Annotated in this window: 79 protein-coding genes and 3 pseudogenes (1 of these 82 running past the window's edge); 35 read left to right on the top strand and 47 right to left on the bottom strand. The window is 70.2% G+C overall.

The window, feature by feature from the left end; genetic code table 11:
* The 15 genes and pseudogenes from AB0D14_RS25460 to AB0D14_RS25390 all read right to left on the bottom strand — a co-directional run.
* Positions 1-398, bottom strand: a pseudogene (locus AB0D14_RS25460) (hypothetical protein); the annotation flags it as partial.
* Positions 308-1,186: pseudogene (gene cysD / locus AB0D14_RS25455) on the bottom strand (sulfate adenylyltransferase subunit CysD); the annotation flags it as partial. The pseudogenes cysD and AB0D14_RS25460, both read right to left, overlap by 91 nt.
* Entirely contained in the window at positions 1,183-1,734 is a 552-nt protein-coding gene (gene cysC, locus AB0D14_RS25450; RefSeq protein ID WP_362783030.1) for an adenylyl-sulfate kinase, read from the bottom strand. The pseudogene cysD and the gene cysC, both read right to left, overlap by 4 nt.
* A 53-nt stretch (positions 1,735-1,787) precedes the next feature.
* Positions 1,788-2,543 (bottom strand): phosphoadenylyl-sulfate reductase, encoded by a 756-nt coding sequence (locus AB0D14_RS25445; RefSeq protein WP_362782990.1) that lies wholly within the window; start codon positions 2,541-2,543, stop codon positions 1,788-1,790.
* The gene (locus AB0D14_RS25440; protein WP_362782987.1) at positions 2,540-2,719 is read right to left on the bottom strand and encodes a hypothetical protein; all 180 of its coding nucleotides are present in this window, start codon (positions 2,717-2,719) and stop codon (positions 2,540-2,542) included. Before AB0D14_RS25440 ends, AB0D14_RS25445 begins: the two co-directional genes overlap by 4 nt.
* The gene (locus AB0D14_RS25435; protein ID WP_362782984.1) at positions 2,716-4,413 is read right to left on the bottom strand and encodes a nitrite/sulfite reductase; all 1,698 of its coding nucleotides are present in this window, start codon (positions 4,411-4,413) and stop codon (positions 2,716-2,718) included. The genes AB0D14_RS25440 and AB0D14_RS25435 overlap by 4 nt, the downstream gene beginning before the upstream one ends.
* A 177-nt stretch (positions 4,414-4,590) precedes the next feature.
* Positions 4,591-4,674, bottom strand: a complete 84-nt coding sequence (locus AB0D14_RS25430; protein WP_349817346.1) for a putative leader peptide — start codon at positions 4,672-4,674, stop codon at positions 4,591-4,593.
* A 137-nt stretch (positions 4,675-4,811) separates the two neighbouring features.
* Positions 4,812-5,375 (bottom strand): GNAT family N-acetyltransferase, encoded by a 564-nt coding sequence (locus AB0D14_RS25425; protein ID WP_362782981.1) that lies wholly within the window; start codon positions 5,373-5,375, stop codon positions 4,812-4,814.
* A gap of 60 nt (positions 5,376-5,435) precedes the next feature.
* The gene (locus tag AB0D14_RS25420) at positions 5,436-6,842 is read right to left on the bottom strand and encodes a hypothetical protein (RefSeq protein WP_362782978.1); all 1,407 of its coding nucleotides are present in this window, start codon (positions 6,840-6,842) and stop codon (positions 5,436-5,438) included.
* A 260-nt stretch (positions 6,843-7,102) separates the two neighbouring features.
* Positions 7,103-8,752 (bottom strand): acyl-CoA dehydrogenase family protein, encoded by a 1,650-nt coding sequence (locus AB0D14_RS25415; RefSeq protein ID WP_362782975.1) that lies wholly within the window; start codon positions 8,750-8,752, stop codon positions 7,103-7,105.
* Positions 8,753-8,842: 90 nt separating this feature from the next.
* Positions 8,843-9,829 (bottom strand): 2,3-diaminopropionate biosynthesis protein SbnA, encoded by a 987-nt coding sequence (gene sbnA / locus AB0D14_RS25410; protein WP_362782972.1) that lies wholly within the window; start codon positions 9,827-9,829, stop codon positions 8,843-8,845.
* Positions 9,830-9,899: 70 nt separating this feature from the next.
* Entirely contained in the window at positions 9,900-10,961 is a 1,062-nt protein-coding gene (gene sbnB, locus AB0D14_RS25405) for a 2,3-diaminopropionate biosynthesis protein SbnB (RefSeq protein WP_362783027.1), read from the bottom strand.
* A 5-nt stretch (positions 10,962-10,966) separates the two neighbouring features.
* On the bottom strand, positions 10,967-11,971 hold the full coding sequence (locus AB0D14_RS25400; protein ID WP_362782969.1) for a TauD/TfdA family dioxygenase: 1,005 nt from the start codon (positions 11,969-11,971) through the stop codon (positions 10,967-10,969).
* A gap of 116 nt (positions 11,972-12,087) precedes the next feature.
* Positions 12,088-14,427: an amino acid adenylation domain-containing protein gene (locus AB0D14_RS25395; RefSeq protein ID WP_362782967.1), complete on the bottom strand. Its 2,340-nt coding sequence runs from the start codon at positions 14,425-14,427 to the stop codon at positions 12,088-12,090.
* Positions 14,428-14,506: 79 nt separating this feature from the next.
* A complete protein-coding gene (locus AB0D14_RS25390; RefSeq protein WP_362783024.1) occupies positions 14,507-16,960 on the bottom strand; it encodes a Pls/PosA family non-ribosomal peptide synthetase in 2,454 nt (817 codons plus the stop codon).
* Positions 16,961-17,861: 901 nt separating this feature from the next.
* Between AB0D14_RS25390 and AB0D14_RS25385 the strand changes: the two genes are divergently transcribed.
* The gene (locus tag AB0D14_RS25385) at positions 17,862-19,043 is read left to right on the top strand and encodes a YihY/virulence factor BrkB family protein (RefSeq protein ID WP_362782964.1); all 1,182 of its coding nucleotides are present in this window, start codon (positions 17,862-17,864) and stop codon (positions 19,041-19,043) included.
* Between the two features lie 139 nt (positions 19,044-19,182).
* Here AB0D14_RS25385 and AB0D14_RS25380 read toward each other — a convergent pair whose 3' ends face one another.
* Positions 19,183-20,019 (bottom strand): NAD(P)H-binding protein, encoded by an 837-nt coding sequence (locus AB0D14_RS25380; RefSeq protein ID WP_362782961.1) that lies wholly within the window; start codon positions 20,017-20,019, stop codon positions 19,183-19,185.
* An 80-nt stretch (positions 20,020-20,099) separates the two neighbouring features.
* On the opposite strand from AB0D14_RS25380, the gene AB0D14_RS25375 reads away from it, so the two are divergent.
* Both AB0D14_RS25375 and AB0D14_RS25370 read left to right on the top strand, forming a co-directional pair.
* Complete coding sequence (locus AB0D14_RS25375; RefSeq protein ID WP_362782958.1) at positions 20,100-21,035, top strand: AraC family transcriptional regulator; 936 nt, start codon at positions 20,100-20,102, stop codon at positions 21,033-21,035.
* A gap of 20 nt (positions 21,036-21,055) precedes the next feature.
* Positions 21,056-21,802, top strand: coding sequence for a helix-turn-helix domain-containing protein (locus tag AB0D14_RS25370; RefSeq protein WP_362783021.1), 747 nt, complete (start codon positions 21,056-21,058; stop codon positions 21,800-21,802).
* Positions 21,803-21,920: 118 nt separating this feature from the next.
* Here AB0D14_RS25370 and AB0D14_RS25365 read toward each other — a convergent pair whose 3' ends face one another.
* Complete coding sequence (locus tag AB0D14_RS25365) at positions 21,921-22,382, bottom strand: VOC family protein (RefSeq protein WP_362782955.1); 462 nt, start codon at positions 22,380-22,382, stop codon at positions 21,921-21,923.
* 137 nt (positions 22,383-22,519) lie between these two features.
* Positions 22,520-23,548, bottom strand: a complete 1,029-nt coding sequence (locus tag AB0D14_RS25360; RefSeq protein WP_362782952.1) for a LacI family DNA-binding transcriptional regulator — start codon at positions 23,546-23,548, stop codon at positions 22,520-22,522.
* A 266-nt stretch (positions 23,549-23,814) separates the two neighbouring features.
* Between AB0D14_RS25360 and AB0D14_RS25355 the strand changes: the two genes are divergently transcribed.
* Positions 23,815-25,413, top strand: a complete 1,599-nt coding sequence (locus AB0D14_RS25355; RefSeq protein ID WP_362782950.1) for a carboxylesterase family protein — start codon at positions 23,815-23,817, stop codon at positions 25,411-25,413.
* 192 nt (positions 25,414-25,605) lie between these two features.
* Here AB0D14_RS25355 and AB0D14_RS25350 read toward each other — a convergent pair whose 3' ends face one another.
* From AB0D14_RS25350 to thrS, 4 genes are all read right to left on the bottom strand, one after another.
* Positions 25,606-27,411, bottom strand: coding sequence for a ThuA domain-containing protein (locus tag AB0D14_RS25350; protein WP_362783018.1), 1,806 nt, complete (start codon positions 27,409-27,411; stop codon positions 25,606-25,608).
* Between the two features lie 29 nt (positions 27,412-27,440).
* Entirely contained in the window at positions 27,441-30,221 is a 2,781-nt protein-coding gene (locus AB0D14_RS25345) for a PQQ-dependent sugar dehydrogenase (RefSeq protein ID WP_362783015.1), read from the bottom strand.
* 463 nt (positions 30,222-30,684) lie between these two features.
* Positions 30,685-31,608, bottom strand: a complete 924-nt coding sequence (gene mmuM, locus AB0D14_RS25340; protein WP_362782947.1) for a homocysteine S-methyltransferase — start codon at positions 31,606-31,608, stop codon at positions 30,685-30,687.
* Between the two features lie 37 nt (positions 31,609-31,645).
* Complete coding sequence (gene thrS / locus AB0D14_RS25335) at positions 31,646-32,968, bottom strand: threonine--tRNA ligase (protein ID WP_362782945.1); 1,323 nt, start codon at positions 32,966-32,968, stop codon at positions 31,646-31,648.
* A 419-nt stretch (positions 32,969-33,387) separates the two neighbouring features.
* On the opposite strand from thrS, the gene AB0D14_RS25330 reads away from it, so the two are divergent.
* The 5 genes from AB0D14_RS25330 to AB0D14_RS25310 all read left to right on the top strand — a co-directional run bounded on the left by AB0D14_RS25330 (position 33,388) and on the right by AB0D14_RS25310 (position 37,143).
* A complete protein-coding gene (locus tag AB0D14_RS25330; protein WP_362782942.1) occupies positions 33,388-33,534 on the top strand; it encodes a twin-arginine translocation signal domain-containing protein in 147 nt (48 codons plus the stop codon).
* Positions 33,535-33,577: 43 nt separating this feature from the next.
* Complete coding sequence (locus AB0D14_RS25325; protein ID WP_362782939.1) at positions 33,578-34,990, top strand: RICIN domain-containing protein; 1,413 nt, start codon at positions 33,578-33,580, stop codon at positions 34,988-34,990.
* A gap of 52 nt (positions 34,991-35,042) precedes the next feature.
* Positions 35,043-35,540, top strand: a complete 498-nt coding sequence (locus AB0D14_RS25320; RefSeq protein WP_362782937.1) for a hypothetical protein — start codon at positions 35,043-35,045, stop codon at positions 35,538-35,540.
* Between the two features lie 201 nt (positions 35,541-35,741).
* Complete coding sequence (locus tag AB0D14_RS25315; RefSeq protein WP_362782935.1) at positions 35,742-36,596, top strand: isocitrate lyase/phosphoenolpyruvate mutase family protein; 855 nt, start codon at positions 35,742-35,744, stop codon at positions 36,594-36,596.
* A gap of 121 nt (positions 36,597-36,717) precedes the next feature.
* Complete coding sequence (locus AB0D14_RS25310) at positions 36,718-37,143, top strand: NUDIX hydrolase (protein WP_362782932.1); 426 nt, start codon at positions 36,718-36,720, stop codon at positions 37,141-37,143.
* 6 nt (positions 37,144-37,149) lie between these two features.
* Here AB0D14_RS25310 and AB0D14_RS25305 read toward each other — a convergent pair whose 3' ends face one another.
* The 4 genes from AB0D14_RS25305 to AB0D14_RS25290 form a co-directional block, all read right to left on the bottom strand.
* Positions 37,150-37,875: a hypothetical protein gene (locus tag AB0D14_RS25305; protein WP_362782929.1), complete on the bottom strand. Its 726-nt coding sequence runs from the start codon at positions 37,873-37,875 to the stop codon at positions 37,150-37,152.
* A gap of 16 nt (positions 37,876-37,891) precedes the next feature.
* Positions 37,892-39,310 carry a hypothetical protein gene (locus AB0D14_RS25300; RefSeq protein ID WP_362782926.1) on the bottom strand — a complete coding sequence of 473 codons (1,419 nt, stop codon included), beginning with the start codon at positions 39,308-39,310 and terminating at the stop codon, positions 37,892-37,894.
* Positions 39,311-39,483: 173 nt separating this feature from the next.
* A complete protein-coding gene (locus tag AB0D14_RS25295) occupies positions 39,484-40,218 on the bottom strand; it encodes a response regulator transcription factor (protein WP_362782923.1) in 735 nt (244 codons plus the stop codon).
* On the bottom strand, positions 40,215-41,651 hold the full coding sequence (locus tag AB0D14_RS25290; protein ID WP_362782920.1) for a histidine kinase: 1,437 nt from the start codon (positions 41,649-41,651) through the stop codon (positions 40,215-40,217). Before AB0D14_RS25290 ends, AB0D14_RS25295 begins: the two co-directional genes overlap by 4 nt.
* A gap of 160 nt (positions 41,652-41,811) precedes the next feature.
* Here AB0D14_RS25290 and AB0D14_RS25285 point away from each other — a divergent pair, with 160 nt between their 5' ends.
* The 6 genes from AB0D14_RS25285 (at position 41,812) to AB0D14_RS25260 (ending at position 48,616) form a co-directional block, all read left to right on the top strand.
* Entirely contained in the window at positions 41,812-42,549 is a 738-nt protein-coding gene (locus AB0D14_RS25285) for an ABC transporter ATP-binding protein (RefSeq protein ID WP_362782917.1), read from the top strand.
* Positions 42,546-44,975: an FtsX-like permease family protein gene (locus AB0D14_RS25280; RefSeq protein WP_362782914.1), complete on the top strand. Its 2,430-nt coding sequence runs from the start codon at positions 42,546-42,548 to the stop codon at positions 44,973-44,975. The genes AB0D14_RS25285 and AB0D14_RS25280 overlap by 4 nt, the downstream gene beginning before the upstream one ends.
* 34 nt (positions 44,976-45,009) lie before the next feature.
* A complete protein-coding gene (locus AB0D14_RS25275) occupies positions 45,010-45,636 on the top strand; it encodes a PepSY domain-containing protein (protein ID WP_362782911.1) in 627 nt (208 codons plus the stop codon).
* Positions 45,637-45,819: 183 nt separating this feature from the next.
* Positions 45,820-46,182, top strand: a complete 363-nt coding sequence (locus AB0D14_RS25270) for a hypothetical protein (protein ID WP_362782909.1) — start codon at positions 45,820-45,822, stop codon at positions 46,180-46,182.
* Positions 46,175-47,293 carry a polyprenyl synthetase family protein gene (locus AB0D14_RS25265; protein WP_362782906.1) on the top strand — a complete coding sequence of 373 codons (1,119 nt, stop codon included), beginning with the start codon at positions 46,175-46,177 and terminating at the stop codon, positions 47,291-47,293. Before AB0D14_RS25270 ends, AB0D14_RS25265 begins: the two co-directional genes overlap by 8 nt.
* Positions 47,294-47,431: 138 nt before the next feature.
* Positions 47,432-48,616: an oxygenase MpaB family protein gene (locus AB0D14_RS25260; RefSeq protein WP_362782903.1), complete on the top strand. Its 1,185-nt coding sequence runs from the start codon at positions 47,432-47,434 to the stop codon at positions 48,614-48,616.
* A 57-nt stretch (positions 48,617-48,673) separates the two neighbouring features.
* Here AB0D14_RS25260 and AB0D14_RS25255 read toward each other — a convergent pair whose 3' ends face one another.
* Both AB0D14_RS25255 and AB0D14_RS25250 read right to left on the bottom strand, forming a co-directional pair.
* Positions 48,674-49,255, bottom strand: a complete 582-nt coding sequence (locus AB0D14_RS25255; protein WP_362782901.1) for a TetR-like C-terminal domain-containing protein — start codon at positions 49,253-49,255, stop codon at positions 48,674-48,676.
* A 72-nt stretch (positions 49,256-49,327) separates the two neighbouring features.
* On the bottom strand, positions 49,328-50,659 hold the full coding sequence (locus tag AB0D14_RS25250) for a jacalin-like lectin (protein WP_362782898.1): 1,332 nt from the start codon (positions 50,657-50,659) through the stop codon (positions 49,328-49,330).
* Between the two features lie 215 nt (positions 50,660-50,874).
* Between AB0D14_RS25250 and AB0D14_RS25245 the strand changes: the two genes are divergently transcribed.
* Together AB0D14_RS25245 and AB0D14_RS25240 are read left to right on the top strand one after the other, a co-directional pair.
* Positions 50,875-52,608, top strand: coding sequence for a PHP domain-containing protein (locus AB0D14_RS25245; RefSeq protein ID WP_362782895.1), 1,734 nt, complete (start codon positions 50,875-50,877; stop codon positions 52,606-52,608).
* Positions 52,605-53,111 carry a hypothetical protein gene (locus AB0D14_RS25240; RefSeq protein ID WP_362782893.1) on the top strand — a complete coding sequence of 169 codons (507 nt, stop codon included), beginning with the start codon at positions 52,605-52,607 and terminating at the stop codon, positions 53,109-53,111. Before AB0D14_RS25245 ends, AB0D14_RS25240 begins: the two co-directional genes overlap by 4 nt.
* 146 nt (positions 53,112-53,257) lie before the next feature.
* Here the strand turns inward: AB0D14_RS25240 and AB0D14_RS25235 are convergent, their stop codons facing one another.
* On the bottom strand, positions 53,258-54,016 hold the full coding sequence (locus AB0D14_RS25235; RefSeq protein ID WP_362782890.1) for an SDR family oxidoreductase: 759 nt from the start codon (positions 54,014-54,016) through the stop codon (positions 53,258-53,260).
* Between the two features lie 362 nt (positions 54,017-54,378).
* Positions 54,379-54,963: a TetR/AcrR family transcriptional regulator gene (locus tag AB0D14_RS25230; protein ID WP_362782887.1), complete on the bottom strand. Its 585-nt coding sequence runs from the start codon at positions 54,961-54,963 to the stop codon at positions 54,379-54,381.
* Positions 54,964-55,162: 199 nt separating this feature from the next.
* Between AB0D14_RS25230 and AB0D14_RS25225 the strand changes: the two genes are divergently transcribed.
* From AB0D14_RS25225 to AB0D14_RS25215, 3 genes are read left to right on the top strand one after another with little or no spacing between them, the layout of a single operon-like run.
* Entirely contained in the window at positions 55,163-55,672 is a 510-nt protein-coding gene (locus AB0D14_RS25225; protein WP_362782884.1) for a MarR family transcriptional regulator, read from the top strand.
* Positions 55,669-56,550, top strand: a complete 882-nt coding sequence (locus AB0D14_RS25220) for an SDR family NAD(P)-dependent oxidoreductase (RefSeq protein ID WP_362782881.1) — start codon at positions 55,669-55,671, stop codon at positions 56,548-56,550. The genes AB0D14_RS25225 and AB0D14_RS25220 overlap by 4 nt, the downstream gene beginning before the upstream one ends.
* A 33-nt stretch (positions 56,551-56,583) precedes the next feature.
* Positions 56,584-56,847 (top strand): hypothetical protein, encoded by a 264-nt coding sequence (locus AB0D14_RS25215; protein ID WP_362782878.1) that lies wholly within the window; start codon positions 56,584-56,586, stop codon positions 56,845-56,847.
* Here the strand turns inward: AB0D14_RS25215 and AB0D14_RS25210 are convergent.
* The gene (locus AB0D14_RS25210; protein WP_362782875.1) at positions 56,804-57,250 is read right to left on the bottom strand and encodes a DUF1772 domain-containing protein; all 447 of its coding nucleotides are present in this window, start codon (positions 57,248-57,250) and stop codon (positions 56,804-56,806) included. The two genes, AB0D14_RS25215 and AB0D14_RS25210, sit on opposite strands and share 44 nt — an antisense overlap.
* An 89-nt stretch (positions 57,251-57,339) precedes the next feature.
* On the opposite strand from AB0D14_RS25210, the gene AB0D14_RS25205 reads away from it, so the two are divergent.
* Positions 57,340-57,918, top strand: a complete 579-nt coding sequence (locus tag AB0D14_RS25205; protein ID WP_362782873.1) for a TetR/AcrR family transcriptional regulator — start codon at positions 57,340-57,342, stop codon at positions 57,916-57,918.
* Positions 57,919-58,055: 137 nt separating this feature from the next.
* On the opposite strand, the gene AB0D14_RS25200 is transcribed toward AB0D14_RS25205, so the two are convergent.
* The 4 genes from AB0D14_RS25200 to AB0D14_RS25185 form a co-directional block, all read right to left on the bottom strand.
* On the bottom strand, positions 58,056-59,123 hold the full coding sequence (locus AB0D14_RS25200; protein ID WP_362782870.1) for an alkene reductase: 1,068 nt from the start codon (positions 59,121-59,123) through the stop codon (positions 58,056-58,058).
* Between the two features lie 62 nt (positions 59,124-59,185).
* Positions 59,186-59,500, bottom strand: a complete 315-nt coding sequence (locus AB0D14_RS25195) for a methyltransferase domain-containing protein (RefSeq protein ID WP_362782868.1) — start codon at positions 59,498-59,500, stop codon at positions 59,186-59,188.
* A 99-nt stretch (positions 59,501-59,599) separates the two neighbouring features.
* Positions 59,600-59,959: a hypothetical protein gene (locus AB0D14_RS25190; protein ID WP_362782865.1), complete on the bottom strand. Its 360-nt coding sequence runs from the start codon at positions 59,957-59,959 to the stop codon at positions 59,600-59,602.
* A complete protein-coding gene (locus tag AB0D14_RS25185; protein ID WP_362782862.1) occupies positions 59,895-61,103 on the bottom strand; it encodes an MFS transporter in 1,209 nt (402 codons plus the stop codon). Before AB0D14_RS25185 ends, AB0D14_RS25190 begins: the two co-directional genes overlap by 65 nt.
* Before the next feature lie 129 nt (positions 61,104-61,232).
* On the opposite strand from AB0D14_RS25185, the gene AB0D14_RS25180 reads away from it, so the two are divergent.
* Positions 61,233-61,793, top strand: a complete 561-nt coding sequence (locus AB0D14_RS25180) for an XRE family transcriptional regulator (protein ID WP_362783012.1) — start codon at positions 61,233-61,235, stop codon at positions 61,791-61,793.
* Between the two features lie 257 nt (positions 61,794-62,050).
* On the opposite strand, the gene AB0D14_RS25175 is transcribed toward AB0D14_RS25180, so the two are convergent.
* From AB0D14_RS25175 to AB0D14_RS25135, 9 genes are all read right to left on the bottom strand, one after another.
* On the bottom strand, positions 62,051-62,851 hold the full coding sequence (locus AB0D14_RS25175) for an ABC-2 family transporter protein (RefSeq protein WP_362782860.1): 801 nt from the start codon (positions 62,849-62,851) through the stop codon (positions 62,051-62,053).
* Between the two features lies 1 nt (position 62,852).
* On the bottom strand, positions 62,853-63,656 hold the full coding sequence (locus AB0D14_RS25170; RefSeq protein ID WP_362782857.1) for an ABC-2 family transporter protein: 804 nt from the start codon (positions 63,654-63,656) through the stop codon (positions 62,853-62,855).
* A gap of 2 nt (positions 63,657-63,658) precedes the next feature.
* Positions 63,659-64,669, bottom strand: coding sequence for an ATP-binding cassette domain-containing protein (locus tag AB0D14_RS25165; RefSeq protein ID WP_362782854.1), 1,011 nt, complete (start codon positions 64,667-64,669; stop codon positions 63,659-63,661).
* An 85-nt stretch (positions 64,670-64,754) separates the two neighbouring features.
* A complete protein-coding gene (locus AB0D14_RS25160) occupies positions 64,755-67,688 on the bottom strand; it encodes a glycoside hydrolase family 2 TIM barrel-domain containing protein (protein WP_362782851.1) in 2,934 nt (977 codons plus the stop codon).
* 12 nt (positions 67,689-67,700) lie between these two features.
* Positions 67,701-68,519, bottom strand: coding sequence for a carbohydrate ABC transporter permease (locus tag AB0D14_RS25155; protein ID WP_362783010.1), 819 nt, complete (start codon positions 68,517-68,519; stop codon positions 67,701-67,703).
* A gap of 80 nt (positions 68,520-68,599) precedes the next feature.
* Complete coding sequence (locus AB0D14_RS25150; protein WP_362782848.1) at positions 68,600-69,562, bottom strand: sugar ABC transporter permease; 963 nt, start codon at positions 69,560-69,562, stop codon at positions 68,600-68,602.
* Positions 69,563-69,588: 26 nt separating this feature from the next.
* On the bottom strand, positions 69,589-70,854 hold the full coding sequence (locus AB0D14_RS25145; protein WP_362782845.1) for an extracellular solute-binding protein: 1,266 nt from the start codon (positions 70,852-70,854) through the stop codon (positions 69,589-69,591).
* Between the two features lie 348 nt (positions 70,855-71,202).
* A complete protein-coding gene (locus tag AB0D14_RS25140) occupies positions 71,203-72,468 on the bottom strand; it encodes an ROK family transcriptional regulator (protein WP_362782843.1) in 1,266 nt (421 codons plus the stop codon).
* Between the two features lie 358 nt (positions 72,469-72,826).
* Positions 72,827-74,068, bottom strand: coding sequence for an FAD-binding protein (locus AB0D14_RS25135; RefSeq protein WP_362782840.1), 1,242 nt, complete (start codon positions 74,066-74,068; stop codon positions 72,827-72,829).
* Positions 74,069-74,247: 179 nt separating this feature from the next.
* Between AB0D14_RS25135 and AB0D14_RS25130 the strand changes: the two genes are divergently transcribed.
* The 11 genes and pseudogenes from AB0D14_RS25130 (at position 74,248) to AB0D14_RS25080 (ending at position 88,311) form a co-directional block, all read left to right on the top strand.
* The gene (locus AB0D14_RS25130) at positions 74,248-75,609 is read left to right on the top strand and encodes a radical SAM protein (protein WP_362782837.1); all 1,362 of its coding nucleotides are present in this window, start codon (positions 74,248-74,250) and stop codon (positions 75,607-75,609) included.
* 261 nt (positions 75,610-75,870) lie between these two features.
* Positions 75,871-77,376, top strand: a complete 1,506-nt coding sequence (locus AB0D14_RS25125) for a cellulose-binding domain-containing protein (protein WP_362782835.1) — start codon at positions 75,871-75,873, stop codon at positions 77,374-77,376.
* A 340-nt stretch (positions 77,377-77,716) separates the two neighbouring features.
* Positions 77,717-78,052 (top strand): CATRA system-associated protein, encoded by a 336-nt coding sequence (locus tag AB0D14_RS25120; protein WP_362782833.1) that lies wholly within the window; start codon positions 77,717-77,719, stop codon positions 78,050-78,052.
* Between the two features lie 113 nt (positions 78,053-78,165).
* Entirely contained in the window at positions 78,166-79,695 is a 1,530-nt protein-coding gene (locus AB0D14_RS25115) for a CATRA conflict system CASPASE/TPR repeat-associated protein (RefSeq protein WP_362782831.1), read from the top strand.
* A gap of 123 nt (positions 79,696-79,818) precedes the next feature.
* Entirely contained in the window at positions 79,819-82,548 is a 2,730-nt protein-coding gene (locus AB0D14_RS25110; protein WP_362782829.1) for a CHAT domain-containing protein, read from the top strand.
* 84 nt (positions 82,549-82,632) lie between these two features.
* A complete protein-coding gene (locus AB0D14_RS25105; RefSeq protein WP_362782826.1) occupies positions 82,633-83,382 on the top strand; it encodes an NUDIX hydrolase in 750 nt (249 codons plus the stop codon).
* A 142-nt stretch (positions 83,383-83,524) separates the two neighbouring features.
* Positions 83,525-83,656 (top strand): annotated as a pseudogene (locus AB0D14_RS25100) (DNA-binding response regulator); the annotation flags it as partial.
* Positions 83,657-83,833: 177 nt separating this feature from the next.
* Entirely contained in the window at positions 83,834-84,283 is a 450-nt protein-coding gene (locus tag AB0D14_RS25095) for a spore-associated protein (RefSeq protein WP_362782823.1), read from the top strand.
* Positions 84,284-85,151: 868 nt separating this feature from the next.
* The gene (gene rsgA / locus AB0D14_RS25090) at positions 85,152-86,330 is read left to right on the top strand and encodes a ribosome small subunit-dependent GTPase A (protein WP_362782820.1); all 1,179 of its coding nucleotides are present in this window, start codon (positions 85,152-85,154) and stop codon (positions 86,328-86,330) included.
* 122 nt (positions 86,331-86,452) lie between these two features.
* Positions 86,453-87,835 (top strand): AlkA N-terminal domain-containing protein, encoded by a 1,383-nt coding sequence (locus tag AB0D14_RS25085; RefSeq protein ID WP_362783009.1) that lies wholly within the window; start codon positions 86,453-86,455, stop codon positions 87,833-87,835.
* Positions 87,832-88,311, top strand: a complete 480-nt coding sequence (locus AB0D14_RS25080) for a methylated-DNA--[protein]-cysteine S-methyltransferase (protein ID WP_362782817.1) — start codon at positions 87,832-87,834, stop codon at positions 88,309-88,311. The genes AB0D14_RS25085 and AB0D14_RS25080 overlap by 4 nt, the downstream gene beginning before the upstream one ends.
* Positions 88,312-88,367: 56 nt before the next feature.
* Here AB0D14_RS25080 and AB0D14_RS25075 read toward each other — a convergent pair whose 3' ends face one another.
* Positions 88,368-88,739 (bottom strand): PPOX class F420-dependent oxidoreductase, encoded by a 372-nt coding sequence (locus AB0D14_RS25075; protein ID WP_362782815.1) that lies wholly within the window; start codon positions 88,737-88,739, stop codon positions 88,368-88,370.
* Between the two features lie 145 nt (positions 88,740-88,884).
* On the opposite strand from AB0D14_RS25075, the gene AB0D14_RS25070 reads away from it, so the two are divergent.
* Positions 88,885-90,186 (top strand): SGNH/GDSL hydrolase family protein, encoded by a 1,302-nt coding sequence (locus tag AB0D14_RS25070; RefSeq protein ID WP_362782812.1) that lies wholly within the window; start codon positions 88,885-88,887, stop codon positions 90,184-90,186.
* Positions 90,187-90,219: 33 nt separating this feature from the next.
* Here the strand turns inward: AB0D14_RS25070 and AB0D14_RS25065 are convergent, their stop codons facing one another.
* A complete protein-coding gene (locus AB0D14_RS25065) occupies positions 90,220-92,568 on the bottom strand; it encodes a glycoside hydrolase family 95-like protein (RefSeq protein ID WP_362782809.1) in 2,349 nt (782 codons plus the stop codon).
* A gap of 260 nt (positions 92,569-92,828) precedes the next feature.
* Positions 92,829-93,314, bottom strand: coding sequence for a DUF456 domain-containing protein (locus AB0D14_RS25060; RefSeq protein ID WP_362782806.1), 486 nt, complete (start codon positions 93,312-93,314; stop codon positions 92,829-92,831).
* Between the two features lie 465 nt (positions 93,315-93,779).
* On the opposite strand from AB0D14_RS25060, the gene AB0D14_RS25055 reads away from it, so the two are divergent.
* Positions 93,780-95,620, top strand: partial view of a protein phosphatase 2C domain-containing protein gene (locus AB0D14_RS25055; protein ID WP_362782803.1) — the 5' portion only. It continues 292 nt past the right edge of the window; only the first 1,841 of its 2,133 coding nucleotides appear in the window; its start codon is at positions 93,780-93,782; its stop codon lies beyond the right edge, outside the window.

Raw genomic sequence — 95,620 nt, 5'->3', positions numbered from 1 at the left:
CGCAGGCCGTCGGTGAGCAGGGCGAGGTCGGGGGTGTCCTGGCCGCGGTTGCGTGAGGCGTGTTCGACGGCTTCGAGCTGGTCGGTGAGGACCGACTTGGAGTCGTGCAGCAGCCGGCCGACGAGGGTGGACTTGCCGTCGTCGACGGACCCGGCGGTCGCGAAGCGGAGCAGTGTCGTCTCGGACAGCTGCTCGACCGACAGCGGTTCGATGGGCTTGGTGGGCTCGGTGGTGCTGGTCATGGTTAGAAGTACCCCTCGCGCTTGCGGTCTTCCATCGCGGCCTCGGACATTTTGTCGTCGGCGCGGGTGGCGCCCCGCTCGGTGAGGCGGGAGGCGGCGATCTCGGCGATGACGGTGTCCAGGGTGGTGGCGTCGGAGTCGACGGCGCCGGTGCAGGACATGTCGCCGACGGTGCGGTAGCGGACCAGGCGCCTCTCGACGCTCTCGCCGTTTTTGGGTCCGCCCCATTCGCCGGCGGTGAGCCACATGCCGGCGCGCTGGAAGACGTCGCGTTGGTGTGCGAAGTAGATCTGTGGCAGTTCGATGCCCTCGCGGGCGATGTACTGCCACACGTCCAGCTCGGTCCAGTTGGACAGGGGGAAGACGCGGACGTGTTCGCCGGGTGCGTGGCGGCCGTTGTAGAGGTTCCACAGTTCGGGGCGCTGGCGGCGGGGGTCCCACTGGGAGAACTCGTCGCGCAGGGAGAACACCCGTTCCTTGGCGCGGGCTTTCTCCTCGTCGCGGCGTCCGCCGCCGAAGACGGCGTCGAACCGCTCGGTCTGGATCTTCTCCGTCAGGGGCACGGTCTGCAGCGGGTTGCGTGTCCCGTCCGGGCGCTCCTTGAGGGCGCCGCGGTCGATGTAGTCCTGTACGGAGGCCACGTGGAGCCGCAGGTTGTGCTTCTTCACCGTGCGGTCGCGGTATTCCAGGACTTCGGGGAAGTTGTGTCCGGTGTCCACGTGCAGCAGGGAGAACGGCACCGTGGCGGGTGCGAACGCCTTGAGCGCGAGGTGCAGCATGACGATGGAGTCCTTGCCGCCGGAGAAGAGGATCACCGGCCGCTCGAACTCACCCGCCACCTCGCGGAAGATGTGCACCGCCTCGGACTCCAGGGCGTCCAGATGCGAGAGCGCGTACGGGCTGCCGGTCTCCTCCTCGGAGACGTCGGCGACGGTCGTCGTCATGCGAGACCCCTTTCGGTGAGCAGCGCGTGAAGCGCCGCCGCGGACTCCTGCACGGACTGGATGTGCGACTCGATGCGCAGATCGGGCGACTCGGGCTCCTCGTACGGGTCGTCGACGCCGGTGAGCCCGGAGATCTCGCCCGCCGCCTGCTTGGCGTACAGCCCCTTGACGTCCCGCTCGCTGCACACCTCGACCGGCGTGGCGACATGCACCTCCAGGTACGCGGCGCCGCTCGCCTGGTGGCGCCCCCGGACCGCCTCGCGGCTGTCGGCGTACGGAGCGATGACCGGCACGAGCGTCTTGACGCCGTTGCGGGCCAGCAGGTCGGCGAGGTAGCCGATGCGCTGAACGTTGGTGTGCCGGTCCTCGCGGCTGAAGCCGAGGCCCGCCGTCAGGAACGTACGGATCTCGTCGCCGTCGAGCACCTCGACGCGGTGGCCCTCCTCGCGCAGCCGTCCGGCCAGTTCGTACGCGATGGTGGTCTTGCCGGCGCTCGGCAGACCCGTGAGCCAGATGGTGGCTCCGGTCACTTGGATCTCCTGGTTCATCGAAGGCGTCGCGGTCGTCGCGGGCGTTGCGGGCGTCGAGGTCGCGGTCATGATCAGCCGTGCAGCCCGCACTCGGTCTTCGTGCTGCCCGACCAGCGGCCGGCGCGCGCGTCCTCGCCCTCAAGGACCCGGCGGGTGCAGGGGGCGCAACCGACGGACGGGTAGCCGTCCATGAGCAGCGGGTTCGTGAGAACCCCGTGCTCGGTCACGTACGCGTCCACGTCGTCCTGCGTCCAGCGGGCGATGGGCGAGATCTTGACCTTGCGGCGCTTCTCGTCCCAGCCGACGACCGGGGTGTTCGCCCGGGTCGGCGACTCGTCGCGGCGCAGGCCCGTGGCCCAGGCGCGGTACCTGGCGAGCCCCTGCTCAAGGGGCGCGACCTTCCGCAGTGCGCAGCACAGGTCGGGGTTGCGGTCGTGCAGCTTCGTCCCGTACTCGGCGTCCTGCTCGGCCACGGTCTGTCGCGGCGTGAGCGTGATGACGTTGACGTCCATCACGGCCTCGACCGCGTCCCGGGTGCCGATGGTCTCGGGGAAGTGGTAGCCCGTGTCGAGGAACACGACGTCCACGCCGGGGAAGGCGCGGGACGCGAGGTGGGCGACCACCGCGTCCTCCATCGAGGAGGTCACGCAGAACTGCCTGCCGAAGGTGTCGGCGGCCCACTGGAGGATCTCCAGGGCGGAGGCGTCCTCCAGGTCGCGGCCCGCCTGCTCGGCGAGTGCCTTGAGCTCGGCGTCCCGGCCGCTCTCAAGATCGGTGTTGGCGTCAGTGTCAGTGTGGGTACCGGTATCGGTCTGAACGCTTGTCATATCTCGTTCCCTCCACCGTCGTTGCGCTGAACTCCCCGGGCCAGCAGTCCGAGGAACTTCAGTTGGAAGGCTCGACTGCACGCTCCGCATTCCCACGCACCGTGTCCCTGTTCACTGGGACGCAGGTCCTCGTCCCCGCAGTAGGGGCAGTAGAAGGGCGCCATACGCTCGCTCACGACAACGCCTCCTCGGAAGCTCGCGCGGCCCAGGCCGCGAAGCGTTCGCCGTCCTCGCGCTCCTCCTCGAAGCGCTTCAGCACCCGCTCGATGTAGTCGGGCAGGTCCTCCGAGGTGACCTTCAGGCCGCGGACCTTGCGGCCGAATCCGGGTTCGAGTCCGAGCGCGCCGCCCAGGTGGACCTGGTAGCCCTCGACCTGGTTGCCCTCGCCGTCCAGCATCAACTGGCCCTTGAGGCCGATGTCCGCGACCTGGATACGGGCGCAGGCGTTCGGGCAGCCGTTGAGGTTGATGGTGATGGGCTCGTCGAACTCGGGGATGCGGCGCTCCAGTTCGTCGATCAGGGCGGCGCCGCGTGCCTTGGTCTCGACGATGGCGAGCTTGCAGTACTCGATGCCGGTGCAGGCCATCGTGCCGCGCCGGAACGGGGAGGGCTTGGCGGTCAGGTCAAGGGCCTCCAGCCCTTCAACCAGCGCCTCGACCTGGGGCTCCTCGACGTCGAGCACGATCATCTTCTGCTCGACGGTGGTACGGACCCGGCCCGAGCCGTGTGCCTCGGCGAGTTCGGCGATCTTCGTGAGCGTGGCACCGTCCACGCGGCCCACGCGCGGGGCGAACCCGACGTAGAAGCGGCCGTCCTGCTGCCGGTGCACCCCGACGTGGTCGCGCCAGCGCTGCACGGGCTGGGCCGGCGCCGGGCCGTCGACGAGCTCCCGCTTGAGGTACTCGTCCTGAAGGACCTGGCGGAACTTCTCCGGGCCCCAGTCGGCGACCAGGAACTTCAGGCGGGCCCTCGTGCGAAGCCGCCGGTAGCCGTAGTCGCGGAAAATGCCGATCACGCCCGCCCAGACGTCGGGGACCTCGTCCAGCGGAACCCAGGCGCCGAGACGGACGCCGATCTTCGGGTTCGTGGACAGCCCGCCGCCGACCCACAGGTCGAAACCGGGGCCGTGCTCGGGGTGCTCGACCCCGACGAACGCGACGTCGTTGATCTCGTGGGCGACGTCCAGGAGCGGGGAGCCGGAGATCGCCGTCTTGAACTTGCGGGGCAGGTTGGAGAATTCCTTGGTGCCGATGAACCGGCTCTGGATCTCGTCGATGGCCGTGGTGCCGTCGATGATCTCGTCCTCGGCGATACCGGCCACGGGCGAGCCGAGGATGACGCGGGGCGTGTCACCGCAGGCCTCGGTGGTGGACAGCCCGACGGCCTCCAGCCGGTTCCAGATCTCCGGCACGTCCTCGATGCGGATCCAGTGCAGCTGAATGTTCTGCCGGTCGGTGATGTCGGCGGAGCCGCGCGCGAACTCCTGCGAGATCTCGCCGATGACGCGCAGCTGCTGGGTGGTGAGACGTCCGCCGTCGATCCGCACCCGCAGCATGAAGTACTTGTCGTCCAGCTCCTCCGGCTCCAGGACCGCGGTCTTGCCGCCGTCGATCCCGGGCTTGCGCTGGGTGTAGAGGCCCCACCAGCGCATCCGGCCGCGCAGGTCGTTGGGGTCGATCGAGTCGAAGCCCCGCTTGGAGTAGATCGTCTCGATGCGTGTCCGCACGTTGAGACCGTCGTCGTCCTTCTTGAACTGCTCGTTGCCGTTGAGCGGGGTGAAGTGCCCCACGGCCCACTGACCCTCGCCGCGGTGACGGCTCACCTTGCGGCGGGGCGCGGCGGCAGCGGGATTCTGTGGCGTGGCGGCCATGGTTCTACGTCCTTCGGGACCGGCGGATACGGCTCTGACCTACGGGTACGGATGCATGCTTACGCGTATCGGGCAACATGGCCACATACGGGCATGCGTGCGCGTCGTTGCGCAAGTCGAGACAAGGGGAATGTCGGGCGGTGCTGGGCACGGGGCCGGGGGCCCTGGTGCCGTGGATCAGCGGACCGGACAGATGGCGCTGGACATGCGGCCGAGGTCGACGTGCCGCCGACTCACCAAGGCAATTCCAGTTCCAGACATGACGGAAGCGTGTCACGGAGATCTGGACACAGTCCAGCTTCGTCCAGGATGCGGACACCCTTGTCCCGAAGTGTGATACCGAGGTGCTGTCGGTCACATGATCCGGGCCGGACTGTGCCGGTCACCGTCCTGCCAGGTCAGCCGACCTGTGCTCCGGGCCAGGGTCCGGGCGCGGCCGCCTCCGGTTCCTCCGCCACCTTGGTGTCGAAGAGCGTGAAGCCGCGGCGCAGGTAGTTGTCCATCGCATGCTCCCCGTCCTTGCTGCAGGTGTGCAACCAGACGCGCTTCGTCCGCGCCCGCTCCGGGAGGCGCTCGGCCAGGTCCCAGGCCCGCGCGGCGCCGTACGAGAGGAGGTGTCCGCCGATGCGCCGGCCGCGGAAGGCCGGGATCAGCCCGAAGTAGACGATCTCCACGACGCCGTCGTCCTGTGCTTCCAGCTGTACATACCCGGCGGGGGTTCCGCGGCCGTAGGCGACCCAGGTCTCCACGCCCGGCCGCGCCACGTCCGCCTGCCACTGTGCGTACGTCCAGCCGAGCCGGTCCGTCCAGCGGATGTCCCCGCCGACGGAGGTGTACAGAAAGCGGCTGAACTCGGGGGAGGGCACCTCGGCGCGGACGATCCGGACGTCGCCGTCGGGGGCGGGCAGCAGGTCGGCCGGGGCGGTCTGCTCCAGGGACCAGGTGGTCACAGCGATGCTCATGCCACTCAGCGAATCACGGGGGCGGGCCCGCCTCCACGGTGGGCCCCCTCCGCGCGACGGTCACTGCACCGAGTCGTCGACCGCCGACAGCGGGACCGCGTACAGCATCCGCTCCGGGATCACCGGTGGCTTCCACTTGTTGTCCTTGTTCGCCGCCCACTCGGTGAGCGTCCACAGCTCGCCGGTCTCCTGCCAGTACGACAGCGACTCGGTGTGCTGCCCCCAGCAGGCGTACGAGGTTCCGCCGGATCCGCACTGCGCGGCCTTGGCGGCGCTCTCGTTCTGGCGCCAGAGGGTGCCGTGTCTGTCGCGGCTGCCCGGGGCGTAGGCCGTGTACCAGTCGGCCTCGCTCGCCCCGCCCGGTTTGTGGGAGAGGACGCCCTGGAGCCCGACAGCCTCGGTCTCGTACGCCTCGTCGGCGTTCACCACGTCGTCGGCGTTGCTGCCGAGCAGGCCCGTCCGGTCGCTCGCGGTGCTGTAGTAGTACCGCCAGACGCGGGCCGGTTCGCTGCCGCCGGAGCTGAACCACTCGTTGGCGACCAGGCTGTCCGGTGTCGAGGTGCGGTCGAGGGAGACCGACGCGAAACAGGGGCGGGCGTTGTCGTCGCTCGCGTCGCACGCCCCGCCGGTGAGGTTGTACGAGCCCATGGCCGGCATCACGTACTGGTAGCCGCGCGCCGACCAGCCGCCGCTCACCTTGCCGACCTCGGTGCTGTTGACGTCGGCCCGCAGGATGCGGTTCATGTCGAAGACGAACAGGGCGTTGTCGTGGTCGGCGCCGTTCTTCGCGGTGACGATCAGCTTGTCCTGGTACCAGACCATGCCGCCGATGTGGGAGCGGACGGCCCCGAAGTCCTTGCCGCCCGAGAGCGGGGCGACCAGCAGGACCCAGCGGTACTTGAGGTTCTTCGGGTCGTTCGCGTCGATGAAGGCGACCTTGGCGAGGCCCTTGTCGGCCGCCGGTTCGCCCGCCTTGTGGTCGTTGTGGGTCCAGCCGGCCAGGATGACGCGGTCGGAACCCCACTTGCCGTCGTTGTCGGCGTCCCCGGAGGTGGTGACGGACTGCGGCAGCCACTTCTGCGTCGTGGCGTCCCCGCTGTCCCAGCAGTACGCGCGCGTGGCGGTCGGTTCGACGGGCAGGGCAGCCGACTCGGTGGCGTCGCAATCGGCCTTGTTGCGCATCGGGTGGTTGGCGCTCTTGAGGACGCCGTCGACGCCGACGGTCCCGCCCATTCCGCTTTCCAGCGTGTCCAGCGTCGGCTCGGCGACCAGGTTCTCGTGCAACTGGAGCTTGTTCATCTCCGATGACGAGGTGAGCTTCGTCAAAGGGCCGGGGTTGTCGCTGCCCGCGGCCTGCGAGGTGGTGATGATCGTGGCGGCGGCGGTGAGGGCGAGGGCGGTTCCGGACAGCGTGGCCCGCAGGATACGCCCCTTGGTCCGGCGGCGGTGTCTGCCTCGGTACGTCATGGGTCCTCCCGTCGGCGGCCAACTGCCTCCTGCGATCCCACGGTTGGGCCGGAGGAGACGGATGTGGGGGGCCGTGAGAGGGATGGTACGGCAGAGGGTGGCGAGCCAGGTCGAATACCCCGTAATAGGTCGGACTGCTCACCGACCGGCGGCGCCGCGCCACCCTCCGTGTGCGGCACCACCCCCGTGTGCGGCGTCGCCCCGCAGGGGTGTGCGGCACACCCCTGCGTCAGGAGGACGGACGGTCAGGAGACGGGGCATCAGGAGACGGGGCGTGCCCGCTCCACCACCGCGGCCAGGTCGAGGGTGTGCGGCAGCGTCCCCAGTGACGACCCCCAGTCCCCGCCGAGACGTGAGGCGCAGAACGCGTCGGCGACCTCCGGCGGCGCGAAGCGGACCAGCAGCGAACCCTGCAGCACCACGGCGATCCGCTCGACAAGGCGCCGGGCGCGCCCCTCGACGCCGCCCAGATCGGCGAGTTCGGTCAGCAGGTTCTTGATCGCGCCGTCCAGGCGGTGATCGGCGCCGCGCGCCAGACCGACTTCCTGGAGATACGCGTTGAGGGCGGCCGGCTCCCGCTGGAGCGCCCGCAGTACATCGAGGGCCTGGACGTTGCCTGCGCCCTCCCAGATGGAGTTGAGCGGTGACTCGCGCAGCAGTCGCGGCATGCCGGACTCCTCCACGTACCCGTTGCCGCCCAGGCACTCCAGAGCCTCCACCGCGACCGGTGTGCACCGCTTGGTCACCCAGTACTTCGCCGCCGGCACCGCCAGTCGCAGGAAGGCCCGCTCCTGCTCGCCGCCGTCGTCGTACGCGGCGGCGAGGCGCAGCGCGAGGGTCGTCGCCGCCTCGGACTCCAGGGCCAGGTCCGCCAGCACGTTCCTCATCAGCGGCTTGTCGACCAGCCTGCCGCCGAACGCCTCGCGGTACGTGCAGTGGTGCACGGCCTGTGCGACGGCCTGCCGCATGAGCCCGGCAGAGCCCAGCACACAGTCCAGCCGGGTCGCCGCGACCATCCCGATGATGGTGCGCACCCCGCGCCCCTCCTCGCCGACCCGGCGCGCCCAGGTCCCGTCGAACTCGACCTCGGCGGAGGCGTTCGACCGGTTGCCCAGCTTGTCCTTGAGCCGCTGGATCCTGAACACGTTGCGGGTGCCGTCCGCCAGCACGCGCGGCACCAGGAAGCAGGTGGGACCCTCCGGTCCGCCGGAAGGGCCGGTCTGCGCCAGCACCAGGAAGCCGTCCGACATCGGTGCCGAGCAGAACCACTTGTGGCCCGTCAGCTCGTACGTCCCGTCCTCGGCGAGCGGTCGCGCGGCCGTCGTGTTCGCGCGTACGTCGCTGCCGCCCTGCTTCTCCGTCATGCCCATCCCGAACAGGGCACCGGCCTTCTGGGCGGCCGGCCGCAGGTCCTGGTCGTAGACGGTGGACGTGAGCCGGGGCTCCCACTCTGCCGCGAGCGCCGGGTCGCTGCGCAGCGCGGGAACCGCCGCGTGCGTCATCGACAGCGGACAGCCGTTGCCCGCCTCGACCTGGCTCCAGACCAGGAAACCGGCCGCGCGCCGCACATGCCCGCCGGGCCGCGCCCAGGCCGCCGTCAGCCCTGCGGAGACGCCCTTGCCGAGCAGCCGGTGCCAGGACGGATGGAACTCGACCTCGTCGAGGCGCTCGCCGTAGCGGTCGTGCGTGAGCAGCTTCGGCGGGTTCTCGTTGGCCAGCGTCCCCCACTTCTGCACCTGCGCGGATCCGGAGGTGCGTCCGAGGGCGGTCAGCTCGTCGCGCGCGTCGTCGAGCAGCGCGGGATCGAGGTGCCGGTCGACCGCCTCCACGAGGGCCCGGTCGGCGTTGAAGAGGTCGTACGCGACCAGCGGCGGAGCCTGGTTGGTCACGGTGTGGGTGCGGGCTGCCATGACTGCGAACCTACCCGCGGTGCGGCGATCGTCACCAAACTCCCGCCGCACCCCCCGTACGCCGAACCCCCGCCGTCGTCGGGCCGGACGTCAGGCCGGACGCGAGAGAGCGGCCAGGTCGCCGGAGCCGAGCGTGTCCTCACCGCGCGGACTCGCCGACCAGCTCGGGTTGTGGACGGTGTCGAGGTAGCGCTCGCCGAGGTCGGGGGCGATCGCCACCGACGTGAGGTCCCGTCCCCCGTGCAGGTCCATCCAGGTGGCCGCCCCGCTCACCACCGTGCCGGTCGAACCGCCGAAGAGGAATCCCCGTGCGGCCAGCCGGCGGCAGACGCGGACGGTGTCCGACTCCTCCACGTGCACCACGTCGTCCACGTACGACTCGTCGAGCAGCTGCGGACGTACCCCCATGCCGAGCCCGGGAATCATCCGCGGGCGCGCGGGCCCGCCGAAGGTCACCGAGCCGACGCTGTCCACCGCGACGATCCGCACCGGGCGCCGCCACTGCCAGAACCAGCGCGCGCAGCCCATCAGGGTGCCCGTCGTGCCGGCCCCCACGAACAGCACGTCCAGGTCCGGGAAGCGGCGGGCGATGGCCGGCGCCGTGGTGCGGTAGTGCGCCCGCCAGTTGCTCTCGTTGGCGTACTGGTTGAGCCAGACGTACCGGTCGTCCGAGGCGCACAGTGCCCGCACGTACGCGATCCGGGCGCCCAGGAAGCCGCCGTGCAGAGCGGGTTCGTCCACGACGTGGACCACGCTGCCCAGAGCCTCCATCATCCGCCGGGTCGCCGGATTGCAGCGCGCGTCGGTCACGCACCGGAACCCGTAGCCACGGCTCGCGGCGATCACGCTCAGTGCCACGCCCAGGTTCCCGGACGACGACTCGACCAGGACGGACCCCGGTCGCAGGGCGCCGCTGCGTTCGGCGGCGTTCACCATCTCGGTGGCCGCCTTCATCTTGATCGACCCCGCGAAATTGAACCCCTCGCACTTCAGGAAGAGCGGAAGCCCCATCGCCGCCCGCAGGTCGACGTAGAGCTCGTTCTCGTTGAATTCCGAAGGATCGGAAATTACAGGCATGAGTCCCCCTCATTCATGCGGCCTTCGTGCGGCGCCGTGCCCACGTCCCGTGCGGCACGGCGCCCGCCGGTCAGCCGTACCGGCGCAGCTCGTGGAAGAACCCGTCCACGACGTGCGGCTCGCCCCGACGGGCCACCTCGTCGTGGACGAACTTGCCGACCGCGAGGTCCAGGACCCCGAGGCCGAAGGGCGAGAAGACCACCGTCCGGTCGGCCGGTACGGTCACCCGCCCGGACAGCACGTCGTCCAACGTGCCGTCGATGAAGTCCCGGCCACCGCTGAGGCGTTCGGCCAGGTGCGGTGATGTCTCCGCCTTGAGGCAGTGCTCGACGTCGTCCACGAAGTTGGCCGAGGCGAGCAGGATCTCGGGTGCGAGATCGCGCAGCGACACGTGCAGCACCAGTGGGGCGTGGTCGAACCAGCCGGGGTCGTGGATGTGCGGTTCGCCCGCGACGGTGGCGAAGACCACCAGGTCGCTGGAGCGGATCAGTGACTCGGCGCTGTCGTGCACGGAGATCTGGCCCTTGGCGCCCGACCGTTCCAGATAGCCGCGGAAGCCGGCCGCGCTGTCCGCGGACAGGTCGTACACCCCGGTCTCCTCGAACGACCAGCCGGTGGCGGCCAGATAGGTGTGGATGTAGCGGGCGATCAGACCCGTACCGACGAACCCGACCCGGACCGGCCGGGTGCGGCCGCGGCTGAGCCGGTCGGCCGCGAGCGCCGCGGAGGCCGCCGTCCGGGTGGCGTTGATGATCGAGCACTCCAGGCACGCGAACGGGTAGCCCGTGTCGTGGTCGTTGAGGATCAGCACGGCCGAGGCACGCGGCAACCCGGACGCCGTGTTCCCGGGGAAACTGGAGACCCACTTGATGCCGTCCACCCGTATCCCGCCGCCGATCGACGCCGGCAGCGCGATGATCCGGGACGACGGACGGTCCTCGAAGCGCAGGAAGTACGACGGCGGGTTCACCGAGTCGCCCGCCCCGTGCAGCCGGTACACGGCCTCGACGAGGTCGACCATCTCCGACTCCCGCCCCTCCAGGGCCTGTTGGACCTGGGTGCCGGAGACGACGGTGAACGGGGGAGCGGTGAGCGCCCCGGGTTCCGGTGCGGGCCGTGCCGTTTCGTCCATGCCGGTCATGCGGTCCTCACTTCGGTGGTCGGTGTGCTGTCGGTCAGCCTGACCGGGTCGGCCAGTGCGGCGAGCACCTCGCGCGTCCCCTCGAAGGGCTCCCTGCTGTGCGCGGTGCGGATGTTGTCGACGAGCATCAGGTCACCGGAGCGCCACGGCTCGCGCGCGGTGTGTGCGTCGTACACCTCGTTGATCCGCCGGACGACGTCCTCGCCGATCGGGTCGCCGTTGCCGTAGCGGGTATTGAAGGGGAGCCCGTCGGGGCCGTAGACGTCCACCAGGTACTCGCGCACCTCGGGGTCCATCGTCCATTCGTTGAGGAAGGCGATCTGGTTGAACCAGCAGTACGCTCCCGTGGCCGGGTGGCGGACCACCGCGGCGCGGCGCTGCCGGGTGTGCAGGGAGCCGTCGCTCTGCCAGGCGGTCTCGATCGCGTGGGCACGGCAGTAGCGGTCCACGGCGGCACGGTCCTCGGTGCCGAAGGCCTCGGCGAGCGTCGCCCCGATCTCGTCGTTGTACGTCCGGGTGAGCAGCCAGCCCTCCCGCGCGAACCGTTCGGTGAGGTCGCCGGGCAGCGCGTCCAGCACGGCGACCGAGTCGGCGACCGCGGTGGCTCCGCCCTCGGCCGGCGCGTCGAGGCACGCGAACAGCATGAGACCGGGGAACTCGAGCGCGTAGCTCAGCTCGTGGTGCATGCACATCGGCTGGTTGGGCGGCCACTTGGACGAGGAGTACACGCCCTCGGTGTACGTCCGCCGGGGCGCGAAGGACTCCCGGTCGGGCATCAGGCCGGTGGCCAGCCGCCGGAAGACGTCCGCGGTCGTGTCCGGGTCGCTCAGACCCAGGCCGCGGACCAGGAGGCTGCCGTGCCCGGCGACCACGGCGCGCAGCGCGTCGCGGTGTGCGCCCGCCCAGCCCGCCGTGTCCCCCGCCACGTCGGCACGCAGGATCGGCGGGCGGCCGGGACGCAGGTCGAGGTCGGGCAGCAGCGTCCGGGACGAGGACGTCATCGTGTGGTTCCTTTCGGTCGTGCGCCGGTCGGCCGGCGGACAGATGCGCGAGTGCTCACGCGGGTGGTCTTCGGTGCGTTCCCCGGCCGGGTCCCGAACCCGGCCGTCGGCCCGGTTCACGAGGCCTCCTGACCGGCGCCGTCGAGCAGCTCCGCCAGGTCCGCGAGGACCGGGCGGAGCGTGACGTCCTTGAGGGTGATCGCCCGGTTCAGGGCGACCGCGAGCTTCACCGCCGCGAGCGAGGTGCCGCCGCGCTCGAAGAAGTGGTCCCGGCGGCCGATCCGGTCGCTCGGGATGCCCAGCACCTCGGCCCAGGCCGCCGCCAGGCGCCGCTCGCCCGGTGTGCCCGGCGCGTGCGCGCCCGGTCCGTCGCCCGGTCCGTCGGCTGCGGTGCCGGCGGAGTCGAGCTCCTCGGCGAGCGCGGTGAGCGTCTTGCGGTCGGTCTTGCCGTTGGCGGTCAGCGGCAGGCCCTCGCGCCAGTGGACGGCCGACGGGACCATGTACGCGGGAAGCGACACGGCCAGCCGCTTCAGCACGGTCCCCGGGCCGAGTGGCTCAGGACCGGCGCAGAACGCCACAAGACGCGTACCCCCTACGACAACCACAGCGCCGTCCCGGACCCCGGGCACCCGCAGCAGGGCGTTCTCGATCTCGCCGATCTCGATGCGGAAGCCGCGGATCTTCACCTGGCTGTCCCGGCGGCCGAGGAACTCCAGCTTTCCGTCGGGCAGCCACCGGCCGTGGTCCCCGCTGCGGTAGAGGCGTTCGCCCGGCCGGTACGGATCGGTGGTGAACGCCGCCTTCGTGCGCTCGGGGTCGTTGACGTACCCGCGGCCGACGCAGACACCGGAGAAGACGATCTCGCCGGGCGCGCCGAGCGGTACGGGCGACAGGTGCTCGTCGACGACGTACACGCGCACGTTGGCGACCGGCCGGCCGAGCGGGACCCGGTCCTCGGCCGGCACCCGGGACATGACCTCGTGGTTGGTGTCGTCGGACGTCTCGGTCAGCCCGTACGCGTTGACCAGCCGGATCCCGGGCTCGGCCGCGAACCAGCGCTGTACGAGTTCCTTCTTGACGGCTTCTCCGGTGACCGACACACACCGCAGGTCCGGCAGTTCGCGCGGCCGCTGCTCCAGCTCGGCCAGGACCGCCTCAAGATATGACGGGACGATCTGGAGCACGTTGACCCGGCCCTTTGTGACCGTGTCCACGAACCGCGGGACGTCCAGGATCACCTCCTGGGCGACCAGCAGGGTCCGGCCGCCGACCAGCAGCGCCGAGACCAGCTGCCACAGCGAGATGTCGAAGCACTGGGGCGCCGTCTGCGCGACGACCTGTCCCTCCTCGATACCCAGGTCGTCGATCTTGGCGAGGACGTGGTTGACGAAGCCCGCGTGCTCGCACATCGCACCTTTGGGCTCGCCGGTGGAGCCCGACGTGAAGTAGATGTAGGCGAGCTGGTCCGCGGCGACGGGGACCCCGAGGTCGCCGTCCGGGTGCTCCTCCGCGTAGGCCGTGTCGACGTGCAGTGTGCGGGCGCCGGTGTCGGCCCGGTCGAGCGTCCCGGTGCTGCCGTGCTCGGTCAGGACGAACTCGCACCCGGCGCGCCGCAGCGTCGCCTCGATGCGTCCGGCCGGGAAGTGCGGCTCGACGGGCAGGTAGACGCCGCCCGCCTTGAGGACCGCGAGGACGGCGGCCATCCAGTCCAGATCGCGTTCCATGACGACGGCGACGACCCCCTCGGGGCGCAGCCCGCGGGCGAGCAGCGCCCGGCCGAGCCGATTGGCCCGCGCGTTGAGCTCGCGGTACGTCCACTCCTCGTCACCCTGCACCGCGGCGACCGCGTCCGGATGCGCCGCCACCCGCTCCTCGAAGAGCTCGTGGACCCTGCGGTCCGGCAGTTCACGGTGCGGCCCGGCCAGAGCGTCGAGCTGGTAGCGCAGTTCGCCGCTGTTCAGCAGAGTGTGCCGGCCGTGCTCGGCGTCCGGGGCGGCGCTGAGCAGCGTGAGCGCCGTCAGGTGGTAACCGGCGATCCGGGCTGCGGCGTCGGCGTCGAGGACGTCGGTGCGGTAGCGCAGACGCAGGGTGCCGTCGTCGACGCTCACATGCAGCACGGTGCCCTCGGTGTCCTCGGGGACATCGCCGCCGTGCGGATCGAGCACGGTTTCGAAGAAGACCGGTTCGCCGGCGGCCTCCCGTACCGCCGGCTCCGCCTGTGCCAGCAGGTCGCGCCACGGGCCGGCGCCGACGGTCAGCCGGCGGCGGCGCGGCGCCGCGCCCTTCGCCGTGACGTAGCCGGTGACGATCTCGCGCTCACCGGACAGTGCCGCGAGGACCTTGGCATGCGCGGCCAGGAGCGCGGACGGCTCCCTCACCAGGCCCTCGGGCAGCGGTACTTCGTACTCGGCCGTGCCCGGGACCGGGTCGAGCGCCCACCTCGGGATCGTGTCCATTCTTTGTTCCCCCCTGTGTTCCGTATGTGCTGTGGTGCATGTAATGCCTGTGATGCCGGCGACGCCTGCCGTGGTGCCGTCAGGCGCGCCGCTGTGCGACCGCCGGATTCCCGCCCCAGTGCGCCCCCGGCGGTACCTCCTCGCCCTTCATCAGGAAGGAGTCGGCGGCGAGTACGGCGGCGTTCCCCAACGTCGTGCCGTAGTGGACGAGCGCGCCGACGCCGAGCGTGACGCCGTCCCCGATCTCGATGCGGTCGGACTTGAAGGTGCCGTCCTCCTGCGAGTGCGCCTGCACCTTGCTGTGCGCGCCGAGCGTGCAGTCGTCCCCGATGGTGGTGAGCGTGCGCTCGGTGATGTAGGAGCCGTCGTCGAAGACCCGGCGGCCGACGCGGACCCCGAGGAGCCGCCAGACCAGGTTCTTGAACGGGGTGCCGTTGAAGATGGCGATGTGCCTGTCGGGGAGCTTCCACAGCCGCTCCTGCCGCCAGAAGAGCGGGTCGTAGATGGAGTGCAGCCGGGGCTCCAGCGGACGGAACCGCAGGATGATCCGTTCCACCAGCACGTAGTAGCCGGTGGTGAACACGAGGCCGACGATCAGGGACGCCCCGAGCAGCAGGCCGCCGACGGTGCCGTGCTCTCCGTACAGGTCGAAGGCGGCGAAGCCGAGGACCGTGAGCGCGAACATGTCGAACCACCGGATGAACAGGAACAGCCCCATCGTGCGCAGGTTGTGGCGGTTCTTCGCGGCGAGGCGGCGGTGCAGCTCGTCGCCCTCGCGGAGGTGGTCGAAGCGGGTGTCGCGCTCCACGGTCCGCGGGATCTCGAAGGGCGGCGAGCCCAGCAGGCCGACCCCTTCGCGGATCTCCCCGTCGAGCGGGACCATGACCTTCGTCGCGAGCAGGACGTTCTCGCCCGTGCGGCCGTCGATCGGGTAGGCGATGTGGTTGCCCAGGAAGCTGTTCGCGCCGATCGTCGCGCGCGAGACGCGGAACGACGTACCGGAGAACTCGGCGTTCATGATCGACAGCCCGTCGGCGACCATCGTGCCGCTGCCGACGGAGGCCAGGTACGGCGTCTCGTGCGCCACCGCCGTACCGAAGTTGGAGCCGGTCTGCTGGACGTGCGAGAGGTCGTACCCGAGGGCGCGCAGGTAGTGGACGATGTACGAGCTGTCCCCGCACAGCCATTTGAAGAGATTGACGTTGGTCAGCCGCGCGACAGCGCGCTGCACCGAGTAGTGAAAGCCGTAGAGCGGATAGACCCGGTCCGGCTCCAGGAACCGGTTCAGCAGCCGCGGGACCACGGTCACGACGGCGAAGCCGATCACGATGGAGCCCACGAAGAGTGCGAGGGACAGACAGAGCGCCTCGACGTAGAACCGTCCTGACGTGATGTGCTGCGCCTCCCGGTTCAGCAGCACGTTCAGCGAGGGCGCCAGCGTCAGCAGCATGTACGTGCCCCCGACGAGGAGCGGCATGTAGACCAGGAATGTCTGGAGCATGGTGGCCAGGCCGTAGCCGACCCGGCGCGCGGTGCCGCAGTCCGCCGGGGCGACCCGTACGTAGTCCACCTCCGTGCGCTGGGCCGGGGACCCGTGCCAGTGCTGCCCGGCCGGCACCGCGGCGCCGCCGTACAGCGCGGACGCGTGGCCGAGCTGGGACCCGTCGCCCATGGAGGCGCCGATGTCCAGGACGGTGTTCTCGCCGATGAACACGTCCTGGCCCAGCGTGACGCGACCGGTACGGATGTGCCCGGCGTGCGCCTGGTAGCAGAGGAAGTGCGAGTCCTTGCGGATCACCGTGTTCGCGCCGACGGTGAACAGGTCGGTGCAGACCGGTACCGAGTGGGAGAGGATCGTGACGTTCTTGCCGATCCGCGCGCCCAGGGCCCTCAGATAGAGCACGAAGAGCGGGTTGCCGGCGAACAGGACCATGGGGTTCGCGTGCACCAGCACCTTGACGGTCCAGAAGCGCAGATAGGCCAGGCTCCAGACGGGGAACTCGGTCTCCTTCCAGCGGCCGACCAGCACCCATTTGGCCACCACCGGCATCGCGCACAGGCCGACGAAGACGGCGCCTCCGAAGAGGGCCGACCGCAGGTAGACGTCCACGACGCCGTCCCCGGCCGAGACCCAGTCGTACCCCTGGGCGGTGACGAGCCCGGAGAGGAGGCAGTACAGCGCGAAGGCCAGGAACTGCAGCGCCCCGCACAGGACGTACCGTGCGCTGCTGCCCCGCGCCGGAGGCCCGGCCGGTTCCGGTGGCGGCGCGGGCGCCTCCACCGGGACGTCGGCGAGCGCCGTCGCCAGGTCGCGGATCGTCGGATGGCCGTACACGTCGCGCATCGACACGGCCGGCAGGTCGGGGTGCTTCCTGACCCTGGCGCAGAAATGTGCCATCACCAGGGAGTTGGCACCGAGGTCGTCGAAGAAATGGCTGTCGACGGGGACCCGCTCGGCACGTACGACACCGGCGAGCACCTCCGCGAGGACACGTTCGGTCCCGTTCGCCGGGTCGCGGGTGGTCGGTGACAGCGCCGCCGGAGCGACGGTCGTGACCTCACCGGGATTTCCCACTACTTGATCTCCTTGCTGGTGATTGCTGCCAGTTATGGACTGTTCGGAGTGTTTGGCACCTCGGAGGGGAATACGTAGGATTCACGCCCGCAGTTTCATCGCGCACCTGAATTAGTGACGAATGATGTGTGGGTGAATCAAGGTGATTCCCGGGTGACTCCGGTGTGCCGGAAGATAGACTTGTTCCGTGCGGAAGATCTGTTCCGCACGGAAATTCGGTGTGCTCATGGGAATGAACAACATGGATGGGACTGAATGGGCGTGATCGCGTTCATGAGGCTGAGCGGGCAGGCGTGAAGCGGTTGTTCGCGATGTGTTTGAAATGGCCGCGTGAAAGGGTGCAGAGCAGCACGGCATGATCCGCGTGGCTCCCACGCGGATCACGGGTAACGCGGCTGTATAGAGCCCATTCAGGCCCTTCTGAGTCCCCCGTGTCGTGGTGCAACTGAGCCGTCCCCACGAGCCCAGTGGAATGCAATCCGAATTGTTTCGGTGTGCTCATGAACGGGTCAAGGGCGTTTCGGCCTATGGCGCTTTTTCGCCGTTCGATGCTTCAACAGCCGAACCTCTGAATGACCCCGTCCGTCCCTGCGGCCGGGGAACTCACTCATGGACAGTGCATGCGTCGTTGCATATTCCACTTCTGAAGGGTGCGCCATTCGGTCGCGGGGACATGACAAAAAGTGGGTTCGATTTCCCTTTACGATTACCGTGGAATTGCGGCCGCTTTTCCACCGTGTGACGGAACCGGATCGGCGGCGCCCCGCGCCTCGGCCCCCGGCTCCCGTCCCCCACATCCGTTCAGCTCGTGGCACCGGGGGGGATGAGTGCGACCTCGCACGGCGGATACCTTTAGGGCGTGCAGCCAGCAAGTGAACCCCCTCAGAGCACGTCCGGTCCGCAGAGCACGTCCGGTCGTCTCCACCGGGCGCGTGCCCTCTACCGGAACGTCTCCAAGCGCAGGACCGCCTGGCTGCTGCTCAAGGACACGGTGAACTCGTGCGTCGAGTACCGGATCCTCGGACTCGCGGCGGAGGCGGCGTTCTTCACCCTGCTGTCCGTGCCGCCGCTGCTGCTGAGCATGCTCGGCCTCCTGGGCTACGTGGACGACTGGACCGGCGCCGACACCATCGCCAGTGTGGAGACCAACCTCCTGGAGGCCTCCCGCACGGTCCTGACCGACAAGGGCGTCGCACAGATCGCCGAGCCGCTCCTGCACGACGTGATGGAGGGCGGCCGGCCCGACGTCATCTCCCTCGGCTTCCTGTTCGCCCTGTGGTCCGGCTCGCGCGCGGTGAACGTCTTCATCGACACCATCACCGTGATGTACGGCCTCGACGGGGTGCGCGGCATCGTCAGGACCCGGCTGATGGCCTTCCTGCTCTTCCTCGTGGCCCTGCTGATCGGCTCGGTCGCCCTGCCGCTGATGGTCGCGGGCCCGGACGCGGTGGTGAACGTCGTGCCGTGGTCGGCGACCGTCGTCCAAGTGCTCTACTGGCCCGTCGTCATCGTCCTGTCCGTCGTCTTCCTGACGACGCTCTACCACGTGTCGGTCCCGGTGCGTTCACCGTGGATCGAGGACGTGCCCGGTGCCCTCGTGGCGCTCACCATGTGGGTGCTGGGCAGCCTCCTGCTGCGCATCTACCTGACGAACACCGTCGAGGGCCCCACGATCTACGGCTCGCTGGCCGCGCCCGTCGCCGTACTCCTGTGGATCGGTGTCTCCGCCTTCGCCGTGCTGGTGGGCGCCGCCGTCAACGCGGCCATCGACCGCGTCTGGCCGGCCGCCGCCACCGCAGCCGCCCGCGCCGTCAACGAGCGGCTGCGTGCCGAGCAGGCCGCCGACCTCGTGGCCCGCGCGGCGGCGGCGCGGGCGGCGCATGCCGAGGACGGCTACGACGACCCCGACGACCCGGACATGCCCTCCGAGTTCCCGGAGCGCTGGTCCCGCTTCCTGCCCCCGGAGGACGTGACCTCCCGGCTGCGGACCCATGCCAAGACCACGCCCAAGAACGGAGACGAGACACCCCCGCCGCAGTGACCGCGACGGGGGCGCCAGAGGGATCCGGGGGAGTCGGGGACTCGGGAGAGCCGGGGACTCGGGAAGTCAGGAGAGCCGGAGACTCGGGAGAGCCGGGGACTCGGCGGAGACCCGGGGAAGCCGCGGAGACCCGAGGGCCTCAGACCTTCCACACACCGGCCGCCGCGTGCTCCCTCGCGAAGTCCGCGAAGTCACGCGGCGCCCGGCCCAGTACCTGCCGTACGACGTCCGTGGTCTGCGCGTTGTGGCCGTCGAGCAGCCCGTCGAAGACCGCCTCCATGAACGCGACCTCCTCGGCCGGCAGCCCGAACCCGGCCAGGATGGCGCCGTACTCCTTCGTCGGCACCGGCACGTACCGGATCTCCCGGCTCGCCGCGCCGGAGATCTCCGCCATGGCCTCCCCGAACGACAGCAGCCGCGCCCCCGTGATCGCCAGCGTCCGCCCCACGTACGAGGAGTCGGTCAGCGCCCGCACCACGACCTCCGCGAGATCACGCGTGTCGATGAACGGCACCGGCACCTCACCCGCCGGAAAGACGAACTCACCGCCGCGCACCCCCTCGAGCAGCAGGCCCTCGCTGAAGTTCTGGAAGAACCAGTCGGCCTGCACGACGGTCCACTCGGTGTCCGACTCGCGCAGCGCCCGCTCGGTCGGCTCCGCCTGGCGCTCACCGCGCGCCGACAACAGCACCAGACGGCGTACGCCGAGTTCCCGGGCCCGCCTGGCGAAGGCGCCGACGTTCTCGGCCGCGCCCGGCGCGCCGACGTCCGGCGCGTACGCCAGATACGCCGCGTCGGCCCCGCGCAGCGCCCCGTCCCACGTCGAGGAGTCGTACCAGTCGAAGCGCACGTCACCACTGCGCGAAGCGGCCCGTACGCGGAACCCCGCGGCCCTCGCCCCCTCCGCCACCTGACGCCCGGTCTTCCCCGAGGCCCCCGTCACCAACACCGTCTCGTTCCGCGTGTTTTCCGTCATGAATCCAGTCAACGGCCCCTCTGCGCAAGGGAACATCGCTGAACCTCTCGTTCCCATAAGTGGGCGTCTAGGCTGGGTCCATGGACGCACTCGCAGGGCTTCTTGAGGGCCCACGCGCGCGTGGGGCCTTCATGATCCGGGCGTGCTTCGAACCGCCCTGGTCCATCCGGATCGAGGACCGCGCCCCCCTCACCGTCATGCTGATGATCCGCGGCGAGTCCTGGATCACGCCAGAGGCCGGTGAGCCCGTGCGGCTACGGGCCGGCGACCTCGCCATCGCGCGCGGCCCCGATCCGTACACCTGCGCCGACGACCCCGCGACCCCGCCGATCGCGGTGATCCTGCCGGGCCAGGAGTGCACGTACCCGGACGGGCGCTCGATGCGGGGCACCATGGATCTCGGCGTCCGCACCTGGGGGGAGCGGCTCGACGGTTCCATGGTGATGCTGATCGGTACGTACCCGGTGCAGGGCGAGGTGAGCGGCCGGCTCCTCGACGCCCTGCCGCCGGTGCTGACCCTGCCCTCCGAGGTGTGGGAGTGTCCGCTGACCCCGCTGTTCACCGAGGAGATCGTGCGCGACGAGCCCGGCCAGGAGGTCGTCCTCGACCGGCTGCTCGACCTGCTGGTCATCACCGCGCTGCGGGCCTGGTTCTCCCGCCCGGAGGCCGAGGCGCCCGCCTGGTACCAGGCTCTCGCCGACCCGGTCGTCGGCCGCGTGCTGCGGCTCCTCCAGGACGACCCGGCGCACCCCTGGACGGTCGCCTCCCTCGCCACGAAGGCCGGTGTCTCACGGGCCGCGCTCGCCCGCCGTTTCAGCGAACTCGTCGGCGAGCCCCCGATGACGTACCTGACCGGCTGGCGCCTCGCCCTCGCCGCGGACCGGCTGCGCGACACCGGCGACACCCTGGAGGCGATCGCCCGCAAGGTCGGCTACGGCAGCGCCTTCGCCCTGTCCAGCGCCTTCAAACGGGTCTACGGAGTCAGCCCGCAGGAGCACCGGACGAGAGCGGCGTAGCCTTTCTGTCCGTGGTCGAGATGCCTGTGGTCGAGCCGTACGCCGAGGTGTCGTCGGAGCCGTCGAGGCAGCCGGCGCCGTACAGGGAACGGGCGTCGCGGCTCACCGACGCCGTCGTGTGGACCCGTACCGCCGTGCCCGGTGACGCCGCCCCGGTGCTGCCCGACGGGTGCATGGACCTGCTGTGGACCGAGGGGCGCCTGTTCGTCGCGGGACCCGACACCCGCGCGTACGCGGGGAACGCGCCCGGGGGCGCGAGACGGTACGCGGGCGTGCGCTTCTTTCCCGGAACCGCGCCCTCCTACCTCGGCGTACCCGCTCATGAGCTGCGCGACCGGCGCGTCGACCTCGCCGATCTGTGGAAGGGGGCCGAGGTGCGGCGGCTGACGGAGCGGGTCGACGCGGCGGCGGACCCGTCGGCTGCCCTGGAAGCGGTGGCCCTGGGCCGCGCGGCCCAGGCCGGGCCGCCCGACGCGCGGCTGCGGGCCGTCGTCACGGCCCTGTCCGCGGGCCGGTCCGTCGCCTCGACCGCGGACGAGGTGGGCTGGAGCGAGCGGCAGCTGCATCGTCGTGCGCTGGCCGCCTTCGGATACGGCCCCAAGACCCTGGCCCGCGTCCTGCGGTTGCAGCGGGCCCTGCGGTTGGCCCGGGGCGGGGTGGCTCCGGCCGATACGGCTGCCGCCGCGGGATATGCCGACCAGGCCCATCTGTCCCGCGAGGTGCGCGAGTTGACGGGGACACCGTTGGGCGAGCTGCTTCGCCGTTGAGCCTGAGCCGCTGGGCCTTGGCAACCGGGCAACCGGAAAGAACCGGACAACCGGCTCAGGGGTTCCGTTCGAGAGGACTGACACTGCCACGAACACAGCGGCACGAACACCGCAGCACTCAAGGGGCGCTGCCGTCGAGGTGTGCGAAGAGGTCCACTCCGTTGCCGTCCGGGTCGTGGACGACCGCGTACCGCATGCCCCAGGGGGCGTCGAACGGCTTGAGTTCCGCCTTGTGACCTGCGGCCGTCAGGCTCTCGTACGTGGAGTCCACGTCCCAGGGGCTGTCGCACAGGAATGCCAGACCGATCCGGCCGCCACTCGTCGGCGGGCTCCATTCGGGGTGGAACGAACGGACCGTCTCCTCCGTGTCGAGCGCGAAGCGCAGGCCCCCGGGAAGTTCCGCCTCGACGTGCGGCGCGCTCTCGGCCCCCTCGGGGAACTCAAGGCCGAGGCGGCGGTAGAAGGCGAGCGAGGCGGCCATGTCGGAGACGACGAGACCGACGAGGTCGAATCGGGGAGTGGGCCGGGCAGTGGGTCGAGGAGCGGGTCGTGGAATGGGTTGAGGGGTTTGTGGAGTCATGGGATCACCGTAGGGAGCGCGGCGGGCGCGGGTCTTGAACGAATCGGACGTCCACAGTCGGGAACTCCACAATCGCGAACTCCACGTCGAAGACCCGTGAGGGCGGCCCGCACGTTCGTACGGCCATGCCACGCAGATCAACAGGCGGCGGTACTCGAACGCACCACCAACCGTGTCGACAACTCCGTCCGCGTCCCCTCGGGCCGCTCACCGGCCATCATCCGCACCAGCAGGCGCAGCGCAGCGGCAGCCATCTCGGACAACGGCTGGCGGACGGTCGTCAGGGCCGGCGAAGCCCAGTGGGCCTCGGGCAGATCGTCGAAGCCGACCACACTGACGTCGTCCGGCACGGACAACCCCCGCTCGGCGAGGGCACGATACGCACCGAGGGCCATCCGGTCCGAGCAGACGAAGACGGCCGTGGGCGGCTCCGGCAGATCGAGCAGCTCCAGCATCCTGCGGTGCGCGGAGACCTCGTCGAAACTGCCGTGGCGCAGATACTCGGGCCGGTGGCGCAGACCGGCCGCCGCGAGCGCCGAGCGGTAGCCGGCGACGCGCTCGTTGCTGCACATCTTGCGGCGGTAGCCCGCGATGACGGCGATGCGTTCGTGGCCGAGGGAGAGCAGGTGCTCGGTGGCGGTGACTCCGCCGTGCCAGTTGGCCGCGCCGACCGAGACGACACCCGACGGCGGTTCGAGCACCGGGTCGATCAGCACGAACGGGATGCGGTGCTGGTCCAGCCAGGCGTACTGGGACGGGGTCAGCTCGGCGAGGTTGAACAGCACCCCGGAGGAGCCGCGGGTGGAGAGCTTGTCCAGCCAGCCGTGTTCCGGACGGCCGCCCCGGGTCCGGGTCAGTCCGGCCGAGACCACCACCCCCAGGCCCGCGTCGTGCGCCGCCTCCTCCACTCCGTGCAGGATCGCGCCCGACCAGGAGCTGTCCAGCGAGTGCACGACGAGATCGACCAGGCCCGGTGACTTCACCGCGTCGAACCGGGGTCTGCGCACATAGCCCAGCCGGTCGAGCGCCTCCGTGACCCGGCGGCGGGTCTCCGGTGCCACGTCCTCACGGCCGTTGACCACCTTCGAGGCCGTGGGTACGGACACCCCTGCCTCGCGGGCGACGACCGCGAGGGTCGGCCCCGCCACACTCCCGGTACGCACCATGGAGCCCACCTCTCCGGCCCTGTCCCGAGGGCCCGCGAAAGTTTCGGATAGAAAGCGCTTCCTACAGTAAGGCCGCCCCAACTCGCCGTGGAAGAGCGGTACTCGATGGAATTCCACAGAGCCGAAACTCTCGAAATATCGAACGCGCAGGTCGTGGGTGATCCGGGGCGGACGACACGCCCGACTTCAGCCTGTCGGGGCTGCGGGACAGGGAGGTTCTGTGATGCGGTGGAGGTGCGGTTCCCGTTACGTGAGGAGAGGGTTCGATGGCCGAAGATCCTGTGGTGGCCGAGCGTCCGGTGGCGGCCGAGGATCCTGTGGTCGGCACCCCTTACGGTGCCGTGCGAGGCCGTTACGAGAACGGTGTCGCCGTCTTCCGGGGCATCCCCTACGCGGCGCCGCCCTTCGGCCCCCGCCGCTTTCGGCCGCCCGTCCCGCCCGAGCCCTGGAGCGGGGTGCGCGACGCGGGTGCGTTCGGGCCGACACCTCCCAAGCCGCCGTACTCCGAGCCCTTCGCGAAGCTGCTCTCCGACCCGGTGGTGCCGGGCGACGACTGCCTGAACCTGAACGTGTGGACACCGGCGCCGGATCCGGGCGCCCGGCTTCCGGTCATGGTGTGGATCCACGGAGGGGCGCTGACCCGGGGCTCGTCCGCGATGCCGGTGTACGACGGCCGGCCCTTCGCCCGCGACGGGGTGGTGTTCGTGTCCCTCAACTACCGCCTCGGCGTGGAGGGGTTCGGCCTCTTCCCGGACGCCCCCGCCAACGTCGGCCTGCGCGACCAGCTCGCCGCGCTGGAGTGGGTACGGGACTCGGTCACGGAGTTCGGCGGTGATCCGGACCGGGTGACCGTCTTCGGCGAGTCCGCCGGAGCGATCAGTATCGGGGCGTTGCTGGCGAGCCCGCGCGCCCAGGGGCTGTTCCGGCGGGCGGCGCTGCAGAGCGGGCCCCCCGAGGTGACGGAACGGGACAAGGTGCGGCGCGTGGTCCGGCGGATGGCCGCCCGGCTGAAGATCCCGGCGACCGCCCAGGCGTTCGCCGCCGTCGACCGGACCGCCCTGGCCGAGGCACAGGCCGAGACCGGCCGCCGTGCCAGCCCGGTCACCGGCGGGCCCGCCTTCGGGATCGTCGTCGACGGCGATCTGGTGCCGCGCGACCCGATGGAGGCGCTGACCGAGGGCGGCGTCGCACAGGACGTGGAGCTGCTGCTGGGCTGGACCAGCGAGGAGTACCGGCTGTGGCTCGCGCCGACCGGGCTCATCGAACGCGTCGACCGGCTCGGCGCGGTCGCCCTGGCCGGGGCGATGGCCCGCTGCCGCTGCGGGCCCGAGGTGCCGCGCGGCTACCGGCTGGCGCATCCCGGGGCGAGCACCGCCGATCTGGTGGGGCAGATGGTCACCGACTTCCTTCTCCGTGTGCCGCTGCACCGCCTCGCGGACGCGCACCGGGCGCGCTCGCACGTCTACGAGTTCGGCTGGCGGTCGAACGTGCCCGGCCTCGGGGCGTGCCATGCCCTGGAGCTGGGTTTCGTCTTCGACACGGCCGATGTGCCCGAGGCGGCGAAGCTCGCGGGGCCGGGGGCGCCGCAGTCCCTGGCCGACGAGATGCACTCGACGTGGGTGCGGTTCGCCGTCACGGGTGATCCGGGGTGGCCGGCGTGGGACGACACGCATCCGGTACGGGTCTTCGGGGCGGGTGGGCCTGCGGTCGTGCGGGGGCTTCGGGACCGGGAGATCGGTTTGTGGCAGGCGGAGTCGGCTCCCGCGGGGGGCGCGGGGGCCGGCCCCGTGTCACCGAAGCCGGGTGTGGTTCCGATGTCGGTGGTGCGGCGGCTTCGGAGGTCCGGGGGTGTGCGGGGGGAGTGACGCCTGCGGGTCGTGTGTGGCTGGTCGCGCAGTTCCCCGCGCCCCTAAACGATTGCGCCGTTCCCCGCGCCCCTAAGGCGGCTGCTCCGTGCCCCGCGCTCCTGAGGGACTGCGCCGTTCCCCGCGCTCCTGAACCTCAGGGGCGCGGGGCTGTGACATGTGCGGCTCCGCCACGGGGCGCTCAGGGGGAGCTCACGGCAGGGTCCATTTCTGGTTGGCGGCTGTGTGGCAGGTCCACAGGTGGACCGGGGTTCCGTCGTTCCAGGTGCCGCCGGAGGCATCCAGGCACTTGCCGGACTGCGGGTTGCGGACGGTGCCGTCGGGTTGGGCGGCCCAGGTCTGCGCACCGCTGCCGTTGCAGGTCCAGAGCTGGATCTTGGTGCCGTCGGCGGTGGCTCCGTCGGAGACGTCCAGGCATTTGCCGAGGGCGCGCAGCGTGCCGTCGGTGGAGACGGTCCACTTCTGGGCACCGGAGCTGTTGCAGGTCCAGATCTGGACCTTGGTGCCGTCGGCGGTCTGGGCGTTGTCGATGTCCAGGCACTTGCCGTTCACGCCCTTCACCTCACCCGAGCGGGGCCCGGGCTCCTGCCCGCCACCGCCACGCTTGACGCGGACGTTGCGGAAGGACACGTCGTCGCCGTCCCCGTGGTTCTGGATGCCGATGTGCCCCTGCCGCAGGCTCCGTACGGGATCGGTGTTGGTGAAGTCGTTGATCTTGCGGCCGTTGAGGAAGATCTCCAACCGCTCGCCGGTGACCCGGAGTTCGTATGTGTTCCACTCGCCCGGCGGATTCAGCGCGGCGTCCCGTGCGGCGAGGTCGGCGGACTTGAAACCGTAGACGGAGCCCGTGGTGTGGTCGGCGGTGTCGGTGGCGTCGATCTGGATCTCGTAGCCGTTGTCCACCGCGGACCACGGGTCGTCGGAGGCCGGGAAGCCGATGTAGACACCGGAGTTGTCGTCCCCGGCCATCCGCCAGTCGAGCTTGAGGGAGTAGTCGCCGGTGAACTCCTGGGCGTTGTACCAGAACAGCCCCATCCCGCCCACCGAGGTGAGCGTGCCGTCCGCGAGGCTGAACTGCCCCGGCCCCGCCTGCTTCCAGCCGCTGGTGGACGAGCCGTCGAACAGCGGTGTGTAGCCGGTCTCCGGGCGGCAGTCGGCGTCGGTCATCCCGGCGGCCCAGCGGATCCCGCCGAGGAGGTGTCGCCGGAAAGCGGGATCGGCGTACGACTCGGCGGTGTGCCCGCCGCCGGTGTAGAAGGCCCGGCCGCCCTGGTAGTCCTTGCACCAGGCGATCGGGTGGTCGCCGGACATGTTCCCGCCCGAGTAGCTGGACTCGTCGAGCGAGGCCAGCACGTGAGCGGTGGTGCGCGGGTTGGTGCGGTAGTTGTACCACTCGTCGGTGCGCTGCCAGGTGCTGCCCAGGTGGGCGGTGGCGTCGTGCGCCCGGTCCTCGACCTTGACGGTGGCGGACTGGATGGCCGGGTGCGAGTGGAAGAGCGCGCCGGCCAGACCCTCGTAGAACGGCCAGTCGTACTCGGTGTCGGCGGCGGAGTGGATACCGACGTATCCGCCGCCGCCCTGCACGTAACTCTCGAAGGCCGTCTGCTGGGCGGCGTTCAGCACGTCACCCGTCGTCGACAGGAAGACGACGCCCTTGTACTGGGCGAGATTTCCGGTCGTGAAGGTCTGTGCGTCCTCGGTGGCGTCCACGGTGAAGTTGTTCGCGCTGCCGAGGCCGCGCAGGGCCGCGATGCCCTCGTCGATCGAGTCGTGGCGGAAGCCCGCCGTCCTGGAGAAGACGAGGATCTTGTACGCCGGGTCGGCCGCCGCCCGTGTTTCCGTGCTGACCGTCTCGGTGGCGGACGCGGTGGCGGACCGGGTGACGGACTGGGTGCCGGATTGGCTCACCGTGCCGGGCAGTGCCGTCGAGGCCTGCGGGGCCAGGCAGAGCGCGGCGCCGGTGAACAGGCCGATGCCCGCTTTCAGACAGGTACGCATGTAGCTACGCATGGTCGGTCTCCTCCCTCCTACGGCAGGGTCCATTTCTGGTTGGCGGCTGTGTGGCAGGTCCACAGGTGGACTGCGGTTCCGTCGTTCCAGGTGCCGCCGGAGGCATCCAGGCACTTGCCGGACTGCGGGTTGCGGACGGTGCCGTCGGGTTGGGCGGCCCAGGTCTGCGCACCGCTGCCGTTGCAGGTCCAGAGCTGGATCTTGGTGCCGTCGGCGGTGGCTCCGTCGGAGACGTCCAGGCATTTGCCGAGGGCGCGCAGCGTGCCGTCGGTGGAGACGGTCCACTTCTGGGCGCCGGTGCTGTTGCAGGTCCAGATCTGGACCTTGGTGCCGTCGGCGGTCTGGGCGTTGTCGATGTCCAGGCACTTGCCGTTCACGCCCTTCACCTCACCCGAGCGGGTGGTGTCCCCGGAGGTGGTGAAGGAGAACTCGTCCAGGTCGAAGAGCGCGCCGCTGCCGCCCTTGAAGACGAGGTGGAGGGAGGTGGGGCCGACGGGCTGGTTGCTCAGCGTGGCGGTCACGTCCTGGAAGGTCTCCCACCCGCCGGTCACCGGCACGGTCGTCGTGCCGAGCAGGGTGCCGGTCGTCGATCCGGCGCGGACCTCGATGGTGCCGCCCGCACCGGCGGAGGAGACCCGCGCGGTGAACCGGGTCGCGTTGCCGAGGGCGTACGGCTGGAAGGAGATCCAGTCGCTGTTCTCGATGTTGCCGACGGTCTTGCCGCCGTGCGCCGGACCGTGGGAGATGACGTCGACGCCGGACGAGGCGCCGTAGTGCTCGCCCTGCCGGTGGCTGGGCTGGACGACGCGCTGGTCGTGCGTGGTCAGCGCGGGCTGTCCTGCGGCGCCCTTGTCGGTGTACTCGGCGTCGAGCACGCCGAATATGTTGGCGTTGGGGTCGTGCTCGCCGTCCGCCAGGGTCTGGAGGGTGCCGGTGCACCCGGTGGCGGAGGTCTGCGGGTGGCCGTGACTGTCGTGTCCGACGATGAAGGTGACCTTCACCTTGGTGCAGTCGATCGTGCCGTCCGTGCCGTCCTCTGGGTCGGTCACCGTCACCTTGAACGGGATGGCGTCGCCGAAGTCGTGGATGCTTCCGTCCAGCGGCAGGTCCAGTCGCACGGTGGGTGCGGTGTTCCCCACTGTGATCTGCACGGAGGCCGTCGCGGACTTGCCGGTGGTGTCCGTGACTTTCAGCGTGGCCGTGTACTGGCCGTTCGTCGTGTAGGTGTGGGAGGGGTTGGCGGCGGTGGAGGTGGCGCCGTCTCCGAAGGTCCAGGCGTAGCTGATGGCGTCGCCGTCCGGGTCGGTGCTGCCGGCCGAGGAGAACGGGACGGTCAGGGGCGCCTTGCCCGAGGTGACTCCCGCCTTCGCCTGCGCGGTCGGGGCGAGCCCGTTGGTGACATGGTCGATGCGGTACAGCGCGGAGTTCTCGTCACCGTTGAAGTAGCCGGTGCCGTAGTCGAGCACGTACAGGGCACCGTCGGGGCCGAAGGCCATGTCCATCACCTGGGTGCCGCTCCAGGGGAAGGAGTTGATGGACTGCACGGTGCCGTCGGCGCCGGACTCGATGCGCTTGATCCAGCGCCGGCCGAACTCCCCTGCGAAGAAGTCACCGTCGTACTCCTGCGGGAACTTCACCTCGGAGGTGGAGCCGGCGTCGTAACGGTAGACCGGGCCGCCCATCGGGGACTCCGACCCGTTGCCGAACTCCGGAACGGACGCGCCGTCGTAGGGGATCCAGGCGGGCTGGACGGCAGGCAGGTCGGTCAGACCGGTGTTGCGCGGTGAGTTGTTCGTGGGCGCCGCGCAGTTGAAGGCGGAGCCGGAGGCGCCGGTGGCGAAGTTGTAGTCGATGTAGGCGTCGTTGTCGCCGGTGCAGTACGGCCAGCCGTAGTTGCCGGCCTTGGTGATCCGGTTGAACTCCACCTGCCCGCCGGGTCCGCGCGTCGGGCTGGCGGTGCCGGCGTCGGGGCCGTAGTCGCCGAGGTAGACGATGCCGGTGGGCTTGTCGACGCTCATCCGGAAGGGGTTGCGGAAGCCCATCGCGTAGATCTCGGGACGGGTCTTCGCGGTGCCGGCCGGGAAGAGGTTGCCGCCCGGGATCGCGTACGAGCTGTCGGCGTTGACCTTGATCCGCAGGACCTTGCCGCGCAGGTCGTTGGTGTTGCCCGCGGAACGCTGGGCGTCGAAGGCGGGGTTGCGGGTGGCACGCTCGTCGATCGGGGTGTAGCTGTCCGAGGAGAACGGGTTGGTGTCGTCGCCGGTGGACAGGTACAGGTTTCCGGCCGCGTCGAAGTCGATGTCGCCGCCCACGTGGCAGCAGATGCCGCGGGAGGCGGGCACGTCGAGGATCTTCTTCTCGCTGCCGAGGTCCAGGGTGCCGTCGGTCTTCAGGACGAACCGGGACAGCCGGTTGACCCCGTCGAAGGGGGCGAAGTCGGCGGCGGTGCCGTCGGACGGGGCGTCACCGGCCGGAGTGCTCAGTTTGGGCGCGTAGTAGAGGAAGACGTACCGGTTGGACGCGAAACCGGGGTCCACGGCGACGCCCTGCAGACCTTCCTCGTCATGGCTGTAGACGTCCAGTTTGCCCGCGACGGAGGTGGTCCCCGCGGCGTTCGTCAGCCGGAGCGTGCCGTCCCGGGCGGTGTGCAGGACCGAGCGGTCCGGCAGCACCGCCAGGGTCATGGGCTCGCCCGTCTCGACCACCCCCTTGGCGAGCGTGACCTGCTGGTACTCGACGGCGGCAGCGGCCTTGGGTTCGACGGGCGGATCCGCCTGGTGGGCGGTGGCCGGGGACATCGGCAACAGACAGCCGAAGGCGCAGGCCATGGCGGTCAGCAGACAACGGACACGTCTGTGTCTGAGCGGTTTCATGCGCACAGAGGTCTCCCAGAGTGGGGTGGGATGACAGCAGTCCTCGCCGGACTGCCAAGCGGTGCACAGGCGCGCGCCGTCGCGCCGTCATAGCCGGTCACGGCTCTATGACCGGTTCATTTCAAGTTAGGAAGCTAGCGACCTTTGTCGAACTTCGTAACCCATACCGCGCAGATTCCCGACACTTTTCCCAGACCCGGGACAAAGTAGGTCCCGCCCCCGTTCAGGGGGCGTTCCGTCAGGGTCGCGGGGCTGCGTCGTGACGCGGCCCCGCCGCGTGGCCGCGCCCAGCCCCACCGACCCGCAGGTCTCCCACCGACCCGCAGGTCTCTCACCGGCCCGCCCGCCCCCCCCACGACGGATCCCACCCCACCCTCCCGGCGGAGCCCTACGCGCCGAGGGCGGTAGCGATCCGCGCGACCGCCTCCGGCCCCACCCGACAACACCCCCCGATCAACCGCGCCCCACCCTGCTCCCAGCCAATGACCTGCTCCGGGGCGAAGGTGGAGTGCCCTCTCCAGGCGCGAGCCCCCGCATCCCAGGTCTCGCCGCTGTTCGGGTAGACAACGACCGGCTTGCCGGTGACACGCGCCGCGGTCGCCACCGCGGCGTCCGCGTCCTCGGGGGCGCAGCAGTTGACACCGACCGCGATCACCTCATCGGCATCGGCGGCCACCGCGAAGGCCTCCTCCAACGGCTGCCCGGCCCGAGTCCGCTCACCGGCGACGCTGTACGACAGCCACGCCGGTACGCCGAGTCCGCGCACCGCCCTCAGCAGCGCCCGCGCCTCGTCGGCGTCCGGCACGGTCTCCAGGGCCAGGAGGTCGGGACCCGCCTCGGCCAGTACCTCCATGCGGGGCCGGTGGAAGCGTTCCAGCTCGACCACGCTCAGCCCGTACCGCCCCCGGTACTCGGAGCCGTCCGCGAGCATCGCCCCGTACGGGCCCACCGACGCCGCCACCCACAGCGGCCCGCGCACGCCCTTCGCCCCGGCCTGCCGGGCCGCCTCCCGTGCGAGTTCGACGCTCAGCGCGAGGAGTTCGGCCGCCCGCTCCTCGGAGACGCCGCGCCTGGCGAAGCCCTCGAAGGTCGCCTGGTAGCTGGACGTGATCGCCACACTCGCGCCGGCCTCGAAGTAGGCGAGGTGCGCCTCGGTGATCGCCTCCGGTTGTTCCATGAGCAGCCGCGCCGACCACAGCTCGTCGCTCAGGTCGTGCCCGGCCGATCTGAGCTGGTTGGACAGACCGCCGTCGAGGACGACCGTGCCGGTGGCGAGAGCTTGGGCAAATGGGGACGAGGTGCTGATGGTCATGCTACGACGCTAGTCGAAGCACGGACGGTAACCCGCCTCACGAGACGGTCTCCTCCCACAGGGCGGTGCTGTGCGCGTCGGTCAGGGCCAGGATCCGGTCGAGGGCGTCCTCGGCCGGCATCGGCCCCAGCCGACGGCCGTCGCGCAGCCGAAGCGCCACCAGGTCGTCGGCGGCCTCCTTCCCGCCGATCACCGCCTGGTAAGGGGCCAGGCGGGACTCCCGGACACGGGCCCCGAGGGTGCCGCGTTCCGGTTCGGCGATCTCGGCCCGCAGCCCTCGCTCGGCGCAACGGCGGGTCAGGGCGACGGCGTTCGGGAGCTCCGCCGCCGAGACCGGCAGGACCATCAGCTGGGTCGGGGCGAGCCAGCCCGGGAAGGCTCCGCCGTGCTGCTCCAGGAGCAGGGCGACGGCCCGCTCCACGCTGCCGATGATGCTGCGGTGCACCATGACGGGCCGGTGCTTGGCACCGTCCGCGCCGACATAGCGCAGGCCGAACCGCTCGGGCTGGTGGAAGTCGATCTGCACGGTGGACAGGGTGGACTCCCGCCCCGCGCTGTCGGCCACCTGGACATCGATCTTGGGCCCGTAGAACGCGGCCTCGCCCTCGGCCGCCTCGTACGGCAGCCCCGAGTGGTCCAGGACCTCGGTCAGGAGCGCGGTGGACCGTTGCCACAGCTCGGGCGCGGCGACGTACTTGCCACCCGGGCCCGGCAGCGAGAGCCGGTAGCGGGCCGGGGTGACGCCGAGTGCCTCGTACGCCCGGCGGATCATCTCCAGCGCCGCCCCCGCCTCGTGCGCCACCTGGTCCAGGGTGCAGAAGATGTGCGCGTCGTTCAGCTGGATCGCGCGCACGCGGGTGAGCCCGCCGAGTACGCCGGACAGCTCGGAGCGGAACATGCCGCCCAACTCCGCCATGCGCAGAGGCAGTTCGCGATAGCTCCGGGACCGGGAGCGGTAGATCAGCGCGTGATGCGGACACAGGCTCGGCCGCAGCACGACCTGCTCCGCGCCCAGGTCCATCGGCGGGAACATGTCCTCGCTGTAGTGCGACCAGTGGCCCGAGATCTCGTACAGCTCGCGCTTGCCCAGCACGGGCGAGTACACGTGCCGGTAGCCCGCGCGCCGCTCCTCGGAGCGGATGTACTCCTCCAGGGTGTGCCGTACGGCCGCGCCGTCGGGCAGCCAGTACGGCAGCCCCGCGCCGATCAGCGGATCGGTGTCGAACAGCCCCAGCTCGCGACCGAGTCTGCGGTGGTCGTGCCGTGGGTGGTGGTTGTTGCCGTTGCCGTTGGGGCTGCCGTTGGGGTTGGCGTTGCCGTTGGTGTTCATGGTGGCGGTCTCCTCGTGGACGGGAGGCATCCAGGCGAGTGACCACGTACGCCGAAGCCCCGGGGCACTCGCCCCGGGGCTTCCGACTAACTCATGGGTCAGCGCGCCGGGACATTCTCCGGCGTCGTCGTCATCTTGGCGCGCTTCATGGAGGGGACCGTAGCAAGGGTGCCGGGGAACCCGCACAGGGTTTTCCCGCCGCATCGCGCGCGACCTGGGCCTCTTCGACCGCTGAGGCCACCCACGGGTGTGGCGGCGCGCTCATCCGGGGCCGATGACAAAACTCGGCCGTCGATGTTTGTCTCCTGAGTTCTTGCCGGTTCGCTCCCGACCCGTTGACCTCCCGGTGACACGCCCTTACCTTTTCGGCGTTCGGAATGACAGATGTTGTGCGAAGTGTCGAACATTTCTGTTGGCTTTTGTGCCCCCACCCCCGAGAGGCAGTCAGCATGAGCCGCGACGACCTGCCCGAGACTCCGAGCCGCAGAACGGCGCTGAAGGGAGCCCTGGCCGCAGGGGCCCTGCTGACCGTTCCCGGCGTGGCCCAGGCCCACGCGGTCTGCTCACGGTGGGCGCGGACGCGGACAGTGACCTGATGGACCCCGCAGCCAACACCCCCCCCGAAGGAGCGTGCCTGAGATGAGACGCCTGTACGCGGTACTCCTCGCCCTCTGTCTGGCCCTGGCCGGCGCACTCGTCACGGCGGGCCCGGCCCAGGCCGCGCCGCAGACCATAGCCAACGGCACGCAGTTCACCGACACCAACGGCAGTCCGGTGCACGCCCACGGCGGCGGGGTCGTTAAGGTCGGCTCGTACTACTACTGGTTCGGCGAGAACCGGAACTCGGACAACACCTTCCGGTACGTGGACGCCTACCGTTCCACGGATCTGAAGAACTGGGAGTTCCGCAACCACGTCCTGACCGAGGCGAGCGACCCGGAGCTGGCGACCGCGAACATCGAGCGCCCCAAGGTCATGTACAACGCGTCCACCGGCAAGTTCGTGATGTGGATGCACAAGGAGAACGGCGTCGACTACGGCGAGGCCCGCGCGGCCGTCGCCGTGTCCGACACGGTCGACGGCAACTACGCCTGGCAGGGCAGTTTCCGGCCGCTGGGCACGCACATGTCCCGTGACATCACGGTGTTCGTCGACACGGACGGCGCCGGATACATGGTCTCTGCCGCCCGCGAGAACTACGACCTGCAGATCTACCGCCTGACGGCCGACTACACCGGTATCGCCTCTCTGGTCGCGGACCCCTGGCACGGCGGCCACCGCGAGGCCCCGGCACTCTTCAAGCGCGGCGGCGTCTACTTCATGCTGACCTCGGGCGCGACCGGCTGGAGCGCCAACCAGCAGCAGTACGCCACGGCGACCTCGATCGCGGGCCCCTGGACGGCGATGAGAGACGTCGGCGACTCGACGACGTACAACTCGCAGACCGCCTTCGTCACGACCGTGCAGGGGAGTTCGGGTACTTCCTACCTCTACATGGGTGACCGCTGGGGCAACTCCTTCGGCGGCACGGTCAACGACTCCCGTTACGTCTGGCTGCCGCTGACCTTCCCGAGTTCGACCACGATGTCCATGTCCTGGTCGCCGGAGGTCACCGTCGACACGGCCGCCGGGACCGTCGCCGGGACGAGCGCCACGTACAACTCGCTGATCGCCCGCCACTCCTCCAAGTGTGCCGACGTCACCAGCCAGTCGTTGTGGGCCGGCGCCCAGATCAAGCAGTACACCTGCAACGGCGGCACCAACCAGAAGTACTGGTTCAAGTCGGTCGGCAGTGGCTACTACCAGCTGGCGGTGCGGGGCAGCTCCCTGTGCGTACAGGAAAACGCCGACACCGTCACGCAGGAGACCTGCAACGGCTCGTCGACCGCCCAGCAGTGGTCGCTCACCACCACCGGCTCCTATGTGAACGTCAAGTCCCGCGCGAGTGGCGAGTGCCTGGACGTGAACGGCGCGTCCACCGCCGACTCCGCCGCGGTCATCACGTACACGTGCAACGGGGCCACCAACCAGCAGTGGACCAGGGGGACCTGAAAGCCACGTCGGAGGGCCTGTCAGCCCTGTTGGACCTGTCGGAGGAGCCGCGTTGAGACGCACGACGATCACCCTGCTGGCCGCCCTGACCGTCGCCTCGGCCTCGGCCTTGTCCGTCGTCCCGGCCCAGGCGCAGCCGTACGCGCAGTCGCAGTCGCAGTCGCACGGCGGTGGTCATGGCCATGGCCTGGGGCCGGGGTCGGGGATGGGCCTGGAGAACTGCACCGCGAGCGCGTGTCACTTCGGCGTTCCGCCCGGCACGTATGACGTGCGGGTGCGACTCGGCGGGGAGGCCGAGGCAAGCACCGGCATCAGCGGCGAGACCCGGCGCACCCTGCTCGCCGCCCACGACGTCCCGCTCATCGACCTCACGGCGAAGACGAAGGCCCTGGTGGAATCGCTGGGCGTCGAGGGCTCCAAGGCGCTGTACCTCTACAACGAGAAGCGCGACAACACCCACACCTCCGCGCAGGGTGCGGCGGCGTACGCGGAACTCGTCCGCGACGAACTCCTTGCCCAAAGTCTGGTGTCCGAGCGCTTGGTGAGGTGAGCTGGACGCCTGGGGCGTCCCGACCGGAACCGGGGCGCCTCAGGTGTACCTCCGCGGGGCGGCGTCCCGTACCACCGCGACGGACGCCAGCCCGACCACCGCGACGGACGGCAGCCCCGACCACCGCAACGGTCGGCAGCCCCGCCCGAGCCCCGGAACAGTTCGGCGGATGCCGAAGCGTTCCGCCCCTAGCGTGGCCGTATGACCCCCTTCGCCGCGCTCCACCACGCCGATGCCCCACTGCTGCTCCCCAACGCCTGGGACCACGCCTCGGCGGCGGGCCTGGCCGCTCAGGGCTTCGCGGCGATCGGCACGACCAGCCTGGGGGTCGCCGCGGCCGCGGGCCTGCCCGACGGTTCGGCCGCGACCCGGGACGCCTCGCTGGCGCTGGCGTTGGCGCTGGGCAACGGCCCGTTCCTCCTCTCGGTCGACGCCGAGGGCGGGTTCAGCGACGATCCGGCCGAGGTCGCCGGGGTGGCCCGCGAACTCGCCGCCGTCGGGGCGGTCGGCATCAACCTGGAGGACGGTCGCGCCGACGGCACCCTGGTCCCCGCCGAACTCCACGCGGCGAAGATCGCCGCGGTGAAGGCCGCCGTGCCGGGTCTGTTCGTGAACGCCCGCACGGACACGCACTGGCCGGCCACCCACGGGCTGAACACCCGCCGGCCGGGGAAGGGCGACGGACGTGAGACGATGCGCCGCCTCGATGTCTACCAACAGGCGGGCGCCGACGGCGTGTTCGTGCCCGGCCTGAGTGACCCGGCCCGGATCGCCGCCCTGGTGACAGCCCTCGACGTGCCCCTCAACATTCTCTACTCGCCTACGGGACCGGCCGTCCCCGCCCTCGCCGACCTGGGCGTTCGCCGGATCAGTCTCGGGTCCCTCCTCTATCGGCGTGCCCTCGGCGCGGCCCTGGAGACGGCGGCCCTGATCCGGGCGGGCCGGCCCGTCGAGGGGGTCGCGCCGACGTACGCAGAGGTACAGGAGCTGGGTCGGCCGTCGCGGCCGGCCGACCCCGGCCATGCCCCGGCCGGCCGCACATCGCCCGGCCGCTGACCGCTCGGTCGCACACCACTCGGTCACGAATCGGCCCCGCCTGTGCGGGGCATCCTGGTACCGTTGATGCTTTCGTGGGTATGAAGCTCTGTGGACTCCGACCGGCGAGGGACCAAGGATCATGGACATCCTCAGTACCACCGGTAACAAACGGCTGGCTGCGGCCGTCGTGGTGCGCAAGGGCCTCGTCCTGCTGGTGCGCCGCAGTGAGACCGAGAGGTTCCTGCCCCGCGTGTGGGGCGTGCCCTGCGGGAAGCTGGAGCCCGCTGAACGTTCCGAGGACGGCGTGCTGCGGGAGCTCAAGGAGGAAACAGGGCTTCTCGGGGAGGTCGTCCGGAAGGTCGGCGAATCGTCCTTCATGAGCGAGTACCACGGGCAAGAGACCAAGAACTGGCAGGACAACTTCCTGGTCAGGCCGCTCTCCCTGCACATCACCCTCCCCGAGCCGGACCAGGCCCACTGCTGGCTGAGCCCGGCGGAACTGCACACCGTCGACATCGACGAGTACAACCTGGACATCGTGCGCCAGGCCCTCACGAACGTCTGAAGGCCCTCACGGGCTTCTGAGCAACTCCGCCAGCGCGTCGAGTTCGCTCACGTAGTCGTCCACGTCCAGCGGCACCTTCGGTACGGTCCCCGGACGGGGCCCCGCCGCCGTGAACACGTCGGTGTGCTGCCGCCGACCGTTTCCCGTCTCCAGGAAGAGCGTCACCGTTGGCTCGGTGGCGCTGCACCACGCCCGGTGCAGGGTGTGCGCGGGCAGGGCGTAGGTGCTGCCCGCCGCGTACTCCGCGACCTGTGTGAGATGCAGCCGGGCCGGGCCCGTCGGCTCCAGCAGCCAGTCGGCCGAACCGTCCGCCAGGGACTCCTCGTAGCGGTCCGCCTCGATCCCGCCGTCACCGCGGGGCGCGTACAACTCCATCGCCAGCCGCCCCCGTACGACGGAGGAGGCGAGCGGGGAGCGGTGGTTGTGGATGTCCTCCTTGCCGATCGCGCCCCGCCCGGGATGCCACAGATGGGCGCGCAGCATGTGGTGCGGGCCGCCGTCGATGAGCAGGAGCTTGTCGAAGCCGAGTACATGGCGGTACGAGAGCCGGGCGCAGCCGTGCGGATCCCCTTCGCCGGCGGCCAGTTCGGCCATCAGCTCCAACAGACGGTCGCAGGAGCCGAGTTCGGCCACGACCGAGCGGGCCGCCAACAGCCGTTCGTGCTCGGGCAGTTCGCCGTCCAGTGACTCGGCCAGCAACCGCCGTGCCGCGAGGACCTGTCGGCCACCCATGCACGTTCCTCCCGGCTCAGCCATTCGGTTGATGGGTCGACGGTTGGTGGAACGGCGGTTGGTACGTCCATACGGCATGCGCCCGCAGTGCCGAAAGGCCCTGGTAGGTCATCCACATGGGGCGGCGCAACTCACTGGTGTCGTCGCGCACCCAGGTCCATATGCCGTCGGTCTGTCCGGCCCACACGGCGCTCGCCGCCCCGTTCAGCCGCTCGTGCCACTCCTCCTCGGCGCCGTCCTCGCGCACGACGTCGCGGGCGCCGGGGGTGAGCAGGGCGCGGACGATCCAGGATGCCGTGAAGTGCCGGACGTTCAGGACCTCGTGGCGGGACGGGTCGTCGGTGCGTGGCCTGCGTATCTCCTCACGGAGGCTGGACAGGTCCAGGCAGGCGTCGTGCGGTGCGTCCGGGCAGGCCAGCAGCCAGCGCACACCGTCCTCGCGGGCCGCACGCGCGTTGCCGCTCTCATGGCCCAGGGTGCGGGCCGCGCGGTCCAGGGCGACCACTGCCTGAGCCGTGTGCAGCGGGGACGGCGGGCCGTGGAAGGGCGTGAGCCGGTATCCCCAGCAGCGGCGGTGCCGGCGGCGGGGGTCGGTGACCGCGCCCTCGACGAGGTGGTCGCGCAGCAGCGGCAGCGCGGCCGAGTCGGGCGCCGCGCGCAGCAGACCGCGCAGCACGGTGGTCACGACATGCGTCAACTCGCGGCCCGTGCGGTCGAGTTCCGGTGTGAATCCCGCCTCGCAGTGGGCCACCTCCTCGGCGAGCCGTTCCCGCGAAGCGCCTGCCCGGGCCAGTGCGCCCAGTACGTGCGCGGTCACCTCCGGGCGGGCCTGGGAGCCCTGCGACCGCGCCGACCAGCCGCCGTCCGGGAGGCGCAGCCGCCACAGCGTGTCCACCAGGTCGCCCGCGCCGATCCGTCCTTCGGGCATCCCCAGGTCGAGCATGATGTGCAGGCCGTACGCGGTGCCCACGGAGGTGGGCCGGCCGGGGCCGCTCTCGCCGAGGGAGTGCGACCAGCCGGTGAGCAGCCCTCGCACGGGGTCGTCGACCACGCAGATCTGGTCGGCGAGGGTGCCGTACGCGGCGGAGAACAGGTCAGGGAGCGGTCGGGGGCCCGCCGGTGGCGTTCCGACTGCAGGTGACCGCGTGCTGCCCACAGGAGAGTTGCCCTCGCGCCGGGCTCGGAGCAGCGCCGCCGACAGCCAGGCCGCCGCGGCCGTGCCGAGCCCGCTCACCCCGGCGATGGCGTATCGCGCGGACTGGCCGCCGATGTTGTCCGGCAGGAGGCCCACCAGTGACTGGAACACCGTGTAGCCGGCGGCAGCGGCACCGAATCCGCCCAGCCAGCGCACGAGGCGCGCGGGCCGTGGTCCGTGCGGTACATGCGGCTCGGGATCGGGCCTGGACGGACCGCGTCGTAACTGCTGTTGGGACAAGGCCCATTCCCTCCCCCCAGGGCGGCACGCGGCACCGGCGAAGCTTCCAGTCTAAGTGGTGCGCGGGGCGTGTGGGGTGGGGAGGGGCGGGGGTGTTTCCGCCACACACGGCCGGGGGACGGGATCGTCCTGCTCGGCGGGAATCGGCGGGAATCGGTGGGGCGACCGGACCTCTACGTCCGGTCGGTGGACCGGTCGGCGGACTGCTGGTCGGCCTCGCGTCCGCCGGCGCTGACCAGCCCCGTCTCGTACGCGACGATGACGGCCTGGACACGGTCACGGAGTCCGAGCTTGGCGAGGACGCGGGAGACGTGCGTCTTGACGGTCGCCTCGGCCAGGTGGAGGCGGCCGGCGAGTTCGGCGTTGCTCAGTCCTCGGGCCAGCAGGCCGAGGACCTCCAGTTCGCGCGGGGTGAGCGAGGCGAGACCGCGGTGGAGGTCGGCGGTGTCGCTGCCGCGCTGGGCGCTGTGCCGATGTTCGGCGCCGGCAAAACGTTGCACGAGGCGGCGGGTGATGGCGGGTGCGAGGAGAGCGTCACCGGTACGGACCGTGCGGACGGCCGCGGTCAGATGCTCGGGGGTGACGTCCTTGAGGAGGAAGCCGCTGGCCCCGGCGGACAGTGCCGCGTAGACGTATTGGTCGAGGTCGAAGGTGGTCAGGATGATGACGCGGGGTGTGTCGGGGGCACCGGCGAGGATGCGGCGGGTGGCCTCCAGGCCGTCCATCTCGGGCATCCGGACGTCCATCAGGACCACGTCGGGACGGGTACGGCGGACCGCCTCGACTGCTTCGGTTCCGTTGGTCGCCTCGGCGACGACGTCGATGCCGTCGGCGCCGAGGATCAACCGGAAGCCGGTGCGGACCAGGGTCTGGTCATCGGCGACGAGCACCCGCAGCGGCTCGGTCACGGTGTCTCCAACGATGTCTCCAACGATGCCCCCAAGGGGATCTGGGCCTCCACACGGTAGCCGCCGGTCAGGCGCCGGCCGGTGTTCAGGGTTCCGTCGTGGACGGCGAGGCGTTCGCGAAGGCCGATCAGGCCCCGGCCGCTTCCGGCGACCCCGATCCGGCCCCCGACCCCGATCCCGCCCCCGACCCGGCCCCCGCCCGGGTGTCCACCGGTGTCGGTGACTTCCACCCGGAGCCGTTCCGGGCCGTATTCGACGGTCACGGAGGCGGAGGCGCCGGACGTGTGCTTCACGGTGTTGGTCAGGGCTTCCTGGACCACGCGGTAGGCGGCGAGTTCGAGGCCGGGAGGGAGGGGGCGGGGCGGTCCCGTCACGGTCAGGTCGACGGACAGTCCGGTGTCGCGGACCCGTCCGACCAGCGATTCCAGCTGGTCCAGGCCGGGTTGCGGGGTCAGCGCCGTCGCCGTATCGGCCAGGCCCGCCGCACCTCCGTCCGTCCTTTCACTCTCCTCGCTTCCGTCGGCCATGGTGAGCAGCCCCATGACGTGGCGCAGCTCGGTCATGGCTGCCCGCCCGCCCGCCTCGACGGCGAGCAGCGCCTCGCCGGCCTGCTCGGGAGAGGTTTTCATGATCTTGCGGGCGGCACCCGCCTGGATGATCATCACGCTGACGTTGTGCGTGACGACGTCGTGCAGTTCGCGGGCGATCCTGGCCCGCTCGTGCTCGACGGCCCGGCGCAGCGCTTCGGCCTGCTCGTGTTCCAGGGCGGAGAGTTGAGTGCGGCCTTCGTCGGTTCGGAGTTTCCAGGTACGCAGGCCGACGGCGGCCACGGCCATCGGGACCAGGATCAGCAGGGCGATGTATTGGTTGGGGACGATCGGGGTCACCGAGTTCCCCGAGGTGCCGACCAGGACGACCGACACCGGTAGCACCGCCAGGGTCGCCAGCCGGTACGGGCTGTACACGGCGGCGCTGTAGACGGCGATGATGTACGCGTAGAAGGTCAGCCGCGAGACGCTCTGCGGAGTCGCCAGTGCTGCGGCCGTCACGACGCACAGCACGGCGAGCGGGTAGCGACGGCGCAGCGCCAGGGCACCCGAGGCGATGACCGCGAGGGTCACCATGAAGGCCAGGCCACCGGGGCCGGACGGGCGTGGCGCGAGGACCTCCACGCCGGGTGAGATCTCACGCACCACGACGTTGCCGGCGTTGTCGATGCCGTAGTAGACGGTGGTGAGGGCGAGTGCCAGTGCCACCAGCGTGTCGAACTGCCGGGCGCGCTGGGTGGGCCGCAGCGGTGGACCGCTCAGCAGCCCGGTGCCGCGGACCGTCAGGCGGGCGGCCTGCCGCAGCCGCTCCAGCGTCGTACGTACGTCGATCACCGGTTCATTGTCGCCGCCGCGGGGGTCCGGGGAGTCCGTCCCAGTGGTCATTCCCGCCGCACCGGATACATCACACGCCTACATCGCAGGGATGACGTTTCCGAAGATCGTCCCAGCGCGGTACCGCATGGGGTCCGGGCGGGCGACGCGTGCGGGCCGGGCCCGCACCTAGCGTTCACGCAGCCAACTGCCCGTACCCGAGGAGCCTTTCATGACCATGCCGGTGATCGAACTGCGCGAGGTGAGCCGCCGATACGACGACGGCCCGCCCGCTCTGCACGAGGCGTCGCTGACCGTGCAGCCCGGTGAGGCCGTCGCGATCCTCGGCCCTTCCGGCAGCGGCAAGTCCACGCTGCTCAATCTGATCGCGGGCCTGGACCGGCCCGACACGGGGACCGTCACCGTGGCCGGGGTGCGGGTGGACCAGCTGGGCGAAGCCGGATCGGCGCTCTACCGGCGGTCGAAGATCGGCATGATCTTCCAGTTCTTCAACCTGCTCGACGATCTGACCGTCACCGACAATGTCGTTCTGCCCGCGCGGCTCGCGGGCATGGCACGTGGCGAGGCGGACCGCCGGACGGCGGAACTCCTGGAACTGCTGGGCATCGACCGGCACGCCGGCGCCTACCCGGGGCGGCTGTCCGGCGGCGAGCGGCAACGTGTCGCGGTGGCCCGGGCGTTGATCAACCGGCCGGCGCTGCTGCTGGCCGACGAACCGACCGGTGCCCTGGACACGGCCGCCGGACAGGACGTCAGCAGGCTGCTCAGCGGCCTCAACGCCGAGGGTCAGACCATCGTCGTGGTCACTCACGACATGGCTCTGGCCCGGTCCTGCACGAACCGTACGGTCAGGATCGCCGACGGCCGGATCACCGAAGACACCCGGTCACAGGCCGTCGCCTCGGAGCCCGCCGCCTCGGGGTCCGCCGCCTCGGAGTCCGTCCGATGAGCGCGCTCGGCAAGGTGGTGCACTCGGGGGTGAGACGACGCCGGGTGCAGACGCTGGTGATCGGGCTCGCCACGATGATGGCGGTGGCCGCGTCCGTCCTCGGCGGATCGCTGCTCGTGCTGTCCGGCGCGCCCTTCGACGACGCCTTCGCCAAGCAGCACGGCGCGCATCTGTCCGTGCAGTTCGACGCGGGCAAGGTGAGTGCCGGGCAGCTGTCGAAGTCCAAGAAGGCCGAAGGGGTGAGCGGTGCGGCCGGGCCGTTCCGTACGGCGACGGTCGTCCCACGGTCGGACGGGCCGGGCTCCGGGTGGCCGATGAGCGTGGTCGGCCGGGGCGATCCCGGCCGGGACGTGGACGAGGTGGCACTGCTCGACGGGCGGTGGCCCACGCGCTCCGGCGAGGTCGTACTGTCCGCCAACTCCTCGCTTCTCCCGACCATGGGTATGAAGATCACCTTCCCCGATCTGTCCGGCGGTCCGACCCTCACGGTGGTCGGTGCGGCCCGATCGGTCACGCAGACCGCTGACGCCTGGGTGGTGCCGTCCCAGATGCCGGCGCTCACCGCGCCCCGCGGCGGCGGTTACCAGATGCTCTACCGCTTCACCGACGCGGGCACCGCCGCGCAGATCGCCGCGGGCGGCAAGGCCGTGACGGAATCCCTGCCGCGGGGAACGGCCGTCGGCGAACAGCCGTGGCTCACCGTCAAGAAGACCGACGAGCGCGACACCGCTCTCTACGTCCCGTTCCTCATGGCGTTCGGCGCCCTCGGCCTGGTCATGTCGGTGCTCATCGTCGGCAACGTCGTCGCGTCGGCCGTCGGCACGGGAACGCGCCGCATCGGCATCCTCAAGGCCGTCGGCTTCACCCCGGCCCAGGTGGTGCGGGCCTACGTGGGCCAGGCGCTGATCCCGGCCGCCGTCGGCACTGCCCTCGGTGTCCTCGCCGGCCACCTGCTCGCGGTCCCCGTACTGGCCGAGGCGGGGGAGGTCTACGGCACCTCGTCCCTGGCCGTCGCCCCCTGGGTCGACCTGGCAGTGATCGCCGGGGTGCTCGGCCTCGTGGCGGCGACCGCGTGGGCGAGTGCCTGGCGGGCCGGCCGGCTGCGTACGGTCGACGCGCTCGCCGTCGGGCGTACCGCTTCGGCGGGGCGCGGCCGGTGGGCGGCTCGCCTGGCCGGACGGCTGCCGTTGCCGCAGCCGGTCGCCCTGGGCCTGGCCCGGCCCTTCGCCCGGCCCGCCCGCGCGCTGGCCATGGGCACAGCGATCCTGTTCGGCACCATCGCCGTCACGTTCACCGTGGGGATGAGCGCCTCGCTCGGCCAGGTGATGAAGGCCAAGGCCCACGACGTCGCCGATGTCGTCGTGCCCGCCCCCTTGCCGGACTTCGGCCCCCAAGGCCCCCAAGGCCCCCAGGACCCTCAAGGCGCACAAGGCTCCCAAAACGCCCAAGACCCTCAAGATGCTCAAGACCCCCAAGACCCTGGCCCGGAGAAGCGGCTCAAGGCCGATCCGGCCGCAGTCGCCGCGGCCGTCGAGGCCGCCACCGGAACCGGGAAGTACTACAGCGCCGCGACGGTACGGGCGACCGTGTCCGGCCTGACCGGCACCGTCGACGTGATCGCCTTCACCGGCGACGCGGCCTGGGGCGGCTACACGATGGTCTCGGGCCGCTGGATCGACAGGCCCGGCGAGGCCGTGGTCCCGACCCCCTTCCTGGCCGCCACCGGCACCCACATGGGCGACACCGTCACCCTGAACGGCCTATCCGAACCGGTCACGGTACGGATCGTCGGCGAGGTGCTCGACCCCCGTAACGACGGCATGCAGGTCTTCACTGACGCCTCGACCCTCACGGGCGCACACCCCGACCTGACGGACACGAGCCATCACATCGCGGTCACGTCGGGCACCGACGTCACCGGTTACGTCGACACGCTGAACAGGGACCTGGCACCGCTGGGGGCCACCGCTCGGGCCGGCGGACTCGACGCCGGCGGCGACATGGTCGTCACGCTCAACGCACTGTCCGCGACCCTCACGCTGATGCTCGTCGCCGTCGCCGCGCTCGGCGTGCTGAACGGCGTACTGCTCGACACCCGCGAGCGCGTCCGGGAGATCGGAGTCCACAAGGCGCTCGGCATGACGCCCCGGCAGACCGTCGCGATGGTTCTCACCTCGGTCGCCGTGACCGGACTGGTCGCGGGCGCGCTGGGCGTGCCGCTCGGCGTGGCCCTGCACGGCTGGGTCTTGCCCGCGATGGGCGACAGCGTGGGGCTCCGCCTCCCCGGTTCCGTCATCGCCGTCTACCACGCGGCCGAACTGCTCCCGCTCGCACTCGGCGGCCTGCTCATCGCCGCCCTGGGTGCGCTCCTGCCCGCCGGCTGGGCCGCCAGGGCCCGAACCGCCACGGCCCTGCACACCGAATAGGAACCACCGGGTCACGGGTCTCGCATGCGCCGCGGTGGTGTGCGCCCCGCTCCTCGCCGGATGCGGTGACGGCGGTGACAGCGGTGAAAAGCAGTCGGTGTCCGCCACCGCCTCCGGCGTGGTCGCCCCCTCCTCGGCGTCCTCGACGGGTGCGCTGACTGAAGACCAGCGCGAACGCAAGGCGCTCCTCCCTGACGACAAGACCGGTTACCGCGAGGCCGCGCGCATCGCGACCGGTGAGGTGCCGGGCGGAACGCTCACCAAGATCGAACTCAAGCGCGATGCCGCCGGGAAGGCCGTGTGGGAGAGCACCGTGGCCGAGAAGGACGGCGCAGAGCACGAGGTGAACGTGGACGCTGCCTCCGGCAAGGTCGTGCAGTCCCGCACGGAGTCCGACCAGGACGCGGACGACAAACGCAAGCTCAGCGACCGGCTCTCGGACGCGAAGATCTCTTCGCAGCAGGCGGTCAAGAAGGCCACAGCAGAGGAGACGAAGGGCACGGTCACCTCCGTCGAACTGGACGACACCGACGACGACACCGACGACGACACCACGATCTGGTCCGTGGACCTCGTCACGACCGAAGACTGGAACAAGACCACCTACGACGTCGACGCCACCAACGGCAAGATCCTCCGCACCCACGTCGACCGCGACTGACCCACCGTGTCGCCGCGGCAGCGGCGCCTGCAGTGTCGTACGAAGCGAGTGGGAACAGCTCACCCGTGAGAAGTAATCGCACCTCTCTGACGAGGGACGGAGGAGCAAAAGGGGGACAGAGCCGCGGTGCCGGTGGATTGACTGGGTGCTCCTTGACGACCCGCCGGCAGAGGGGCATCTGGCATGACCGGACAACCGCAGGACCAGACCCAGCAGACGCAATCGCAGTCCCAGCAGACACCTTGGAATCCGTTCGTCACCCTGGAACATGTCGGCCTGCTCGCGCTGGGGGCCGTCGATCTCGCGCTCGACCAGGTACGTCAGGCGGCAGACCGGGGTCAGGGTGCGGCGAACCGTTCCGATCTGCGTGAACTGGTCGCGGACGGGGTGAATGACCTGAAGGTGCGCGGGGAGCTCGCGTCGCAGCGGGTCGCCGCCGCGGAGAGCGAGAACTACCTGGAGCTGATGGCCCGCCGGTCCATCGAGCGGAACGTACGTACCGTGCACGCCGCACAGCCCGAAATGCCGGTGCCGCCTCATGCATGACGATCTGGCGTTCCGGCGGCGCATCGACGCGTACCTGCACCGGCTGGCCGACGAGGAGGAGGCCGAGCTGGTGCGGCTCTCCGCTGAACTCGCGCCGCTGTGCGCGCAGTTGCGCAGCTCACTGACCCGGGGCAAGCGGATACGCGCCGCCTTCCTGTACTGGGGCTGGCGGGCCGCGGGCCAGCCGGACTGCGACGGGGTGATCAGGGCGGCCGCCGCCATGGAGCTGGTGCACGCCGCTGCCTGCACGCACGACGACATCATCGACGACAGCCGCCTGCGGCACGGAGTGCCCACCGCCCACGTCGCCTTCGCCGAGGGCGGCGCGCGCCGGTGGGGGACCGGAAACCCGCACCCCGATTCCGTACGGCACGACTCAGCAGGGCGCGATCCCGCAGTGCACGATCCCGTACGGCAGGAGAAGTCCGCCGCGCTCGCCATGATGCTCGGTGACCTGCTGATGGGCTACGCGGCCCAGGTCTTCGCCACCTGCGGGCTGCCGGGCGCGTACGTGGCCCGGACCGTGCCCCTGTGGTCGACCCTGCTGCGGGAGACCGTCGCGGGCGAGTTCCTGGAGGTACTGCGCACCGGCAGCGACGCGCCCGAGGTCGCGGAATCGCTGGAGGTGGCCCGCTACAAGACCGCCAAGTACACGGTGGAGCGGCCCCTGCACATGGGTGCCACCCTCGGCGGCGCTTCCCGGCAGGTGATGGAGGCCTTCACCGCGTACGGGCTGCCGCTCGGCGAGGCCTTCCAGCTCCGCGACGACCTGATCGGGACCTTCGGCGACCCCGCCGATACCGGCAAGTCGAACCTGGACGACCTGCGGGACCGCAAACCCACCGCGCTGCTCGCCACGACCCTCTCCCTGCTGACCCCCACCGCACGTCGACTGCTGGAGAAGACGCTCGACAACCCCGCACTGGGCGAGTCCGAGGCGGCACTGGTCCGGCAGCTGATGGACGAGTGCGGGGCACGCCGGCGCATCGAGGAAATGATCTCGGAGCGGATGTCGACGGCCCGCGGCGCGCTGGATTCCGTGGCGCTGCCGCTCGAAGCGCGCGCGGCGCTGGTCGAGTTGGCCTCCTCGGCGGCCGACCGGACGCTGTGAACCAGCTCCGTTCCGGCCCTCGCTCCCGCCCTCGCTCCCGCCCTCGCTCCGGCCCCATCTCCGGCCCGCCCCACCCCCCCCGCCTCACCCCCATGCCAGTCCCCGCACCAGTCACCGCACCGACCAGAGGAGCACGCCGTGACGACCGAGACCCGGAATCACTACTGCGACGCGACGCTCGACGAGCTGCGCAACCAGGGCGACCCCCTCGCCGACGAGACCGTTGCCGCCATGTTCGAGCGCGGGGAGGTACAGGACTTCAACACCCTCATGCGTTTCTTCAGTACCGCGGGACACAAACTCCCGGAAGGCCTGCCGAAGTCGGCGGTCTCGTTCCTGGAGGCCACGGGCATGCCGCCGAAGTGGGTGGACTGGGAGATCATGGAGCGCGCCCGGCTCTTCTTCATGGACAACGCCGCGCACATCAACACGGGACTGTCCTTCGCCGCGATGCCCGCCACCTACGCGGTGCCGCGTGTCGCCAGGCTGCTGGCCTCGACGCACTCGATGGACTACCCGTCACGCCGGATGGCGAACACCGGCCAGTTCGTCACGTACCTGATGCAGACCAACGCCTTCGAGGAGGGCAGCAAGTTCATCCCGGCGGCCCAGAAGGTCCGGCTGCTGCACGCGGCCGTACGCCATCACCTCACCAAGACAGGGCGCTGGGACATCGAGAAGGACGGTGTCCCGCTCTGCCAGGAGGACATGATCGGCGGCCAGATCTGCTTCTCCATCCTCGTCCTGGACGCCATGCACCGGCTCGGCATCCACATGAGCGACGAGGGAGCGGAGGCCTACTACTACGCGTGGCGGGTCGTCGGTTCCATCCTCGGCTGCGACATGGAGGCCGCCCCCGACAACCTGACCGAGGCCCGCGCGTTCGCCGACCTCTACCTCGCCCGCAACCTCGGCCCCTCCGAGGACGGCGTCCGACTGAACAACCAACTGATGCGGATGTACGAGGACGTGGTCCCCGGCACCTTCTTCGACCCCATCGTCCCGGCAACCATCCGCTTCCTCGTCGGCCCCACCATCGCCGACTGGCTCCAGATTCCCCGCAGCCCCTGGGACACCGCCGCCAAGGCCGTACCCGTCGTGCTCGGCATGCTGGAGTCCGTGGAGGACAGCGGCCCGCTCGGTGAATGGGCCCTGGACAAGGCGGGCAGCCTGCTCACCACCTTCGAACTGAGCTCGCTCACCCGTGGGAGGGTCATGCAGTACGCGATCCCGGAGGAGCTCAAAGGCGAGTACGGCGTACGCTCGCAGGCGGCGCGCACCCATCGGTGGGTGCCCCCGGCTCCGACGCCGGCCGTGCCGTAGCCCTCGTCGACGGGCCCGGGCCACAGTTGCCCGCGGCCCCTTGAGGGGTGCTCCGCTCTACGGGGTGCTCTCGTCGCGGGGCCAGTGTTCCAGTGTCACGTGCAGAGCGGTGACGGCCCGGGTCCAGGATGTCTGTACGTCACGGGATGCGGAGAAGGCGCCCGTGGCCTCCAGTGCGCAGTACCCGTGAAAGGTGCTGCGCAGCAGACGTACCGCGTCGGTGAGGTCGGGTTCGGCGAGGCCGTACGCACGCAGCATCCCGTACGTGACCTCGGCGGTACGTGCGAAAGCGGGTGCCGTGGCCGCGAGGCTCTGGTCGATGCGGGTCTGGGTGGCCGCGTACCGGCCGGGGTGCTCCAGGGCGTACTCCCGGTAGGCGTCGGCGAAGGCGGCCAGGGCGTCCCGGCCGGCGCGTCCGGCCACCGCCGCGGCGATCCCGTCGATCATCTCGCCGCCCGCGAGGAACGCGATCCTGGTCCGCAGGTCGTGCAGGTTCCTGACATGCGAGTACAGGCTCGCGTCCTTCACCCCGAACCGTCTGGCCAGCGCGGACAGCGAGACGTTCTCGAAGCCGACCTCGTCCGCGAGGTCGGCGGCGGCCGCGACGACCCGGTCGGTCGTGAGCCCGGCACGGGCCATGATCAAAGATCCCTTCCTAGGTGATCCCTAGGGTATCCGTGCCGGGATCGGCCGATCGGACTGCCATTCGGCTCAGTCGACCGGCGCGTACAGCACTCCCAGTTTGTCGATCTCCGTGCCGGCGCGGCCGGTGAAGCCGACGATCTGCCAGCCCGCAGGGGCCGTATAGGTCACGGCGTCCGACGTGGCCGAACCGGACGACAGCGTGCGGGACTTGTCCGTGGTGAAAGCCGCCGAGAAGATCCGCGTCCGGCCGTCCTTCTGGCCCTGCGTGAGCTTCACCGAGGTGAGGTGTTCGCCTGTGGCGAGGGTGAGGGAGGCGGCCGTGCCTCCCGTACCGCCGTGGGTCAGGGACGTACCGCCGTCGAGTGTCAGCGACACCGCGTCCAGGCGGGAGCCGCCGCGGAGCGTCAGCGTGCGGGGCGAGGGCGTGGCCGGGAGGTCGTCCGCGTCGTTGAAGGCCGTGCCGTGCGGGCCGCCGATGACGTCGCTCGCCCGGAGCTTCGAGGGCAGGGCCCAGGAGAAGTCGACGGTGTGCGGGAAGTGGTCGGAGAGGTTGCCGCCGGCCGAGTCCAGGAACTTGGCCCACTCGTTGGCGTACCGGGTGGCCGAGAGGTTCACCAGGTCGCTGCCGCGGTAGAGGATCTTGTCGACCACCTCGCAGGAGTTCGTCGGCGCCGTGGTGGGACAGACGATCGCGTCGCTGCCCTGCGCAGGGGCGCTCCCGCCGCGGACCAGCTGGACCCATGCGTCGGTCAGGCCGTTCTCGCTCGCGAGGGTGCGGATGTTGTCGCCCGCGCGTGTGTAACGGGTGTTGGTGTCACCCATGACGATCACCGCGTTGCCCGCCGAGTTCGCCTGGACGAAGTCCGAGAGCTGCTCGACGTTGGCGCGCCGGGCGGCGAGGGCGTCGTCCGTGTCGTCGGCGTTCGTGTGTACGTTGTAGAGGTCGACGAAGACGCCCTCCGCGAGCCGGACCCGGGCCAGCGAAAAACCCTTCGGCGTAAGGCAGTTGGTGCCGGTGCAGTCGTTCCACCGCACCCGCTCGAAGTCCTCGAAGGCGTAGTCCGAAAGGGTGTTCAGGCCGTCGCCGAAGGGCACACCGCCGCTGGTCGCCGTACGGTACGGGTGGTCGTCGCCCGCGTACAGCGCCGCGTGGTAGTTGAAGTCCTCCTGGGCGTTCACGATGTCGTACGCGCCGAGCCGCGGGGAGATCAGCGGAGTGTTCGTCGCCGGGTTGCCGGAGCTCAGCCCCTCGGGGAGACCCGCGACGTTGTACGTGAGGACGTTGAAGGTGCCGGAGGTGGGGGCGGCGGCAGCCGCTTGAGCGGGGGCCGTGGCGGAGCTGGTGAGCCCGGCGAGGGCCAGCGCGCCGGCCATCAGGGTGCCGATGAGTCTTCTCATGGTGGGGGATGCCTCCAGGCAGCAGAGAAAACGACATGATGAGGAAGTCAACCAGTCTGGTCTACAGGGACAGTTGGGGGAACAGTGGAAGCAGAGGCGAGCCGCCGTGCCGGAGTCGCCCGGAGATCACTCCCGCGTTGTCCGGCGTTCATGTCTCACATCGAGTCTCCATAGCGCGCGACCGCACCGGCGGCGCCGGACAACAGGAGGCCGACATGGGGCACGGACACAGTCATGGGCATGGGCATGGACACCACCACGGTCACGACCACGGCCATGACCACGACGGCGCCCCGCTCCCCGCGGCCTTCGACACCTCCGTACCCGACGAGGCCCTGACCCCCGAGCAGCAGTCGCGCCGTTCCATGCTGCGCCGCGCGGGCCTGCTCGGCGCGGGTCTGGCCACGGTGGGAGCGTTCGGCGCGGTGGCGAGCGGGACGGCCGCCGCACAGACGCCGGCCGGCGCCCGGACCTCGTCCGGCGGCCGCAAGGGCAAGGGTTTCCTCTGGCTGGCCGGTGACCACCACATCCACACGCAGTACAGCAGCGACGGCAAGTACCGCGTCGTCGACCAGGTCCGGCAGGGCGCCAGGCACGGCATGGACTGGCTGGTCATCACGGACCACGGCAGCGTGGCGCACGCCAAGATCGGCGTGGACAAGGTCAACCCGGACATCAGGGCGGCCCGCGACGCGTACGAGGACACCCTCGTCTTCCAGGGTCTCGAATGGAACATCCCGGGCGCCGAGCACGGCACGGTCTTCGTGCACCCCGGCAAGAACGAGGTGTCCGTCCTCAAGCAGTTCGAGACCGACTACGACGGCAGCGTGAAGAACGCCTCCGACTCGACGCCCGCCAACGAGGCGCTCGCCGTCGCGGGTCTCGCGTTCCTCGGCGAGCAGGTCCAGCGCCGCAAGGTCAAGGACGCACTGATGCTCGCCAACCATCCGGCGCGGCGCGGTGTCGACTCGCCGCACGAGATCCGTGCCTGGCGCGACGCGACCTCCGCGAGCCACCAGATAGCCGTCGGCTTCGAGGGCGCCCCCGGCCACCAGGCCGCCGGCCTCCCCGCGCCGCTCGGCATGGGCCGGGCGCGCGGCATCTACGACAACAACCCGAGCGCCAACTCCTTCCCCGGCTACCCGCCGGAGAGTTACCGCACCTGGGGCGGCTTCGACTGGATGACCGCCACGGTCGGCGGCCTCTGGGACAGCCTGCTCGCCGAGGGCAAGGCCTGGTGGATCAGCGCCAACTCCGACTCGCACCAGGTCTACGCGGACACCGCCGCGCGTGGCGGCGGCGACTTCAACACCGACGGCCGGTACCAGGACCCGGTGTACAACGGTCGGATCGACATCACCCAGGGCGACTTCTGGCCCGGCCAGTACAGCAGGACCCACGTCGGCGCCGGGGACTTCTCGTACGCCGCCGTGATGGACGGCATCCGCGCCGGGCGCGTGTGGGTCGACCACGGTCAGCTCATCAGCGGCCTCGATGTCCGGGTCTCCGGCGGCAGTCGCTGGGCCACGCTCGGCGGCGCGCTGCACGTCAAGAAGGGCACGAACGTCACGCTGACCGTGGACATCGCACTCGCCCAGGACGCCAACTGGGCGGGCTTCGTCCCCAAGTTGGCCCGCGTGGACGTCATCCAGGGCGATGTCACCGGCCCGGCCGCCGACAAGGACACGCTCACCGCGCCGACCACGAAGGTCGTTAAGTCGTACGAGGTCGACAAGTCCAGCGGCACGGCCCGGATCACGTACTCCCTCGGTCGCGTCGACGGCCCGCTGTACCTCCGCTTGCGCGGCTCCGACGGCAACCGGTCCGCCGTCGGCGCGCGGGGTGCGGCGGTCGACCCAGCGGGCCCCGCCATCGACGTCGTCGGTGACGCCGACCCGTGGAAGGACCTGTGGTTCTACTCGAACCCGGTGTGGGTCCTGCCCGCGTGAACCACCCGCCCTACGTCAGCACGGTCGACGCCTACGTGCGTGAGCTGCGCGCGGCCGACCACCTGCTGCTGTCGCTGGCAGCCGAACTCGCCGCCCCTGAGGGCACGTTCGGCTGCACGCACCTGGTGCGCGGAGAGCGGCCGCGAGTCGTACTGTCCTTCGCGACGACCTCCGAGGAGACCGCACGACGCCTTGCGGCCAAGGGGTACGAGGTGACGGCCGGCGCACCCGACGAGGTGGGCCGGGCCGTCGTGTACCCGGGGGCGGCCGAACTGACCGGCACGGTCACGGTCGCGGAGCTGCGGTCCCGCTCCGCGATCAGCCGGGTCGTAGTGCTGGGCGCGCCCGGCGAACCCCCGCCGGAGCAGGCCGTGGTGACGAGGGATCACGTACGTCCGCAGTGGCAGGACGGCGCGCTGGTCCTGACCCTGATGCCGGCCGTGGGTGGTGTGCTGGTCCCGTTCGAGGTACCGGACCCTACGCCGTGCTGCGCGGACCACTGACTGGCCCGGCGAGGTTGGCCCAGGGCGCCGGGGGAGGGGTGAGCCGGCACCACGGTGCGGCTGTTCCGGTCGGGAGGTGGCTTGCGTTCCAGCCAGTCGTGGCGGAGTTCCTTGCCAGGGAGGGTGTCGCCGAAGCCTGCGAGCAGTCAGGCCGAGGATCCACTGTCGATGACCAGGTCGGTGCCTACTACCGCGCCGGCCGCGGGCGAGGCGAGGTAGAGCACCCCGGCCGCCACTTCTTCGGCCTCCGCGACCCGGCCGAGCGGGTTTTCTGTCTTGATCCGCTCGGCACGGTCGGCCTCGGTCTCGCCGGGCCGCAGCGACATGGGAGCGGCGGAGGCGCCGGGGCTGACCGCGTTGATGCGGATGCCCTGGTGGATGTGGTCGAGAGCGGCGGCGCGGGTCAGCGCGGAGACCGCTGCCTTCGAGGTGATGTACGCGGCGATGTTCGGGATCCGCAGGTGTGCGCCCAGGTTGGAGGAAATATTGATGATGGCGCCGCCGCCGTTCTCCTTCATGTGCGCGATCTCGTGTTTCATGGCCAGCCAGACGCCGGTGACGTTGGTTCGCAGCACCGCGTCCCAGTCCTCCTCGCTCACGTCGCCGACGGGTACGGTGCCGCGGAGTATCCCGGCGTTGTTGACCGCGATGTCCAGTCCGCCGAAGTGGGTGACACTTTCGCGTACGAGGTCCTGGAGGCGGCCGGAGTCGGTGACATCGGCGGTGACGGAGACGGCCGTGCCGTCGGCGGCCTCGATGAGGCCGACCGTTTCGTCCAGGGAGTCCGCGGTGCGTCCCGCGGCGACCACGGATGCGCCCTCGGCGGCGAAGGCGAGCGCGATCGCGCGGCCGAGGCCGGAGCCTGCGCCGGTGACGAGGACGGTCTTGCCGGTGAAGCGGTTCATTTCGGTGACTCCCTTGAGTGATGGATTACTTGGTGCGGTGGTTCAGGAGGGCGAGCCCGGCCGCGCCCGTGCCCAGCCCGGCGGCCGTGACGGCTCCGGCCCGTACCGGCCGATGAGCGGGCCTGCCGCCAGGCCCGATGCCGGCAGCGGTACGGCGATCGCGGCGAGCGTGAAGATCGGCGTGGTCTGGACGCTGCCGAGGAGGACGAAGGCGCATCGGTGCCGGGTGGGTGGTGCCGGGTGGTGGCGACGCGGGCGACGATGGCGGCGTCTGTGGCAGTCATGTCGCCTCCTGATATTTGACTGATCGGTCTATTATCTGGGCGCGCTGAAGGGAGCCCTGTGGCTCCGGTGGGTGTGATTCAGTCCAGCAGGGCCAGGGCCTGCTCGGCCGCGTCGCGCACCCGGGCGGGATCGTTCGACGCCTTGCCGACGATCCGTACGCCCTGCAGCAGGACGAGCAGCATGCGGGCCAGCGCGCGCGGATCGCGGTCCTCGGGAAGCTCGCCCTGGGCCTGGGCCCGAATGAGCGCGGAGTGCAGTGGGGTCTCGATGTGCTCCCAGCTGATCTCGACCCGGCGGGCCGCCGCAGGGTCGTGCGGGGCCAACTCGGCTGCGGTGTTGGTGACGAAGCAGCCGTTCAGCCGCCCTTCCGGGGAGGCGGCCTCCGCGGCGAAGCGGCGCACCACCGCCCGCACCGTAGGCAGTGCGGGGCCCGGCTGGGACAGCTCGGCCAGGAGGAACGGGTCGCGCATCTCGGCGTACCGGTCCATGGCCTTCAGGTACAGATCATGCTTGCTGCCAAAGGTCGCGTAGATGCTGGCGCGGCCGATGCCGAGGTGCTCGATGAGGTCCGTCACCGACGTCGCTTCGTAGCCGCGCCGCCAGAACAGCTCAAGGGCCGACTGCAGCACGGCGTCCGGATCGAATTCCTTGGTCCTGGCCACGTCGAAGACCTTAGGTGCATCTAGAACGTTCGGTCAAATAACCGGTCCGGTTTCGGGGCGACGAGAGTGTCGCCGACGCGAACGGCGGCGAGTGTACGAAGTCGTGGGGGTGGAGGTCCCGATGTCAGGCGGATCGCAGCCTCGGGGGGCAAGTGCATGGAGTTTCCAATGATTGGATTATCCATGTAGTTTGGTGGTCATGGATGATCGGCAGCTGACCGAAGAACTTCATGACTCCCTGTTCGCGATCCGCACCCAGGTGCATGGCGAGCTCAAGGAGCTGGCCCGGGAAGCGGGGCTGACTGACACTCAGACCGATGCGCTGTGGAGGCTGAGCCGTGGGCAGGAGATGACCGCGCGCCGTCTGGCGGACCTCCTGCAGTGCGATGCCTCCACCGCCACGTCGATGATCGACCGGCTGGAGAAGCGCGGCCTGGTCCGGCGTGTGGCCCACCCCACCGACCGTCGCGTGAAAGTCATTCAGCTCACCGCCGAGGGATGCGCGCTGCGCGATCGCGTCATCCAGCACACCACCGAGCACTCGCCCTTCGCGCACCTCGACCACGAGAGCAGGCTGCGCCTGCACACGCTCCTCCGCGAGGCGATCGACGGCCGCCGCCCGGATGGTGAGGCCACCGGCGTGGAGGACTCCGTGCAAGTCGAGGACTCCACGAAGGCCAAGGACTCCGTGAAAAAGGAACAGCAATGATCAACAAGACCGCGGTCATCACGGGCGGAGCCTCCGGCCTGGGTCTGGTGACGGCACGTCACCTGATCAAGGCCGGTCAGAACGTCGTCCTCGTCGGCCGGGACGCGACACGCACCCGGGCCGCCGCCGACAGCCTGCGCGGTCTGTCCCCTGCGGGCAGTGACGCGGCACCGCCGAAGACGTACACCGCTGACCTGGAACAGTGGTCGCAGGTACGGGCGCTGGCAGCGGAACTGGCCTCCGACAACCACCCGGTGGGCGTCCTCATCAACAACGCGGGGGCGGCGTTCCCCCGGTACGAGCAGACGCCGGATGGTGTGGAACGCACCTACGCGCTCAATCACCACGCCCCGTTCCTGCTCACCCACGCCCTCCTGGCCGAAGGAGCCCTCACCCCCGAAGCGCGGATCATCAACATGTCCTCGTTCGTGGAGAAGCGCGGCAAGCTCAACGCCGCCAATCCGGATGTCGCGGGAACATCGTGGAACAAGCGCTTCTACCACCAGATGAACGTCTACGCGACGAGCAAGCTCGTCAGCCTCCTGGCCGCGCGAGAACTCGCACACCGCCTGCCCGACGGCATGAGCCTCTTCAACGCCAATCCCGGCATGGTCAAGGGCACCGCGATGCACAGCAACGCCGGCGGCGTGATGCGGCTGACCGCCCCACTGTTCCGTCCGTTCGCCATCACTCCGGACGAAGGTGTGCAGACCCCGGTCTGGCTCGCCAGTACCTCGCCCGCACCGCGCCCCAGCGGCGGCTTCTTCAGCGGATCTCAGCCGGACACCCCTTCGCGCCTGGCCCTGAACGACGCTCTCGCCCGCACCGTCTACACCAAGACCGCAGCTCTCCTCGGAGTGGAGCCCTTCACGAGGTAGAGCGGCGAGACGGTCAACAACCCGCCCCTGACCGTGCTGCGCGACGACTGGCGCAACATCCTGCGCATCATCGCCCTGCGCGTCGTCGAGTCCTGCGCGTACTGCCTGACGGCCACCTACGTCCTGTCGTACATCACCGACCGCGACTCGGACGACTGCGGGGGACGCCCCGTGGACCACCACGCCGAGCTCTACCCGCTGGCGCCCGGGGAGTGGGGATCGTGCGCCACCGGCGCGGTCTCGGCCCGCGGGCTCAGGCGAGGGCGGCGACCAGCAGGGCGAAGGCGGCGACGATGACGGCGACGCGGACGTAGTGCCAGCGGTCCCAACGCGTCATCTGCTCCTTCCAGTCCTCGGGCCGGTTCTCGGGGGTCCACGTCTTGACCCGGTTGTTGATCGGGACGAGCAGCAGGATCGACATGATCACGCTCACGATCAGCAGCGCGCCGGCGGTGACGACGAGGCCGGTGCCGTCGTGGTGCCATCCGGCGATGGCCCAGACCGCGACGAGGACGAGTGAGCCGATGTACCAGATCGGCATTACGGCGCCGCCCCTCCGGCCCCCGTCGGCGCGGGCGAGTTGGCCGGCGTCCTCGGGGAGTGCGTTGATCATCGGGTTGGTGAAGAAGGGGACGGAGAACTCCACCCCCACCATCACGCCGACGACCACGGTGGTGATGACCTGGAGTGCGCTGAGCATGCTGATCCTCCCGTTTCTAGCGTTGCTAGCTTACGAGGCAACGCTAATACTGCCGCCGCTCCCTTGTCTAGCGGTGCTAGCATCGAATCATGTCGGTTCAGGAACGCAAGGAGCGCGAACGGGCGGTCCGCGAGCGCCTCATCGTGGCGACGGCTCGCGAACTCGCCGAGCAGCAGGGATGGGACTCGGTCACCACGCGTCGGCTCGCCGAGCGCATCGAGTACAGCCAACCCGTCCTCTACAGCCACTTCCGCGGCAAGCGCGAGATCATCGGCGCCGTCGCCCTCGAGGGAGCCGCCGAGATGGCCGCAGCGCTGCGGGCCGCGACCTCCGCCGTGGACGACCCGCGCGCCCGTGTCACCGCCCTTGCCCACGCCTACCTCGACTTTGCCGCGAGCAACCCGGCGGTCTACGACGCGCTGTTCCAGCTCGACGGCGGCCTGGCATTCGCGCAGGAGGACACCCCCGAACTGCTGAAGGACGCCTTCGCCGCCCTGCTGGAGAGTCTCGAAGAGGTCGCCGGGGGCGGCGTCCACCCCGGCGTTTTCACCGAGGTGTTCTGGGCGTCCCTGCACGGCCTCGCGACCCTGACCCGGTCGGGCCGGCTGCCACCGGAGTACGCCGAGCGCAGGGTGGAGCTGCTGGTGGACCGGCTCGCCATGGTCTGACACACCGCCCCGCGGCGACACCGCGCTCGCAGGCAAACCACCCGCCAGCCGCGTCCCCAACCTCACGGGTCAGTACACCTAGTGGCCCCGGGCGCTAGGGCGGATCGAGTGCCCAGTCTCTCAGTCTCTGGGGGGCGTTACAGCGACGGATAGTCGGTGTAGCCGCGGTGGTCACCACCGTAGAAAGTAGCGGTGTCGGGCTCATTCAGAGGTGCGTTGGTCTGCCAGCGTTCCACAAGGTCGGGGTTGGCGATGAAGGCGCGTCCAACAGCGACCAGGTCTGCCTGGCCGTTGTCGAGAAGGGCCTGGGCAATCGTGGCGTCGGTTACCGGGTCCCACCCGTTGCTGACGATGCGGGGGCCGCCGAAGCGGCTGGCGAGATTCAGCAGGAGTGGGGCGGTGGGGTCCCCGATGGTGTGCAGGTAGGCCAGGCCCATGACCGACAGAGCATCCACGAGCGCACCGTAAGTGGTTGCGGTCTCGTCCGCATCGTCTTCCACGGCTCCGTGGAGGTTGATGCCGGGTGAGATGCGGATGCCTACTCGTTCGCTACCGATGGCGTCGGAAACGGCCTGGGCTACGTCAATGACGAAGCGTGCACGTGCCTGGGGCGAGCCGCCGTAGACGTCGGTGCGGTGGTTGGTGGAGGGGGCGAGGAACTGGTGGAGCAGGTAACCGTTGGCGGCGTGGAGTTCGATGCCGTCAAGTCCGGCGTCGACGGCGGCCCGTGCTGCCTGTACGTATTCGTCGATGACGGAGGGGATTTCTTCGGCTCGCAGGGCGCGAGGCGTGGGGTGGGGCTTGGGGCCCATTGCGGTGAACATTTCGCCGGGTGCAGCGATGGCGCTGGGCGCAACGGTCTCAGCATTGTGCTTGTTGTCCGGGTGCGAGATGCGCCCGGCGTGCATGATCTGAGCGACGATGCGGCCGCCGTCGCGGTGTACGGCCTCGGCGACCGGGCGCCATGCTGCGATCTGTGCCGGGGTGTGCAGGCCGGGTGAGTTCATGTATCCCTGGCCGACGGCGCTGGGCTGTACGCCTTCGGTGATGATCAGTCCGGCGGTGGCCCGCTGGCCGTAGTAGGTGGCCATGATGTCGGTCGGCACGCCGTCGGGGGTGGCCCGGTTGCGGGTCATGGGGGCCATGACGATGCGGTTTTTCAGTGTCCACTTGCCGACGGTCAGCGGCTCGAACAGGTCTGCCATGGGAAGTTCTCCTGGGAGGGAAGCGGGGCGGCGTGCACCGTGGCGGTGGTGCCGCTGTTGCGTTACACCGGTGCGCGGGAAGTCGTAGGGGGTCTGCAGGTACTGGGCGGATATGAAGTCGAAGGTTCCGGCGGGAAAAGTGCCCGCCAGGTCGTGATGTTGGGGGGCACACGGTCGGCGACACCCTCGTGGGCTGCGTGCTGGGCGACGCGTTGCAATGCGGTGGGTGCGATGTCCACCGCGGTGACCTGCCAGCCGTGGGTGGCGAGCCAGATGGTGTCGCCTCCTTCGCCGCAGCCCAGGTCCAGGGCGTGTCCGGGAGGCGAGAGCTGAGCTGCGGTTTCGGCGAGCAGCGGGTTGGGGGTGCCCTTCCACACGGAGTCTTTGCCGCGGTAGAGGTCCTCCCAGAACTGTGCGGCGTCGCCGGCGCTGCGTGGATCTGGCGGGTGGGGTCGTCCATGGGGTGAACCTTTCGTTCAGATGGCCGGAGCGCTGGACTGCGCTTCAGCCGCCGGGGTCTTGGGCGTCTTCACCAGGAGCGTGAGGGCAAGGACGGCAGCGGCCATGAGGGCGCCGGCGACGATGAAGGCGATGCGGTAGCCGTGGAGGAAGCCCTCCAGCTGCAGAGCGCGCGATGTCTTGTCGGCGGCCGGAGACCGGGAGGCGAGGTAGCCGGTGACGGCGGAGATGTAGAGAGTGTTGAGGAGTGCCGGGCCGAGCGCCGCACCGATCTGCTGGCTGGTGTTGAGCGCGGCGCTGGCCACTCCGGCGTCATGGGGGTCGACGCCGGACAGCGCCACGTTGGGGCCGGCCAGGAAGAACAGGCCCACTCCCACGCTCACCAGGATCTGGGTCGGCAGGATTTCGCCCGTGTAGCCGGATGCGGTGTCCAGGCGGGTGAGCCAGAGCAGCCCTGCGGTGGGCCAGTGCGGTGCCGCCGACCATCAGGGCCTTGGGGCCGATGCGTGTGACGAGGGGTGCGGCAAGCATGGTGGTGGCGATGATCCCGGCGCTGAAGGGAAGGAAGGCGCAACCTGCCTGCAGGGGCGTGTAGTGGAGGTTGACCTGGAGGAAGTAGGTCATGAAGAGGTTCATGCCGAACATGCCGGCGCCGATGAGGAGATTCGCCAGGAACACACCGGCCCGGCTGTGGTCGAGGACGACCCGCAGAGGCAGCAGTGGGTGCAGTGTCCGGCGCTCCACGAGAACGAAGGTGGTCAGGGGGACCACGGCTACGGCCAGGAGGAGCAGGGTGGCGGGTGCCGTCCAGCCTTCGCCGTCGGCTGTCTGGGTAAAGCCGTAGACGAGTGCGACCAGGCCGCTGGTCACCAGCAGGGCGCCAGGGACGTCGTAGTGGCGGTGACCTTCAGCGCGGCTCTCCCGCACGAAAGGCCGGGCGGCCAGAGCGACGGCCAGGGCGATGGGGACGTTGATGTACATGCACCAGCGCCAGCCCGCGTATTCGGTGAGCACCCCGCCGAGGAGAAGGCCGACTGCCCCTCCTCCGCCCTGGAACGCACCGTAGATACCGAACGCCTTGGCCCGTTCCTTGGGGTCGGTGAAGGCAACCGTGATGAGGGACAGTGCTGCCGGCGCCAGGAGTGCTGCGAAGGAGCCCTGCAGTGCCCGTGCGGTGAACAGAATGCCCGGGTTGGGTGCGAGGCCGCCGAGCATGGATGCGCCCGCGAAGCCCAAGAGGCCGATGACGAGGATCCGTTTGCGGCCGGCGAAGTCCGCGATGCGGCCGCCTAGCAGGAGCAGCCCGCCGAAGGCCAGGGCATACGCGGTGATCATCCATTGGCGGTTCGCGTCGCTCATCCCCAGGTCGCTCTGCGCCTGCGGCAGAGCGATGTTCACGATGGACACGTCCAGCACGACCATGAGCGTGGCGACCGACGCCACGGTAAGCGCCATCCACCGATGCGGGTCGGGTGCATGCGGGTCTGCGGCCTTCCCGACAGCGCGAGCGGGAGTCGTCATCGAAGGCTCTCCTGAGCAGTGGGCGAGGAATGCGTTGGTACGTGGGCTCACGTCGCCAGGAGAGTGCAGCCGGATGCTGGAAAGTTGCAAAGTCTCATGCTGGTTCAGCAAGATGAGGTCATGGACGGAATGGATCACGTGCTCACTGCCATCGGTCCGCGGCTGCGGGAGCTGCGCCGCCGGCAAGGCATCACGCTGGCCGCGCTGGCGGAGATCACGGGGATCTCGGAGAGCACGCTCTCCCGCCTGGAAGGCGGTGGGCGTAAGCCCAACCTGGAGCTTCTCCTGCCCCTGGCGCAGGCGTACAACGTTCCGTTGGACGAACTCGTAGGCGCCCCGGAGACTGGTGATCCGCGTGTTCATCTGCGCCCGGTGACCCGCGACGGCATGACTTATGTGCCGCTGACCCGCAGGCCGGGCGGTATGCACGCTCATAAGCTCGTGATCAGTCCGAGCGCCGGCGAGCCCGAGCTGAACACTCACGAGGGCTATGAATGGATTTATGTCCTCAACGGGAGGCTCCGGCTTCACCTGGGCGACCGTGTCCTCGTCCTGGCGCCGGGGGAAGTGGCGGAATTCGACACCCACCTTCCGCACTGGCTCGGTCCTGACGACGACCAGCCAGTGGAACTACTGGTCATCTTCGGGCAGCAGGGCGAGCGTGCTCACCTCCGCGCCCGCCCTGCCTGATCAGCTCACCGGGTCGGCAGCAGGGACGTCGGTTACGGCTGAGCGGCGTCTGGTGGCAACAGTGAGTCGAGGCCGTGTCGGCGATCGCCCAGGACTCGCTCGCAGTTTCTCGCCTCGTTCGCCGCGCTGAAGGCGTCCGTTGCTGCGGCGTACGGCCGGACGGCCCGGGAGCTACGGCTTGCCCGGGGGTGCGGGTGGCCGGGGCGCGAGGGGCCGGGCAGGCAGTGTGAGCGCGGCGGCCCCCAGCGCTCAGCCACTCACCCGTTCACCCCCGTGTAATGCCGCAGGCTCCACCGCCACAGCAGTCGCGAGCCCACATAGGCCGCCGCCCCGAGCAGCGGTGACATCGCCGCCAGCCAGTACGGCACCCCGGCGTCGTGCCCGGTCAGCACCGCGGCCGGGAAGTACGCGACGAAGGCCAGCGGCAGTCCGAACGTGAGGAAGCCGGTCACCGCCTTCGGCAGCACGTTCAGCGGGTAGCTGCCGAACGTGCCGAGCAGTTCCTCCAGCCAGCGTCCCCAGTAGTCGCCGGCCGGGAAGCGCAGCGAGGCACTGGCGACCACCGTGAACAAGGCCGCCTCCAGGAGCATGCCGCCGAGGACGCAGACGACGAGGTACGTGATCCGGGTCGTCGTCCAGTCGAGGTCGCTGCGGCTCAGGGCGCCCGCCATGAGGCCCGCGGCCACCGTCAGGTCGCCGATCGCGTTGGTGGGGAAGTAGGACAGCTGGAGTTGGCGGTAGACCGGCATCGGGCGGACCAGGTAGGTGTCGATCATCCCCTCCTGGATGTGCCTCCCGATGCCGTGCACCCGGCCGAGGAACAGTACGAACAGACCGTGTGCCAGCATCCGTGTCGCCGGGATCAGCAGGACGTCCGAGCTGTCCCAGCCGCCCATCCCGCTGAACCGGGTGAGCAGTACGGTCGCGAACACGATCACCGAGACCTGCCAGACCGCGCCGATCGCGATCATCATCAGGAACTCGGAGCGATACTCCAGCTGTGCGCGGAAGTTGAGCCGCGTGATGCGCCAGATGACGCGAAGAGCCTTGGCCGACATCTCAGCCTCCCTGGGAGATCACGCGCCGGGCGGCCCGCCGCCACAGCAGTCGGGTGAGCAGGGCGAGCGCCACCACCCAGGCAGCCTGCAAGGCCAACTGCGGCCCCGCGTCAGCCAGTTCGATGCGGCCCACGTACAGCGAGAGCGGCACGCTGAGTGTTGCCTGGAACGGCAGGAAGGCGCTCAGCGTGATGAACCAGTCGGGGAAGAACCACAGCGGCGCGTACACCCCGGACAGCAGGTTCTGGGCGAAGATCAGGATCAGCATCGCCGCGCCGTTGCGGAGCGTCCAGAAGCACAATTGGTCGATGGCGAGCATCACGTAGTAGAGGACCCACTGGCCGAGGAGCGCGCTGACCGCGAACACCCCGGCCACAGCAGCCGACTTGGGCGGGTCCACGACCCCGGCCGCCAGGCAGATCACGTATCCGGCGAGGACCCAGACCAGGCCGTACAACTGCTCGCCGAGGGCGCGGAGCGCGTAGTAGCGCTGGGGTGAGATCGGGCGCAGGTACCAGTAGACGATCGTGCCGAAGTGCATGTGCTGCAGTACCGTGTCGCGGCCCGCGTACTGGTCCAACTCCCTTATGCGGGACGCCAGTACGGCCAGTACCGCGTAGGTGACGGCCTGGTCCTTCGACAGGCCGGCCGTCGTGCCCGTGGCCGCGTACAGGCCGTGCCACAGGGATGCCACCAGCACCACCTGGACCGTGAGCCGGAGCAGCGCGGCGGTCATCCGGGGCGGGGTGTGCAGTTCGCCGAGCGGGGTGACACGCGCGGCCCGCCAGCCGTGCAGGACGGCCATGGTCACGCACCCCCCACTTGGACGTCCTCGGCGTGGGCGTACGCGGCCCGCATCACGTCCTCCAGGTCGGCCTCGTCCAGGGCGAGGTCGGTCACCTCGTACCGTTCGATGACCTGCTTCAGCGCCTGGTGCATGGTGGGTGCGGTGGGTCCGTCGGGGCCGAACACCACCAGCGGGCCCTCGCGCCGCAGCAGCGTGATCCCCGGCAGCGGTTCGACGGCCGCGTGGGCGTCGGCGAGGGTGGCCCGCACCTGCCAGGTCGAGCCGAACCTCCGCCGGATCTCGTCCAGGGAACCGTCCAGCACGAGACGGCCGTGGTTGATCAGGACGACCCGCTCCGCGAGCCGTTCGACCTCCGTCATGTCGTGCGTGGTGAGCAGTACGGTCCGCTCGCGCTCCTCCACCTGGTACCTGAGGAACTCGCGGACCTGCTCCTTGACCACCACGTCCATACCGATGGTGGGCTCGTCGAGGAACACCACCGGCGGATCGTGCAGCAGCGCGGCGGCCAGGTCGGAGCGCACGCGCTGGCCGAGCGAGAGATGCCGGACGCGGGTGTCCCAGAAGGAGGACAGGTCGAGGAGCTCGTCGAACTCCTTGAGCCTCGCCCGGTGTTCGGCCTCGGGTACGTCGTAGATGTCGCGCAGGATCGCGAAGGACTCCCGCACCGGCAGGTCCCACCACAGTTGGGTGCGCTGCCCGAACACGGCCCCGATGTTGCGCGCGTTGCGCTCCCGCTCCTGGTACGGGACCACGCCGGCGACCCGTGCCTCACCGGACGTGGGGGTGAGGATGCCGGTGAGCATCTTGATCGTGGTGGACTTGCCCGCGCCGTTCGGCCCGAGCAGGGCGAGGAGTTCGCCGGGGGCGACCTCGAAGGTGACGTCGGAGACGGCCTCCTTGGCGACCCGTTCCGGATTGACGAGGGACCTGACGGCGCCCGTGAAACCGGGGCGGCGCACAGTGGTGTGGAAGGTCCGGGACAGGCCACGGACCTCTATGGAACCGATCACGCGGGGGAACCTCCGGGGGAGCGGGGAGCACGCGAGCGAGGCCGCCCGGCAGGGGAGCCGGACGGCCATGAGACCGGTAACAGTGTCAGTCGTCGACCGTCGAGAAGACAAAGGAGAATTCAGCCGGCTGAACCAGCAACTGGTACTGCGGCAGTACACCGGGACCGCACGACTGCGAGCCGATGCCCTGCTGCCCGTGGTCGAGGTTGACCCACAGGGTGTCGCCCGGCGTGAGGTCGGTCAGGTGCCGGGCCGCGTCCAACTGCTCGGTGGTCCACCGCCGCGCGGTGAACCAGAACTCCGGGTCGCCCTCGATCCGAAGCTCTCCGACCTGGGCCCAGCGGACGTCCGCGCGGGCGCCGTTCTCCTGCGGGCGCACGTACGGTGTCTGCAGTTCCTCGACGCTCGCGTCCCACAGGAGCGTCTTTGCCGCGGCCTTGGTGTCCGGGTACGCCTCGCCACCACTGCCGAACCACGTCAGGTTCTCCCCGGACGACGCCGGCAGACCCAACCGGATGCCGAGCCTGGGCAGCGGCACCGTCCAGTCGCCCTCGGGAGTGACCGAGACGGTCAGGCGCAGCCGCGCCCCGTCGGACGTCCACCGGTACACGGTGCGCAGGCCCACCTCCTGGGCGGCCGGCGCCACCCGGGTCCGTACGGTCAGCGCGTCGTCCGCCAGCTCCACGGCGTCCAGGCGGTGTTGCATACGGTGCAGGCCCAGCGTGCGCCACAGCACGCCGGGGCGCACGCCGCCCTGCCAGGACGCGCCCTCGTCGTTGTCCGTGGTGGCGCGCCACACGTCCAGGCGCAGACCCGTGACGTCCGTCGTGCCGATGGCCCGCAGCGCGCCGGTGCGGGCGTCGAAGGAGGCCGGGCCCAGTGTGATCCGGTCACCGTCGGCCGCGGGCCGTGTGCCCGTGGCCGACGGCAGGGGCCCGCGCGGCGCGACGGTCTCCTGCGCCCACGCCACCTCGTGGCTGCGGCCCGCCCAGGAGGTGTCCTCGGCGAGCAGCGCGCGGACCGTCCACTGGACCTCCTCGCCCTCACCGTCGGGCGCGGCCGCGGGCAGCTTGACCTCGGCCGACTCCCCAGGTGCGAGCGACGGCACGGTGAGCCGGTGCGCGCCGGTGGGAGATCCGTCCACCTGGTACGAGAACTCGAACTCCAGGTGCGAGAGGTCGGCGAAGTCGTACGCGTTCGTCACCCGTACCGTGCCGTTCGCCCCGTCGCCCTCGATCCGGACCGGCTCGATCACCTTCTTGAACTCGGCGAGCCCCGGCGAGGCGCTGCGGTCCGGGAAGAGCAGCCCGTCGCAGACGAAGTTGCCGTCGTGCAGTTCCTCGCCGAAGTCACCGCCGTAGGCGAAGCCGTACCGCTCGTCCTTGACGCCGTGGTCGATCCACTCCCAGATGAAGCCGCCCTGGATCCGGTCGTGCCCCTCGAAGATCCGCTGGTAGTCGGCCAGCCCGCCGGGACCGTTGCCCATGGCGTGCCCGTACTCGCACAGGATGAAGGGGAGTTGACGCCGCCCGGCCGGGCCGCCGTCCAGGCCGGCGCCGATCCGCTCGACCTCGGCGTGGTCCGCGTACATCCGCGAGTACATGTCCGTGTCGCGGCAGTTCCAGTCACCCTCGTAGTGGATGAGCCGCGACGTGTCCCGGCCGCGGATCCACTCGGCCATGGCGGTGAGTCCGCGTCCGGTGCCGGCCTCGTTGCCCAGCGACCAGATGAGAATCGAGGGGTGGTTCTTGTCGCGCTCGACCATACGGGCCGCCCGGTCCAGGAGCGCCGGGGTCCAGCGGTCGTCGTCCACCGGGTTGTCGCGCCAGGCCTGCTCGACGAAGCCGTGGGTCTCCAGGTCGCACTCGTCGATCACCCACAGCCCGTACTCGTCGCACAGGTCGAGGAAGGCCGGGTGGGGCGGGTAGTGGGAGGTGCGCACGGCGTTCAGGTTGTGCCGCTTCATCAGCAGCACGTCCTCGCGCATGGTCTCCAGATCAAGGGCGCGGCCGTGCTCGGGGTGCCACTCGTGCCGGTTGACGCCCCTGAAGAAGATCGCCCGGCCGTTGACCTTGATCAGGCCGTCCTCCAGCGCGACCGTACGGAAACCGATCCGCAGCGGGACCCGCTCCCCGTCCGTGACCAGCGTGGCGTCGTACAAGTGCGGTGTCTCTGCGGTCCACGGCCGCACCGGCACGGTGATGGGCTGCCCGGTCTCGACATCGATGTCCAGGCCGGGCACGACGACCCGGCCGTCGACATCGGAGTCGACGCGCAGGGTCCCGGTGCCTTCGCGATGGTCGTACGAGGAGTGCACGAAGAAGTCGAGCACGCCGGCCGCCGGACGGTGGAGCAGCGTGACGTCCCGGAAGATGCCGGGCAGCCACCATTGGTCCTGGTCCTCCAGGTACGAGCCCGCCGACCACTGGTGGACGCGCACGGCCAGCACGTTCCCGGCCGGCTTCAGCAGGTGCCCGACCGCGAACTCGTGCGGCAGCCGGGATCCCTTGAACTCACCGATGTCCGTCCCGTTCAGCCACACCCGGGCGCAGGACTCGACCCCGTCGAAGCGCAGGACCACGCCACCGTCCGAGGCATCGGGCCAGTCGTCCGGCAGGTCGAAGAACCGCAGATGGTCACCGGTCGGGTTCTCCGTGGGCACCCTCGGCGGATCCACCGGGAAGGGATAGAGATGGTTGGTGTAGATCGGCGCACCGAAGTCCCCGTCGCCCTGGAGGACCCAGTGCCCGGGGACCACCACCTCCGCCCAGTCCTCGGAGTCGTGTCCCCGCTCGGCGAAGGAGTCGTCCTGGGCGTCGGCCGTCGCCGACAGCCGGAAGCGCCAACTGCCGTTCAGCGAGAGGGAGGCGGCGTCGGAGGACGCGTACCACGCCCGGGGCGGCAGCGCGCCGCTCCCGGCCGAGACGTCCTCCACGTAGTCGACGGACGAGGCTCCCCCCGCGCCGGGAGAAGCCGGGAACTCGGGCGAAGGGGAGGGGGAGGTGGTGCGGGCAGACATCGTTCTCCTAGGTCAGCCCTTGATGCCGGTCTGCGCGACCCCCTGCACCAGCCAGCGCTGGAGGAACAGGAACACGAGCACCAGGGGCAGGATGGAAATTGCGGTGGCCATGAAGATCAGATGGAAGTTGACGGTCTGGTTCGTCATGTACGAGGAGAGCGCGACCTGTACGGTCCACGCCTCCTGGTCCTGGCCGATGACCAGGGGCCACAGGAAGGCGTTCCAGCCGCTGATGAAGGTGATGGTCGCGATCGCGGCGAAGAAGTTGAGCGAGTTGGGCACGACGATGCGCCAGTACGCACCCCAGTACCCGAGCCCGTCCACGCGCGCCGCCTCCTCCAGTTCTTTGGGGAACCCCAGGAAGTACTGCCGGAACAGGAAGCAGGTGAAACCACTGAAGAGCCCCGGAACGATGAGACCTTGCATACTCGACACCCAGCCGAGCGACGAGACCAGCACGAAGCTCGGTACGAAAGTGACGGCGGCCGGCACCATCAGGGTCACCAGGACCGCGTAGAAGATCTTGTTGGCGTGCTTGTAGGGGATCCGGGCGAGGCCGTAACCCGCGAGCGAGCAGACCAGCAGCGTGCCGACGGTGTGCAGGACGCCGACGACCGCCGAGTTCCACAGGGACCGGCCGAACGGGACCGTCGCGTCGTCGAACAGCTCGGTGAAGTTGCCCCACTGGATGTCGGTGGGGAACCACTTCCAGTTCTCGCCGGTGATCTCGACGTCCGTGGACAGGGCGTTGCGGACGATCAGATAGAAGGGGACGAGGAAGAGCAGGGCACAGACGGAGGTGGCGAAGTAGAGGCCGGCGGAGCCGAGCACGCCTCGCCGGTCGCGCCTGCGCTCGGGCCGCCCCGGGGGCTCGGCGTCGGCATCCGCCTTGGGGGTTTCGATGACGGTCGTCACCTGGAGTCGTCACTCCTTCCGAAGCCCAGGAACCTGCCCTGGAGCAGGGTCACCATGCAGATCAGCAGCGTCAGGATGACCGCGCCCGCACTGCCGGCGCCGTAGTCCTGATCGTCGCCCAGAGCCGTGTAGTACAGCTCGACGAGGGGCGGTCGGCCCCAGGTCGTCTTCGCCAGCAGATTGAAGAACTCGTCGAAGGCCTGGTACGCGGCCACGAGCAGCAGCAGGATCACGGCGGTCGAGGTGGCCCGCAGCTGGGGCAGGGTGATGTGGCGGAACGTCTGCCAGCCCGGCTTGGCGCCGTCGATCGCGGCGGCCTCGTAGAGTTCCGGCGGGATGTTCTGCAGGGCCGCCAGGAACAGGATCATGTAGAAGCCGGCCTGCAGCCACAGGCGGACGGTCACGATGACCAGCCAGTACCAGGGCGGGTTCGGATCGGCCAGCCAGGCGACGTTCTCGATGCCGAACAAGCCGAGGAAGGTGTTCATCATGCCGAAGCGGACACCGCTGAAGATGGACATCTTCCAGATCAGCGAGGCGGCGACGAAGCTGCACGCCGTCGGCAGGAAGAAGACCGACCGGAAGAACGCCTTCATGAAGCGCAGCCGGTGCACCATCAGCGCCAGGCCCAGCGACAGCGCCCAGGTGACCGGCACGATGATCGCGGCGAAGACGGTGAAGGTGACGAGCGAACCGGTGAAGTCGCCGTTCGTCAGCATCAGCTCGTAGTTGTCGAAGCCGATGAACTTGTCGGGCGTGACCGTGTAGCGCGCCTCGAAGAAGCTGAGCCAGACGCTCCACCCGATGGGGATGTAGACGAAGATCACCAGACCGATGAGGAACGGTCCTGTGAAGATCCAGAAGCTGAGCGTACTGCCCCGCACACCCCGCCGCGGCTCGGCCTTGGAGGCCTTGGCCGGGGCGGGGCGCGTGGCGTCGCGCGTCTTGGTGGTCGACATGTCGTTACCTGTCCGTGGCCGCCGGCCTATCCGAAGAGCTTTTTGAGTTCATGGTTGACCTTCTTGTCCGCGGCGTCGAGGGCCTTCTCCGGCTCCATGCCCTTACGGACCGAGTTGGCGATCACTTCCTCCAGCGCCGTGATCATCGCCTGGGTCCAGGAGATGTTGTCGAAGCGCCCGTAGTCGGTGAAGAGCTTGACGCCCTCAGCGGGCAGGCCCGACTTGAGCTTGGTGGCGGACTCGGCCAGCGAGGTGCGCGGCGGGATGTGGAAGCCGTAGCTGAGCGCCCAGTCCTCCTGGTACTTCTTCTGGTCGATCCAGAGCCATTTCACGTACTCCTTGGCCAGGTCGACGTTCTTGCCCTTGGCGTTGACGAACATGGACCAACCGCCGTTGTAGACGGCGGGCTTGGCACCGGAGGCCGCCGAGGGGAACGGGAAGATGCCGAGGTCGTCGCCGAGGGCCTTCTGCATCACGGGCATGGCCCACATGCCGCACCACTGGATCGCCGTGAGCCCCTGGACGAGGGCCGAGGGGTCCCAGTAGTCGGCGGGGGCGTCCAGGAGCAGATGGCCGCTCGTGAACATCTTGCGGTACACCTTCAGAGCCGCGGCCACGTCGTCGGTGTGGTACGCGATCTCGTTCTTGTCGTTGAGCTGGTCGGCGCCGGCCGCCCAGACCAGGGCGTAGTTCGTCGCCACCAGGTTGTTGCCGAGGAACAGGCCCTTGACCTTGTCGGTGGTGAGCTTGTCGGCAGCCTCGGCGAGCTCTTCGAGGGTCTGGGGCACCCCGATGCCCGCCGCCTTCAGGAGCGACTTGCGGTAGAAGAAGAACTGCGGGTCGTCGATCATGCGGACGCCGTAGACCTTGCCGTCGACGGTGTGCGACGCGATGTCCGCCGGATTGAAGTCGTCCTTGACCGGGCCGATGATGTCGTCCAGCGGCGCCACCTGACCGCTCCTGATCAACTGGAGCTGGGGGTGGAACTCGAAGACGTCCGGCGCGTTGTCGGTGAGCAGCGACGAGAACAGCTTGCTCTCGAAGTTGGTGCCGGTGATCCACTGGGTGGTCACACGGGCCTCGTCGTAGGCCTTGGCATACCGCTTGATCGCCTCCTGCGTACCGGCCTCCCCGTACGCGTGGAAGTACTGAACGAGGCTCTTGCCGGAACCGCCGCCGCCCTCGCGGCCGGTGTTGCCGCCACAGGCGGCCAGCGGGCCGAGGGCGGCGAGGCCCGCGGCGGCCCGCAGTACGGAACGACGATCCCAGTTACTGCTGCTCGGTGCCGACATTCTGACGTCCTTGTCTCGAGTGTGGCTGCGGCTCGAAATCGCTGTGCGGTGGCGGACGTTAACCTTCTGCCAATGCTTCGGCAAGGGGTTGGACGAAGTCTGTTCGAAGCGTTGCGCGACGTCCGGAATGCCGGACGCAAAGGTGTGCAGGCCATGCATCAATGGCCCTGAGTGCCTCTCTTCGCTGCGCTCCTCACTCCGTTCCCTGCCGCCGGGATCAGGCCTGACGCGTACGGCCATTGCGGATGCAAACGTCCACTTGTCGTGGGTCTCCCTTGAACCGTCACGAAGGTGTGTCGTCGCGAAAGCGCCGTCGTCGCGAAGGTGTGTCGTAACGAAGACGCGTCGTTACGAAGGCGGTGCTGTACGGCTCCTTGCCGCAGCGGTGCGACGCGCGACGGCGGTCCTGCCGCCCGAGGGCTTCGGGCCCGCCGAGTTGAGGGCTCCTTCGAGTGCGAACGTCGCCGCGCCCAGACAGACCGGGTCCGTCGGAATGGGGGAGAGGATGATCTCGGTGTCGGCCAGCGGCCGCTTCAGCGCGTGCCGGGCCACGGCCTCGCGCACCTCGTGCAGCAGCGGTTCGCCGAGCGTGGCCGCGACCCAGCTGCTGAGCACGACCACCTCGGGATTGAGGAGGTTCACCAGGTCGGCGATGGCGGCGCCGAGATAGCGCGCGGTGTCGCGGACCACCTTGGTGGCCACCGGATCCTGTGCGGCGACCGCCCGCGCGACGGCGTCGATCGTCGCCGTCTGGTCCTCGGGGTGCAGCAGTGTGCTGCCGGGGCTCGACTCCAGCAGGTTCAGCATGATGCCGGGCGCCCCGACGTACGTCTCCACGCATCCGTGGTTGCCGCAGTGGCACAGCCGCCCGTCCAGCACGAGCGTGGTGTGGCCCCACTCGCCGGCGCTGTTGCTGACGCCCCGGTGCAGCCCGCCGCCCAGGACGAGTCCGGCGCCGACTCCCGTGCCGAGGTTCACCACCACGGCGTCCCCACGCCCGCGCGCGGCCCCGAACCACAGCTCGGCGATCGCGCAGGCGCGCAACGGGTTGTCCAGATACAGCGGATACGCGATCTGCGCGGAGAGCAGGTCCAGCAGCGGCACGGCGTGCCAGTCCCAGTTCGGCGCGTACTCCGAGACACCGGCCTCCCGGTCCACCTGGCCCGGCACACTGACGCCCACCCCGAGGACACGCGCGCCCTCGACCCCGGCCTGCGCGACCACCGAGCCGACGGCCGAGGCGACATGCCCGACGACCTGCTCCGGGCGGATCTCGCCAGGACGCATGTCCTCGTTCGCGCGGGCCAGCACGTTCAGCGCCAGGTCGAACAACTCGACCCGTACGTACGTCTCCGCGATGTCGACGCCGATCAAGGCGCCCCCCGACGTGTTGACGGCCACGAGTCCTCGCGGGCGGCCCCCCGCGGAGTCCTCGAAGCCGACCTCCGTCAGCATCCCGAGGTCGAGCAGCTCGCCGACGAGCGTGGCGACCGTGGCGAGACTCAGCCCGGTCGCGGCGGCCAGCTCCTGCCGGGACGTGGGCGAGTGGGCGATGATCTGGCGTAACACCCCGTAGCGGTTCGCGGTGCGGATGTCGCGTGATGTGCGCTTCACCAGAACGTGCCCCCTAGATCCCTCCAGGCCACTGCGGCCATGGCGGAGCCCGACGACCCCGGCGCGGCGCAAGGCTATGACCGCTGAGGACTTTCGACAAGGGCTTAGGAAATGGGTTGCACGAAGTCCCACACGCCGACCGAGGGGCCGGTTCCCGGGGCCCGAGAGGCCGGTTCCCGGGCGATCCGAGGTACCTGGACAGGCGTGCGTCCTCACCTCTTGAAGACCTCTTGAAGCACGACGAGGGGACGGGACGCCCAGGACGTCCCGGACGTCCGGGGTGTTCCGGACGTCCGGAGTGTTCTGGAGGTCCGGGAACGAGACAGGCGTAGGCCCGCCACTACCCCAGAGCCTGCCCCTACCCCAGGACCTCGCTCACGAACGTGTTCCGGAACGTGCCCGCCGGGTCCAACTCCTCGGCGAGGGCCGCGAACTCGCCCAGCCGCGGATAGCGTGCACGCAACACCGGCGCCGTCACCGCGAACACCTTGCCCCAGTGCGGGCGCGGGTCGAAGGGCGCGAGGGCCTCCTCCATTCGCCGCAGCACAGGCAGCACGGCCGCCGAGTCGTCGACCCAGGTGAAGTGGAACGCCACGGTGTCCCGCCCGTACGCCGGGCTCAGCCACTGCCTGTCGGCGGCGACCGTGCGCACCTCGCAGATCTGCAGCACCGGCGCGATCGTGTCGCGGAGGGCGTCGAGAGCCCCCAGCGCGTCAACAGCGTACGAGCGCGGGAGCAGGTACTCCGACTGGATCTCGGAGCCGCTGCTCGGCGTGAACTCCGGCCGGAAGTGCGGCAGCCGCTCGTGCCAGGGCCCCGGCACCCCGAACTGCTGGGTGCAGTTCACCGCGGGCATCCCCGGCACCGGGTGCATCGCCTCGGCGGCGGGTTCCGCCCACGGAAACCCGTCCCACGGCTCGTCGGTGCGCCGCTTGGCCCACGCGTGCACGAACCCCGGCTGCCGCCAGTCGGTGAACAGGCTCACGCTGTACGCCGACGCCGACACCGCCTCGAAGTCCAGCCCGGAGAACGGCAGGTGACCGAACACATGCTGGGCGACCTCGAAGGCCGGCTCCAGGTCGAGGGTGAGCGCGGTGACGACACCGAGTGCGCCCAGCGAGGTCACGGCCCCGTCGAAGCGGGGGTCGTCGCGGCCGATCGTCAGGTCCGACCCGTCGGCGAGGACCAGCTCGACCTCCCGTACGGGCGATGCCAGCGAGCCGTTCGTGTTCCCCGAGCCATGGGTACCGGTTGCCACCGAGCCCGCCACGGAGATGTGCGGCAGTGAGGCCATGTTGGGCAGCGCGAGCCCCTTCCCGTGCACCGCCCGCGCCAGCTCCGCGTACCGCACCCCGCCCGCCACCCGGACCGTACGGGCCGCCGTGTCCACCTCGACCGACGGCGGCAACGCGGTCAGCGTGAGCAGTACGCCCCCGCTGCCCGGGTCGGCGATCAGGTTGAACGAGTGCCCGCTGCCGAGCACCCGCACGCGCTCACCGCGCGTGACCAGCGACCGGAGCGCGTCGAGCGAGTCCGGCCGCTGCAGTTCCGTGGCGGAGTAGGTGATGTTGCCCGCCCAGTTCGTCAGAACCTCAGCCATCCGTCGTCCTTCCCGCTTCCCGGAAGTTCCCGCAGCCAGGTAGTCGGCCACTGCGCGAACCTACCTCGCCGTGCCCCGCCGACGCGGCTGACCACCAGGAGGGACCCGGCGCCCAGGGCCCAGGAGGCGGGGCATACCGTGAGGAGTCGAACACAGCCGCCGGGAGCGAGGAGGACGGGATGGGCAGCCGAACCGCGCTGGTCGAGGACCTGATGGAAAGGTTCCCGCACGTACCGCGGGAGGCCGTCTTCAAGGAGGACCTCCTCCGTGGAGGAGTGGCCTTCGACGACTCCGCACTCAGCGACAACGAGGACGGCGACGTCAAGCCGAAGTCCTACTTCATCTTCTCCTTCGACCACGGCACCCTGCCCGAGCTGGGCGAGGCCGCACTGCGCCGGCCGCCCGAGGAGATCATCCTCACCGGTGGCCCGTACGACCTGCGGCGCACCGTCGTGTCCGTACGCGTGAACCCGTCCTCGCCGTACCGGGTCGCCGCGGGCGCGGACGGCATGCTCGGGCTCTACCTCGACGGGAAGCGGATCTCGGACGTCGGGGTGCCGCCGATGCCGGAGTACTACCGGCACAAGCTCTCCAACGGGAAGTCCGTCATGGAGGTGGCCCCGACGATCCAGTGGGGCTATCTCATCTACCTCACGGTCTTCCGCGTCTGCCAGTACTTCGGCGCCAAGGAGGAGTGCGGTTACTGCGACATCAACCACAACTGGCGCCAGCAGAAGGCGGCGGGCCGCCCCTACACCGGGGTGAAGGACGTCGACGAGATCCTTGAGGCGCTGGAGATCATCGACCGGTACGACACTGCGAAGGTGTCCACCGCGTACACGCTGACCGGTGGCGCGATCACCTCCAAGCTCCAGGGCCGCGACGAGGCCGACTTCTACGGCATGTACGCCAAGGCCATCGAGGAGCACTTCCCGGGACGGTGGATCGGCAAGGTCGTCGCCCAGGCGCTGCCCCGCGACGACGTGCAGCGTTTCAAGGACTACGGCGTGCAGATCTACCACCCCAACTACGAGGTGTGGGACCGCCGGCTCTTCGAGCTGTACTGCCCGGGCAAGGAGCGCTACGTAGGCCGCGACGAGTGGCACAAGCGCATCCTCGACTCCGCGGAGGTCTTCGGCGCGCGCAACGTCATCCCCAACTTCGTCGCGGGTGTGGAGATGGCCGAGCCCTTCGGGTTCACGACGGTCGACGAGGCGATCGCGTCCACGACGGAGGGGCTGCGGTTCTTCATGTCGCAGGGCATCACGCCCCGCTTCACCACGTGGTGCCCCGAGCCGACGACCCCGCTGGGCAAGGCCAACCCGCAGGGTGCGCCGCTGGAGTACCACATCCGGCTGCTGGAGGCCTACCGCTCGACGATGGAGGACTTCGGGCTCTCCTCGCCGCCCGGATACGGCCCGCCCGGACCGGGCAACGCGGTGTTCTCGGTCAGCTCGTTCATGGACAGCCTCCCGGCGAACGAGGCACTGGCAGAGGGCGACGGAGAGGAAGAGGGCACAGGCAAGGTGTCCGTCGGCTGACACAGGCTCTGAGGGACAGAGCGGGGTGACGAGGCCTGGGCGACGAGATGGGGCGACGAGGCCTGAGGGGCCGATGATGGCGTATGCCTGAGGCCGGGGGGTCCGGTGGGGCATGCTACGGCGGTAAGCGGATTTGGCGGTGCCGCTTGTCAGTTGTGCAGGAACCGTGAAAAACTCGCCCCGTCGTGAGACATCCCCCTCAACTCCCGTATTTAAAAGGTGAGTTGACCCCCCTTGTGGATGCAGGTGAAGTCCCCACCCATGCCAGACCTGCCGACCCCTCAGGACGCCGCCGAGGCAACACTGTTCTCGGAATGCTGGGACGCGGTTCTTTCCTACGCCGACCTCTGCACCGGTGGCCCCACCGACGCACGCCCGCTCGCCTCCGAGGCCTTCTCCCGCGGCATACGCGAAGCGCGTGCCGCGGAGGCCGAGACAGGCGGCAAGAGCTTCGGGCGCCGGGCACGGGCGCCCCGGCTGCCCCGAATACCGCTCCTCCTGACCGCCGTACGACAGACGGCCGCCGCCTGGGAGGCCCAGGGCCAGGGCGATCGTCTCAACCCCGACCTGCGTCTGTGGCTCAACTCCGAGCAGGCCGAGCGCTTCACGGGGCCGCCCCTGCACCGGCCGCTGGCGCTGCGCGGACTGCGGGACATGCAGGAACCGGATGCCGCGCTGCTCTGGCTCGCCGAGGTCGAGGCCATGCCGACGGCCGCGGTGGCCCGCCGGCTCGGCCTCGATCCGGCAGGCGTCGTCGAGGAACTGCAGCAGGTGCGCGGGGTGTTCCGTGACCGCTGCCACCGCAACCACCTCGACACCCCGCTCTCCGAGGAGTGCCGCAGCTATGCGCGGTTGCTCGACGCGGTCACCCGTTCGCCCGCCGCCGAGGTGCCGGACGACCTGTCGCGGCACCTGGCACGCTGCGTCGAGTGCGCGGAGGCCGCCGCCTGTCTGAAGCACGCCGGGGGCGGGCTGCCCGCGGCGCTCGCGGGCGGGGTGATCGGCTGGGGCGGGCTCGCCTACCTGGAGCGGCGGCGCAGGGCCGTCGAGTCGGGGCTCAGCCGCAGCGCCGCCGACGACGCCGACGAGCCGCCCGGCTGGGCGAAGGAGGGCGGCGGCAGGGCCAGGATCGGACGCGCCGGACTGCTGGCCGCGGCTGCCGGGGTCTCGCTGCTGGCGCTCGTCGTCACACTGGTGCCCTTCGGCTCGGACGACAGCTCCAACGCCTCCGCGGATCCGGCCGGACGGCAGCCCGTGGGGGAGCAGGTGCCCTCGTTCGACGCCCTGCCCTCGCGGTCCGGGTCGGTGGGCGAGTCGACGTCGTCCACCTCGGCTCCCCGGACACCGAAGTCCGGCGCGGGTACGGGCACCGGGTCGGAGAAGGAGGTCCAGGGCGACTCCTCGTCGTCCGCCGAAGAGGACGAGGCCGAGCCCGACCCCAGCGAGCCGGCCGTCTGTCACGCCAGGTACGACCTGGTCAAGGAGTGGCCGGACGGGTTCCAGGCGACCGTCACCGTCAGGTCCGACTACGCTCTGGACACCTGGCGCGTCGGCTGGACCTTCCGCGACGGGCAGAAGATGACCCAGATGTGGGACGGCGACTTCGAGCAGGACGGCTCGCGCGTGACCGCGAGCGCCGCCGACTACAACAAGACCGTCACCGCGGGCGGCACGCTCGCCATGGGCTTCCTCGCCTCGTGGCGCGAAGCGAACTCCGCACCGGTCAACTTCACACTGAACGGGCGCAGTTGTACGCACTCCAGCTGAGGAGTGCCGGCCGGGGTGTGCCGACTGAGGTGTACCGGCTGGGGTGTGCCGGGTTGAGCTGAGCCGGCCGGCCCGGTCGGCTCTGTGCACACTCTGTGATGTTCTGCCTCATGCCTCGGTCCAGAGGGTGGAAAATCAATCAGTGGAACCCCGGCGAACCTGTAGTGACACGCAAAGGGGCACTCCGAGATCACCCGGCGCGAAATGTGCGAGCGGACAAGCCGGTCGAGCAATTAGGGCAGCTGTAGAGGGCCCTTTGGCGGTAGGCTCCGAATGCATGGCGGATGCGGGGAGTTCACGCGAACGGGTGTGCGGTTAATCGTGCTCGGGGGAGGGCATCATGAAGGTGCAGCAGATTATTGCGCGTCTCAAGGAGATCGAGGGCTGGTCGCTCGCCCCGGACGAGTGGCGCACCGTCGGGGACGCACTGGACAAGCTCGAGTCCGTGCTCCCCGAGGAGGACGATGTCAAGACCATGCGCGTCCTTGCCCTGTTGGAGCCGCTGGAACGAAGAGGGGCGCGCCTTGCGCAGGCCCGGTTGGGCGCGGAACGTACGCCCATCCCGGCGCAGCAACGAGAGCAGCGGAATCACCTGATTGAACGGCTCACGGCTGACCTGCGCAGTCCGGAGGATCGCTTCGAGGGCGCCGGCGACGGTCAGGGGGAGTCGGCGTGACCAGCCGTCTCCGAACCGCTTGTGTGTGGCGTGGGCACGTGGATACCCACCTGGAAGATGCCCCCGCGCTCCCTTGACCGCCCCGTCGGGATTCCGGAAGCAGGTCACACAGCATGAGCGGAATCACCAAGCCGGCTTTACTCATCATGGCGTTCGCGCCAGCCGATTCCGAAATCGACAACCACTCTCGGGATTATCTCGAATGTCTGTGGCGAGCGTGCCGTTCGCTGGGCATGGTCGATCCGATTCCGGGGACTTCGGCGCCCGCGGACCACATCGATTTCAGCTCGGCGCACCCGGTCGCCCTCGAATTCACCTTGTTGGCGGCTGCGCAGCGAACGGGGGACGAGTCCCTCTACTCCGCCTACGCCTTCGCCGACCACGACGTCGTCGGTGTCGTTGCCCTCCTTGCGCCCAACGACACGACGGCGGACCTCACCCAGTGGGGCGATCTCGACACCGAGTGGAGTGAAGCGGTGGTGGCTGCGGGCCGGCCGCCCCGGCCCTGGGGGATGCTCGGCGAGTTCCGCGTGTTCGAGGCACTGCACGGCCGGCGGTTCGCGCGTAGCGAGCGTGCCATGTGCGATCTCGTCGGTCGGTACGCGCCCGGGACCGGGAGTGAACCCTGGTGGACCGGCTTCGACCGCACGGAGCATGGTTTCGCCGTGTGGCGATCCACAGAAACCGTGGGACCGGAAGCTCCCACCGACCTCTACGTCCTCGCACCGGCCCGCCGGGATCTAGCCCTCGACGCGTGGGCCTGGGCTGCCGACGGCCAGCAGGGGCTGAGGCCGCTCACCCGCTATCTCATACAGCTCTCGAAGATCCGCCACCAACAACGGCTGTACGCGGCTTCGGGAGCGTCGCAGGCGCAGATCGTCGAGAGCGACGAGCGGACGACAGCGCTCCTGCGGGAGTTGGAGTCAGCGACGCGACGCCCGGTGCCCCTGGAACGCGTCCTGAAGATGTCGCAGCTGCTGGATGAGACGCAGTTCGGCCCACAGGGGCTGCTGTGGACGATCACACGCCGGCGTCAACTGAGCCGCAGCCTCTCGACCGCCGTCGCCAACATGCGCCTGCACACCCCCGATACGCGCAGGCGAGGCAAGGGGGTCTCCTGGACTGTGACGGACCTCGCCGATGCCGAATGGCTCATCAAGCAGGTGGAGGAGGACCGGCTGCATCTGGAAGCCGCGCGCGAGCGGGCGGAAGGTGTGCGTGCGGCCGTATCGCCGCTCGTCCATCGTGAACTGGACAACCACCGAAGCTGGCTGACGCTCATTCAGACATCCATCCTGGGCTCGGTCCTCACTACGCTGGCGGCAGTGCAGGCGATGAAGTACGAGGTGCCGATACGCGAGGCCCTCCAGTCCGCCGTCATCGCCGTCCTGGCGGCTCTCGCCCTTGTCCTGCCCCTGGCCACGCTGCGCTGGGCGGGTGTCGCGCCGGCCACCTCTCGATACAGATGGCTTGACTCGGGCGTCGCAGGGCTGTTCGGCGCCGCCCTGGGGTGGCTGGCCGTCACCTGCCTGGCCATCAGCAGGGGAGGAGGGCCGCCCGCTGTTGCGTGGACGCTCCTGGGCGCCTTCGTGGCCGGTCTGGTGGCGTTCCTCGGGGCGCACCTTCTGACTCGACGGCGGTAGCCCTCTCGTCTTCCCTTTCCTGCCTGCTTCCTGTCCGTTTCCTGTCCGCGACACCGACGTGAACACCGCAGCCCCGCAGCCCTGGAGCCACGAATCCGACGGAATCACCGAGGAGCTCTCCGTATGCATCAGGACGACGGACGCCACCCGCAGCACCCCGGCTCCGCGATCAGGGCCTTCGTGGAGGCACTGGACATCGAGGATCTCATACTGAGGTTCGACATGGACTTCGACGCTCCGATGCGCCAGGCGGACGCCGTCGGCATGTTACGGATGGCGCGAGCGCACACCAAGGACCCGGAGGCCGGTGCCCGGGGCATCGCCCGTAGGGTCGGCGCCCACTGGTGCGAAATCATCCAGGCGGATGTCGCCTACGAGTTGCTCTCGGCGCTGCGGCTGATCGAGGCGTCGCAACCGGACGCCGAACGGCTGCTGGCGTCGCTGACCGACGGCGCTGCCGACCCCGGTGACGTCTTCCCCGCCTATGCCGTCGCCCGCTGGTACGACGGAGTCGGCCGGATCCGTTACCGCCTGGGGAGTTACACCGCCGCCCGCCGTGCCTTCGGGACCGCGGTGCAGGTGAGCCAGAGGGCCCGGCTGTGGTGGGCACTGCCTGACCTGCTCAGCAACTACACTCGCGCTGATTTCGAGGAACGCGGCCAGGCGGCGCGGGAGAAGGACAAAGGCAGGGACGGAGGCAGGGACGTCAAGGCGTTCGTCCCCCCGATGCAGCAGATGCACGACAAGATCGTCGAGCAGGCGAACGAGCACGGTGTCGACACTGCGGTCGTTCCGGGCCAGGCGACACCCCTGAGGCACCGGGAGTTCCTGCGCGGCTACTCCAACGCCCTCCACAACCTCGCCACCGCCCTGCGGCAGGCTGGGGACATCGAGCGGTCGCTGGGCGCCACCGCGAGCTCCAAGGCCATCTCCGAGGGGTTGAACGACACTTACCGCACGGCACAGTCGCTCTTGAACGAGGCTCTCTGCGGCGGCAGTCCCGAGGAAAGCTTCCAGACCCTGCGAGATCTGGGGCACGGCCGGAAGGAGTATGTGGGGCCAGGGTGGGAGCGCGGTCGGAGGATCGCCCGCCAGAACCTTGCGCGGCTCGGCGGCGGCCCCGAAGGTCTGGCCGATCTGGGGCGGCTTCTGGACGAGTTGGAGGAGGACGCAGCCGGTGCGGGTCGCCGGGCCGGCCTGGACGTCGACTTCTACGCCTACACCGTGCGCTCCTACCGGGAGACGGCTGCCGCCCTTCCCGCGGCCGATCGCCCGCGGGACGTACTGGACCGCCGACTGAAGATGGCGGAGTCGGTGCGGGAAGCGATCGCTCTCCCCGTGTACAAGCGTGCCTACGCCAACCACGTGAGGCCTGCCTATCTGCGGGCCATCGGTGCGCAGATGGCGCGGGGCGGCCACCGGCAGGAAGACCTGGAGAAGATCGTGTCCCTGGTGGAGGAGTCCTCGGGCCGGGAACTCCTGGACCTGCTCGCGTCCTCCCGCCCGCCGGTTCTCGGCCGCCCCGCCCATCCACTGCCCACCGCCCCGGACCGATCCCGGACCAAGGAGGTCCGCCTGGACGGTCGTCGGGCGCCCCTGCGAGCACAGGACCCCGCCGGCGTGACGGAGGCGAGGGAGCGGAGGGAACTGCTCGTCGAGCGGGAGCAGCAGTACGAGGACCACTTCCTCCATCACCCACTGACGTCGGCGACGCACGACGAGGACATCGCTCACCAGCTGGTGCAGTACACCCTCAACCATCAGGGCTCCTGTGTCGTGCGGTACTTCCGCTTCGGCACGTCGGATGCGGCTCTGGACGGCGAGGAGACGCCCGAGCCCGACTCTCTCGGCATCATGGTCTGCCGCGACGGGGTACTCACGCTGCTGCCCTCCGTTCCGTACGCGCGCGTGGTCGAGCTCGCACGCAGAGTCCTCAAGGATCTTGGCGACGAGGATTTTCCGGTGCCGAGGGAAGAAACCTGCCGGCGCATCTGGAACCTGCTGGTCAGGCCGGTGTGGGAGAGTGCCAATCGCGGCGGCTCACCGACCCATCTCACTCTGATCCCGACCGACGACGTATTCGCGATCCCGCTGCACGTCGCCACCGCGCCGGAGGACGACCGGCCGCTCGCCGCTCGGGTTCCGCTGTCGCACTCGGTGAGCGTGGCCGCCTTCGTCACCCGCGGCCGCCATCTGCTCAAGAAACAGTTGATGGAGCACGACGACGACCTTGCGGCGCTGCTGTCCACCGACGTGGAGGCGACGGCCGGCGAGATCGCCGACGCCGGCTGGACCGCAGCGCATGTCCACGTGGCCGGTGAAGTCCCCGACGCCCTCGTGGGCAAGGTCGGGGGTGCCTTCGCCCTCGACTGGGACGGACTGCAGCAACTGGTCGCGGTGAAACCGGAGTTCTTCGTGTACGCCGGTCACGGAGTGTACGTGGACGAGGCCGGGGTGTCGGGCCCGCTGATCCACCTGGGAAATACGGACATGCTGTCGCAGTTCGACCTGGCCCTGCGCGTCAGCCTGCCGAGGAACAAGCTCACCGTGCTCGGCGCATGTCTGGCCGGACAGGGGATCGGGTCCGACGGCGGTGACGTCCTCGGGTTCATGCGGTCCCTGATCATCAGCGGAGCGGGTGCCATCGGCGTGCCGCTGTGGTCCGTGCTCGACTCGGCGATGGCGGCGACGGTGAGTGCCTTGCTTCGCGAGAGCAGAGCTGCGCTGGGATCGTCGTCCACCGGGGTCTTCGACGTGGTTCAGACGCTGCACGACCACTACCGGGAGAGCATCGAGACGTTCACGTCGGTGGAGGCGCGAGTCGATCGTCTCCCCATCGCTTTGTACCTATGATCAGGATGCTTTCGCCCGCGCCCCGGCGGCCCCGACGCGGCGCGCAGACAAGGGGAGCCACGAGCGCCGCAGACAAGGGGAGCCATGAGCGCGTACGACCGAGCCACCACCAAGCTGGCCGCACGCACGGAATACGAGGCGCTGCGAACGCGCCGCCCGGAGCTCTTTGTGAACCCGCCCGGCGCGGCTTTCGAAATCCTCCTGGACCGCGCCGACCAGCAACGGGCATCCGATGAAATGTCACGGGTGGCCGTCGCGGCAGGGCTGCCCGAGAGCACCGGAGACATCGGCGTCGTCTATCGCGACGCCTACTTCTCTCTCGTGCGTGACGCCGTGCGGTTCGCGAACGGCAGACTGGGGACGTATATCCGGATCGTCCCCGCGTCCGCGTCGGGAGGAGCCGCGGTGCTTCCCCTGCTCGCTGACGGACGTGTCGTCCTGTTGCACCACTTCCGCCATGCCGACCGGGACTGGCACTGGGAATTCCCCCGTGGTTTCGGCGATCCGGGGGAGGACGGGCCCGGTACGGCCGCTCGGGAACTCCAGGAAGAACTGGGCGTCCATGTCGTGGACTTCACGTATCTCGGCGCTGTTTCCCCCGACACCGGCCTACGAGTCGGCGTGGACCACCTGTACCTGGCGCGTATCGGGACGACGCAGTTGACGGAGAGACCCGCCCAGGGTGCCAGGGCGGAGGGGATCGACGCGTACCTGGCCGTACCGCAGGCGGAATTCCGCGCGATGGTCGCAGACCGGCGAATCTCCGACGCGTACACCTTGTCCGCATACGCGCTGGCCATGGCCCAGGGCCTGTTGGAAGCAGCCAAGGGCTGACTGAGACACCCTGAAGGGGTGGGGTGGCGTGCGTAGCTCGGTCGGGTCCAGCCGCTGTCGCGCAGGGGGCGGTTTCGCCTCATCTGTCCGCGCGTGCTGATACACAGTTGAGCGGCCGCCGTGCCGTGCCTGATACGTCGCGATGGCGCAGGAGCGCTACGGCTACCGTGTCTTCTCCGCCGGTGACGGGCTGACCGGTCTCGAACTGTTCAGGGAGGGCGGGCACGACCTGTTGTTGCTGGACGTCATGCTGCCGGAGCTCGACGGCATCGGGGGTCAGGCCGCCTCGCCGCCGGTCTGGGGAGTCGGTGTTCCCGGTTGAACCGATGGCCCCGTCGTGGCCGAGCAAGCTGTCCAGGCCCGAGCGCGTACGAATGGCGCACAACCGTTCCGCCGTTCCGTGTGTCACACCTGGCAGGAGCGACCACTCCTGAGATCACAAGGGGGAAGTATGAAGTTCAACCGTTCTGTTCTGACTGCAGCGGCCTTCGCCGCCCTGGCGGTGGGGGCCACGACCGCTCTGGCGGCGCCTGCCTCCGCCGCGCCCAACACCACGCCGCAAAAGGTCTGTGGGAGCGCCTACAAGACCGTGAACTCGGCGCCCGTCGGTTCCCAGGGCACTGTCTACCTGACGTACAACGCCTCGAACGGCAAGAACTGCGTCGCGACCATCCGCAACAGCCCGGGCACCGCCGTGGACATCTCCACCTGGATCCAGGTCCCCGACACCGGGGATTCGGCCGATGACTACGGGCAGTACACCTCGTACGCGGGACCGGCGTACGTCTACGGCAAGGGCCACTGCATCGACTGGGGCGGCAGCATCAAGAACGTGTACGTACAGGTAGCCGGCTCCAACTGCGCCGCCCTCAAGGAGCAGCGGGTCACCACCACCCGCTGACCCGCCGCTGCCGACGGTCGACGGCCGACGCGATCCGGTGTTGCCCGCTGCCTGGGCAGGAGGTCGCCGGTGTGGTCGGGCAGTTCGATGACGGCAGTACGGAGCCAGGCCGCTGGGCCCTCTTCAGGTTCATCCGTGAGGTCGGCCTGGTTGAAGGGGAGTGTGGTTGTGGAGGGGACGGTGTCCCCGGGGCTCACCTGTAGCCTGCGGGGAAGATCGTTCGGCTGAAGCTCTGCAGAGCCTTTCGCCACGTAGGCGACCGCCCTTCACGATCACGCTCTTCGTTGCAGTCGCCGTCCGGAGTTCCGCTCCGGGCGGCGACTGCTTTGCATGGTGCTGCGCGGCGAGGGAATGCCGACCCGGGCCGGGCGGGAAGGCGTTGGTCAGGCGACAGCGGCCATCCCGAGCGCACGGTTGGTGCGCCTCGCCGCCTGTGCGCCTGACTTCGCTGTAGTGGTGGCCCGAGGCTGTACCGCTGTACCGCTGTACCGCTGTTCCGACCGAGGCCGGAACACTCAGGGGCCGGAAGATGGCGTGAGCGCTGTTTCCCGGCCGGCGGGCCGGTCACCTGCTGCATCCCCTCCCGCTCTCCAGAGCGTGAGGTTCCGCTGCGCACAGGACTCCTCAGTGGAAAAGAGCTGGATTTCCGCCGAGACGTGCGGCTAGGGTCACCTTGTCCCGAGGCGGCCAGTGGCCGCCACTGTTGGCTGAGTGCAATTGAGGAGGTGTGACCGATGGCTGTCGTTGAGATGGGCGCTGCCCGCATCCGGAAGTTCATCAAGTCCACCTCCGTGGCCTCCGGCTGACCTCACTCCTTTCCCGCGCTCGTGAGCGCGGTGCCGGGGCCACCCTTGTGAAGGGTCACCCCTTGTCTTTGTCTTCTCTCCCGGGTTCGTCCTCGTCTTCCTCGCATTCCCTCGTGCCGTATGGCTGGGATGCGGACTGGGAGGCCGAGTTCACTCCGTTCGCCGAGCAGGGTCTCCTGCCCGGTCGTGTCGTGCGGGTCGACCGCGGCCTGTGCGATGTCGTTACCACCGGCGGTGTCGTGCGTGCCGACACCGAGTTCGTCGTCCCCCGTGACCCGATGAAGGTCGTGTGTACAGGGGACTGGGTCGCCGTAGACCCCGAAGGCAGGGATCCGCGGTACGTGCGGACGCTGCTGCCTCGCCGTACTGCCTTCGTGCGCTCGACGTCGTCGAAGCGTTCCGACGGCCAGGTGCTGGCCACCAACATCGATCACGTCGTCATCTGTGTGTCGCTCGCGGTCGAACTGGACCTCGGGCGGATCGAGCGGTTCCTGGCTCTCGCCATGTCCAGTTCGAGCGGTGAGGCCCTGCTGCACAAGTCGGCTGAGCCGGCACTCTCCTGGGAGCCCCGGGCGCAGCCGTTGGTCGTGCTGACCAAGGCCGACCTCGTGCCGGACCCGGTGGGTCTGGCGTATCTCGTGCAGGATGTGGAGACCGCGGCGCCGGGCGTCCAGGTGCTGCCGGTCAGTTCTACGGACGGTGCCGGCCTCGATGTGCTCGGCGCCGTCGTGTCGGGCGGGACGTCCGTGCTGCTCGGTCAGTCGGGAGCCGGCAAGTCGACGCTCGCGAACGCGCTGCTCGGCGACGACGTGATGGCCGTCCAGACGGCACGCGATGTCGACGGCAAGGGGCGGCACACGACGACGACCCGGAACCTGCTCGTGCTTCCCGGCGGCGGCGTGCTGATCGATACGCCCGGGCTGCGCGGTGTCGGGCTCTTCGACGCCGGCAGCGGGGTCGGCCAGGTGTTCGCCGAGATCGAGGAGCTGGCCCGGACGTGCCGGTTCCAGGACTGCGCGCACCTGGCCGAGCCGGGGTGCGCGGTGCTGGCCGCGCTGGACTCGGGAGTGCTTCCCGAGCGGCGGCTGGAAAGCTACCGGAAGCTCCTCCGCGAGAACCAGCGGATCATGGCCAAGACCGACGTGCGTGTCCGCTCCGAACTGCGGAAGGAGTGGAAGCGCCGCGGAGCCGAGGGCCGGGCCGCGATGGAGGCCAAGCGCGGGTCCCGGACCTGGCACTGAGTCTCCTCCGTGTGGGCGGGGCCGGACGGTCCCGCCCACACGGCAGGCAGCCGGGGCGGCGGCAACGTCGCGTCCGAAATCCGCCAGCCCGCCGGCCGGCGGCGACGCACACTGGAAGGGTGATCGACGAAGAGACCGGATACGGAGCCGTACGCAGCCGGGACGCCCGGTTCGACGGGGCGTTCTTCTTCGCCGTGGAGACGACGGGGATCTACTGCCGGCCGAGCTGTCCCGCGGTGACCCCGAAGCGGGAGAACGTGCGGTTCTACGCCACCGCGGCGGCCGCGCAGGGCTCGGGATTCCGGGCGTGCCGCAGGTGCCGCCCGGACGCCGCGCCGGGGTCCGCCGAGTGGAACGTACGCGCCGACGTCGTGGGGCGCGCGATGCGGATGATCGGCGACGGAGTCGTGGACCGCGAGGGCGTCGCCGGGCTCGCCGTCCGGCTCGGCTACAGCGCCCGCCAGGTGCAGCGGCAGCTCACCGCGGAACTGGGCGCGGGACCGGTGGCCCTGGCACGGGCCCAGCGGGCCCACACCGCACGGGTGCTGCTGCAGACCACCGGGCTGCCCGTCACGGAGATCGCCTTCGCGGCCGGGTTCGCGAGCGTGCGGCAGTTCAACGACACGGTCCGGACGGTGTACGCGACCACGCCGACCGGGCTGCGCACCGCCGGGAACCGCGGCGGGGCACGTCTGGCGCCCACCCCTGCGGCGGGAATTCCGCTGCGCCTCGCCCACCGGGGCCCGTACCAGGCCGCCGCCGTCTTCGATCTGCTGGCCGCCGAGGCCGTCCCGGGCGTCGAGGAGGTGACGGGCGTCCCCGGGGTACGCACCTACCGCCGGACCCTGCGGCTGCCGTACGGGACGGGGATCGTCGCCGTCGGGGAGCGGCTGTCGGACGCGTCCGCCCACAGCAGCGGCTGGCTCGACGCCCGCTTGCACCTCACCGACCTGCGGGACCTCACCACCGCCGTGCAGCGACTGCGCCGCCTCTTCGACCTCGACGCCGATCCGTACGCGGTCGACGAGCGGCTCGGCGCGGACCCGCGGCTGGCTCCGCTGGTCGCTGCCAGGCCGGGACTGCGTTCGCCCGGAGCCGCCGATCCGGAAGAGCTGGCCGTACGCGCGCTCGTCGGACGGCACGAGGCCGAGCGGCTCGTGCGGGCGTACGGGAAAGTGCTGGACTCGCCCTGCGGGACGCTCACCCACGTCTTTCCCGAGCCGGGCGCTCTCGCCGCGTCCGGCGGCTCACCGGGCGCTCTCGCCGCCGCCCTCGCCGACGGGCACCTGCGGCTCGACCCGGGAGCCGACCGGGAGGCGGCGCAGACCGCGCTGCTCGCCCTGCCCGGCCTGGACGCACGCGTCGTGGCCGTCATCCGTACCCGTGCACTCGGCGACCCCGATGTGGCCCCGCCCGACGTATCAGTCCCCGACTCCTGGCGTCCGTGGCGTTCCTACGCCCTGCGGCACCTGGAAGCGGCTCAGCCGGAAGGCAAGCAGAAGTGACCACGTACTACACCTCCCTCGACAGCCCCGTCGGTGAACTCCTGCTCACCGCGGACGAGTCCGGTGCGCTGAGCTCCCTCTCCGTGCCCGGCCAGAAGGGCGGACGCACGGTCGGCCCCGACTGGCGGCGCGCGCCGGAACTCTTCAAGGAGGCCGAGCGGCAGCTCGCCGCCTACTTCGCCCATGAACTCAAGGAGTTCCAGCTGGAGTTGCGGACGAACGGCACCGAGTTCCGGGAGAAGGTCTGGAACGCCGTCGACTCCGTCCCCTACGGGGCGACCACCACGTACGGCGAGATCGCCGCGCGGATCGGTGCCTCGCGCATCGCCGTGCGGGCCGTCGGCGGAGCGATCGGCGCCAATCCGCTGCTGATCGTCCGCCCGTGCCATCGCGTGATCGGCGCCGACGGATCCCTCACCGGGTACGCGGGCGGGCTGGAACGCAAGGTCCAGCTCCTCACCCTCGAAGGCCGATGAAGGCCACCACCTCGCATCTGCCTCTCGCCCCCTCCTGCCTGCCCTACTCCTCTGCGCTACCCCTCCTCCAGGCCCCAGCTGTGGATGCGTCGGGGATGGACGCGGATCAGCTCCTCGCTGAAGTGCGGGCCCAACTCGTGGGGTCCGGTCAGGAGTTCGGCCTCCCCGCGGATGTCCACACCGCGCACCTTCCAGGGACGGACGCTGACGATGTCGTCGATCACGAGGGCGACCTTCGGGTTCTTCTGGAGATTGCGCCACTTCTTGGTGGTTCCCATGGCATAGCCGCCGATGAGGATCGTTCCGTCGTCCTGCGGGTGGAAGCCGACGGGGTTCGCCTGCGGCTGGCCGTGCTGGTCGACGGTGGCAAGGCGGCCCAGCCTCTGCGACTTTAGGTACGCCTGTTCGGCTTCACTGAATGCGGTCATGTCAGCAGCCAAACACGGTTTTCCCGCCCTCCGCATCGGATCCTGACCTCAGGTCCCAGGACCTGTATCTCTCGGGCTCCATTCGGGCCCCGTTCGGGCGCCATTCGGGCTCCCAACAGTTTCCGTCGGCGGAAGGCAGGAACGCATGGTCGAGGTCGGACGAAGAGACGCCGGCCGGGCCCTGGCCGCCCTGACCGGCGCGCTGGCCCTCACCCTGACGGGCACGGCCGCGACCCACGCAGGGCCCCGGACCGCCCCCGACCGTGCGGGCTCGCGAGCCGCCCCCGCGCGCTGGACGGGCACCTGGGAAGCCTCCGCCTCCGGTGCCGCCGCCCCGCTCCCCGGCGCCTCGATCCGCAACGTCGTCCACGCGAGTGCCGGCGGTACGGCCGTCCGCGTACGGGTCTCCAACCGGCTCGGCATCCTGCCGCTCGTGCTCGGCGGAGCCACCCTCGCCAGGCAGGAGCCGAACGCCCCCGAGAGCCCGAACGCCCTGCCCGGCACGATGCGCACGCTCACCTTCGGCGGCAGGAAGAGGACCAGCGTGCCGGTCGGCAAGGACGTCGTCAGCGATCCTGTCGCCCTGCGCGTCCCCGCCGCCTCGAACCTCCTCGTCACCCTCCACACGCCCGGCGACTCGGGCCCCGCGACCTACCACCGTGACGCGCTGCAGACCAACTTCCTCGCCCTGAACGGAAACGGCGACCGGGCCGCGGATGTGCGCGGAACGGCGTACAGGGCCACGACCGGCTCCTGGTACTACGTGACCGGTGTCGACGTACGCCGTCCGGAAGCGGCGGGGAGCGTCGTAGCGCTCGGCGACTCCCTCACCGACGGCTCCGGCTCGACACCGAGCGCCAACCGCCGCTGGCCGGACCGGCTCGCCGAGCGGCTGCGCGCCCTGCCGCCCCATCGCCAACAGGGGGCACAGGCGGTACAGGGGGGACAGGGGGCACGAGGGGTGCTGAACGCGGGTATCGCCGGTAACCGGCTGCTGCTCGAAGGCCGCGGGCCCAGCGCCCTGGCCCGGTTCAACGCGGATGTGCTCTCCCGCACCGGGGTGCGCACACTGATCGTGATGGAGGGCATCAACGACATCAAGAGCGCGCCGGACCAGACCGACCCGGCCGCCCTCGGTGCCGCGTACCGCGAGATCGTACGGCGCGCCCACGCCCGTGGGATCCGGGTCGTGGGCGCCACCCTCACACCGTTCGGCGGCCACGGAAGCCACACGCGGGCCCGTGAGCGCGTACGCCGGTCGGTCAACCAGCTCATCCGTACGGGTGGACTGTTCGACGCGGTCGCCGACTTCGACGCCGTCGTCCGCGACCCCTCCCGGGAGGACCGCATGCTGGCCGCCTACGATTCCGGCGACCACCTCCACTTCAACGACGCCGGTATGCGGGCACTGGCCGACAGCGTCGACCTGACCGCCCTCGGCGGGTGAGACTCACGGCGGCCTTCGGCGGCCTTCGGCGGCTTACGGTTTGGGCAGGCCCCAGCGCGGGGCTGCCTCGTTCGGTTCGACGGCTGCGATACGCAGGTCCGGACGGTCGCCCTTGGCCGTGATCAGTACCGAGTCGCCCTTCCTGAGGGCGACTCGGATGCCGCCGTCGCCCGCGTTCTCGTAGCGCAGCGGCCGCCCGTGTCCGTCGCGTACGTCGATCGCTCCCGCCACGCCGTGCCGTACGACGCAGGGGGCGCCGGCCTCGCTGACGAGCCGGACCCAGCGGGTCTTGCCGCCCTCGCGCACCGCGCTGAGCAGAAACGCCCCCTGGGTACGGAAGTCGTGCACCGTCAGGTCCGCCCAGGCGGCGGGCAGCGCGGGGAAGACGCGGACGACGCCGCCCCAGGACTGGCAGACCATGTCGTGGAGCGACTGGGCGGCGGAGAGCGGGGTCTCGATCACCGGGCCCGACTCCTTGTACATGGTGTTGGGCTGGATGAAGCGGGTCATGAGCTGGTCGAGGTACCCGAGCGCGTCCTCGCCCTTGCCGAGCAGGGCCGACATCGAGGCCGCGCCGGTGAACGTGTAGCCCTGGAGCGCGCCCTCGAAGCCGACCCAGTGGGCCAACGACTTCTCGATCAGGGCCCGTTCGTCGGCGGTGCGGCCCGTCAGCTCGTACAGCGGGTAGACCGCCAGCAGGTGCGAGTAGTGGCGGTGGGACTTCGCGAAGGGGATGTCCGCGCCGATCATGAATCCGTTCGCGTCGGTCGGGTACGCGGCCCGCCGGTCCAGCACCTCCCGCCAGCGCGGAGCCAGCTCGTCGTGGACGCCGAGGAGTTCGGCCGATTCCAAGAGGGTGCGGCAGCCCCAGGTCAGCAGCATCAGGTCGTAGTTGCAGTCCCGCGAGTTGCCGCCGTACTCGGGCGAGAACGTGGCCGGCAGATGCAGCTTCCCGTCCGCGCCCGGCTCCAGGAAGTGCAGGTAGTAGGAGACGGCCTTGCGCAGGAGCGGGAAGAGGACGTCCCGGAGGACGGACCGGTCCATGGAGTGGCGGTAACTGAGCCAGACGTTGTGCAGCGCCCACACGAGGTTCCCCACCTCGGGAGTCGGCGGGTCCTGGCCGGGGATGCCGACCCCGTAGCCCTCGGTGTTGGCCGTCGCGCCGCCGTTGACCAGGGAGGCGTCCGTGGTGCGCGGTATGCCGAGCGAGTCGGCGCGGTACGCCGGTGCCACCTCGGCCGTGAGGTGGTCCCGGAACTCGCTCAACGCACGGGTGACGGCGTCGAGTTCGAGGTGGTTGGAGCCGTGGATCAGCCAGTACTCCAACTGCACGTTCAGGTTCCACCAGGTCGCCGGCCACGGCGTGGACTCCAGCCAGGGACCGCTCGTGGCCATCACGGGGGCGTCGCGCCGGGCCGCGGACGCGGTCTTGTAGAGCTGGATCCAGTAGAAACGCTGGACGCGGGCGTCGGGGAGCGACAGGAAACTCTTGCGGTAGAAGGCGTGCCACCAGGAGCGATGGGTCACTGCCAGCCCGTCGTACGGCAGTTGGGCGGCCTTGCGGACCGCCGCCAGGGCCCGGCCCCGTGCCGTCGTCCTCGGATACGAGTGCGCGACATGGACGTACAGGGTCCGGCGGGGCCCATGCGTCCGCTCCCGCCAGGCGGTGACGTGCTGACCGCCGGCCAGGAGCGACTGTACGGCGGCAAAAACGCCGTCGTGCTCTTCGATCTCGGCGGGCGGATTGCCTGTGTAGCCCTCCGGCAGTGGCTTGAAAGCGGCGCGCGGGCTGATCGCCTCCGCCGGATGGAACACCCACCGGAAGTCGCGCTCGCCCTTGCTCGCGGTCACCTCGACGGCGAGGACCGAGCGGGTGGTGTGCACCAGCGCGCGGATCGTGAGAGTGCCGCGGTCCGTGGTGAGCGTCCCGGTCAGTTCGGCGTCCCGCAGCCCGAGCCGCCAGTCCAGAGCGGTGATCGTGCCTACCGGCTCCAGGGTGAAGTGGCCGATCGGCAGCCGTGCGAGCCCGAAGAGCGACCCGAACTGCGGGCGGTGGTCCTGCACCTCGGAGTGCTGCACGTTGAAGCGGACGGCCTCGGTCTCCCTGCCGGGCTCGGCGTAGATGCCGGAACCGAGGAAGCCGTTGCCCAGATACGGGCCCTCGTACCAGGTCTTCGGCATCTGCTGCCAGACGAGGTCGGCGTCGTCGAGGACGGTGCGCCAGGGGTCGGAGGGCGGGGACGCGGCGGACGGGGAGGACGCGGCGGTCGGTGCGCTTTCGCGGTCGGCCGCGTTCGCCTGCACCGGCAGGCCGCCGGCGAGGAGGGTCCCGCCGACGGCGGATCCGGTGGCGAGCACGGTACGTCTGGACGGGCTGGACATCGCGACTCCTGGCGGCTGGTGCGGCTGCATGAGAAAGGATCCGATGATTCATCGGAGCTATCCCGAGACGCAAAGTAGGGAAGGTGCGCGACGACGTCAACAAGAAGGGATGGATCCGAGAGAGATCCGATGTATTGTCTAGTGTTGCCTAGGCCGAAGCGTCGGTGATGTGTTGTCGATGTGTCGTCGATGTGGTGCCTGGCTCGGGGCGGCCGGATCATGGCGGGACGATGTCGGAGCGATGCCGGAGCCAGGCCCGGTCAGCCCCAGATCACGGCAGCGCCCAGCCACGCTCCCGCGATGAGCAGGCAGGTGAACAGCTCCACCAGCACACTCGTCCCGCCCCGGCGCATCACGGAGCGCACTGATGTCATCGCCTCACCGTGCCCGCCGAGCCGCAACCGTTCGGCGAGGTAGGCGCCGCCGAGATAGCCGGGTATCGCGCCGAGCACCGGCACGAGAAAGAAGCCGAGCAGCGCGCCGACGCCCGCGTACACCGCCATTCGGGGGGTGGCGCCGCTTGAACGCAGTCTGCGCGGCGGCAGCCGCCAGCGGATCACCTGGGCGACGAGGAGGGCGGCCGTGGCGCCCACGAGCACACCCCAGGAGAGCGCCCGGGGGTCCTCGATCGCCCACCACAGGACGGTGGCCCACACGATCCACGACCCCGGCGCGCCGGGCACCAGCACTGCGCCCAGGCCGAGCAGCAGCACCACACCGACCAGTAGGAGTTCCCACGCTCCCATCTACCCAGGATGACTGAGAACGGGCGAAACCGCAGGTCAGTCCGGTGAGCCCCGGGCCCCTCAGCCCTGCGCGTACACGTGTCGGCCGAGCCGGAGCCGGGCGGCGGTGAACGGCGAGGACCGGCCAATGACCGGGAGAAGGGAGGCCGGGGCGGATGAACCGGACGGCAGGTGGAACCCGCCCTGGTAACACAGTTCGGTAACACGGCTCGGCCCCGGGGAAGCAGGCCACTCCCGGGGCCGGACGGACCGGACGGACCGGCTCCGTGCGCGAACCGGTCGAGCAGACCGTGACGCGGGCCCCGGATGCACACCGGGGTCCGGTCACACCGGCGCCGCCGGGTGGTTCTCCCGTGGGGGGTGGGACCGCCCGGCGGTCGGTATCGCGGCCTCGCCGCCATCCCTCCGGCCGGTTTTTCCGGATGCACCGTTTTCATCCGGCCTCCACGGTGGACAATTAGGGGCATGAGCCAGCAGGGGGAGAGGCCGACCGGTCAGCAGGACGACTGGTGGGGGCAGCTGTACGACGACTCCACGGGGGACACCGGGCCCGCGCCCGCGTCCGACTCCCTCGACGACCGGTTCGCCTCGGCGACAGACACCCTGGGAACGCCTGACGACGCGTCCTCTGCACCGCCTGCGGCACCGCCGGTGCCACCGCCCGCGGCACCTGCGGCGGGACCTGCGGCGGGACCGGCGGCGGGGCCCGTCGTCCCGCCTCCCCGCAACCGGCCTCCGGCCGAGCAGCGTCACTTCGGTGACGGGCCGGGCCCCGGTGCCGTGTCCCCGGCACGTCCTGCCGCGCCTCCCGCACGTCCTGCCGTACCCCCCGCACGTCATGCCGCACGTCATGCCGGGGCGCCCGCCGACAGCGGGTCCGCGGAGACGGACCCTCCGCCCTGGTGGCCCCCGGGCGGGCCGGGAGCGGCAAGGCGGGACGGCGCCTCGGTCGACCCTCCGAGGGCCGGCGACGGCGGCGATCCCCGGACCGACGGAGGGCCGGAGTCCGACGCGCTGCGGCGCAGCGGGCTCCAGCGGCAGCGGGCTCCCTGGGAGGCCCCGCCCGCCGAACCTCCGGACCCCACCACCTTCCGGCCGGAACCCGGACCAACGGGTTCCCCCGCGGGCGAACCGCCCACCACCATGTCCACCGAAGTACCCGGGTCGGCGGCACCGACCTCACGGCCGCCGACCGCGGGCGCGCCGGTGACTGGGCCGCCCGGGCCCGCGGCGTCCGAGTGGCCTCAGCCGCCGGGCGGACCGCCGACCATCGGCCCCCCGCCCACCGTGGGCACCCCGTCGGTAGGGGAGGCCGACTCCCCGGCCCGTCGCGAGCCCGGCGCCGGTCGCGAGCCAGGCGGTCGCGAACCCAGCGCCGACAGTCGGGCCCCGGACCGGTCCGAACCCCCCGCCGGCACCCCGCCCCCCGGGCGGCCCGGCGCATCCACGACAGGCCGCCCCTCCGCCGAGCAGGCCGAGGCGGCGCCGGACCGCGACTCCACCCCACCCGCCGAACCCCCCGCCGAACCCCTGGCGGGACCTGCCCCGTACTCCAGGCACGCCACCCTGCTCGACGTCCCCACGGGCGCCCCGTCCGAGCAGCCCGTTCTGCAGGTCCCCGCCACGCCCACTCCACTCGCCCACGTGGGTTCGGGCCCGCCCACCTACGATCCCGAGCCCACCGTGCTGCCGCCCGCAGACCCGGACGACCTCGACGACCTCGTGTCCGACACCGTGCTGGACGGGGCGTCGTACGGAACCTGCACCCTGCGAGCCGTGTCGGTACGGGGGGACTCGGCGCGGTACAGGGGCGAGCCGCGCAGGGACTCCCTGCTCACCGCGCGCTTCGGCGTCGGCGACGGGGCACTCGTCCTGGTGGCCATGGCGACCGGCGCCCGCGCCACTCTCGACGCCCACCGGGCCGCGGCCGAGGCGTGCCAGTGGATCGGACGGGCCGTCGGCCGCAGTCACGCACGGCTGGCCGAGGACATCAGGGCCGCCCGGCGCGGCGACCTGAAGTCGGGCCTGCACCGGCTCACCGACCGCAGCCTCGGCAAGCTGCGGGCCAGCGCCGCCGAGCAGGGCGTCGAACCCGAGGAGTACACCGCGAGTCTGCGCTGCCTCCTGCTCCCAGCCGATCCCGAGTGCCGTACGCGCGTCTTCTTCGGCGTCGGAGCGGGCGGCCTCTTCCGGCTGCGGGACGGCGAGTGGCAGGACATCGAACCGCGCGTCGCCGACACCGCAGGCGAGGCCGTCGTCGGCTTCGGATCGCTGCCCCACGAGACGCCCGAGGGCGACCGTCTCAC

The sequence above is a fragment of the Streptomyces sp. NPDC048484 genome, assembly GCF_040651415.1.
In the GTDB taxonomy this organism is placed as follows: domain Bacteria; phylum Actinomycetota; class Actinomycetes; order Streptomycetales; family Streptomycetaceae; genus Streptomyces.
This window is presented reverse-complemented; position numbering and strand designations above follow the sequence as displayed.

Bases quoted from the DNA above. Each gene is read 5' to 3' on its own strand.
- cysC (WP_362783030.1), bottom strand. From the start codon at position 1,734: ATGAACCAGGAGATCCAAGTGACCGGAGCCACCATCTGGCTCACGGGT.
- AB0D14_RS25445 (WP_362782990.1), bottom strand. From the start codon at position 2,543: ATGACAAGCGTTCAGACCGATACCGGTACCCACACTGACACTGACGCC.
- AB0D14_RS25435 (WP_362782984.1), bottom strand. From the start codon at position 4,413: ATGGCCGCCACGCCACAGAATCCCGCTGCCGCCGCGCCCCGCCGCAAG.
- AB0D14_RS25430 (WP_349817346.1), bottom strand. From the start codon at position 4,674: ATGTCTGGAACTGGAATTGCCTTGGTGAGTCGGCGGCACGTCGACCTC.
- AB0D14_RS25425 (WP_362782981.1), bottom strand. From the start codon at position 5,375: ATGAGCATCGCTGTGACCACCTGGTCCCTGGAGCAGACCGCCCCGGCC.
- AB0D14_RS25420 (WP_362782978.1), bottom strand. From the start codon at position 6,842: ATGACGTACCGAGGCAGACACCGCCGCCGGACCAAGGGGCGTATCCTG.
- AB0D14_RS25415 (WP_362782975.1), bottom strand. From the start codon at position 8,752: ATGGCAGCCCGCACCCACACCGTGACCAACCAGGCTCCGCCGCTGGTC.
- sbnA (WP_362782972.1), bottom strand. From the start codon at position 9,829: ATGCCTGTAATTTCCGATCCTTCGGAATTCAACGAGAACGAGCTCTAC.
- sbnB (WP_362783027.1), bottom strand. From the start codon at position 10,961: ATGGACGAAACGGCACGGCCCGCACCGGAACCCGGGGCGCTCACCGCT.
- AB0D14_RS25400 (WP_362782969.1), bottom strand. From the start codon at position 11,971: ATGACGTCCTCGTCCCGGACGCTGCTGCCCGACCTCGACCTGCGTCCC.
- AB0D14_RS25395 (WP_362782967.1), bottom strand. From the start codon at position 14,427: ATGGACACGATCCCGAGGTGGGCGCTCGACCCGGTCCCGGGCACGGCC.
- AB0D14_RS25380 (WP_362782961.1), bottom strand. From the start codon at position 20,019: ATGACGGAAAACACGCGGAACGAGACGGTGTTGGTGACGGGGGCCTCG.
- AB0D14_RS25375 (WP_362782958.1), top strand. From the start codon at position 20,100: ATGGACGCACTCGCAGGGCTTCTTGAGGGCCCACGCGCGCGTGGGGCC.
- AB0D14_RS25370 (WP_362783021.1), top strand. From the start codon at position 21,056: ATGCCTGTGGTCGAGCCGTACGCCGAGGTGTCGTCGGAGCCGTCGAGG.
- AB0D14_RS25365 (WP_362782955.1), bottom strand. From the start codon at position 22,382: ATGACTCCACAAACCCCTCAACCCATTCCACGACCCGCTCCTCGACCC.
- AB0D14_RS25360 (WP_362782952.1), bottom strand. From the start codon at position 23,548: ATGGTGCGTACCGGGAGTGTGGCGGGGCCGACCCTCGCGGTCGTCGCC.
- AB0D14_RS25355 (WP_362782950.1), top strand. From the start codon at position 23,815: ATGGCCGAAGATCCTGTGGTGGCCGAGCGTCCGGTGGCGGCCGAGGAT.
- AB0D14_RS25350 (WP_362783018.1), bottom strand. From the start codon at position 27,411: ATGCGTACCTGTCTGAAAGCGGGCATCGGCCTGTTCACCGGCGCCGCG.
- AB0D14_RS25345 (WP_362783015.1), bottom strand. From the start codon at position 30,221: ATGTCCCCGGCCACCGCCCACCAGGCGGATCCGCCCGTCGAACCCAAG.
- mmuM (WP_362782947.1), bottom strand. From the start codon at position 31,608: ATGACCATCAGCACCTCGTCCCCATTTGCCCAAGCTCTCGCCACCGGC.
- thrS (WP_362782945.1), bottom strand. From the start codon at position 32,968: ATGCCTCCCGTCCACGAGGAGACCGCCACCATGAACACCAACGGCAAC.
- AB0D14_RS25330 (WP_362782942.1), top strand. From the start codon at position 33,388: ATGAGCCGCGACGACCTGCCCGAGACTCCGAGCCGCAGAACGGCGCTG.
- AB0D14_RS25325 (WP_362782939.1), top strand. From the start codon at position 33,578: ATGAGACGCCTGTACGCGGTACTCCTCGCCCTCTGTCTGGCCCTGGCC.
- AB0D14_RS25315 (WP_362782935.1), top strand. From the start codon at position 35,742: ATGACCCCCTTCGCCGCGCTCCACCACGCCGATGCCCCACTGCTGCTC.
- AB0D14_RS25310 (WP_362782932.1), top strand. From the start codon at position 36,718: ATGGACATCCTCAGTACCACCGGTAACAAACGGCTGGCTGCGGCCGTC.
- AB0D14_RS25305 (WP_362782929.1), bottom strand. From the start codon at position 37,875: ATGGGTGGCCGACAGGTCCTCGCGGCACGGCGGTTGCTGGCCGAGTCA.
- AB0D14_RS25290 (WP_362782920.1), bottom strand. From the start codon at position 41,651: ATGACCACTGGGACGGACTCCCCGGACCCCCGCGGCGGCGACAATGAA.
- AB0D14_RS25285 (WP_362782917.1), top strand. From the start codon at position 41,812: ATGACCATGCCGGTGATCGAACTGCGCGAGGTGAGCCGCCGATACGAC.
- AB0D14_RS25280 (WP_362782914.1), top strand. From the start codon at position 42,546: ATGAGCGCGCTCGGCAAGGTGGTGCACTCGGGGGTGAGACGACGCCGG.
- AB0D14_RS25270 (WP_362782909.1), top strand. From the start codon at position 45,820: ATGACCGGACAACCGCAGGACCAGACCCAGCAGACGCAATCGCAGTCC.
- AB0D14_RS25265 (WP_362782906.1), top strand. From the start codon at position 46,175: ATGCATGACGATCTGGCGTTCCGGCGGCGCATCGACGCGTACCTGCAC.
- AB0D14_RS25255 (WP_362782901.1), bottom strand. From the start codon at position 49,255: ATGGCCCGTGCCGGGCTCACGACCGACCGGGTCGTCGCGGCCGCCGCC.
- AB0D14_RS25250 (WP_362782898.1), bottom strand. From the start codon at position 50,659: ATGAGAAGACTCATCGGCACCCTGATGGCCGGCGCGCTGGCCCTCGCC.
- AB0D14_RS25245 (WP_362782895.1), top strand. From the start codon at position 50,875: ATGGGGCACGGACACAGTCATGGGCATGGGCATGGACACCACCACGGT.
- AB0D14_RS25235 (WP_362782890.1), bottom strand. From the start codon at position 54,016: ATGAACCGCTTCACCGGCAAGACCGTCCTCGTCACCGGCGCAGGCTCC.
- AB0D14_RS25225 (WP_362782884.1), top strand. From the start codon at position 55,163: ATGGATGATCGGCAGCTGACCGAAGAACTTCATGACTCCCTGTTCGCG.
- AB0D14_RS25220 (WP_362782881.1), top strand. From the start codon at position 55,669: ATGATCAACAAGACCGCGGTCATCACGGGCGGAGCCTCCGGCCTGGGT.
- AB0D14_RS25210 (WP_362782875.1), bottom strand. From the start codon at position 57,250: ATGCTCAGCGCACTCCAGGTCATCACCACCGTGGTCGTCGGCGTGATG.
- AB0D14_RS25205 (WP_362782873.1), top strand. From the start codon at position 57,340: ATGTCGGTTCAGGAACGCAAGGAGCGCGAACGGGCGGTCCGCGAGCGC.
- AB0D14_RS25200 (WP_362782870.1), bottom strand. From the start codon at position 59,123: ATGGCAGACCTGTTCGAGCCGCTGACCGTCGGCAAGTGGACACTGAAA.
- AB0D14_RS25185 (WP_362782862.1), bottom strand. From the start codon at position 61,103: ATGACGACTCCCGCTCGCGCTGTCGGGAAGGCCGCAGACCCGCATGCA.
- AB0D14_RS25180 (WP_362783012.1), top strand. From the start codon at position 61,233: ATGGATCACGTGCTCACTGCCATCGGTCCGCGGCTGCGGGAGCTGCGC.
- AB0D14_RS25175 (WP_362782860.1), bottom strand. From the start codon at position 62,851: ATGTCGGCCAAGGCTCTTCGCGTCATCTGGCGCATCACGCGGCTCAAC.
- AB0D14_RS25170 (WP_362782857.1), bottom strand. From the start codon at position 63,656: ATGGCCGTCCTGCACGGCTGGCGGGCCGCGCGTGTCACCCCGCTCGGC.
- AB0D14_RS25160 (WP_362782851.1), bottom strand. From the start codon at position 67,688: ATGTCTGCCCGCACCACCTCCCCCTCCCCTTCGCCCGAGTTCCCGGCT.
- AB0D14_RS25150 (WP_362782848.1), bottom strand. From the start codon at position 69,562: ATGTCGACCACCAAGACGCGCGACGCCACGCGCCCCGCCCCGGCCAAG.
- AB0D14_RS25145 (WP_362782845.1), bottom strand. From the start codon at position 70,854: ATGTCGGCACCGAGCAGCAGTAACTGGGATCGTCGTTCCGTACTGCGG.
- AB0D14_RS25135 (WP_362782840.1), bottom strand. From the start codon at position 74,068: ATGGCTGAGGTTCTGACGAACTGGGCGGGCAACATCACCTACTCCGCC.
- AB0D14_RS25130 (WP_362782837.1), top strand. From the start codon at position 74,248: ATGGGCAGCCGAACCGCGCTGGTCGAGGACCTGATGGAAAGGTTCCCG.
- AB0D14_RS25125 (WP_362782835.1), top strand. From the start codon at position 75,871: ATGCCAGACCTGCCGACCCCTCAGGACGCCGCCGAGGCAACACTGTTC.
- AB0D14_RS25120 (WP_362782833.1), top strand. From the start codon at position 77,717: ATGAAGGTGCAGCAGATTATTGCGCGTCTCAAGGAGATCGAGGGCTGG.
- AB0D14_RS25115 (WP_362782831.1), top strand. From the start codon at position 78,166: ATGAGCGGAATCACCAAGCCGGCTTTACTCATCATGGCGTTCGCGCCA.
- AB0D14_RS25110 (WP_362782829.1), top strand. From the start codon at position 79,819: ATGCATCAGGACGACGGACGCCACCCGCAGCACCCCGGCTCCGCGATC.
- AB0D14_RS25105 (WP_362782826.1), top strand. From the start codon at position 82,633: ATGAGCGCGTACGACCGAGCCACCACCAAGCTGGCCGCACGCACGGAA.
- AB0D14_RS25095 (WP_362782823.1), top strand. From the start codon at position 83,834: ATGAAGTTCAACCGTTCTGTTCTGACTGCAGCGGCCTTCGCCGCCCTG.
- AB0D14_RS25075 (WP_362782815.1), bottom strand. From the start codon at position 88,739: ATGACCGCATTCAGTGAAGCCGAACAGGCGTACCTAAAGTCGCAGAGG.
- AB0D14_RS25070 (WP_362782812.1), top strand. From the start codon at position 88,885: ATGGTCGAGGTCGGACGAAGAGACGCCGGCCGGGCCCTGGCCGCCCTG.
- AB0D14_RS25065 (WP_362782809.1), bottom strand. From the start codon at position 92,568: ATGTCCAGCCCGTCCAGACGTACCGTGCTCGCCACCGGATCCGCCGTC.
- AB0D14_RS25060 (WP_362782806.1), bottom strand. From the start codon at position 93,314: ATGGGAGCGTGGGAACTCCTACTGGTCGGTGTGGTGCTGCTGCTCGGC.